Below are 115,343 nucleotides of genomic sequence, written 5' to 3'. Positions count from 1 at the left end.
ATTCGCAATCGGTTCCTCAACGAAAGCGTTTGGTACACTTTCATTAAGCTTGTTAGCACAGCAAAAAAAGTTTAATTGGGATGCTCCTGTCCCGTCTTATATACCTAACTTTACTTTATCTGAACTACTTGCTAGTTCACAAGTTACAGGACGGGATTTAGCTTCTCATCGAACTGGAGTGAGTCGTCATGAGGCTCTTTGGTACAGTTCTTCCTTATCTCGAAAAGATCTCGTTGAAAAAATAAAACATTTACCACTTGATGCACCGTTCCGGACTGCATTTCTATATAACAACTTAATGTATGCAACAATTAGCTACATTGTTGAAAACATTACAAATCAAACGTGGGAGCAATACACTACAGAACATATTTTAGAACCTTTAAATATGAGACATACAAACTTCTCTGTTAACGATTCACAAACTACAGATGATTACGCTTTACCTTACATTGAAAATGACGGTGAAATAAAAGCAGTTCCATTCCGTAACATCGATACAGTTGGCGCTGCTGGGTGTATTAATTCCACAATTGAAGATATGGCAAATTGGGTACTTCTCCACTTAAATGAAGGAAAATTTGGAGATCATGAATTAATCACCTCTGAATTATTACAACAAATGTATACACCACACAATTCAATTCCAGACCAACCGGTTTTATCACTCCCTGAATCTCCATTAAATAGTTACGGTCTTGGTTGGTTTATTAGCGCTTATCGTGGTAAAAAAGTGATTCATCATGGCGGTAATATCGATGGATTTTCAGCGCTTGTTTCATTCATACCAACAGAAAACATAGGCCTTGTTATTTTAACGAATGCTGGAGGAACATTACTTCCTACTTATCTCGCTAATCAAATTTATGACGAACTACTTGAATTAGAATCCATTGATTGGCATAAACGTGCTGTAGAAGATACTAAAAAAATGAAGGAAATGATGAAAGAAGCAACTGAATCCCTCCCTGAACAAATTAAAGGGACTACACCTTCGCACAAGTTAGAGGATTATACTGGTACTTTTGAACATCCTGCATACGGAACATTACAAGTATACAAACGAGATGATTCGTTATATGTACAATTTATGGAAATGGATATTCAATTAGGGCATCATCATTACGACATCTTCTCCACAAAAGTTGACTTATTCCAAATGAAAATGAGCTTATTATTCGCTTATGAAATGAATGTAAGTGGTGAATTCCCATCCCTTCAGTTACATGTACCAGCTACATTAAGTACTCAGCCGCTTACATTTAAGAAAATTAAATAAGTATCTTGATGTTAAAAAATAAAGGTAGGTGCGAATCACACCTACCTTTTCTATTTCATATCAATCTTATCTGGTTGAAACCAAATTGGCTTCGATAACTCGAAGTTATTATGATCCTCTAAAACTATAGTAAGACGCTCCAACATATCATCTAACATATGCGGCGCTGCTCGTAATGTCCAGACAACTGAGGAGAAAACTGTCATGCCAACGTACACCGTGTATAATTTCCAGAACTCCTCTGGTATTTTCCTATTAAAGTATCCTTCTATTTGTCCGATTGAATACGGAATACTAATATCCCTTGCAAACAGTGCAATTTTTACGAAATCATGAATTGGGTCGCCCCAGTCATAGCCATTAAAATCAACAACACCTACATATTTTCCATCCCGTACAATTATATTTTCTAAATGAAAATCATCGTGTTGAAATCGATTCGGGCGGCTCTTTAAATATATTTCATTTTCTTCAATAAACTTTATGATTTTATCATCATTTTTTATTTTTATTCCGCATGTTTTGTATACCTCTACATATTTACTATGTTTTTTCATAGCTCTTTCATACCATGGAAGTATATCCTTAGGAGCTTCAAATGTATGCATTTCTGCTAAATCTTTTCCTGCCTCTATACCAATATCATATTGTTCTTTTGGTGAATACGTAGGCAATAGCTTCTTCGCATCTTCCCCTTCTAAATATGAAAAAATACTATAGCATACACCTTCTTCTTCCAATATACCTATTTCAATTGGCCTTTGTGCCTGTACGTTACGTTTTACCATTTCATTTAAAATTTGAAACTCTATTTTCTTTCTTTCATACTCTTTTATATCGCCTGTCCGAAATAAATATTTTTCATTATTTGCATTCGTAATTATATATTTCTTATCTGGAGAGAAACCTTTAGAAATTTCTTCAATATTCGCTGCATCTTTTACTATTTGTATATTGCTTTGCCGTGCTGTAATTATCTTCATATCTATTCCCCTTACATTTCTGCATTTGGTGTATAGGCAACTTCTACAATAAATCCATTCGGATCGTAAAAATCAATCGTATAGTAACCTTCCGAATAATGATTCATTTCAATTGGACCACGTATTACCTTCACTTTCGTACTAGAAAGAAAATCTGCTACTTCATCAACTACTTCTCTATGAATAGCTTGATAACAAATATGTCTAGGCCCTAACGTCCTTACAATTTCCTCATCTACTTCTTTAAAGTATATTTCACTTTCTCCTGTGCTATATGCTACTTCATTTAACTTTCTCCACCCAATTATGGAAAACAACTTATTATAAAAAGAAATGGACTCCTCTAAATTTGCTACCCAAAATTCAATATGATGAATGCCTGCTCGCAGTGTATTCATATTAAGAATACGCTCCTTGTACTACTTGCACAATTTCCATCGGCTTATGAACCATGTAATCTGGTGCATCTTTTTTCACTGTTTCAATAACATCATATCCCCAAGATACCCAAATTACGTTCACTCCAGCCTTTTTACACGCTGCTACGTCTCGCTGTTCATCACCGACATATAACATATCTTTCTCTGTTATCTTTTTCGATTTTAAAAATCTTTTTATCATCTTGTCTTTACCGAACAAATTTTTAGAACAATACACTTCTTGTATATTTTCTATATCATTCTTTTGTAAAAACGCCCGAATATGCTCTTCTGAGTTCGATGATATGACTGCAATTCCGTAGCCTTTTTTATGTAGTTCATCTAATACTTCCTTCATCCCATGGAACAAAATAAGATCTTTTATAGCAGGTTGATACAATTTATAAAACTCCAGCGCTAATATCGGTAGTTTATACAGTGGTACATCGAGTTGTTTACATCTCTCCGCCATCGTTAACTTGCGTAAATACTCAATTTCTTCTTCTCTTACCGTTTTATATCCGTGCTTTTCAGCAATTTGATTATAAATTGGTACAAATATATTTTGTGAATCTACTAATGTGCCATCAAAGTCAAAAACAATATATTTTTGCATTCCCATACTCCCTTTGCTTCTTTTTTCTAAACCTATGTTATTCAACAACATGGTTGTCTGTCCCTTCTATAAAAATAAAAAAGAACAAGATTTTCTCTTGTTCTTTTTAAGAAAGCCATTTCGGCGGTACATTCGTATTCCAATAAATATTTCCTAACTCATGATGTCCTGAGTATCCATCATCAAAACGATGATAATGGAAATTAAAATAATAACCATCTTGCGGTGGATGATCTCTTCTTACATGGAAACGCAATAAATCATTTCCTGATTTCGTATCGTAGACATGAAAAATCTTTTCATTATTCCCACCAGCTGGTTTTTGAGAAATCGCTAATGATTGTAGTGAATCTTCTGGTACATCACTAGCAAGCTCAGCAATTGCCTCTTCAATCTTTGGTAATATTACATCTTTAAATTCATCTTCAATTACTGGACCAATTTTAGTACCAAACTTTTGCATCGACTGCTTCTCTGCTTCTTGCATCGCATAAGTAATAAAAGTATCGGTGGTTAACCTGTCATTCGTTTCTTCATATGTATAGGACGTACTCTCCAAACTTTGTTGCCCAGCTGTGCTCGTAGGCTTGTCCGCAGCTTTGGCATTATCAAGCAATATGGAAGGAGGCGTCACTAAACCAAATGTAAATACGGTAATTAATGCGACTAAGGTTTTTCTAAACCAATTTGGCATTTATGTTCCCTCCCCTTTCACTCATTATTTTTTATATAACGGTGGTTTCTTCTATTATACAAAATGATTGTAATTTTTGCACTTTACAATTTTGTTAACGTTCACATATTTTTCACTTGAATATGAAATTGTAAGATTTCATACAATATTAATACCACGATATTGAGGAGGCACTTGAATGACTTTAGATGTCATGTATTCCGCCGCAAGCATACTCGTTTTAGTATATTTTATTTATCAATGTGTTACAGACTAGAAAAAGAGCCGTCAATGGCTCTTTTTTAATGGTAGAAATACAATCCATACAATTAATAAAATAAAAACAACGCTGCCTACCACAGCTGGCAATAAATAAAACTGTGAAAGTATAACTATTCCATATAAAAGTATTGCTGGTAGTAGTAAATAACGATCTGCCTTCCATCTTAACAATAGTAATTTCCCTTCATCACAATATAAACGAAGAAACATCTTATTCGTAAATTCATTCCAATAATCACGTGCATAGCGAGAAATTGCAACTACAGCAAATACGAGAACAATAGCTGCAATCCACCTTGGAGTCATAATTATACTTGCAGTACTGATACATACAATTTGAATATAAAATATTCGTGCAGTACTTGTACGGAAAAATTCTTTCAAAAAAGATTCGACAATACGAGAATCAGCTTTTTTCCCTAAAAGTCTTTTAGAGCGCGGAAACATCCACGGTTTTTTATTCGAACTACTCGGTTTAGCCGCATGACCACCAACTTGCATAATTCCGCTCGTCCAGCGCATGCTTTCCTCCTTTTCTTTCTCGATTTCTTTAAAAAAGAACTTTTTATAATTCATTTTCTCTTTTACTAATACACTACTTAAGAAAATTACTAGACCGATAAATAAAATTGAATACAACGGATTTTTATAAATAAAAAATAAACTAATTCCAAAAAAGGACACGCTCATAGAAAATACTACATTTTTTACAATCCATAAAACCCATCGTTTCCCCACATGTACATGAACAAATCTCGTTAACAACGACAACATAAATCGAAATATAGTAAAGAATACCCAAAATAATAGGACTTGTATCTCTGTTACTTCGATACTTTTCATCAACACCGGTAACATAATAACGACTACTATTATATTCGTTATCGCTATTCGAACAAATGTGTACATCATGCCATACTGGACTAATTTTCGCATATGTGTTGCATACGAAATTAAAAATAAACTATCCGCTTGCTCAAAAAATGAACGAACTCCTCTTGGATATGTTACTAGATAAAATGCGAGTAATCCTAATCCGAAATAAATCGTCTCTTCCGTTGATAATTCATTTATCCATAGCGATCGATAATAGATTCCCATAAATATAAGTGCTGGAATAATAATATATAATGCGACTGTCCAATCTGTTACCGAACGTATAGACTTCCATTTCCGCTCAAGTTCATGGCGTAATCTCTTATAAAATTGTTGTTTAATCATGTTGTTCACGCCTTACAATTACATCAAAGCAGTCTAATAATGAACTACCCGGCATTTCCGCTAATATTTGAATAGATTCTAAATGTCCATCTGCGACTAATGTACCTTGTGAAATGAGTAAAAATCTTTCACAAATTTTTTCAGCAGTATCTAATACGTGCGTACAAAGTAAAATTCCTGCCCCGCGCTCTTTTTCTTTATATAAATAATTTAAAAACTCTTTCGTAGCTACCGGATCTAAACCGATAAAAGGTTCGTCAATGATATAAAAATCTGGCTCAGTTAAAAACGCCAATATTAGCATCGATTTTTGTTTCATGCCTTTTGAAAATTTTGATAAATACTCATGTTTATGCTTATTCATTCGAAAAGTATGTAATAATTGTTCCGCTCGTTCTTCCCAACTTCCCATTTCACTTCCACGAGCTGCCATTAATAATTCAATATGTTCCCAGAGCGTCAAGTAATCATAGTATGTTGGATGTTCTGGTACGTATGCATACGGATTTTTCTTTTCACCGAATGATATTTCACCGTCCATATTTACAAGTAATCCGAGTATCGTTTTAATCGTCGTACTCTTCCCAGCACCATTTGCTCCAATAAGAGCAACTAGTTCACCTTTTTCGATAGAAAAAGCTATATCATGAATTATTTTTTCGCCTATTTCATATCCAGCTGAGCGGATATTTACTTTTAACATGCATTCCCCTTCTTTCCATTTCTAATACAATCAAGGAAAAGAATAACATATAACTATCTATATATCATTATAAAATATTTATTTTCATAGCAGGAAAAAACATTTTTTAACAGAATATTAAATGTTTGATTACATTTTATTGGAGTGGATAATATGTCTTTTCAAATTCGTGAAGCAACGATAGATGATATAGACGCACTTTGTTCTTTAACGAAAGAATTAAAAGGTTCCTCTATTTCCTATGAAGATATGAACAACCGATTACAATTCGTACAAATGAGTCCGTTTGATTTTTTATATGTTTACGAGGAAGAAGAAGCTATATTTGGATTACTTGGATTTCGTATACGTGAAAATTTAGAAGATGTAACACGTTATGGAGAGATTTCAATTATTAGCGTTGATTCTAACATACGACGGAAAGGCATTGGACAAGTGTTGATGGATTATGCCGAGCAATTAGCAAAGAAACATAATTGCATTGGCACATGGCTAGTTAGTGGAACAAAAAGAGTAGAAGCTCATCCTTTTTACAAAAAATTAGGATATGAAGTAAATGGCTACAGATTTGTAAAACATTTTTAAACTACTTATAAATTGAAGGGACTATAACTATGACAAACATTAAAGCAATTTTCATTGATCGTGACGGTACAATTGGTGGTGACACTACAATACATTATCCAGGATCTTTTTCATTATTTCCATTCACAAAAACATCCTTGCAAAAACTAAAAGCTAAAAATATAAAAATTTTCTCTTTCACAAATCAACCTGGTATCGCAGATGGAATTGCAACTGTAGCCGATTTTGTACAAGAATTAGAAGGCTTCGGTTTTGATGATATTTATGTATGTCCTCATAAACACGGTGATGGTTGTGAATGCCGTAAACCAAGTACAGGCATGCTGCTTAAAGCAGCAAAAAAACATGGACTTAATTTAACACAATGTGCTGTAGTTGGTGATCGCTGGACTGATATTGTTGCAGGAGCAAAAGTAAATGCGACTACGATTCTAGTCCGAACAGGCGCTGGGTATGATGCTTTGCATACGTACCGAGACAAATGGGCACATATTGAACCAAACTACATTGCAGATAACTTTGAAGATGCAACAAACTGGGTTTTAAATCAACTATAATACAAATGAAAATTTTGATTCACCCGAAATAATTTAAAACATAGTTAAAATAGCCTTTTTGGCAAATAATTGTATTCCACAAAACGGATCACCTCAAAAGGTAGCAAGTTCCCTTTTGATACGCAAACATTGCAATTCAAATTATATTTTTTATTAGTAACAGCAATTAACGTAAAGAAGGAATAGCTTAGTGGCTATCCCTTCTTTATTGACTTCTATTATTTACATTTGTTATCTGTTTTTATTGAGTATTCTCATCGTTTTTATACTCCAAAATATCCCCTGGCTGACACTCCAAAGCTTTACATATCGCTTCTAATGTTGAAAAACGAACCGCTTTTGCTTTCCCATTTTTCAAAATAGAAAGATTCGCCATCGTAATTCCAACCCTCTCCGAAAGCTCCGTTACACTCATTTTTCGTTTTGCTAACATGACGTCAATATTAATAATGATTGTCATATCCGCCACCTCAGACCGTCAAATCATTTTCTGATTTTATGTTAATTGCCTCTTGTAGAAGTCGTTGGAGGATAGCAGCAAAAACGGCGATAACGAGCGAAGCAAAAACGATAATGAGTCCCACTAGCCCAATAGGAGGGTCCATTTTTTTCGCTATAAAATGAAAAAGTGGTAAACTTAATACATACAAACCACTGATTGTAATTGCACAGCGCTTTATATTCTTTAACGCCTTTACTGATAATTCCGAGAACGCTGTGTTCTCATCAATGTACTGTAAAAGATTGAAAGCCTGATAAAGAGCAACGTAAAAAGGCACAGCTGCTCCATACATCACAATGAAAACAAGATATTTCATCGGAGCAATATTAGGATACAAATTTGCTGCGAAATTCGCCATTTCCGGCACTAAAAATATGCATAAAGCAAGTACTGAAATTCCAGCAAGAAAAATAATTACTTTTAAGAACGTTGTTGAACTTCGTTTAAGATTCATTTACAATACCTCACTTATTTAATGGCAACATAATTTTATCACAATATTTATTGTTTAACAATAAATAAATATCGTTTTATTTTCGTCATGTTTTTTAATTTAGGCAAAAATAAAAAAGAATTTCTCATTACAAAGAAATTCTTTTTCTTGAAAATGTCTCTTTCAACTTAATTTTTTAAAACGTTAATTCGTAATGGAAATAACGATTATCTCTCAAATAACCATTTTCAGCGTATAATCGTTGTGCTGATAAATTATCAATCTCCGTTTGCAGCTTTACACCTTTTGCTCCATTTTCTAATGCGTATTCTTTAGCAGCTTCTAATAATTTTTTACCTGTTCCGGCTCCACGCTTCGCCGCTTGTACAAATAAATCATTTAAAATCCATAATTCTTTCATTGAAATAGAAGAAAATGATGGATATAGTTGCGTGAACCCAATATATTCGCCGTCTTCAACTGCTACGAAAATAACAGACTCTTTTTTCTCAATTCTATTTCGTAAAAATACTTTTGCCCCTTCTAAATCAGAATCTTGCCTATAAAACATGCGATAGTTATTAAAAACTGATGCTAGTCCATCTAAATCTGCAATTGTTGCCTCATATATTCTCATTTTACTCCATTCCCCTTCCAATACTGTCTCATTATATCCGTTGCCCATTTAGGCTGGTGTATTTCTTCTGTCGGCATAAACTCTTTCATTATTGGTTTTATATCCAATATAGGAGTGCCATCAATAGCATCTAATCCCTCAACAATAATTGATTTACCTTCTCTTTTGATCACCTTTACAATTGTTACACCTATGCGATTTGGGCGATTTTTCCCGCGCTGTGCAAAAATACCTACTTCAGGATAATCCTTATTATTTCTAGGATGTCTAGCAAAATACTGAATTTGCTCGTCAGTTACTTTATGAAAATAAAAAACAACTTCAATATGAGAAAAATCTTCAACCCCTTGTATACTCTCTTCTGCATACATTTCAGTTAAAGTTATACGAGATCTTACTTCTCCCCACTCATCATCTTTTATTTCCTTTCTTTCATTATGTACAAATGCGATTGGTTGAACTGAAAACATACGCATTCCCCCTTAAATGTAACCACTTACATTATAAAATATTTTCTGAATGTTTTCCAGATATACGAATAAAGTTTACATAATATAATTATACTCTATCTAGAGCTACCTTGACTGCTTCAATTGCATGTATATGAGTTGTATCAAATATCGGGACAGATACGTTTTCTTGCTTTATTAATAACCCTATTTCTGTACAACCTAATATGATTCCCTGTGCTCCTTTTTGCACTAACTCTTCGATGACTCTTTTATAATATTCTCTAGATTGAGATACTATTTTTCCTAAACATAATTCTGTATATATTACTTTATTTATTTCTTTTCTATTTTTTTCTGATGGTACTATTACTTTTATATCATGCTCTTCAATACGTGACTTATAGAAATCTTGCTCCATTGTATATTTAGTTCCAAGCAGACCAACCTTTTGAATGTCTTTTCTTTTAATTTCTTTTGCAGTTGCATCAGCAATATGTAAGACTGGAATATCAATTTTGGCCTTTATTTTTCCAACTACCTTATGCATTGTATTTGTACAAATGATTATAAAGTCTGCTCCTCCCTTTTGTAATGAATATGCCGCATTCCCTAGAATTTCTCCAGCACCATCCCAATCTCCGCTAGACTGACATCGTTCAATCTCTTCAAAATCCACACTATTAATCAAACATTTTGCTGAATGTAGCCCTCCTAATCTCTCTTTTATTTCTTCATTAATAATTCGATAATATTCAGAAGTTGATTCCCAACTCATACCACCTATAAGACCTATCGTTTTCATATAAACACCTACCTAAACTTTTTTTATAAAACTAATAACAACGTTTTATTATGTATATTATACACAATAAAACAAGACTTTAAGTTTGGAATATAAAGTCTTGTTTTAACGTAATAATATAGAATAATTGTACTTTCATTTCCAAGGAAATTTTTATAGAATATTCTGAAATTAATAATCTGATATTTTTATAAATTCTTTATACTTATAATTAAAACACTCTCGATACAACTCTTTGATTTCATCATATGATGGAACACGTGGGTTATTAGCTGGGCTACCACTTTCAATTGCATCTGATGCCATTTTAGAGATAGCATTTTCAAATTCAATTTCATCGATACCGTATTCTTTTAAATTTGGAATACGAAGATCATAGCAAAGCTTTTTTATTTCCCCAATCGTGTAGTCTGCTACTTCCTCATCAGAATTCGAATACAAATCCTTATTTAAGTTACGTCCAATTTTTGCTAACCTTTTCACTGCACTTGTTTTTGTAAACTCTAACACTGTAGGTAATAGTATGGCATTTGATATTCCATGCGGTACATGAAATAATGCTCCCACTGGCCTTGACATTCCATGAACTAATGTAACTGATGCATTCGAAAATGCAATTCCAGCTTGTAAGGAAGCAATCATCATCGCTTCTCTTGCCTCCATATTATGTCCATCTTCATATGCTATACGTAAATATTTCATAATACTTTCAATAGCTGAAAGAGCAAGTACATCTGTAAGTGGTTGTGAAAATTTAGAAATATAAGCTTCAATCGCATGACATAACGCATCTATTCCTGTTGCTGCCGTAATTTGTGGTGGTAACGAACTTGTCAAAACTGGATCTATAATTGCTACTTTCGGTATAAAACTAGGATGCTTCATCATCATTTTTACATCTGTTTTTTTATTCGTAATTACTGCTACACTTGTAACTTCCGAACCAGTACCAGAAGTTGTTGGAATTGCAATAAGTGGTAGTGGATTGTTTTCTATTTCAATATCCTTTTGGACATAATCCTCAACTTCTCCACCATTTTTATATAAAACCGCTACCGCTTTCGCAGCATCAATACAACTTCCACCACCAATACCGATAATAAAATCGCACTTTTCCTCTTTACAAAGAGATAACGCTTCTAATACGTGTATATTTGTAGGCTCAGCATCCACTTTATTATATGTGCTAACAGTAATACCTTTCTTATTTAGTTGTTGCATACACTTTTCAACATATCCTAATTTCTCCATAATTGTATCAGTAACTATAAAAGCTTTTTTCCCTAACTTTTTTGATTGTTCTCCCAGTTTTTCAAGCGAATTCCTTCCATATAATACCGACTTTGGCATACGAAACTCAGAAACCTCCTGCAAGTCCCCCACCCCTTCTTATCCTAATTAATATTTTATAATATAAATTATCGATTTGATGAATCTTTACGATTCAAATTTTTTAATAGAGTCCTGTTAAAGTATAGAATGCGATAACTAAAAATACAGCAACCGTTTTCAAAATTGTAATAGCAAATATATCTTTATATGACTGTTTATGAGTTAATCCTGTTACTGTAAGAATAGTAATAATAGCCCCGTTATGTGGTAGTGTATCCATTCCTCCTGATGCCATTGATACGATACGGTGCATAACTTCTAATGGAATATCAAATTGATTGGCCGCTGCAATAAATTTGTCTCCCATTGCGCTTAATACTATTCCCATTCCTCCTGATGCCGAGCCTGTAATTCCAGCTAAAATATTCGTCGTTACTGCACCATTCACTAACGGATTTGTGAAAGTAGCAGAGATGCCATCTCTCATAATTGCGAAGCCTGGAAGTGCTGCAATGACACCACCGAATCCAAACTCAGCTCCTGTATTCATCGTTGCAAGTAGCGCTCCACCAATACTTGTATTCAATCCAGCTTGGAAACCTGTTACTACTCGCTTCCAATATAATAATAACGTTGTTAAGATTCCTATAATAAGTGCCAATTCTACAGACCAAATTCCTACTACTGCACTTAATTCTACTTTTCCAAATGCTTTCATACCAATTGCAGAAAAATCAAAACCGCTTGGATACCACTTCGGTATCATAATAGTAAACACTTTATTCATTACACCTACTAAAATAAGTGGTATAAATGCAATAAGTTGTTGTGCTCTTGTGATTTCAATGTTATTAATTAATGGCATATTTTTTTGTTCTACTTGCAAAGATGCTGCCATTTCAGTATTTCCATCATTAAAACCAAAATATCCTTCACCTGCTGCTTTTGCCTTCTTACGTCTACTCTCTAAATATAGTAAACCTAATGTAAGAACAAAAATTGCTCCTACAATCCCAAGTATCGGTGCAGCATAAATATCCGTTTTAAAAAATGTTGTAGGTATTACATTTTGAATTTGTGGTGATCCAGGTAGCGCATCCATTGTAAACGTTACTGCTCCAAGAACAATCGTTCCAGGGATTAAACGCTTTGGAATATTAGCTTGTCGAAACAACTTAGCTGCGAACGGATAAACAGCAAACACTACTACATACACACTAACACCACTATACGTTAAAATAGCCCCCATTAATACAATCGCTAATATAGTACGTTTTTCACCAACTAACTCAATAATTGTTTTTGCGATAGAATCTGCAATTCCTGACATTTCCACTACTTTTCCAAATATTGCTCCTAATAAAAACACAGGAAAATATAATTTTATAAATCCAACCATTTTCTCCATAAAGATATTAGAAAAGAAAGGTAATACATAACTAGGTTCTGTCAAAAATACTGCAAATAATGCAAATATCGGCGCGAATAAAATAACAGAAAAACCTCTGTATGCTACGAACATAAGTAAACTTAGTGCTAATAATATAATAACTAACTCCAATTTTACCCCTCCATTAAACAGAATATTCTAAATTTTATTGATAAATTTCTACTAACCTTTCAATTCTGACATCCCTCCTCTTATTCATACAAATTTTTATGCTAAAAATGTCTAATTATAATTATTCGATTACATATGAAAAATCCCTTTAAACAGAAACGAATTCATCGTCATACGTTATAAAGGGATTGCTAGAATCTATATTTACTGCTGTATTAAATTTTTCTCTACACAAAAATGATACAGTTCTTCAACATCTTTCACTATGTAGGTCGCACTAACTTCAGTCAGTTCTTTTTCACAGCCATAGCCATATAAAACACCAATTGAAGCAATTCCATTCTGATTTGCACCTATTATATCGTGCTTTCTATCACCAATCATTATCATTTCTTCTTTATTTAGTTCTTCATGTGTTTGTAAAATATGAGCAATTATTTCTTCTTTTTTTATTCTCGTACCATCTAAATTACTTCCAATGATGTCTTCGAAATAATTCGTTAATTGAAAATGCTCTATAACTTGTTTCGCAAATACAGTGGGCTTTGAAGTTGCTACGAATATGCGATTCCCTGAACTTTTTAATTGTTGCAAGAGCTTCAGAATCCCCTCGTATACATTATTTTCAAACAATCCACGCTGCTTTAAATACTCACGGAAGTAAAAAACAGCACGTTCAACCTCTCCTTCACTCATATTATATCTCTCTATGAATGATTGCTGAATAGGAGGACCTATAAATGAATCTAACTCACTTATATGTACTTCTTCAATTCCTACTTTTTTTAATGCATATAAAACCGAGTTTACAATCCCTTCTTTCGGATCAGTTAAAGTTCCATCTAAATCAAATAGAAATGTTTTATACATGCTTCATTCCTCCACTTAATTTGCTGTATAAATAAGTGCTAACATCTCTTCCACTTCTCCCTATTATACTATTATTATCTATTTTTTCGAAAAATCAATTTCCATATGTCACATACTTTCAGTTACAAAATACGATAGATATGATACAGTAAAAAAGTTACAATTATTTTAATAGAAACTGGTGAAACAAATGTCAATTACGTTAATTTTTATAATGGCTTTCACAATTGTGATCCACGCAGTTGAAACAAGCTCTTATAGTATTCGATTAGCTGGAGTACGTTTAAAGAAGATTGCGGTTGCCTTGTCTGTTGTAGGAATGGTGTTACTTATTTCAAGAACATCAAACTTACTACAAGCCTTTTTAATCGGTGGTATTGTCGATGAAGCAAAACTAGATTCTTCTATTAATTTAGAGCATATTATACGACTCGTACTATTATCGGCTTCTATCGGTACTTTAATCGCGATCATTCTTTATCCAACTTTGACAAAATTATTTGGATATGTCATTCAAAACTTTGAAACAGACGGTTCTTTCATTCGAATGATGAAAACGAATAACATTCAAAAATTAAAGTACACAAAAAAATATGTCCGTTTTCCAAAGTTAGAAATGATTCATAGACTGCGTATCGGTGGTATTCCAAAGCGTATTATGCTTATTAACATGTTTGCTACTGCTATTTATACAGCAGGGGTACTTTCAGCCCTTTACGCTTCTTTTTTAAATCCAGATTATGCAACAAATGCAAGTACAGCTTCTGGCCTTGTAAATGGTTTCGCCACTATTTTATTAACTGTATTACTCGATCCACGCATTGCTCTTTTAACAGAACGTGCTCTACAATCAGAAAGCGGTGCTGAATCTATGAGTAAAATGTATGGTTGGCTAATGATTTCTAGACTTCTCGGCACATTATTAGCACAACTGCTATTTGTACCAGGTGCTTACTGGATTTTATGGATTATTGAACTGATGCATTAATTTACTAGAAAGGTGAATTTATCAATGAAGATCAAAACAGAGAAAGATATAATTCGCTTAATAGAAAACGACGAATGGATGATGAATATATTACAAATGGCAAAATCACTAGAGCTACCTGATTGGTGGATTTGTGCCGGATTTGTTCGTTCTAAAATTTGGGATACTTTACATGACTATGAAGCTAAAACGGCTATGCCTGATGTTGATGTGATTTATTATGATAGTCTACATCAAGATGAGATATACGAACAATCATTAGAAACGAAATTAATGAATATTGATGCTACTATCCCTTGGTCTGTAAAAAATCAAGCTCGTATGCATGTAGTGAATAATATGCCACCATATTCTTCTTCTGTTAATGCTATTTCTAAATTCCCTGAAACAGCAACGGCTTTAGGAGTTACACTTGATGAACTAAACAACGTTATCTTAACAGCCCCATGTGGTATTGAAGATGTCCTTACCTTACAAGTGAAACCAACAGCTCATTTTCTTGAATCGAAAGAACGATTACATATGTACAAAAACAGAGTTATAAAAAAGAATTGGCAAAGTAAGTGGCCTAACATCACAATCACATATCCAGAAATTTAGAAAGGGTGCCTCTCATTTATAGAAGCACCCTTTTCTTCATTTCAAAAAATGTATGACTGTTTCTGCAAATCTATCTGCTTCCTCATAATGAGGTGAATGACCGCTCTCTTCAAATACGATATACTTGCCGTTTCGGGCATCTTTATTAAATGTTTTAATTTGTTCTTCACACGTTACTACATCATGTTTTCCTACTATTAATAACATTAGATTTTGTACATCTTTTATTTTTGATAATAATGATGTATGACATGCTCCCTCTAATTTTAATCTATCAAAGTGAATTTTGGAGCGATTTGAAAATTTTTCCCACTCTTCATCACTGTATAAACTCTCATCTGTCCTATCTTCCTTATTATTGTAAATCTCCATTCTTTTTTCTTCTAATTCAGCGCTTAATCTTATATAAGCTTCTAACAACTCTTCTGAACTAGCATCGCTAGATGAATAAGCAAAGCATTCTTTTGCTATTTCTTCTTTTCCATACTTTTTTAATAAATGCCCTGTCTTTTGTAACAAAGCCCTACTTGTTAATGAAAAATTAAAAGTTGGTCCTTCAAATATTATTTTCTCTATTGAACTTGGATATATCGACGCATAAAGCAATGCTACATATCCACCGAAAGAGTGTCCAATTATAGACCACTTCTCAATTTGTAATACTTTTTTTAATTCCTCACAGTCTTCAATCAAATCATTTAATCCAAAAGCTTCGTCTTCAGTAATTTCTTCTGAGCGACAAACACCTCTTTGATCTATCATAATTACATATAGAGAATCTTTTAAACGTTCCGCTTGATGAAATGAAAAATCATAACAACTTTCTCCTGGTCCACCATGCAAGTATAAGACTGGCTTATTTTTAAGATTTCCATGTGTTTCAACGTATAGCTTTTTCCCTCTAATATTCATATATTTCCCTGCTTCTATCAAATTTTCCTTTATGATCATCACCCCTTTTTTACTGAATATTATAACATTTAGTATTAAATAATCCCTATTACATTTAAAAAGACGATAATTATTGCAAGTGGTGCTACAAATCGAAGTAAAAATGCCCAACAAGTAAATACTTTCTTTCCATAATTTCCACCTACAAAAAACTCTGCTTCTAGTACCTTCTTCTCCATTTTGAATGAAACGAAAATACTAATAAATAGTGCTCCAAGTGGCATTAATATATTACTAGATAAAAAGTCTACTGCATCAAAAATATTCTTTCCAAAAATCGTAATATCACTCCATACTCCAAATGATAACGCAGATGGTATACCTACTAAGAAAATGCCGAAGCCGATCATCCATGATAATTTCGTTCTTCTTTCTTGTTCACCATTTGCTAATGCTGAAACAACAGTTTCTAGTAGAGAAAATGCTGATGTTAATGTCGCAAATGTAAATAGTGCAAGAAATACTGTTAAGAAAAATCCACCAAATGGGATTTGACTAAATACAGATGGTAATACGATAAATAGTAATCCAGGTCCTTCTGTTGGCTCCATTCCTAATGAAAATACGGCTGGAAAAATAGCAAGACCTGCAAATAATGAAACAAATAAATTTAATCCAACAATTGTTATTGCTGATTTTGGTAAACTTTCTTTTTTATTTAAATAGGAACTATACGTAACCATAATTGAAATCCCGATACTAATTGCAAAGAATGATTGCCCCATTGCGAACAAAATACTTTCCGAAGTAATCTTTGAGAAATCTGGTTGTAAGAAAAACTTCACACCTTTCATTGCATCATCAAGTGTTAACGAACGAATAATAAGAGCGACAAATAAAACGAACAATGCTGGCAACATATATTTACTTGCTTTTTCAATTCCGTTTTGTACACCCTTTGATACAACCCATATCGTAATGAACATAAAAGCGAAATGTCCCATAATAGCCCAAGCAGGATTCCCAATTGTTTCAGTAAATAATGTACCGTAATTTTGTCCTGGAGTAATCAGTTGTCCAGTTATTCCTCTGAATAAATAAATTAATACCCATCCACCTACAACACTATAAAACGAAAGTAGTATAAAACAAGTTCCAACACCAAGGCGTCCAATCCAATGCCATCCTGTATTTGGTGCGATGCTTTTAAATGCTCCAACTGCTTGTTTCTGCGTACTGCGTCCAATCATAAATTCAGCTATAAGTAGCGGTAGTCCAATTAAAACAGTAAATAATATAAATATTAAAAAGAACGCTCCTCCCCCACTCTTCCCAGCGATATAAGGGAACTTCCATATCGCACCAAGTCCAATTGCTGATCCGGCTGCCGCCATTATAAAACCTAATTTCGAAGTCCATTGCTCCGTCTGTTTCATCTCATTTTCCTCCTAATTAAATCTTTTTATATAAATAAATAAATTTTATAAACCTATTCAAATAAACCCTCCATTTCTTCTTCCATATAATAAAAAAATGGCCTAGCATCTCTATATAAAGAGACGCTAAGCCATTTACTTAACGCGGTACCACCCTTATTGATTCCATTATGAATCCACCTTAGTAGTAATCGTTTGATTACAAACCTAATATCGAAGGTTAACCGTTAAGATTTACTAAGAATGTAATTCCGTTCCACCTTACTGCTCCTAGGCGAGTTCAGGATGTCATTTGACTATGTCACACCAACCCATAGCTCTCTGTACAAATACATGACCTTACTACTCCTATTCAACACATTTTAATATTTAGAATATATTTTCTTTTGAAATTAATATGAAGTATATCTGTTATATTTGTAACTGTCAAGTGTATATTGATTTTTTTGTCGAAATGGTTCATATTTCAACTGACTTTTACTAAGCTTATTAGAAAAAGAAAGAGTCTATATTTTCACCTTTTTAAACGAACTATAAAAAAAGAATCTTCGCGATAATCGCGAAGATTCTTTTTACGGTATGAGACGAGTACAATCTCTCGGAAAAGCACTCGCCTCTCGTACATTTGTTAATTCTAAAAGTTTATATACAACCCTTTCTAACCCAATTCCGAAACCTCCATGTGGTGGACAACCATATCGAAATGTATTTAAATAAGATTGAAATTTATCTGGGTGTAATCCTTTTTCTTTAAACGAAGCGAGTAACATTTCATAATTATGAATTCGCTGTGCCCCTGACGTTATTTCTAATCCTTTATATAATAAGTCGAATGAATCAGTAATAGCTGGATTCTCTTTATTCGGCATCGTATACATCGGTCTCGCTTTTTTCGGATAATGCGTAATAAAAACAAATTCACTATTATATATTTCCTTCACATATTTCCCTAGTAACTTTTCACCTTCTGTATCTAAATCCCCTACAGGAGATTCTTTACGATACTTACTTTTCAAAATTTCTTGTGCTTCTAACAATGTAATTTTAGGTATTTCAGTAATAACAGGTACTTCTATTTGTAATAGTTGTAGTTCTATTTCACATTTTTTCGCTACTTGTTGAAACATATATCGTAAAACATCCGTTTCTAGTTGCATCACTTCATAAAAATCATGAATAAAACCAAGCTCTACGTCTAACGATATATATTCATTCAAATGACGGGAAGAATTATGATGTTCCGCTCTATATACAGGTGCAATTTCAAAAACTCGTTCTAACCCACCTGCCACCATCATTTGCTTATAGAACTGTGGTGATTGTGCTAAATAAGCTTCTTTTTGGAAGTATGGAAGCTTAAAAACATTTGCTCCTCCTTCTGCCCCTTGCGAAACAATTTTCGGCGTAAAGATCCGTGTGAAATCGTTCTCTATAAGAAATTCACTAAAACTCTGAACGAGTGTAGATTTCACTTTAAAAATCGCTGCGGTTCGCTCATGCCTTAATGATATTACTCGCTCATTAAGTAGTTGATCTAAGCCAACTTGTAACTTCTTTTTATTTATTTCAAATGGAAGTGGCTCTGCACCGTTTATTACTTTCACTTCATGAGCAAGTACTTCAACACCCAATTCTGTTTTCGATGTCTCGACTATTTCACCAATTACGTGGACGACACTTTCTACATCAACTTTATATCCAGCCAATTCATTTTCTAATACACATTGAATTACTCCTGTTCTGTCCCGTAATAATAAAAAACTAACATTTCCAAGATGTCGAATCTTTTTTACCCATCCTTGAAGTAATACAACCTTTCCACTTTGCTTTGTACATTCTTTTGTGAGTGAACGCTTCATTATTGAATCCATTATTTTTCCCTCCAGTAATTTTATATTTATTTACGTTATTGTTGTCATCGTCATCATCCACGGTCACTCACCCCCTTTCAAAGAATACAAAAATCCGCCCCTATAAATAGGGACGGATTTTTTCCGCGGTACCACCCAAATTGTCATACTGACCATCTTAGCCCTGATAACGGTAGGTACCGTTTGCTTTTACTAATAATCACGTTCAAAGCAACACTCACAGGTGTCTTTCCATCATGCGGTATCGCAACCTTCCCAGCAACTGGCTGCTCTCTGTAGACCTTTGCACCATGTACTTTTCCTGATCATCACTTTTTATATTTACAGAGTATTCTAACTCCTCGCCTTATAAAACGCAAGCTTTTTTTGAAACATTCTGGTTTTATAACTCCTAACTTCTTCTAAAGTGTGAAAAGTTAATTTTGTAATACATATTCTTATGTATTACATCCAAAATTACACCTTTAATATTTTCCAATTTTTACATAAAAACTAATTCATTTACGCATATTAATAAAAATTTTAAAGCGAGGTGTGTATATGCAAAAAGCAATTAGTTTCTTTCTCCTTTTGTTTTGCTTAATTGTAGTAAACGAAACGTATGCCTATTCACCAAAATCTTTACCAATCTCTCAAAACTCTGATCAATGGCAAGTGAATATTGATAAACCGAAAAAAACAAACAAGAATATGCTTCAAGCTAAAAAAGATGAATTTCAAACATATCATTTTTCAGTAAAGAATGTCGGGAATAGTGAAGTATATAATGTAAACGTCGAAGTATTCCGCAACGAACCAAATAAGAAAACGAAATATGAACTCTTTTCCCTAAAGGAAAGTTGTTTGGCAAGCGGAAAAACTGGATTTGAACACGCTAATTTACCCGTTGCTACAAAAGCAGATGAAGTTGATGTTATTATTACATGGCAAGAACACCCATTCCGATCGATGCGAAATGGTCAAAAAGTTGAATCTAGAAAATTTAAAGAGCATTTTGTTTTTAAAGAAGCTAAAAAGTAAATGGGATACGGATATATTCACACTATCATTGATATAGCTTTATTTACTAGTACCAGTTCGTAAGCAAATTAAAAAGTCGTGGCTTATAAATGCCACGACTTTTTATATTAATTCGTACTAATGCCTCTCGCTGCCCAAATGCGATCGATATCAGCAGCATGTTGTCCGCCATATAAAAGAGCATCCGCTTGCTTAATCGCTTTCGCTCCATCACTGAATTTAGAGTTTGGTGTTAATGACCAGTGTGATTGTAAAATGATTTTTGTTGCTACATCACGGCCAAAAGCTTGTGCCATTTCGTATTGGCCTTGAGCCCAAATTTCACCATCATCATGCACTTCATTCGTTATATCTTTCGGATATACTTTATTCGTATCTAATCGGCGTAAGCATGTTGGATCTGAACTAGAATAAGCTGTCGCATCCCATTCTCCAACACATGCTTTACCATATCCAGTAGTCGATACTGCATCTTCATATGTAGCACCTAAGAAGTCGCCAAATCCTTCTCCCATCGCTCCACCTTCTGCTGAACTACCAAAGCCAGGAACTTGGTTATCTTGAATCGAATGCCCATACTCATGTGCGATAATACCAGCATCTTCTGCATCATCAACACCGCCAGTACCGAAAGTTAAAGCTTTTGTTGATGGAGAATAGAATGAGTTATCATCAGTTGTACCATTAACATTCACTTTTATCGAACGGTTATTAATATTTTTAAAACCTAGACTTTGAATGTAACGTTGCAATGTGTCGATATGATAGTACGACATAACATCTTCAAAGCTATCATTTGCGCGTGTATAGTTAAATTGTAAATTCGTAGATTTTGTTTTCGCTTTTGAAGAAATCGTTACATATTCTCCAATTAAAAATCCTGTTCCATCTAAACCTTTTAACGTAACAGTTTTCAGTTGGTTCGTTAGAGCTGTTGAATCTGCATCGTTATTATCTTTTAAGCCTACTTTACTACCGCTAGATACGACTGGGTTAGGTAAAAATACTTTTCCTGACCCTTCAGCTTTTCGGTTTATATCAACCTTTTTAATTAACTTTCCATTTTCTGCATCAATAAATGTTTCCCATGCACCAAATGGATTATTAGAATGGACTACAACTTTATATACTGGACGAGCAATTCCTTCTTCAACAATATATCCGAACTCTTTATCTGTAGGAGCCCATAAATTTTGCTCACTTGCTTCTCCAACATACGCCATTGATTTTTGTATTGCATCTTTTTCACTAATTTTTGTCGTTACTTCCTTCACACCTGTAACAGGCTGATAATCAGAAACAGCGAGTACTCCCTTTCCCTCTCCGTTAAGCGTAACTGTTATTTGTTTTGAAAATACAGGTGCACCATTAACAACTTGTTGGAACCTAACATATGAAGCTACTGATGTTTCTGTTGTAGAAATATATTGCAAGTCTGAAAGATCTGTTTTCAATCCATACTGCGCAGCATTTTCTTTTAAATATTCAGTTGCTTTTTTCTGTGGCGAATAAGCTTCTAACTTTACTTGCTGTTGTTTTTCCAATGCCGAAACCGTAGAAATCGTCCCCATTACTAACGGCACGGTCATTGCCATTGCCACCATTTTTTTATTAAACATAGAACCACTCCCCCTAATAAAGTAGCTCAACCTTATCCCATTACCACTAGGCAATCATTCCCCGCAAAACGGATGGATAAAAATTGAATCTACGAGTAATTCTCTATGAACACTTCTATTACCTTTCCATTTAGGGTAAGTGAAATTTTCTCAATATTTATGTGTAAAGTGAACACAATACTTTAGAAAGAAATTTCTAAATCCATTCCTTATCCCTAAAGCTTTTCATATTACTGTTTAAAAAAACAGACTATTTTTTACCTAACGATAGGTTGAAAAAATCACTTGTAAGTGATACGATTTAAATAACCTTTTTTTAGGAGGATCTATATGAGTAAAAGTGAAGAAACACTCTCTTCAATAATGGAAGCAAGTTATCGCCTTTTTGCTACGTACGGTATTGTTAAAACAACTTATACGATGATTGGTGAGGAGGTTGGTATCGCAAAACCATCTATATATTACTACTTTAAGTCTAAAGATGCTTTAATTGAATGTATTTTTACTGAATTATGTAAAGCTATGCAGTTCTCTTCTTATTTCCATACAGAAGAGTTTACAAAATCAAATTTTATTGAAAAATGTATTGCAATTGGCCTTAAAATAATTGATGAACAGCGAAACGACCCTTATTTTAACCGAGTGTTACAAGAATATGTATTACTATCTTCAAGAAACAAGATGTACAAAGATCGATTACTAACTGTGCAAACAGAATACTTACATGGATTTGAAGTACTCCTTATAAAAGCAAATGAACTTCAATTAATTGAAAATAAAAATCTAGTTTCAAAAGCTCATATGTTAGCATTAGTGCTTGATAATATCGGAAATTTTATGATGATTGATGCAAAGATAGATTATAAACAAATTTGGATTGAAGCTGTAAATAACATTTTTGAAAGAAGGGGTTGAAGTGAATACAAAAAAACGCATTATCGGCTTAGATTTTGCTAGAGCTTGGGCGATGTTTGGTATGCTACTTGTTAATTTCATGGTGATAACAGGTGCAGAAGGAAATGGTCCCCCTTTTTTAATAACCTTCATGTCACTATTTGAAGGTAGAGCCTCTGCTTTGTTTGTTATACTTGCTGGCATCGGTATAACTTTAATGACTAGGTCAGCCGTTGCTAGCAATGAACAAATAAAAATTTCTAATAGCCGAAAGACCATATGGAAACGATCACTTTTCTTATTTATTTTAGGATTACTACTATATGTAATGGAGTGGACTGGGGATATATTACACTACTATGGTGCTTACCTTTTCGTTGCTGCATTACTCATGACAGTACGCAAAAAACTATTACTTTTTCTTTCTATCATTATTTTATTGTTCGCACAATCTCTTCAGCTTACTTTCAATACTTTCGAGGGTTGGGTAGGTCCAACTCCATTTATAAATTATGTAGACTTCTGGACAATAAAGGGTTTTCTTCGCAACTTATTCTTTAATGGCTATCACCCTATTTTCCCTTGGTTCTCGTTCTTCTTAATCGGTATGTTAATTGGCAGGTTAGATCTTCATAATAAAAAAATAAAAAAAAGATTACTCTTACTCGGTATTACAATCACAATATTGACAGAACTTTTATCAAAAGGACTTACACACTTTTTTATTCCATACATCGGCAGAGAGACCGCCACATTTTTATTTAATACAGGACCCATCTTACCAAATGTATTATATATTTTATCTGCTACAGGATCCTCTATTGCTATATTAATCATTTGCCTCTATATCGCTGAAAAATATAGAAATAATTGGTTTGTCACTTCCATTGTGCAAACAGGACAATTAACATTAACTCATTATGTCAGTCATGTATTTATCGGTATTGGGACATTAATTCTATTAAATAGAATGGAAAATCAATCACTACTATTCGTTTTATTATTTGCTACTGCATTTTTCATTTTCAGCATTTTAATTAGTGTGTTATGGAGAAAGAAATTTTCTAGAGGTCCTATCGAATGGATTATGAGGAAATTAGCCGGATAAATTTCCATCATACAAAAAGGAAGTTGGAATCATTCCAACTTCCTTTTTTCTTTAATTAGCTGCACTTAATTTAATTCTAAGTTTTGTTTCACCTAAAGAAAGTTCATCGTCTTCGTTCGTTAAGTGACCAAATGTAAATTGTTTAACGAGTAAGTTTTCTTCCAATAAATCTTTATGGTTCGTTAACGTTCGCTGTAGCTCTACTTCTGTATCAAGAATAACATCGACTCGTAAATTAACTGGTAAATTCAACTGTTTACGATATTCTTGAACCGCACGAATGAATTCACGCGCTACTCCTTCTTGCAACAATTCTTCCGTTACATTCGTATCTAACATAACTGTATATTGTCCGTTAGTCGTATTAGAGAATCCTGATTTTGCAACTTTCTCAACTAACACATCTTCAGCAGTTACAACTACTTCTTCTCCTGGTGTTGCTTCGTAAACTGCTCTTCCTGTTGATACAAAGTTTTGCACTTCTTCTTGTGATAATTGTTTTAGCCAACCATTCACTGCATTCACATTTTTACCGAACTTCGGCCCCGCTGTTTTAAAATTAAGCTTCAATTGATATGATGTGTATTTTGTTTCATCGAGTTCAACATGGAACGCTTTTACATTTAACTCATCCATAACGATATCACGATAAGATTCCCAATCCATATCATTCTCGTTATGCTCAAGTAATACAAGTTCTGCTAGCGGCTGTTTTACTTTTAAAGAATGCTGATTACGGTTACTTCTTCCAAGTTCAACAACTTGTAAAACAGCATCCATTTCCGCTTCTAATTTCGGCTGAAGTAGTGATTCATTTACAACTGGATAATCGGCTAAATGAACGCTGCTTCCTTCTAAATTCAGATGAATGTCTTCCGCGACAAATGGTGTAAATGGTGCAATTAATTTACTAATTGTTACAAGTACTTCATGAAGTGTCTCATACGCAGCTGCTTTCTCAGCGTTCATACCAGATTCCCAGAAACGATTACGTGAGCGTCTTACATACCAGTTACTCACTTCATCTACAAGTGCTGCAATTTCACGAGCTGCATTCGTAAATTGATAATCATCAAGTGCCGTTCTCACTTTTTTCGTTGTACTATGCAATCTTGATAATACCCATTCGTCTAATTTCGTAAGCTTTACATCATACGTTTCTTTCGGATTATACTCATCTAAATTTGCATATAAAACGTAGAAGCTATACACATTGACTAATGTATCTACAAATTTAGATTTCGCTTCCAGTACTGTTCTTTCAGAAAAACGCTTCGCATTCCACGGGGCACTATCAACAAGTAAAGCCCATCTTAGCGCATCTGCACCAAATTTATCTACTAAATCAACTGGGTCTAGTGCATTTCCTTTGCTTTTAGACATTTTCTGCCCTTCTTCATCTAAAACATGCCCTAGTGATAACACTCGTTTATACGGTACTTTTCCTGTATATAGTGCTGATACTGCTAATAAACTATAAAACCAGCCGCGTGTTTGATCAATTCCTTCTGCAATAACATCCGCTGGAAACTGCTCTTCAAATAACTCTTTATTTTCAAATGGGTAATGATATTGTGCAAATGGCATAGAACCACTATCAAACCAAACATCAATTACTTCTGGTGTACGATTCATTGTTCCTCCGCATTTCTCGCAGCAGACTTGCACTTCATCTACATACGGCTTATGCAATTCCAAATCTTCCGGTGTTTCTTTCGTACTATGCTTTCTTAATTCGGCAATGCTCTTCGGTGCGAACTGATGATTACAACTTTCACATTCCCACACGTTTAATGGTGTTCCCCAATATCTATTTCGGCTAATATTCCAGTCCACCATATTTTCTAAAAACTTACCAAAACGTCCATGTTTCATATGATCCGGATACCAAGTAACAGAATCATTATTTTGTAAAAATGTATCTTTAATTGCAGTTGTTCGGATTAACCAACTTTCTCCTGCATAATAAAGTAGTGGTGAATCACAACGCCAGCAATGCGGATAGCTATGTTCATATTTTTCTTTATGATACAGTAAACCTTCCTTCGCTAAATAACGAACGATATCCACGTCACAATCTTTTACAAATCTCCCTTTCAAAAATGGTACCGCTTCTGTATACTCACCTTTTTCATCTACAACGTGCAAGAATGACAATCCTTCACTTTGAACGACTCTATAATCGTCCTCTCCATATGCTGGAGCAATATGAACAAGTCCTGTACCACTATCTCCCGTTACAAAATCTGCTGCAATAACGCGGTAACCATTTGTAACTTCTTTCATCGGAAATGGCGCTGTATAAGATGTGTTTAATAATTCTTCGCCTTTATGAACAGATAATACTTCATAGTTCTCTTTTAATACTTCTTGTACACGTTCTTTCGCAACAATGTATACATGACTTTCTTGTTTTGCTTTAACGTATTCCATATTTGGATGGACAGCAAGCGCAACGTTTGCTGGAAGTGTCCAAGGTGTTGTGGTCCAACCTAAGAAATACTCATTTTCACTATCTTTCACTTTAAACTTCACAGTTGCACTTAAATCTTTTACTGTTTTATACCCTTGTGCAACCTCATGTGAGCTCAATGAGGTTTGGCAGCTTGGGCAGTATGGTGAAACTCTATGTCCTTTATATAACAATCCTTTTTCATGGATTGTCCCCAAAATATGCCATACACTTTCGATATATGGATTCTTTAAAGTTACATATGGATCATCCATATCTACCCAATAACCAATACTTTCAGTGAATTCACGCCACTGCTTCTCATATGTGAAAACACTCTCTTTACACTTTTGAATAAATGGTTCAATGCCATATTCTTCGATCTCATGTTTACCAGAAATACCAAGTTGCTTCTCAACGCCTAATTCTACAGGTAAACCATGTGTATCCCATCCCGCTTTTCTTAACACTTTATAACCAGCCATCGTTTTATATCTTGCTACTAAGTCTTTAATTGTTCGTCCAAGTGCATGACCTACATGCGGTAGTCCGTTCGCCGTTGGTGGTCCTTCATAAAATACGAAAGACTGTGCGCCTTCTCGATTCTGAATTGATTGTTCGAAAATATTTTGTTCGTTCCACTGTTTGCGAATTCGCATTTCTCTTCCTACAGCTGATTCTTTTACATCTACTTTTTCCATATACAATCACTCCTTTGAATATTTTAAAGCACACAAAAAACCCGTCCCTATAAAGTAGGGACGGGTTTACCCGCGATACCACCCTAATTCTATTAGCTTTTTCACTAATAGCACTTAGCAACGTACTATCATACGTGTTCTTTGTAACGGTAGACATCCGTCCGGGCTTACTTACTTTCAGCCTCAGCTCCTCGGAGATGATTTTCAAATAACGTCTGCACACCGGCTTTCAGCAATATACCGGCTCTCTGGAGAACAGCTCACTATTTTACTCTTTCTCGTCTTCAGATTTGTATACTTTGTTAAAAGTTATTTTATGCCATTTAGCAACTAATTGTCAACTAATTCAAAATATATCCTTATCTTTTTCCCCTATTCTTATACAATTACTTTTCAAATTCTCGCAATGCTGCTAAATTTTCATCATCCTCAATAAGTTCAACAAAGAATCCCGAGTCATCCTCACGAAGGACAATTTCAAGCTCTTCCTTCGCCTCTTCATTTCTATTTAACTGTGCTAAATAACAAGCACGATCATATCTTGCTAACAAATCACTTGCATCCATTGTTAATACTTCATTTGTTATTTTTTCTGCCTTTAGTGTTTGGCCGACACCATGATATGAAGACGCTAAAGAAAGAAGAATTACTGTTTCATTTGGATGATGTATAGAAGCATTTTCTAATACTTGAATTGCCTCTTCAAACCTTTCTTGACTTTGATATATTTCTCCTAAAGCAAGAAATGCTCTACTTACAAACGGTGTTTGCTCGGTTAATTGTAAGATAATCTTTTCTGCTTTTCTTTCTTCCCCTGCTTTAAAGAATACTTGTGCTTGCAGAAGAAGAGTATCATAATCATCTGGTAGTTCTCGAACCATTTGTTTCGTTAATTCCAAAGCATCTCTTAACATATCTTCTTCCTCGCACTCAACGAAAAGATTTACAAGTTGCTTCGCTACGTCATAATCCCATTTATTTTCTAGTGACGTGTGCAGAATCTCTATTGCTTCTTTATTCATCTCTACATTCTCATAAAATAGCGCAAATCGCTGTGCTGCCATACTATTTTTCGGATTTAACTTTAAAGAGATTTCATATAAATCAATTATCATAGTAACCATTGAAATTTCTTTCGCACGATTTTTCATACGATAAAAAGCTCTCGTAATGATAGATCGTTTCGGCTGTTCATGCAGCTGGCGTTCAATCCATATTTCCGTAACCGCAGCTGCAGCATACATGAATGCTGCACTTCTTTCTGCTTTTTTCACCTTTAATGTATGAAGAAAATCTCGTATGTTAGACAATTTTTTATGTTGCTCTACTGCTTTTACATAAACATCAAATATACGTTCATTATCAAAATCTTTTTGTATTACTTTCATTGCAACTTCAATTGCTTTTACATTTCTTTTTTTCACTAATACTTTTGCATAATGATATAGTACTTCTATATGCTCACCATCTAATTGTAGCGCGTATTCAATCTGTGCTTGTTCTTTATCTGTTTCATTCATCGCTCCGTACACATATGCAATCGCATCTAAACGCCATATTTCAGGTACTTCGTCCGCTAATTGTTCTAGTTCAATCAGCAATTCTTCCTGAAGGTTCATTTCTACTGAAAGCTGTGCCAAATATTCCATATTAATATGCAACGGCTCTTCTTTCATCGCCTGAACCATATGACTTTGTTCTTTAGAACGGTTTTCTTCTTTTTCGTATATTTCCGCAAGCTGTAAATGTACACCTACGAAATTCCCATCAAGCTCTAAACATGTTTCATACGCCTGCTTTGCTTCCGTCAATTGCCCTAATGCCATAAGTGTTTCGCCAATTCGGTAATACGGTAATGCCGTTTCCATTTGTTCTATCGCCTTATTATATCTTTTCATCGCTTGGCCGTACTGTCCAATAGATTCATACAAAATACCTGCATAACAACCGTACTCACTTACTTCATTTCTTTCTTTGTGTAACGTTCTTAAAAATGCTATACCTCGTTGTACAAATTCCGTTCCTTTAATTCGATTCACATATTCATCTAACGCACTTGCTACATTATAATCACTTTTCTTTATACCATTTTCTAACTTAGATAGCGCTACTTTAAATCCTTCTTCATTTCCACCAAGTTCAATTTCAGCATCCCATAAAACCATTCCTGCATTCATGAGGAAATCTTGGCTCTTTTCAATTTGCTTCTCAAGACCAAGAATATATTCTTTTGCTTCCTTATATTGTTCTCTTGCCATATAAACTTGTGTAAGTCCGAAGTGAGAATAAACATCCTCATCATTTTCTTCTAAAGCACGCTTATACAATACTTCTGCTTCTTCCAAGCTATCATTTTGAAAATGATAGTCACCTAATTTTACGTAAAGAGGTGCTTTATCATCACAATTCTCAATACCGTTTAATAAAATTTCTTTCGCACTTTCCTCATCCTTCAAATCAGATTCGTATATTTCCGAAAGTTTCGTATAAATGTAAGGTGCATTACTATCCAAATGAATCGCTACTTTAAGCCCTTTTATTGCTAAATATAATTTCCCTAGTTGATGTGCACATCTCGCTCGTTCATACCATACATGCGCTTCATATTTATACTCTTTTAACAAGTCATTAAAGATTTCATATGCTTCTTCATATCTTTCTAAATCTATTAATATTAAACCGTGATTTGTTAAAGTGAACCTTTCAGGACTACGCTCTAACGCAACTTGAGAGTATTGCAATGCTTTTTCAGATTGATCAATATACATATAGGATAAAGCGAGAAAACTCCAAGCAATAGGCTGATCTGCGTCTAATTGTAACGATGAACGAAAGCTTGAAATCGCTTCTAGATAACTTTCCTGTTCAAACGCATATCTTCCGTTTATTAAATGATATAAAGCACGATTATTTTTCTTCTCAACGCTTGTCAGCATTTGCTCCGCTTTCTCTACTTCCTGAAGACGAATAAAACACTGTGCACCATGCAATTTAACAAAGTCCGAGTTCGGAAACTTTTCCATTAACTTATCGATACAATATAAAATAAATTCTTTATCTACTTCAACATCTAAGTGCTTTATCGTATATAACCACGTATTTGGATTATCACTCGTTTCTTTTAAAAATTGTACTAAGTTACTAATTCCCTCTTTGTCATGTTCATCTAAATGATCCGTAAGAGAAAAAATAGATTTAAAATAACGATCTTCTTCTTCACTTAGAAACGCTAGTTGCTCCTTCTTTTCTTTCGGAACAAACGTGATTGCTAAACAGCCTGTATAACGATATTTTTCTTGTAATTTACTATATTCCACAAGAACTGGTTCTATAAAGTTTGGATCTTGAACATAGAAAGCTTGCAATGTATCATCATATCCAGATAGAACTTGTACGTGTGAAGCATGCTCAATATCTATACTTAATAAAACAGGAATTCCTTCGTCAATCAGTCTCTTATAATTCTCTTCATTCCCTTTAAAATAACGATATTCATAACCTAATTCTTCTAAATAAGAAACAGTATCTGAAAACTTCGAACCTGTCATATCAAAAATAAACTCTGCTATTTCATCTTGTGTACGTTTCTCTCCCCATATACGCAACATCATCTCTAAGCTTGTCGGAACACAATAATTATCCTTTTGTACAATAGGAACTATCGGCAAGTGAACCTTTTTTCCATCCGGATTTTTTTCTAAATTATGATATAAAGATTCTTTTAAACTCTTTTCTTCTTTTAATAGTTTTTGTAAATCTGCAAATTTATTCATTTTGTACAGCGCTTCTGCACGTAAATGTACAAAGTAAGTATTATAGGCATGATATGGCAGCTGAGTATTTATGTTATCTATTACCGCTAACATCTCTTCATATTGCTCTAAATCTAATAAATACTTTATCTTCTCAAAATGAAAATATGGTACTTGTGGGAATTTTACAATCGCATCATCGATTAACTGTATCGCGCGTTTTTGTTCTCCTTTATTCGCATACAATTGTGATAATAAATAGGTAGATAACTCTTCACAATCTTCATGCTGCATGCCAGCAATAAATTGTTCTTCCGCTTTCTCCCATTCACCTGTATGCATATAAACGTAGCCCCATTTATCAAACACTGCGCGTGCACTGTACTCCTCTGCTTTTTGCATATACATTAACGCTTCTTCGTTTCGTTTCATTTCTAAAAGACATCGTACTAACGTAAAATATGTTTTCGCTAAAAAATCTGCATCTATTTCTTCTTTACTTAACTCTTCTAAAGAAGATTTTAACAACTGCTCTGCTTCAAGAATTTTCCGCTCATCAATTAACTCATCACAATATAAAGAGAGCGTTCTCATATTTGGGAATTTTTTATAAGCGTAACGAATGAGGAATGAACTGTATTGGTGCATAAGCCCTTCATCAGTAAGGCGAATTAATATATCGAACTCCTTATGCGAAGGAATATTGGCAAGCCAATTCTTCACATAGGATAAAGTATTCGTTTCTTTTATATATGCAATTTCATTATTTATTTCCTGTAATCCATCTACAAATCTCTTGTCTTTTAAACAAGTTTCTAACTGCTTAAAATCTAGCATGCATTCACCTCGAATTTATATTTAAACTGCTACTTGCTTAGATTTTACACACCATATAGTATGTATTCAACTAAAATCTCTTATAATAGATGTTATTAATTAATATTATTCAAATTTATAACAAAATATAGTAAAAATGATTGTTTTTCTCCGTATTTTGTTTAATTATATGGAATAATGTAACATGCGGTTTTAATCTTGTAGAAGCTGAAATTAGTACATAAAATTATATCGGCGATAATTCAAATATATCAGCGATTCTTTCATTTTATCGGCGATTTTCAAATTATATCGACCGATTCTTAACATATATCAGCGATTATATGTCGAATATCGACTTATCGACATTAAACGACAAGCCTTATACATCATACCTTTTAACAAACTATGTCACCAAATGTAATTTTCATATTGGGAGCGTATACAAAAGAAGAATACACATGAAATATTTTAAAAAATCGTAGTTCAGCTTCATATTGAGCTAGCGCATTATCATATGTTAATCCTCTGGCTATTAAACGTTCTACAAATTGTTGCTTATCACCCGGATCACCTGCAATCCCCTCTTCTTTTAATGATTGATACAAATCGTTTTTATCATTGTGATGCATATTTGAATCTAAAAAGTTCACTTTATCGCTTACTCTACATTCAATATTTTTCACACCTAATTCACTTAAATATATCGGTATTTTCATGCCTATTTTGCCATCTTTACCATTTCTTTGCGTATCACTTTCAAATAATTTCTGCAAAACACCTAGCTGAATAAATTCCGATTGTTTCTCCCCCTCTAGTAAATAAGAAGCCATATTAGAAATCCAATGTGGTTCAAAACAGATTATTTTCCCGCCTCCTTTTATATACAAAACTAAAGTTCTCTATATAATAGCCGTATTCCTACACTTTTCTTAAAATTTCAAAGCAAAAAAGCTAGTGTATTTTTACTAATACACTAGCTTTTTATTTGGAAGAAAAATTTAACAAGTACAATCACAATCAAAACAATCCGTACAGTCTAAATCATCACAATCTGCTTTTCTCTTTCTTTTGTTTCTTTTAAGATAATAATACAGTAGCCCAAACAATAGTATACAAATAACAAAAGCTATTATTGCTTCTGTATACTTATTTTGAATCATAAAACCAATTCCACTTCCGCCTGAAATAAAAATTAGAATTAAATAAATCCAGAACATCTATGTAAATACCTCCATTACTATATATCTTAAGTTAATATCCATATAACACTAGAGGAAATGAATAATCCCATACCATTACCGCTTAATACACCAGTAGTTATTCTTAGCAAATTTGAGCTACTTCTCCATTTCCACTTTTGGGTGAACCCATCGATAAGTAACGGAATTTGAGCGAAAAATGATAGTATGATTGCCAAAAGAAATGAAGGTGTCATATAAAAATAAATTGGAAACATTAAAATACCAATAAGCATGCCTGTACAACGCGCACATAAAGGTATGTACTTTTGTAGTTTAAAAAAACTCCTATCTAATCTTCTATGACAAGGAATTTGTAAAATAAAAGTTCGAATCAATATGAATCACCCTCTCTAAAAAGATTTTAATTGATTTTGCAAAAAAAATATATATCCAATAAAAAAACAAACCAGGTTTATACTAGACCCAGTTTGTCAGTTTACTACTATGTTACATCTCCTCAGGTGCCTCCACCCCAAGTAAACGTAATCCTTCTTTTAATACAACCGTCACAGCATAAACCAATGCGAGTCTGCCGTCTTTTTCTTTGCTCTCTTCTAATATACGAACATTACCGTAATATTTATTGAATGATTGTGCTACATCTAATATATATTTCGAAATAATAGATGGCTCATTTTTATTGAAAGCTGCTTCAATTATTTGCGGGAATTTATTTAGTAATTTTACGACACTCCAGCTATGATCGTCTTTTAAAGCAAATGTACATGTTTCAAATTCTACACTTTCTTTTCTTAAAATAGAACAAGCACGTGCATGTGTGTACTGTACGTAAGGTCCTGTTTCTCCTTCAAATTTCAGCATGTTTTCTAATGAGAATTCGATATTGTGCATACGCTCATTTTTTAAATCGTGGAAGATGACTGCACCAACACCGACTTGCTTTGCTACTTCTTCTTTCTGTTTTAAGTTTGGATTTTTCTCTTCAATATTTTGTTTTGCAAGTTCGATTGCTTCTTCGAGTACTTCTTCAAGTAAAATAACTCTTCCTTTACGTGTCGACATTTTCTTACCATCTTTTAAAATGAAGCCAAACGGTACGTGTTCCATACCATCAACCCAAGTATAGCCAAGTTTTTTTAATACGGTGAAAAATTGATTGAAATGTAAGCTTTGTTCTGGACCAACAACATATAGCGCTTTATCAAACCCATAAGTGTTTTGACGATATAAAGCTGCCGTTAAGTCACGCGTTGCATAAATCGTCGCACCATCTGATTTTCTAATTAAGCAAGGCGGCATTCCTTCTTCTTCTAAATTAACGACTAATGCACCTTCTGATTCTTCAAGCAACTCATGTTCTTCTAAAATCCCAATAAAATCTTCCATTAAATTATTATAAAATGCTTCTCCCTGAAAATTAGTAAATTCTACACCGAGAAGTTCATAAATGCGAGAAAATTCTTTAAGGGACTCATGACGGAACCAATTCCAAAGCTCTACCGCTTCTTCATCACCTTCTTCTAATTTCTTAAACCAAGCACGTCCTTCTTCTTCTAGTTCTTCGTCGTCTTTTACCTCTTCATGGAATTGGACATATAACTTAAATAGCTCACGTATTGGATCTTCTTTAACTACTGCTTCATTTCCCCATTTTTTATAAGCCGTAATTAACTTTCCAAACTGTGTTCCCCAATCTCCTATATAATTAATCCCTACAACTTCATATCCACATTTTTCAGCGATATGTTTCAGCGAATTTCCTATCATTGTAGAACGTAAATGCCCCATCGAAAAAGGTTTCGCGATATTAGGAGAGGAATAATCAATTACTACTGTTTTTTCACAGCCAAAGTGGTTTTGACCGAACTCTTCTTTCTCCGCTAAAACTGTTTTTAATACTGCATCACTTACAGTTTCACGATTGAAAAATACATTTACATAAGGACCAACGGCTTCTACTTTCGTAAAAAACGGATTATTTAATTTCTCAGCAACTTCCTTTGCGATAAGAGCTGGTGCTTTTTTATATTGCTTCGCTAATGAAAAGCATGGGAACGCTGCATCTCCAAATTCATCTTGTTTCGGTGTTTCAATTAAATCTAAAATTTGTTTTTGCGTTAATTCATTCGTGAAAATATTAGATAAACTTTCCGCAAACTGCATTTTATAATCCATGATACAACCTCCTTATTTTTTAAAACACAAAAAACTCGTCTCTAAAAAAGAGACGAGTTTTAACCCGTGGTACCACCCTTGTTGTTCGTTACGAACCACTTTCCCGTTTATAACGAGGACAGGGGGCCTCGGCTTTCTCTACTATTCGTTCAAGAAGCATCTCCGAAGTGCGCTTCATCTTTTTCTTCCGTACTAGGCTCACACCATCCCTAGCTCGCTTTCCTTCTAAAAAAGACTACTCTCTTCATCACAGACAGTATATTTAATTAATTATTGCTTATTATACATCTTTTCAAACAATTAGCAAGGGTCAATTACACCAAAGTGAAACTTAGCACTTTTTCTTTTGTATACATAAAAATTGTGTTTTTCAAATCTAGAACTACGAAAATGATCTTTTAAAACGACACGTTTTCTCGCCACTCGTTTTGCCTCCGCAATTGTTTCGTCAGTAATATCATGATACAAAGCGAAGTGTTTTAATCCTTTAATTCCGTCGGATTCTATGACAGTTTCTTCAAACATCGGATCAAGGTAAACGACATCGTAACTATTGTCTTCACATTGCGCTAAAAATGAAAAATGCTCCGTTTGCTTTACTTGAATTCTTTGCATTGCTTCATCAATTTCAGAAACGGATGAAGACCATGTTTTCAAACCATTTTCCATAATATAAGCCATATACTCATTGCCTTCAAGTCCTGTTACTTTTCCGCTTTCACCAACAACATAACTAGCTACAATACTATCTGATGCCATCCCGAGCGTACAATCTAACACTGTCATTCCTCTCTCTAATTGCGTGGCTTGTACAAACGGATCGTGTTCTCCACGCATTAACCTTTTCACACGAAACATCGCTGAGTTCGGATGAAAGAAAAACGATTCTTCCGTACCTTTTGGATAAATAGCTAATCGGTTCTTCCCTACGACAAGCACATCTTGTTCATACTGCTCATGCAGCTTATGTACTGGTATGTCATTACGTTTAACGAATGAACGATTTAATTCTGCGGCTACCTGCTTTGCATAATCTGTCATTTCTCTATTCGTTCTTCCTGCTGTTGTTACGATCATTGTTTCACCTCTATATAAAGAAAAGAGGGAGATTTACTCTCCCCCTTCTTTAGCAATTCTTTTCGAAAGCTTGTTCTAAGTTCGTAATAATTTCGTCCATAGTTGCACCTTCAATTTCATGACGGTGAATGAAGTGAACAACTTCTTTTCCTTTTAATAATGCCATAGATGGTGAAGATGGAGGAATTTCTCCGAAGTATTCACGCATTTTTGCAGTAGCATCTTTATCTTGACCTGCGAATACAGTTACAAGATGATCAGGTTGTTTTTCAGCACGAACAACCGCTTGACCTGCTGATGGACGTGCTAAACCAGCTGCACAACCACAAACAGAGTTTACAACTACTAAAGTTGTACCTGATGTATTTTCCATAAATTCTGTTACAGCTTCTTCTGTAGTTAACTCTTCAAACCCAGAACGCACTAACTCTTGGCGCATTGGGATTACCATTTGGCGCATGTATTCTTCATAAGCATTTGACATCTTGTAATCTCTCCTTCAACTTTCATTCCAAATTCATCATATCACGCTCTATTAATAGGTGCAAAAGAAAGATAACGATGATTTCATTTTTTTGTAGGGATTTCACAAACCCCACCGCGGCAATGTCCCACTGGAACAAGTTTTCTATTATTAGCGATATAATCGTATACTTTACTTCCAAAACCAAGTACGATAGATAGCTTTATAAAAGGAACTGCAAACCAATAAGATGGAACGGCCTTTGCTAATACATGTATGCTATGAATGCCGTCATACCACTTATTATTTTTAAAAATATACAATCTTTGTTCCATCTTACTTTGTAGTTCTTGAGAAAGCTCATACTTCTCAACTACATCTTCATTTCGAAATGAAACAAATTTCATCTTACCCTTTTTATCTAATTTTTTCGTACGTTCTGCAACGGCCGTACACATCGGACACCAACTATCATAGAAAACAATCATACATTATTCCCCTTTACGTGACTCCGTCATTTGTTTCCATACAGAACCTTTTGCTTCTTCTCCGCCTTCAATACGCTCTAATGCTAGACGTGCTTGCATCGCTACTTCAAACTCTGGATCATCTTGCGCTGCTTTTAATGCTGGAATCGCACTTTCATCTCCAAGTTCAAATAAGAACATCGCTGCACGCCAGCGTACTAATTTACTTGGATCTTTCAGAGATTTAATCATAACGAACATCGCTGCCGGATCACCTACATCTGATAAACAATCTCCTGCAGTACGGCGAACACTTACAGAGCGATCTAACAACGCTTTATATAATAACGGTAATACTTCATCACCTTTTACCATACCTAAATACGCTGTTGCTAAGCGGCGTATTGAAACTTTTTCATCATCTAACGCCATCTTCAACACTGGAATATCTTCTTCAGTAGGATCCATTTGTTCTAATGCTGCAAAACGGTTTTTCCAGTCAGAATCTTTCATCATCTCTTCTGTTACTTTATATGGCTCACGCTTTTGAATCGTTACTTCAACAGCACCTGCTTGATTTAATAATTCTTTAACCGTTTCATTTACACGTTCTTCTGAATAAGCAGCAACAATCTCTTCTACTACTTCTTTCCCGATTTCTTCAAAGTTACCGTAACGTGTACTTTGTTCCACCCATTTACGCTCTTTTACAACATTTGGTGCAGACATTTGCACTTTCATAATTGATTCTTTAAAACGATCAGGTAAACCAACACGTTCTTCCGTCGTTCCATCTGTTAACTTTACTTGCATTGGAATTGTAAAGAACATTTGAACAAACACTTTCACTTCTCCAAAATGAGCAAGTTGTTGTTCTTCACTTTCTTCCACTACTTCTTCGCCGAAAACAGCACGAACTTGTTGTAATAAAACTTTCCAGTCATACTTCGCATTTCGCTCCACTGCTAAAAAGTCGGCTACATGATATACACCTTTAATGCCTTCAATTTTCAAAATTTCTTGCACTTGCATTGGTGCTTGTTCTTTATTTTCATTTGTATAATTATTACGTGCTCCTGATGGTAATACTTCATTCAAAATAACTTTCATTGTGTTTGGACTTGGCGTCGGTTCAATTGCTTTAATCTTCACGTAAAAAACTCTCCTTTATTGCATGTTCTTAGCTGTATTGTAACATGTTATCACTCTATACTCCTACTCGGATGCTTAATTTTACTACTTTCTTCCCGCTACCATACTATTTCATTCTTTTTACATTTTAAATTAGGAACGGGATTTTAAAAGCTTTCGTTTCCGATGATTTTTATTTTTTATCCATTTCTTGAGGCATCGCCATTATTTTTGAAAAAAACACGCTAAACAAAAAAATATAATAAGCTATCCATATGGATAGCTTATTTACATAATTTTCGTTATTGGAAGACAACTATTTTTATAAATACAAAAGGCAGAAAAGTATATAGATTCTACAAAATATTTTGATTGTGATACATTTACAGAATCTCTTATTTTATAATTAATGTCTTATTATTTTTTGGAGGGAATTCGATGAAAAAGTTTGTTTTGATATTTGGGCCACAAGCAGTTGGGAAAATGACAGTTGGACAAGAACTAGCAAAGATGACTGATTTAAAATTATTTCATAACCATATGACAATTGATTTATTGGAGCCATTGTATGGATTCTCTTCGGAAATGTGGCGATTAACCCATCTTTTCCGAAAGGAAATATTTCAATCATTTTCAAAGAGTGAACATTATGGAATGATTTTTACATACGTATGGGCGTTTAATGAAAAGAAAGATTGGGATGATGTTGAAAGTATATGTAATATTTTTCGTTCCCAAGGGGTTGATATTTATTTTGTTGAATTAGAAGCTGATGTAGAAGAAAGACTTCAACGAAATAAAACACCTCATCGACTTGAACATAAGCCAACGAAAAGAAAGATTGAACAATCTGAACAAAATTTATTAAGCACATTTGAAAATTTTAGATTAAATTCAAGAGAAGGAGAAATTACAGAGAAAAATTATATAAGGATCAATAATACGAATTTAAATGCTACAGAAGTAGCTGAAATTATAAAGAAAGAATTTCAACTATAGTTTTTTTTAACAAATTGAACAGTTCGGATTTTATGAATATCGTATACATTTCTAATTAACATAACGTCCTATTATCGGTTGCAACAAAAAGGAGGATTCCTTACTCTCAGAAGGAATCCCTTTTTTTATTTTCTATCACTCGATTCATCTTTTTATACATTCCTATCCTGTGATGGGTTTTATGGTTCTCGTTTGTTACTGGATTAGCCAAAAAACGTTATAAAATTTTGTATACTCTTTACTTGTTTTTTCAAAAAAGCTGGCGGTATCCCCTCTTTAAGTTTATTAAAATACTTTCCACAATTTTTTCCGAAGCTATTACTTAAAATCACCTTTTATTACGATGCCCCCTCCCGCCTTCTCTCCAAAAAGGTAATACTCTCAATCACAACTTCAGTTCTATATATTCTCTTGCCTTGTTCATCATCGTAATTACTAGTCTGAATACGCCCTGTAATCCCAACGAGCGACCCCTTCTTACAATATTCAGCTACATTCTCAGCCGATTTGCGCCAAACGACACAATTAATAAAATCGACTTGTTGTTCACCTAAACTATTTCGAAATCCTCTATTCACCGCAACACATATTCGTGCATAAGCGACACCTTGTTTTGTGTAGTATAATTCTGGCTCCTTTGTCAATCTACCGATTAATACAACTCGATTCATCATAAGTTATACCACCTCACATGTTTTTCTTCATTGTAAGGAGAAATGTTTGAATGGTAAAAAGCACAAAATGATATATCCGTAAGTAGAAAGTATTATTTTGGACCTTACAAAACAAAAAAAGAAACCATACATAGTTCAAACATGTATAGTTTCAAAATTTATTACACTTCAGTACAAGATATGTAATATCCTCCGCGAGCCATCTTTATTTCAGCACGGTACATTACATTTTCTAAGTAGAAAGTAATCGGTTTAACTTTACTCTCAAATTTTAGTCTTTCATTGCATTCAGTTGCATATCCTTCAATCGCTGAAGTAATAACTTTTGATGATGGATACGTTAAAGCATCATCTAGTTCTATGAAAAAACTTTTAGAAAATAGCTTTTTCATAATCCCTTTCTTCTCTTTCATCATATTCCATCTCCTTCACTTCAAGTTGCTATCATCCATATTATACCATACATTCAATATATCTTTGAAAATAAAAAAATCCTGCATTTTTCATGCAGGATTTTTTTATTAGTCATTTTTCGTAAAGTAAGAAACGAAACGAAGAATTTCTAAGTATAACCATACTAATGTAAGCATTAGTCCCATCGCAGTATACCACTCCATATATTTCGGAGCTTGACTACGTACACCATTTTCGATTAAATCGAAATCTAGTAATAAGTTTAATGCAGCAACTACAATAACAACTGCACTAATAATAATACCGATTGTACCACCTTGGTGAATGTATGGAACAGTTACGCCAAACATATTTAGTAGGAATACGACTAAATACATAACCATAATTCCAAGTGTTGCTGCCATCACGCCTGTACGGAATTTATCCGTTACTTTTACTACGCGTGTTGCATATAACACTAACATTGCAAATAGAATTGAGATTGTTAGTAATACAGCATTTAAAACGATAGAATCGCCAAATTTCATTGTATAAACTGCTGAAATACTTCCTAACACAACGCCTTCTACCGCTGCATAGATTGGTGCACCAAAAGGTGAAATGCGCGGGAAGAACATAGACGCAAATGCGATGATTGCCGCAACGATTAAAGCACCAATTAATACTGGCATCTTCATCGTCCCCTGCATCATCTGTATGTATGAATAGACAGACGTTGCAAGTAGCAAGATAAGCATAATGAACGTTTTGCCTACTGTTCCGCCAATCGTCATCGCAGAAGCGCTTGCTCCCTCTTTACGGAATGCCTCTTTTTTCAACATTGGATTAGATGTTCTCATTTTTTCCCTCCTAAAATAGGTTCTACCAATAGTGTAAAGTTTTTCTCTTTACTTTTCAATATATGCAGCTTGTTTTTATTTTAATCCTTCAACGATGTCTGATAGTTCACTCCATCTTTCCATCTGTTTTTCTAGCTCTTCTTCTGTTTTCTGCTGTGCTTCAGATAATTCCTGTGCCTTTGTGAAGTCAGATCCAACTTTCGCAAGTTCTTCTCCAATTGACTCAATTTTCTCTTCAAGTTCGGCAATTGTATCTTCAATCGTTTCCCATTCACGCTGCTCATTATATGAAAGTTTACGTTTACGTTGTTGTTTTGGAGCTTCTTCTACTACTTTTTTCTCTTTTTGAACTTCCGCTTTCTCCATAAGTTCTCTCGTTTTTTCCATTTCTAAATAATCTGTATAACTACCTAGGAATTCACGCACTTCGCCTCCGCCAGTAAAGATGAACAGTTCATCTACTACTTTATCTAAGAAGTAACGGTCATGCGATACAGTTAAAACGACACCTGGGAAATCTTCTAAATAATCTTCTAGTACTGTTAATGTTTGTGTATCTAGATCATTCGTAGGTTCATCAAGTAAAAGTACGTTTGGTTCTCCCATTAAAATACGTAATAAATATAAACGTCTTCTTTCACCACCAGATAGTTTACCAAGTGGTGTACCATGTGAATGCGTCGGGAATAAGAAACGTTCTAACATTTGAGATGCACCAATTACTTTTCCATCTGTCGTATGAATAACTTCTGCAATCTCTTTAATGTATTCAATCATACGCTGATTTAAATTCATCTCTTCATTTTCTTGCGTATAATAAGCAACTTTTACAGTTTGTCCTACTTCCACTTCACCACTATCAGGAGATAACTTACCTGCAAGCATATTTAATAGGGAAGATTTCCCGCTTCCATTCGCCCCAATAATTCCGATACGATCGCCCGGTTTCACAATATGATTAAAATTATGTAATACCGTCTTATCGCCAAATTTTTTCGTTACATCTTTTAACTCAAGTACTTTCTTTCCTAGACGACTTCCGCTTAGTGCAATATCAACTGACTGTTTTGCAGCTGGTCCTTCTTGTGCCTTTAGCTCATCAAAACGCTGAATACGTGCCTTTTGTTTCGTAGAACGGGCTTTTGCACCACGACGAATCCAAGCAAGTTCACGACGATATAAATTTTGGCGTTTCGATTCTTGTGCCAATTCTTGCTCTTCACGAAGTGCTTTCGCTTCTAAAAATGTACTATAGTTTCCTTCGTAGCTATATAGTTTACCATTATCTAATTCAAAAATACGATTCGTCACACGATCTAAGAAATAACGATCATGGGTTACAAGTAATACCGAACCTGTATATCTCGCTAAATATTCTTCTAACCATTCAACTGTCTCATGGTCAAGATGGTTCGTAGGCTCGTCTAAAATTAATAGATCCGGTGTTTCAATAAAACATTGTGCCATTGCGATACGTTTTTTCTGTCCACCAGATAAATTCCCAACAATTGCAGTGAAGTCCGTAATTCCTAATTTCGTTAAAAGAGATTTCGCATTTGCATTTGCTTCCCATGCACTCATTGCATCCATACGTTGCTGCACTGCAAATAATTGTTCCTGTACTTTTTCATTACTTGGATCTTTTTCAATATTTAATAGTGCTTTTTCATAATCACGAAGAAGACGAATTAAAGGTGTATCACCATGGAACACTTGCTCTAATACTGTCAGTTTCTCATCAAACTCTGGTTGCTGTGATAAATAACTAATTGTATACCCACGTGAATGCGTCATATCACCTGTATCAGGAGTTTCTAATCCTGCAATAATTTTTAATAATGTCGATTTACCAGTTCCGTTTACACCAATAATTCCGACACGTTGTCCTTCTGTAATACTACATGATAATCCATCAAATAACGGCTTTTCTCCATATGATTTTGATAAGTTCTCCACAGTTAACATTTTCATATTTGTGCATTCCACTCTTTCATAAATTGTTCAATAAACTGTTCCATATAACGATGACGAATTTCAGCCTCTTGTTTTGCTGCATTCGTATTCATTAAATCTTTTAATTTCAAAAGTTTTTCATAAAAATGATTTAAAGATGGATCATTATTTTTTCTATACTCTTCTTTCGTCATTTCTTCACGCGGCGGAATAGTTGGGTCATACATTAATCTCCCTTTCGCCCCACCATATGCAAATGTACGAGCAATTCCTATTGCACCAAGAGCATCTAAACGATCCGCATCTTGAACAATTTTCCCTTCAAGTGACTCTACTGTGCCGCCATGGCCACCTTTATAAGACATATTGGCGATGATATGAAGAATATGTTTACTTTCCTCTTCTTCAACCCGTAGCTCTTCTAACCAATCAGAAACTTTTTTCATTCCTGCTTCTTCACTTTCATTTAGCTTTTCATCTGCCACATCGTGAAGTAATGCTGCCATTTCAATTATAAAACGATTTCCACCTTCTTGCTCAGATAAAGAAATCGCCATTTTATGTACACGTTCAATATGATACCAATCATGCCCACTCGCATCTTTTTCTAAAATATGTTTTACAAAAGTAATTGTTTTTTGAATTTTTTCTTGTTTTGTCATTTTATCTTCACCCAGTTACTTATTGTAACACGCCCGCATTTTTTCATCACATATTTTCTTGTCCGCCCATACACTAGGTGGTAGGCATCATCATGAAGGAGGAATAAACATGTTCTATAATAATCAACCGCCTTATCCAAGGCAACCATTGTATCCTCAACAACAAGAACAGAGATACACAGAACAATACGAAGAACAAGAGTTACAACAGCAAGAACCACAATATGACGAAAACCCATATGCAACAACGCAAAACCAAGAAACTGAATTTCAACAAAATCCATATGACACACGTCCAAATTATGAATATCCTCAAAATCCATATGCAGCACCACAAAATCAAGAACAGCGATATCCTCAAAATCCATATGTAATACCACAAAACCAAGAACAACAATATCAACAAAATCCATATGCAGCACCACAAAACCAAGAACAACAATATCAACAAAATCCATATGCAGCACCACAAAACCCATACACAACTCAACCACAACAACCGCAATACCAACAACAAATGTATCAACCAAACTACGACGCACGTGTCTCACCACCTAAACCACCAACAATAGATCCAACTCAACCACAAATCTTACCACCTGGACCAACACTAGACATTACACAACCACAAATCTTACCACCTGGACCAATTACTGAACCAACACAACAACAAATTCAACAAGTTGTCGGTACACAGTTTTTACCTTTCAAGAAACCCGTACTAGATTTCGTAAAACCATGGGTAGATTACGGTTTAAATGAAGCAAAACATACATCACATGAACACGCATTAACAGAAGTTGCTGCGATTATGTTTTTAGTTGGTAAAGGCTTCAATCCGACGATCGCACATTATATCGTTGAATCTTGGGAGAAGAATGAACAGTTTTAGAATTGTTTATTTGATAAAATATAAAAAACACAAAAGTGCCAAACCCCTTATACCACAAGGGTTTTGGCACTTTTTAATATCTAAAACAAATTTTATTGAAATAATTATTTTTATAGATTTTCATACTTTTTTATATAGTACGTGAACATATACAGTACAAAATTACACCTTTGTATACACATTTTTAGAAACATCTTACGTTTATCAAACAATAACCAAAAGACGTACCTGCAACCTCATCATATAAATAATAGATATTAAAAAGAGGACACTATAAGCGCCCTCTTCCTTAGGTTTTAAATATGTTCTCCATGATCCATAAACACTTCAATTGCTTCGTTTTGTGGTATGTCTTTTACATTAGTAAGACCAAAAGTAAAAACAGCGGATAACATCATCATTAATAAGATTGCTTTTTTCATTTTAGCGCCCTTCTTTCTATGCTCTTTTTGTCTGCATCTAAAGCGATGTGCAAATACTTGCTTGCTTTTCTGTGATTTTCTGAACCATAGAATCTTTCACCTAAAAGAGAAGCATATTCTTTTACCCAATCATATAATTCTTCTTTTTCAAAATACGAAATACCTTCTATAACCACATTTTCTAATTCTTCTTGCGGTACATAGTTATGTACTGCTTTTAAAATTCGGAAATGATGACGATAACATAAGTCGCTAATCTTATAGCCATTCTCAATATATTCATTAGCGATATGACTATAACCTAACTTAAAATGTTCTCTTGCTAAAAGAAACATAGTTTTAGCGTTATTTTCTAATGAATCCTCTAAGTGTTTAATTGCTAACTCTGGCATGTTTTGACTTGCGTATAAAAGTCCTAAATTATGCTTAACTCGTTTAATAAGAAGTTCATCATTAGATTTTTGGAAGGTACCTAGTGCTGAAAGTAAATATTCCTCTGCACTTTCGAATTCATTTAGTCGAATGTGTGCCATTCCTAAAGTATTTAAGCATGCTGCAGTTTTTAATTCATACCCTGGACTAATTGAAAATACTTCATTCGCCTTTGTAGCAAATTGAACTGCTAGGATCGGTTTTAATACGTGATAGTAATGGACTGCAAGCCAATAATTAAATTCTGCTTTTTCAATTTCATCATGCATGTATTCTAAAAACGTTTCAGCTTTTTCAAATTGCATTCTTGCTTCACTATGGTTTGCTTTATTAATAGCGTAAATTGCTTTAAATAAATGATGATAGTACTCTAAAAATGTTTCTGTAGACTCTGGTAAAGGCTCGATTTTGTCCAGAATATCTTTTGTACTATCCATATCCCGAATTAGCAGTTTATACCGTGCATTCAATAAAGCGTAGTAGACTAATATTGTTTGATCTTCCTTAATATTATTGATTTTATTTGCAATATCTTCTTTTATTTTCTGAGACTGTAATACACGTTGTGAAATCATAGCTTGATACCATTCGTTTAATAATTTTGTGATTTCTTCTTTAGAAATAATGTCAACACTCATCTACTTCTACCCCCTTTTGTTAAATGTTATCATGACATGCTTGTTTGCATAAATAAGTTTTTGAATATTCTAACTTAAAAAATTATTTTTGAATATTCATGTTAACAAAATGGTCCCTTTTCAAACCTTAAAAAAGAACACATGTTTGTTTGTAGTGGAGTTAAAAAAACAAAAGTGAGGTATTACATCATGGGATATAACAGCTTTCCTGTAGTACGTGGAAGAGGTATGGTGAAATGGAATCCGTTTGCTTCAATACCGGAGCAATACGAGGAAATACATAGAATGTTTGAGGAACAATATAAAGTACCTAAACCTTTTTTAACACAAGATACTATGGAACGAATAGAAAGAGCGTTAATGCAATCTTTTCACGAGGAAGAAGAAATACATATCTCATACTATCGTGATGGAATGGTGCAAGACATGTACATAAATGTATTACATATTGAACCGATGACGAAAACTATATATTGTACAGATGCCTTTGGTTTGAATACTAAGTTTAAGTTTGATGAATTGGTGAATATAAATTAAAAGAAGCCGCCCGACAGGACTGAAGTGCACCCCAATTGTTAGACATAGCCTAACAATTGGGGTGCACTTCACATATATAGGTGGCTTTTGTACGACAAAAAAAAGAGCTCTGCTATACAGCAGAACAAAAGAAAAATATATAACCCTATAAAAATAATACAAATTATTGATACTTTCAAAAGACGAAATTTAAATTTCCATCACAATAATAGCTATGTTTAAGTATGAAACATTCTACCTTCACTATAGCTATGAATATTCTTATTTTAGAATTCCATAGTATCCAAATAGCTCTTTGAGAGATACCTCAATACCGAACTTCTTCAAAGAATCTTTTCTTTGTTCAAAGAGAAGTTCTAAAACTTTTTTCTTATCTTTGTCTCTTCCATAATGAATCAACCTATGACAGTTCGGACATATACTAACTATATTTCCAACAACATCTAAACTATTTTCAAAATCATGTTGCATTCTTAACGGTATTAGATGATGGGCCTCCATATAATTTTTTCGGCTGGCTTCCGATACAAATGTTTCATGTGTGTCATCTATTTCACATTTAAATTCTGCCTGTTTAATAGCTTGTTTAGCTTTTTTCGGATCACGAGGCCATACTTCCCTACCAGATTCCATTTTAGTTTTTTTTCGATTTTCCGGTTTCTCTTCTTCTGCAATCTTTACTTTACTAAAATCCGAATCAATATTAGCCTGATACATATCTTCCTCTTGCTCATCCTCAGAAAGAATAAAGCTCTCATTCAACGCTTTAATAATATTATCAATAGATTTATATTTTGCTAATTTTGTCGAATCAATATATGAATATATAAATTTAAAAGATTAAAATAAAAATAAGTACACATGTTTTATTAGGAGGTATATGTATGTCCAACAGCACTTCATGGCTAGATGAAATTATAGCAATATTAACCGAACTAGATGGAGCAGGAACACTGAATCAAATTAAAACAAAGGTTATGGAGCGTAATAAAATTGACTTGAATAGATACCAACACGAACAGTCTATAGCTGCAAGAATTAGAAAGACCATTTATCAGGTAAACTGTCATAAAAACGTTCAATGGCCGCTACTAAAACTAAATCTTCTAAATGAGCAGTTTTAAGGTTGTTTATTTTTAAAAACATCAAAAATGCCAAATCCCTTATATCACAAAGGATTTGGCATTTTTAAGTATCTAGAACACGCGCTAAATTTAAGGAGAAATTAACAGACATGAGTCCGGTATAATGCCGTGTCCACACCCAAGGATCGGTTACATAAAATAGCGTATCTAACCTGGGAAGTCTATTGGCCTTTTTCCCTTATAGTAACGCTCTCTTCTACTAAGACCTTTTCTTTCTAGGGCCTACAATTAATTTAATCGCTGTTCTTTCTTCATTATTGATAGAAATCTCTTGAAACGCTGGAACAAAAGCTAAGTCAATACCACTTGGAGCGACGAACCCTCTTGCAATCGCAATTGCTTTAATCGCTTGATTTATAGCTCCAGCCCCAATCGCTTGAATTTCCACATTACCACTTGTTCTTAGTACTCCTGCTATTGCACCTGCGACTGAATTTGGGCTTGATTTTGAAGATACCTTTAATATATTTTCCATGTAAGTTGCTCCCTCTATTATTTAATCTCTCTTTCGTTACAATTTTAAATATTTTAGCGTATCTTTAATTACTATTCACACCAAAAACAAACGATGCTTCATATGTATATTATTCTATATTTTCTGACTTTTTCCTGCTCAGCTACGCAAATAAAAAATAAACTGAATAACCTAATATAAATATAGCTAAATATTATAACTTCACCAAATGATAACATCCATACAGCTAAAGGTAATATTTCTGTTTTGTCAGACTAAATAAATATAGTAAAGTGAAATTTTAATGAGTGGGGGTTTAATTCATCCCCCACCTAACTTCTTTGCTTTCGCTGAATTTTGAGATGGGAGTCTTACTGCTCGGAAAATAGCGGGATAAACGTTTCCTCGTTACTTCAATCTATTTAGAAATTCCATTTATTTTTCTATCAAATTATAAACCTTATCATCTTCAAAAGGTGTTACAGGTAATACCCAAATACTACGCTTCATCATTTGACCACTTTATATTCCAAATCTATTTCCTTTTATAGTACAAGCATACACGCCAATTGTGATTCATCTTCATAAACTACTATGTGGTTTAAATTTATTAAGAATAGGAGGTAATATTTTGGGTTCATACTATCATTCTTCAAACTCGTATAAAAAATGCTCATGCAAATCTTCTTCCAGTTCAAATAAAAAATGTTCATGTGACCATTCACATAAACGAAGCTGTCCTGCATACGGAACTTTTTGGCAAACTGAATTTATAACTGTTCCTTTTGGAGATCCTTTTCCATTTAATCACGTTGGACCTTTAGCAGGAGGTGTTTCCTTACTAAATCCTACTACTATACACTTTAGACAAGCTGGTGATTATAGAGTTTCGTTCATTTCCAGTATTAATACTACTTTAAATCCTGTATTTCCACATATCCCAGTCATAACTATATTTTTAAATAACAATCCACTTGCTAATAGTCAAGGTGACTTCGCTATTCAAATGAATACTTCATCAAATAACGAATGTCTTCAACTCGTTGGCGAAACGATTGTTACAGTGCCTGCTAATTCAACTCTTCAACTTAGAAATAATAGTGGTTTTAATCGTCAAAGTATTGTAACTTGTGACAATGGTATAAATTCAATTGAATTAACAGTTACAAAACTAAGTTAAAATTATTTCTTCACATTCAGATGCTATTTCAGCATCTTTTTTTATTGAATAACAGTTTTTTCAACTTTTATTATCTCTCCCCACATAAACAAGTGCAGAATTCTTTCTAACACAAGATTTCTGCACTTGTTTATTATACTTATTTATTCTTCCTTATTTCTCTACATAAACCGACTTAACAATCGTACGATTATATGGTTTTCCTTCTTTATTCATCCCTTTTATATCCATCGTAACGTTATATACTCCCGGTTGTTTTATATCTTTCAAAGCACCTGTAAATGTATTCGTATTAACATTTTGTAATTCATTAAATTCAGAGACTAACTTACCTTCTTTATTAACGACTCTTACTGTTATGGAAAGATCCCCTTTCATTTCAGGTGCCACAGGTGATTTTTTCAGTTTATACTCAGGTTTATTTACTTTAACTTTTGTAGGCATTCGAAGAACAAATGGTGCGTCATCCTTGTAATCGCTTACAACTAAATATGCATCTTTCGACTGCTTCGCCATCATTTTGATTTTCCATTCGCCTACTTCCAATTTATCAAACTTAAATGTTCTAATTGTCGCCCCATTAAAGAAAGATTCGCCTTCACCAGTAGTTATAGCGCTATCTTTATTTGCATAGATTTTTCCTTTTGGAGATACCATTTGTACTTCTACATCAGAAGAAGCAGTTAGTACAGAAACTATTCCTTCAGCCTTTTTATCAACAGAAATACTTTGCTCTATCCACTGATTTTGTGGTAATTCGCCTCCTAAAATATTTTGATTTGAAGTTGTATTTAATTGTTCTAGATCTTCATTTGAACTAGTGCTGGATGCTACTAAAGCTGGTAATCCCACATTTGTCGTACGTAAATATGGTTCAATTCGTGCAAAAACAGCTGATCCTTTTCTTATATTGTCATGATCAAATCTGGAATCTGTAAATAAATGTGTACCGTACGATAGCTTCGCACTCCATTCATTTACTAGTCCATCATTTGAACCGTACGATGATAAATATAACCCGCCCATAGATAATGCAGAAAATGTTGGCCCCCAGCTAGTTCCAGTAGCCGTATAGTAACGGTTTAATTTAGCTGCTGGGTTGTTATCTATTATTGAACGAAACTTTGCCATTTCACCTATTTGTAACGAATACGTACCATCATCTTTTTGACCTAATATAGAAGCAAGCCAACCTGCCCACCAACTATATGACAAATCTGCTAAATTTGAGCCGTGATGCGGTGTAGCAAGTGTAATAACATTTCCAACAAATCGATTCGCACCATATTCAACTAATGCGGCTTGTGTATCAATACCACCTTTACTATGCGCTACAATATTAACTTTTTTACCGAAATAATTATATATTTCTTCAAGTTTTTGTGCTAACAATTTTCCGTTATCCCACTGACTAGCCGAACCTTTCCCTGCAGCATCATACAATTGTATAAACACTGTTTGATAGCCTGCTTTTAAAGCATAATCATACATATCATTTATATCATGATATACTGTCTTTCCATACCAACTATCAGCATTACCATTTCTTCCTTGTACAAAGAGAATTGGCGGTTTATTCTCATCATAATTAGCAGGTTTTTGGCCTAAAAACCATTCTCCAGGTGTGAATACTTCTGTATCAGGAAACCCCTTTCCAAGCTCTTTTACAACTTCTGCCTGTACATTTGTGCTAATCGTTGGAGCCATGATAAAAAATACAATTAGTAAGGCCACACATCTTCTCATCAGTCGCATATTACTCCCCCTATTTTTTTGAAAGAAGGTGTTCTTTATAATATTTTATATTTTCCCTTCCTTAATAATAGCTAATCTTTTATTTTTAAAAGATGTTAGCCCTATTTTTAGAAGGTTACTAGTTGTATACCCTCTTCCTTAACTCTCGTTATTCTCTTTGTTTCTACCTCTTCCTTTTGATAGAATACGACAAAAAAGTTTCTCAATAATTGTTAACTTCGCTACACCCAGATATTTTTTAAATCATTATTGTTTATATAAAGCATACAAATCTTGAAAAAATTTTAGTAAAAAAACATTTTATTACTAGTTAGTTATTTAAAAATATAATAAAGATATGTACTTTCTTTTCATTAAATACAAACTAATTTTAAAGGAGCTTGTATTATAAGACTTTCCTACGATTAAAAATTAAACTGAAATTTCCGAATAGAAAATCATATTTCCAGAAACATATATTATGATAATTTCCGCACACTTGAATTAACTTTTTAGAAGTACTAACCTATCGGTGAGCAGAAGAAAATTCTGTAAAAAGAAAGGAGAATACTTTATGATGACCAAATTACAAAAGGAGTTTTTTAAACGCTTAGAAATTCCTGCAAAAGAAATAACACTTGATGATTTAGATGAAATTCTCTTAAAAATGGGAATGATCCTCCCCTATGAAAATCTTGATATTATGGCTGGTACTATTAAAAATATCTCAAAAGATAACTTAATAGAAAAGTTACTTATTCAAAAACGAGGTGGACTTTGTTATGAATTAAACTCCCTATTGTATTATTTTTTAATTGATTGTGGGTTTCAAGTATACAAAGTAGCCGGTACTGTTTATGACCTTTACGATAATAAATGGAAACCCGATGATGGTCATGTCATTATCATATTAAGTCATGAGGATAAAGATTATGTTGTGGATGCAGGTTTTGCATCTCATCTCCCTTTACATCCAGTCCCTTTTAACGGAGAAGTCATCTCCTCTCAAACAGGAGAATATCGAATTCGTAAGCGAAATACTCGAAAAGGTACGCATATTTTAGAAATGAGAAAAGGAGCTAACGGGGAATCTACAAGTTTCTTACAATCTGAACCTTCAAACGAATGGAAAATAGGCTATGCTTTCACTGTAGATCCAATAGATGAGAAAAAAGTGAATAAGATTCAAAAAGTGATTGTAGAGCATAAAGAATCTCCTTTTAATAAAGGAGCTATCACTTGTAAATTAACTACTTATGGTCACATATCATTAACAAATAAAAATTATACAGAAACCTTTAAAGGCACCAAAAATAAACGACCAATAGAATCTAAAGATTATGCTCGCATTCTTCGTGACTCTTTTGGAATAACGCAAGAGAAATATGTAGGAAAAACACTAGAAAGAGGCTAGTTGACTACAAGTATTTCATAATAAAGCAGATTCTATATTTAGAATCTGCTTTATTTTATATTTTGTTATAAATTAATTTAATTTTGTTGTTACCCTTTAATTTTCAATTATATACTCATCATCATATTTATCGTATTGTAGCCCTTTCCCTATCTTTGACTCCGTAACTTGATCTCTTAAAAACGGTGCAGCATCCATTTTACTAGTTGCAATTTCAATTCCATATTTTTTCGTTAAATGAGCTAACTCTATTAAAAACCACTCTCTTCGCAATGTAACTGGAATATCCAATGTTTTTCTTTTCATATATAATAGCACCTCTTTTATTTTCATAGCTTAAAAATATCACTGGATGCACTTATTAAAACTACCTTTCACCGCTAACATCCAATGAAACATTATAGTATATGCATGTCCATTTCAAACGTGCTATCACAAATATGATATTTAAGTTTACATAATTATATTATGTAATAGTAGGAAAGGAAGGCATGTCCCTTCCTCTTCTACTATAGATTTAAATTAAGAACATCTTGGTACACCTAAAGCTAAAAATAAACCTGCTACTCCCGCAGTAATCGGTACTTTTAACGTAATAACATCATCTACCTTCGTTACTAAAAAGTAAGCATTACCTTCTTGTAATATACAAGTTACCAACAATTGAAATTCCATTCAAATCTCCTCCTTTCAATCGATATACTATAATTTATGAAATCTCTTTCAAAAAGTAATAGGAAATATATCCATTTTTCCTTATATATAAAATAAATGTTTATGAATCTATTAAAAATATTAATTTTCTAAATTTATACAAAACGTGTAATATCCAATAAATTCCTATATAATCAATAAGAAGAATCTTACAAATGGAGGTATGAAAATGTCGATTTTAAGTAATATCGGTGCAGCTTTATTTTTTATTGCTTTTATTCTTTTAATCTTATGTATCATTTCATTCTTTAAGAAAAATGGAAAAGCAAAACAATATGGACGTCCTACCGTTATTCTTTTTATGATTTCTATTATATTAATAACGGCCGGTACAACAAAATCGGAACACCCCGTCGTCGAGTTTTTTTCTACTTTAAGTTTCATTCTATTTATATTCTTCCTTGTTCTAGCAATCTTATCTGTTATTAAGAAAACAGGTGTAGCGAAAAAACAATTTATTATTACAGCTGTATTATTTGTCATTTTTGTTGCGTTATTAGGTATTTCAGCTCCTTCTTCTGAAAAAACGACAGCAACTAGTACAAAAGTTGCCTCTAATAATGAAGAGCCAAAAGATAGCGAACAGAAAAAAGAGCTAGAAAAGAAAGAGGCGGACGAAAAAACTCAAAAGCAAGAAGATGAGAAGCGTCTAGCCGAAGAACAAGCTCGTAAGCAAGAGGATGAAAAACGTCAGGCTGATGAACAAGCTCGTAAGCAAGAGGATGAAAAACGTCAGGCTGATGAACAAGCTCGCAAACAACAAGAAGAACAAAAACGTCAGGCTGATGAACAAGCTCGTAAACAACAAGAAGAACAAAAACGTCAGGCTGATGAACAAGCTCGTAAACAACAAGAAGAACAAAAAGCACAGCAAGCTCAAACACAACCAGCTAATGGTAATACTGATAGTGCATACTACAAAAATTGTGCTGCAGTTAGAGCAGCTGGGAAAGCTCCTTTACATAAAGGGCAACCAGGTTATAGCTCTCATCTTGATCGTGATGGCGATGGAATTGCATGTGAAAAATAGTAATAAAAAAGAAGCTTTTACTAAGCTTCTTTTTTATTAACGTAAAATATTACCACTTATTACTTTCCCCCTTATTTTAATAACATTCTTCTTATTATTCTCAAAAACGACACAGAATAAGTGATTTCAATCACTACATAGATTTTAATTTATCGCTATTCTTAATTCAGATATTACATTAAAATTTTATGGAGGCATTCATATGGAACATACATTTACTGAAACTTCAATTGTTGGTGAGATTGTTACACAATTTCCGAAAGCTAGTGATCTTTTTAAATCATATAGAATAGATTTTTGTTGTGGCGGTAATAAGCCACTTATTGATGCAATTCATGAAAGAAATTTATCAGCTACTGAAGTGCTTACAGAGTTAAATACGCTTTATCATAATACGAAACGATTAAATGAATCGGAAATTGATTGGAAAAATGCTTCTTATCGTGAATTGATTGATTATGTCATAAATAAGCATCACCGCTATTTAAATGAAGAATTACCACAGTTAAGTCCATATGTGACAAAAGTATTACGTGTTCATGGGGCAAGTCAGCCTCATTTTGCTCAAATTCATAAGCTATTTCATGAACTTAGAATGGAATTAGAACAGCATTTAATTAAAGAAGAAATGGAAGATTTTCCATTAATTTTAGAATTTGAACAAAATCCAACTAATGAAAACTATGCTAAGTTACGTAAAGTAGTAAATGAACTAAAAAATGAGCACAATCATGCTGGAAATATTATAAAAGAACTTCGTAAAGTGACAAATGACTTTACTCCTCCAGAAGGTGCTTGCGGTACTTATCGACTTGTTTACCAACGCCTCGAAGCGCTAGAGTCTGATTTATTTGAGCATATTCATTTAGAAAATAATATTTTATTTCCGCGTGCCATTACGAAAGCATAAATCAAGTGCAGGACATGAGTGTAAATACTTATGGCCTGCTTTTTCGTTTCGCGAAAAATATTCACATCCCCTTCACATAAAACCGAATTTTAACAATTTGTGAATCATTATAAAGATGTGATAAATATCACATCTCCCCCTTATTTGATTTTCTATAATAAAAATATAATCCTTTGTTCAATATTTCACATAAAAAGGGGAAACGAAAATGAAAAAACGTTTAGTTATGATCGGAAATGGTATGGCTGGCATTCGCTGTATGGAAGAAATCTTAAAACATGATAGTGATTCATATGAGATTACTATTTTTGGAGATGAACCGCATCCAAACTACAACCGCATTATGCTCTCTCATGTTTTACAAGGCAAAACAAATATACAAGATATCATTATGAATGAATACAGTTGGTATGAAGAAAACGAAATAACTTTGTATACGAATGAAAGAGTTCAAAGTATTAACCGAGAAGAAAAAATTATTATTACAGAAAAGAAGCGTACTCTTACATACGACAAGCTCATTATCGCAACAGGTTCTAGTGCTTTTATTTTACCTGTTGAAGGTTCCGCACTTTCTGGTGTAACAGGATTTCGAACTATTGAAGATACACAATTTATGATAGATACCGCTAAAGAAAAGAAAAAGGCCGTTGTCATTGGTGGCGGGTTACTCGGTTTAGAAGCCGCAAGAGGTCTAATTGATTTAGGAATGGACGTACATGTTGTTCATTTAATGCCTAGCTTAATGGAGCAACAACTAGATACGAAAGCAGCTGCTCTTCTGCGTGAAGATTTAGAAGCACAAGGCATGAAGTTTTTAATGGAAAAGAAAACTGTAAAAATTCTTGGTACAGACCATGTTGAGGGCATTCAATTTGAAGACGGTGAAGTTGTAGATTGTGATTTAATCGTAATGGCTGTCGGAATACGGCCAAATACGCAAATAGCAAAAGATGCTGGTCTAATTGTAAATCGCGGTATTGTAGTCAATGACTATATGCTAACAAATGATGAGTCCATTTATGCAGTTGGAGAATGTGCAGAGCATGACGGTATCGCATATGGACTTGTTGCTCCTCTTTATGAACAAGGTGCGATATTAGCAAAACATATAACAAATTTACAAACTGATGGATATTCGGGCAGTATCGTCGGTACACAATTAAAAGTTGCAGGTTGTGATTTATTCTCTGCTGGCCAAATTTATGAAGATGATCAAACGAAAGCAATATCCATCTTTAATGAATGTAAACGTTCCTATAAAAAAATATTAATTCGTGATAATAAAGTCGTCGGTATCGTTTTATACGGTGATACAGCTGACGGTACCCGCCTCTTTAGCATATTAAAGAAAGAAGAAGATATACAAGAATATACACCAGCTTCCATTCTTCACAAAGCTGGTGAAGAATGTGAACTTGACGTTGCTACTATGAGTGCGGATGACACAATTTGCGGATGTAATGGTGTTACGAAAGGCACAATCGTTCACGCCATTTTAGAACAGGAGTTAAAGACTTTTGAAGAAGTTAAAGCCTGTACGAAAGCCGCAGGGTCTTGTGGTAAATGTCGTCCGCTTGTAGAACAAGTTTTATCTCATACACTTGGAGATGCTTTTGATGCTTCTGCACAGTCTACCGGTATGTGCGGATGTACACCTTTATCACGTGATGAAGTCGTAGCGGCCATTCATGAGAAAGGTTTAAAATCTCCAAAAGAAGTACGAAACGTTCTTGGTTTTGTACATGAAGATGGATGTTCGAAATGTCGTCCTGCTTTAAACTACTATTTACGTATGGCGATTCCAGAAGAATATGAAGATGATAAATCATCCCGTTTCGTGAATGAAAGAATGAATGGTAACATCCAGCACGATGGTACCTTCTCTGTTATTCCACGTATGTACGGAGGCGTTACAACAGCAGATGATTTAATGAAAATTGCTGAAGTTGCGAAAAAGTACGATGTTCCACTTGTGAAAATTACAGGTGCGAGCCGAATTGGCTTATACGGTGTTAAGAAACAAGATTTACCTAACGTATGGGCTGAATTAAATATGGCTTCTGGATATGCGTATTCAAAATCTCTTCGTAATGTAAAATCATGTGTTGGCTCTCGTTTCTGCCGTTTCGGTACGAAAGATTCATTAGGACTTGGTATGTTGCTTGAACAATCATTAGAAATGGTAGATACACCTCATAAAATGAAGATGGGTGTAACGGGCTGTCCACGTAACTGTGCGGAAGTACTGACGAAAGATTTTGGCGTTGTTTGTGTCGAAAATGGATACCAACTTTATATTGGCGGAAATGGTGGTACGGAAGTACGCGAAGCTGATTTTGTAATGATTGTCCCTACTGAAGATGATGTCCTTCGCATCGCTACAGCTTACATGCAATATTATCGTGAAACTGGTATTTATGGAGAGCGTACTGCCTACTGGACAGAACGATTAGGCTTCGATCACATAAAGGAAATACTGCAAGATGCAAATATGGTCACTAAGTTAAATGAACGTTTCCAAAAAGCTCGTGGCACATATAAAGAAGCATGGGGACAAGCACTAGAAACGAAATCATTAAAAGCGATGTATGAAGTAGAAACTGTGAAATAAGGAGCTGTGATCTATATGATACAAACGAAAGAAAAAATAAAAGTTATGCGTGCAGAAGACCTTCCTATTCAAATCGGTAAAGAGGTGCAAATGAAAGGTATGTCTTTCGCCCTATTCCGCCTTTCAAATGGCGATATTCGAGCTGTAGAAAATCGTTGTCCTCATAAAAAAGGGCCATTAGCGGAAGGTATTGTATCTGGAGAATTCGTCTTTTGTCCCCTACATGATTGGAAAATTTCACTACTAACAGGTGAAGTTCAAAAACCTGATGACGGTTGTATTCAAACGTATGAAGTAGAAGTTATTGACGGGGATATTTATATATACATGTAATTTAAAAAAGGAAGCCTCCCCTGGCTTCCTTTTAAATAAAAATAGACGAGGTGCGAATATGAACGGATATGTATATTTAGTTGGTGCAGGACCAGGTGATGAAGGGCTTATTACAAAAAAAGCGATAGAGTGCTTAAATCGTGCAGATATCGTCTTATATGACCGCTTATTAAACCCTTCCTTTCTTAATTATACAAAAGAAACATGTGAACTTATTTATTGCGGAAAAATGCCAAAGAATCATACTATGCGTCAAGAAATGATTAACGCACACCTCCTTCAATTTGCGAAAGAAGGAAAAATCATAGTCCGCTTAAAAGGCGGAGATCCATCTATTTTTGGCCGTGTTGGTGAAGAAGCAGAAACTTTAGCATCAGCAAATATTCCATATGAAATTGTACCAGGTATTACATCTAGCATCGCCGCTAGTATCTATGCAGGTATTCCTCTCACCCACCGTGACTACAGTAATAGTGTCACTTTATTAACCGGACATGCAAAAGGTCCTTTAACCGATCATGGAAAATATAATTCATCTTACAATAGCGACACGATTGCCTACTACATGGGTATAAAAAACTTACCTACAATTTGTGAAAACTTACTACAAGCAGGAAAAAAAGAAGATACGCCAGTAGCAGTCATTGAATGGGGTACAACTGGTAAACAGCGCGTTGTCACAGGGACACTGTCTACCATTGTTTCTATTGTCAAAAACGAAAATATTTCTAATCCTTCTATGACAATTGTTGGTGATGTCGTTTCCTTACGGGATCAAATCTCTTGGAAAGAACGCAAGCCATTGCACGGCAAGAAAGTTTTATTTGCATCTGCAACAAATAAAAAAAGCGCAATAAAGCAAATGTTACAAGAGTCCGGTGCAGAAATATATCAAATTCCAACTTTCAAAAAGAAAGAATACACATTAACCTCTGAACAAATCAATATGATTTTTACCGTTGATCGTCTTGTATTTTGTTCCGCTGACAGTGTAGACATCTTAATGCAATCATGCAGTAAATATCATAAAGATATTCGTTCCTTACAGGCAGAACTTCAGTATATGAATCTTTCTATTCAAGAAAAGCTCATGCAATATGGATTGTTAAGTAAACCTGCGCAATTTTCTTCGAATTCAACGATTTATTTAGGACGAAACATTAACCGAATTGCTGTTATTCAAGAAAAAATTGGTGCCGGTTCTTATATGATGACTCATGCGTATACTATTGACGATCGCTTCGATGAAGTTCATTCTCGTATGCTTTCTGAATTCTCATGGGGAAGCATTGTGTTTGAAGGGCGTGCCTCAATTGATACATTTTTATCAGAAATAAAACGACTTGGCTTTATCGATATCCTTACTCTCCCTTTCTCGTATACCGACGTTCCAACTTTACACTATGCGAATAAAGTTGGATTTCATCATGTAGATGAGCAATTACAAAACATGATTATGAAGAAAGATTTGGTGCTGCGATGAAAGGAATTATATATGTTGGGCATGGGAGCCGGCTACAAGAAGGTAATGAACAATTCATTCATTTTGTTCAATCTGTTATAAAAGAACGTAACGAAAGAATTCAAAAAATTGCTTTCCTAGAACTAACGACACCTACCATTTCGGATGCAGTTACAGAAACATTACTAGAGGGCGCAACTGAAATAATGATTGTACCTGTTTTATTATTTGCAGCAGCTCACTATAAACGTGATATTCCTTTTGAAATAGAACAACTACAAAAGAAATATCCACAAATAACATTTTCAGTTGTACCTCCTTTTAGTACACATCCACATATGGTGGAACTTGTAGTGAAAAGAATACGTGAAGCTATGCCAATGCAAAATAGTAGTATTTTACTCGTAGGACGAGGCAGTAGTGATACACAACCGATACATGAGTTACAACAAATCGGAGCAGCCATCGAACGAAAACTTGGTATGCCAGTATCCTGTTCCTTTTTAACGAAAGGAACTCCCTCTTTTGCTGTTGAGCTCAAGGATATAACATCGACTGCGTCCCATGTATATGTCATGCCATACCTTCTCTTTACCGGATTATTACTTCAAAAAATTGAATTGCATACAAAAAAATACAATCATGTTACGACTTGTAACTGTCTTCAGTTTGATACATATATGAAACTAACATTGTTAGAACGAATGGAGGAATGCATATATGTATAACATGTACCCTCTTATGTTTAATCTACAAAATAAAGTGGTTGTTATCATTGGTGGAGGTAAAATTGCATATCGAAAAGCGTCTGGATTAAAAGATACAGGCGCTTTCGTCACTGTTGTCAGTCCAGAAATTTGCGAGGAAATGAAGGAACTTTCTTATATTACTTGGAAGCAAAAAGCTTTTAGTAATGATGATATTAAAGATGCTCACCTTATTTATGCAGCTACAAATCAACACGCTGTAAATATGATGGTCAAACAGGCCGCTCATGATTTCCAGTGGGTTAACGTTGTAAGTGATGGTACAGAATCATCTTTTCACACACCTGGCGTTATAAGAAATAATGAATATGTTGTCACTATTTCAACTTCTGGTAAAGATCCATCATTTACGAAGCGTTTGAAGCAAGAACTAACATCTATATTGCCTAAACTTATAAAAAAGATTTCTCGTACACATAAATTGTAATCTATTTCTTAGTTAAAATAGTAATTACCTTTGGACAAACGTTTTTTAGGGGACGTTTGTTCTTTTTGTTGTAGTTCCGTTCTTTTATTTCACAAGCAATCTATGAAGAAAATAAATGGTGTTTGCAACTTGTAAACAAATAAATTTCATGACAAGTGTAACATTACGAGCAACTCTTTCTATTCAGTTTTTATATTGGATATTCATTCAACCAAATTAGCGCTTGTTCATAATCATCAAAAAACTCCACGGATTCTTTTGTATTGGATTGTTGCAAATACTTCAGTATCTCTCCTTCTTCAAGAAGAAATGCAATTGCCTTACTATGATTCAAAATGGTTTCATTGAAGAACTTATCTTTCCATACTTTTTGAACAGAAAAATGATTTGGGGTATACCCTTTTCTATCCACCAACAATTTGTATTTCCGACCCTCAGAAATAAATTGCTGACAAACCTGCTCAAAATCATTAAACCATTCATACACATCCTCTGTATTAATCTGGCCAATTAGATGGGTAACAATCAAATCTCCTGAAACTATTGTGCTGATATTCTGTTTACTCAACTTTTAATCATCTCCCTTAGTGGCAATTATGCATAAAATTCTTACTTGACACTCCCACCCCATCGCTATCACCCTAAGCTCATATAACTTTAATTATAAGCGAGATTGTGTCTTTTTTTCGCAAGTCTATATGTAAATACTTTAAAGATTTCCATACGAAATAAACCCTAATAAGTTTCTTTTTTTGAATTAAGTGACTAGATTTTGAAACATGGTACAATTGTAAACGACACCCAATATATGAAAGACTGCTTTCTTCTCATATCTTTAGGACTTCTGTCCATCATTTACCGCCTCAAATCTTTTCGTTTTTGCACGTATATTCAAAACAAAATATATGATAAATAAATAACGACAGTTACTGTAATAATGCTGAAAATTGTTGAAAATAAAACGATTTGTGCATGTAATTCAGGCTCTATTTGATATTCCATAGCAATGGTTGATGTATTTCTTGAAGTAGGAAAAGAACTTGCAATAAATAACGATTGTGCAACAATACCATCGATGTTTAGTATGTATATTACAGCAAGTGCTAATAATGGTCCCATCAGTAACCTTCCAATTAAAGCCCATGTTATGACTCGATGGAAAAAATTAAGTTTAATGTTGGATAATTGCGCCCCTAGCAATATGAGTGCTATTGCAACAAAACCATTCGCAAGCTGATTAAGAGGTAGCAAGATAGAATTAGGTATTTGAATTTTAAAAGATTGAAAGAGAACCCCTAATACGAGCGCATGAAATACAGGCAGTCTTAGAAATGATTGAATAATACCTCCGATTGTTTTTGTTGCTGATAGTAAGTTATATATCCCATATGAATAAGTTAAAAGATTCTGGAAAATCACAATAAAAATCTGAATGGAAACCCCCACTGGATTGTGACTGAAAATCAATTGACTTACTGGTAACCCATAATTACCGGAATTCATTAACGAAATGCTATTTTTTAGAGCTGCACTTTCTCCTTTTTCTAACTTTAATGTTTTTGAAATGAAATGACTTACTATGATCAGACTCAGACTATAAAGCATTAAATAGTATATTATTTGGAGCAACAAACCTGTCTCTATACGAATATCATATATATTCACAAATACAGCCGCTGGCATTAAGCAATAAGTAATAAGTGTAGAAAGCTGCTTTAAGTTAAATTGGAACTTTCTTTGTAAGATTGCACCAATCAGCATTAATATTAATATTGGTAATATTACGTCTAGTATAATAAAAACAAACATTTAAAACCTCATTCTAAATATATTTTAGTTGGATTAAACACTTTACTAAATATGAATCACATTTAATTAGTCGGAAACCCCTTCAATTCTCAATAATCAGAAAACTTAAACCAATAATATGAAAATGTGCATCAAAAATTCTTATTTCATTTCCCCTCTCCTCTCTTTTCTTTAACATACCAAATATAACTCATAAAGAAAATTATGGATTATTTATACAAATTCATAATTTTATCTTATTGACCTAAACTATCTTCTTTATTTTAAGTATACTTTTTCACAATATCCATTAACCTTACCAAAAAATTTGGCCCTAAAAAAATCTGATAATGCAGTTACTATGCGAAGGATACTTGCATCAATCCTATACTTGTCGCTTAAACTACCTAACACACCTGATACTTGTTTATCTTGAGTGGACTTATATTTTTTTCATCTAAACATCCCGATTCAATTAAATATTTGCATTCTAAAAATGAGTTCGATCTTTAGAATAGATTTAAGATTTCCTTAACTAATCTGCCCTTTAATTGAATAACTTTTGACATCTTCATTTTAAAAGCACATTCTTATAGAAAATAAGCGTTTATTGAGAGATCAATAAAAACATGTTGAAGCCTATTACTAAAAGAACCATCCCAAAATACTTTGGGATGGTTCTTTTTCCTTATTAATGATTCTTTAACATCACTAACAGCTTTTCTTGACTATACATCCACACTGTAATGATTAAACAAGCAAGTGCGACTTCTGATAATGCCATAAATCCAATTGCATAATGGCCTGTTAGTTGGAATAGTAATGTTAAAATTAGGGGCGGGAAGAACCCTCCTAGTCCACCTAAAGCTGAAACGAGTCCATTTACAATACCTGCTTGTTCTGAGAAGTACATTGGAACGAGTTTAAAGATTGTACCATTACCAATGCCTGCACAAAATGCGACTAGTAAGCAACCAAATGTATACACGTTCATACTAGGCATGAATGATAAAATAATACCTGAAAGTGTTAAACCGATAAATACGAAGATTAATATTTTAAATGGATTAAACTTATCGCCGAGCCAACCACCAATCGGACGCATAATTGTTGCGAGTACGATGAATCCTGCAGTTCGCATACCAGCATCTACTTTCTCTAATCCGAAGTGAGATACTAAAAAGTTTGGTAAGTATACTGTAAATGCGACAAATGATCCGAATGTTAAAAAGTAAAAGATACATAAAAACCAAAGTTTCTCATTTTTATATACACCTTTTATTTGTTCCATTAATGGTGTATTCACCTTTTTCTCCCTACGATCACCTAATAAAAAGTTCATAAGTGCAAATGCTGCAAGTAAAACTAAATAACATTGTACTGTCGTTCTCCAGCCAACTGAAGTTGCGATAACAGGCGCTAAAAATGAAGTAATTGCTGTTCCGGCGTTACCGACACCGTAAATACCATTTACAAAACCATGACTCTCTTTCGGAAAGTATTTTGGTAAAGAAGTTACTCCTACAGAGAATACAGCACCACCGATTCCTACAAATAATCCACCAATAATTAAATCCATCATAGAATTGGCAACACTAATATAAAAGACAGGAAGTAATAATAGAATAAAACTAATAAAGAATAATTTTCTTGCTCCGAAACGATTTGTCCAATAACCAATTGGAATGCGAAGAACAGAACCTAAAATAACGGGTACTGCTGTGACCATAGAAATTTGCCCCGCAGTTAATGGGATATCCACTTTAATATAAGGCATTAATGATGATAAAATGACCCATACCATAAAACCTATAATTAGATTAGAAGTTTGTAAACTTAATTGAAAATTAGGACTTTTCATCCTGTTCCCTCCTATGTATGCATAGTTATATTCATTCTCTCCAGCCTAATCACGTCGTAACATGATTAGGTCGAAAAGAATCAACCACCACTTACTGGCGGAATCATCGCCACAGTATCACCAGTTTGAATGATGTCATTCTCATTTGCATACTCTTCATTTATAGCCACCATGATTTCATTTGAAATCGCTACGTTGTATTTCTTAATGAGTACCTTCTTTAGTTCAGCAACTGTAATATTTTCACAATCGATTTGTAATGCTGGCTTACTTACTTCTTCTTGTAAATGTGCAAATAATAGTACTTCAATCATATTCTCATCTCCTCTTCAGGCTCACCATTCTCATATGCTACATTCTCTAACTGATCACCAACCCATGATTCACCATCTTCCCAAAATTCTTTCTTCCAAATTGGAACGATTTGTTTTATACGCTCCATAATATATTCGTTCGCCTCATAGGCTGCTTTCCGATGTGGTGTAGAAACAGCGACGACAACAGCAAGATCAGAAATTTGTAATGTACCAATGCGATGTGTAATGGCGACAAATGTCCCAGGCCACCTCTCTCCTACTTCAGTACCAATTCTCTCAAGTTGTTTTTCTGCCATTGTTTTATATGCTACATACTCTAAATGTAGCGTACGACGCCCTTTCGTAAATTCTCTAACAGTACCAACGAAAGTAGTAACTGCGCCACACTCACGACGAATTACTTTGTTTGTAACTTCCTCAATTGAAATAGGTGTATCAATTACTTCATAATACGTATGTGTCATTTTGCACCTCTTATCTTTGTATAAGTTAGCAATCTATTTTCTATTATTTATATGATCGAAGCGGTTCATCCCACGGCCACTCACTTCCGACGTTTGATTCTAATAACAGTACCGAAACGATTATTCCGGCTTCAAATCCTCTCGTTCCCCCCGGCAAAACGATAAATGCATTCGCTTCTGCAAGTGAAGAAATTGCGCTAGATTTATCTAAACCAACTGGTGTAACTTGTAATTGACCATCTACAAATTCCACTCTCCCTCTTACAAAACGAGTAAACGGATTTGCTTTCGAAAAGTCTTTTTGTAAAATTGCTTCTGCACGATAAATGTGTGGATCTTTCCTATGCAAATATGTTCCAATGACTGGTCGAACATATAACTCACATCCGACATAACAAGCAGAAGGATTACCAGATAAACCAAATAGTAGTTTTCCTTCTACCTCAGCTACAGTTGTCACACTTCCTGGTCGCATCGCTATTTTGTTAAAAAGTATATTAGCTTGTAACCTCTTATGAATAGCAGGTAAATAGTCATAATCTCCTACCGAAACGCCACCAGTTGTAATTAAAATATCGACTTCTTTCATCGCTTTTTTTACAGTGTTATAACACGTCTCTAAATCATCAGCGAATTGCCCATAATACTGTACAACTCCGCCGGCTCGTTCAATTTGAGCAGCAATCATATAAGAGTTACTATTTCGAATCTTCCCTAGCTTTAATTGTTCATGTACTTCAAGCAGTTCGCTTCCTGTTGTTACAATTCCAATAACCGGCTGTTTTATAACATGTACGGAACTATAACCAAACGTAGCAAGAAGCGCTGCTACTCCAGGATTAATAACAGTCCCTTTTTTCACAAGGATGCTATTTTGGTTTACATCTTCTCCTTTAAAAGAAATGTTATCGCCAGAAGAGAAAGAGCGTTTTAATACCATATAAATCTTTTCGTTTTCTTCAAATCCTTCCGTTAGCTCTAACATAACAACCGCATTACACCCTTCCGGAATTGCGGCACCTGTCATAATACGGACAGCTTGAAATTCTTTCACTTCTTCTGTAAAAACAAAGCCTGCTCCAATTTCGCCAATTACTTCAAATTGAATGGGGTTACTACTACTCGCTTCTTTTGTATCTTCCGCTCGAATCGCAAACCCGTCGTATGGAGAGCGATCAAAATGCGGAACATCATGATCTGCAATAACATCTTCTCCAAGTGTTCTACCGTAGCTTTCTATAAGAGAAACCTTTTCCATTTCACCTTGGTAGGCATATTTCATTACACGAGCAACTGCTTCTGCTACTGGAATTGGTATACGTTTATCTAACATTCTTTTTCACCTCGTTTTAATAAGGAAAAAACGATTTTTCTGTTCATCCTATATATTTGGCGTATAATCGTTTTGCTATTTTCACATCATTTGTCCCATGAATAAATGCCCTACCGTCTATAAATAAAACAAAACGATATTCATCAACTAGAAATGATAGTAAGTAAGGCGTTTTTTTGACATGTACACTTTTTTGTAATCGTTTTTGAATTTCGGTTAAATTAAGATTTCTCTTTATTCCTGAACGGATTTGAACTGTATTCCGTCCGCATAACACTTCCGTTTTCATTTGCGCTTCAAATATTAAGCTTGGATACGTTCGTGATTTCCCACAAGAAGGACATGTACTTTTCTTCTGTCTATTTACTTTTAATGAGAGATATTGATTGTTCCAAATATCAAATGACAACATCGTCCCTCTTAATGATTCATAATCACCCACCAATATTTTCATCGCCTCTGTAACTTGGTGAGCAACGACCATTTGTACAGCTGGCTGAATGATTCCGGCTGTATCGCATGTTGCACCGCCCATAGGATGATCCATTAGACAGCGAAAACATGGTGTTTTCCCAGGAAGAATTGTATACGTTACACCGTAACTCCCAATACATCCGCCATATATCCAAGGTATATTTTCTTTTTGTGAAATGTCATTTATAAGTAGACGCGTATCGAAATTGTCAGTCGCATCTAATATGAGATCCACATCTTTTGTTAACTCTTCTATTTCTCGCATTGTGACATCTGTTACAACTGGTACAATTTCCACTTCAGAATTAATCTTTCTTACATGTTCTGCTGCTGCAATTGCTTTTAGTTTACACTGCTGCGCATCTTCTTCTGTATATAACTGCTGCCGCTGTAAATTACTCCATTCGACGTAGTCACGATCAGCAATTGTCAATTTCCCAATTCCCATCCTAGCAAGTGCTTCTGCATTCGCAGCTCCTAGCGCACCCGCACCGATTAGGAGCACATGCTTTTCTCTTATTTTTCTTTGTCCCATTTCACCAATTCCAGAAAAAAACACTTGTCTTGAATAACGCTCTTGCATAAGAAATCCTCCTTTCACTATCCACCAATGTAAGACATTTCAACTTTTGGACGTTTACTTGTATTCTCAACCGTTCTTTCATCTGAATATCGATCTGTTCTATATCGCCATGTATCATTTAAAATTTTTAATAGTGATGCATCAGAAATATTTTCTCGAAGAAGCGTTCGCAAATCCGTTCCTTTCGCTCCAAATAGGCATGTGAAAAACTTGCCGTCTGCCGAAATACGAGCTCTCGTACAAGAAGAACAAAATGACTCAGAAACAGAAGTAATAAATCCAACTTCTGCATTACTCCCTACATATCGATACAATTTCGCAACCTCTCCAAAATAACGAGGCTGAGCGGGCTCAATTGGATATACACGATTAATTTTCTCTATTAATTGTTCCTTCGTAATGACTTCTTCAAAATTCCATCCGTTTGTACTGCCTACATCCATAAACTCAATGAAACGGAGCTGAATTTCTTTTTCTTTAAAATAACGCGCCATATGAAGAATTTGACTATCATTCATCCCTTTTTTTACGACCATATTTACCTTTACTTCTAATCCAGCAGCATTTGCTGCTTCTATTCCTTTCAGTACAGGTTTTGTACTTACATTTCTTCCGTTAATTTTTTTGAAGACATGGTCCTCTATCGCATCTAAACTAATATTTACACGTTTTAATCCCGCGTCTTTTAGCGCCTTAGCTTGTTTTGCTAAATGAATTCCGTTTGTTGTGAGTCCAATGTCTTTTAAGCCTTCTAGATTTGTAAGTCTTGCAATTAATTTCGGTAAGTCTTTACGCAATAAAGGTTCACCGCCAGTAAGCCTAATTTTATTAACTCCCATACTTATAAATAATCTAGCTAACCTTTCTATTTCATTAAATGTTAATAAACACTCTTCCTGTAAAAAAGCATAATCAGGTCCGAACACTTCAGCAGGCATACAATATGTGCACCTAAAATTACAACGATCAATAACTGAAATGCGTAAATCTTGAAGTGGCCGCTTTAAAGAATCTTTCATGTTCTCGTGCATCTATATCCCTTCTTTTCTGCTGCAATCCTTAGTAAGTTTTCATTTTTTTATTTGCCTTCATTATAAAAAAGAAGCTACATATTCAATGTGACTTTTCTCACATCACTTTCCCCATTCAAAAAATTTTCACAAATCTGTTCGCATTTTGTTCACATCTTTAGCTACTCCTCCTTACGGTCATTGAAATTTCAATTTATTTTTAAATAGCTCTTGCATTTTCATCATACTTACACTCAAAATAGGAAATGTATTGCTTATAAGAAGAAAGGTGATCACTGTGGCAAACAGTATGACATTATCTCAAGATTTAAAAGAATTACTTGCATCTGTTGAATATAAAATGCAGATAAAAAAAGGTAGTTTTATTTTTCAAGAAGGTATGGAGGCAACAGAACTCTATATCATTCACTCAGGGAAAGTACAAATTAGTAAACTTAGTGCTGACGGACAAGAATTAACACTTCGAATTTGTTCGGAATATGACATTATTGGAGAATTAACATTGTTCACGGATAATGCAAAATATTTATTAAACTCAAAATGTCTTGAAGATGTTGAAGTAGGTGTAATAAAACGTGAAGCGTTAGAAAAAGCATTACTCCAAAAACCCGCTCTTGTATTTGAATTTATGAAATGGATTAGTGAACATTTAAGAAGAATGCAAACGAAGTTCCGAGATTTAGTATTACACGGCAAAAAAGGTGCCCTGTACTCTACTCTTATACGAATGACAAATAGTTACGGTGTATTAAAAGAAAATGGTATTCTCATCGATTTACCATTAACGAATCAAGAACTCGCTAATTTCTGTGCAACTTCACGTGAAAGTGTAAATCGAATGTTAAATGAATTAAAAAAGCAAGGTACAATTTCAATTCATAAAGGAAAGATTACAATCCACGATTTACAATTTTTAAAATGTGAAATTGCTTGTGAAGATTGCTCTGCTTCTGTTTGTAGCATTGATTAGCATCTTATTTAGATGCTAATCTTTTTTCAATTTAAACTACTTATTAACGTTTATTCCCTATGTAAACAAAAACGAGGCCTTCCATATTAGACCTCGTTTCGTTTTAACCATTAGCTCCTATCCGTTTACAGCAGTATTATTTTTTCAACTCATTAGGAATACGTCTTCTGTAAATCACATAACTACGGCTTACATATTTAATTGGGGCACTAAATACATGTACAAGTCTTGTAAATGGCCACACTGCGAAAAGCCCCATCCCTGCGAGAATGTGAATTTTAAACCATATTGGTACTTCCATCATATATTCAACTTTCGGTTGGAAAATAAAGAGACTTCGGAACCAAGGGCCAATCGTTGTACGATAATCAAATCCTTTTGAATCGATATTTAAAAATGTTGAAGAAAGCCCTGCTAGCATTACGATAAGTAATAAAATAAGCGCAATATAATCTCCCTTTGTACTCGTTGCAATGATACGTTTTACAGTTACGCGGCGGTACGTTAATATAATTAAACCGATAATAGAAGCAACACCTGCCGGAAGTCCGAAACTAATTGCTACTACATGATACATATGCTCAGAGATACCTATTGAACGGTATACAGCTTCTGGAATTAAAATTCCCATAACATGACCGCCAATTACGAACATGATCCCAAAGTGGAATAATAGACTCCCGACCCGGAGCATCTTCTTTTCTAATAGTTCACTAGATTTTGATGTCCATCCAAATTGATCATAGTTGTATCTAAAAATATGTCCACCGATAAAGATTGCAAAAATGATATAGGGAAACAATACCCATAGAAATTGATCCATCATTTTAACAACTCTCCTTTCTAATTTGTCTGTACACCCCATGTTTCGATAGCGAGTAGAACAGCCGCAAGAATTGGTTCATACATACTGTCTGCTTCTTTTAATTGAACGTGTAACGCTTGTATATTCTCCGTGTATTTACTCATAATTGGTTCACTGTCTATCTCATTTGCATTTGCAAAGAACTCAAGCAATAGCGGTAAATAATCAGGTAATTCTTTATCTGTTACTTCAAAACCAGATTTTTTATAATGCTGTTTTAACTCCAGTAATTCAATACCTCTTTCTCTTTGTTCACCAGTGTTCATATAAGTAAGATACATATTTGTTTTCTTACCAAAATCGAATGTATATACGTAACTATCAATGAGTTGATCATTCGTTTTATCTAGCGCTTGCTTTATAAAGGCTGTAAGTGACGCTTTAACGTCTTCCTGTTCTATTGTTTCAACCTCTTCTTGCAATTCAGTTACAGCTTCTCTCCACCCTAGTTCAGGATAGGAGAGAAGAAAAGAAGAACAAGAAAAAGCTGTTTGTAAACTTTGTCTCATAATTTTCTGCCCCCTTTATTTAAGAAATTGTCATACAAGAGCCTGGACCACCTGTGAATGATAAACCACAGCTTCCTTGTTCGCTATATAAATCTGCCACTTGTTCACGGTGAGATGTCGGGATAACGAAGCGATCTTTATATTTCGCAATGGCAAGAAGACGATACATATCTTCTACATCCTGTTTCGTTAAACCAAGTTCTTTTAATACAGCTTCATTTGGCTCTTTATTAATTTGCAGTGCTCTCATATATGTTCGCATAACAGCCATTTTTTTCAATGTAAGACGAATGTGTGATTCATCCCCTGTAGTGAGTAAATTCGCTAAATATTGAATTGGAATACGCATATTATCAATTGCAGGGAAAACCTCTTCTGCTTGCCAGTTACTACCTTTCCCTTCCACCATGTTCATAATTGGGCTAAGCGGAGGGATATACCAAACCATCGGCATTGTACGATACTCCGGGTGAAGAGGCAGAGCAATTTTCCAATCGATAATCATTTTATAGATAGGTGACTGTTGTGCTGCTTTAATCCATTCTTCAGGAATGCCTTGTTTTTTCGCTTCAGCTGCTATTTCTGGATCATTTGGATCTAGGAAAACAGTAAGCTGCGATTCATATAAATCTTTTTCGTCTTCAACAGAAGCTGCTTCTTTTACTTTATCAGCGTCATATAGCATTACTCCAATATACCTGATACGTCCTACACATGTTTCTGAACAAATTGTTGGCATACCAGCTTCAATACGTGGGAAGCACATTGTACATTTTTCAGCTTTATTCGTTTGCCAGTTAAAATACACTTTTTTATATGGACAAGATGATACGCAGAATCTCCATGCGCGACATGCATTTTGATCTACAAGAACAATTCCATCTTCTTCACGCTTATACATCGCACCAGATGGACAAGATGATACGCAAGATGGATTCATACAATGTTCACATATGCGTGGTAAATACATCATAAAGACGTTTTCAAAATCTGTTTTAATTTCTTCTTCCATTTTCTTTACGTTTGGATCTTGCAATCCAGTTATATGTCCGCCTGCTAAGTCATCTTCCCAGTTTGGACCCCATTCAATTTTGTCGATAAATTCGCCTGTAATTGCTGATTTCGGACGAGCAACTGGCTGATGCTTACGCTGCGGACTATTTGTTAACGTTTCATAATCATAGTTCCAAGGTTCAAAGTAATCATCAATCGTTGGTTGATCTGGATTGTGGAAAATATTCATAAGACGTTTCATTTTCGAACCGGATTTTAGCTGAATTTCACCATTTTTCAATTCCCAGCCGCCTTTATATTTCTCCTGATCTTCCCATTGTTTCGGATAACCAATACCTGGTTTCGTTTCTACGTTATTGAAATACATATATTCAGCACCTGGACGATTTGTCCAGGTGTTTTTGCATGTTACGCTACAAGTATGACAGCCGATGCATTTATCTAGGTTCATTACCATTCCGACTTGTGCTTTAATCTTCAAGCCAATCTACCTCCTTCAGTTTACGGATTACAACATTTAAATCACGCTGGTTCCCAGTTGGACCATAATAGTTAAATCCATAACTTAATTGACCATATCCACCAATCATATGTGTCGGTTTTACGTGAATTCGAGTTGGACTATTATGCGTTCCCCCGCGATTACTTGTTAATTTCGTACCAGGTACGTTAATGTGACGATCTTGCGCATGATGCATAAATGCCATTCCTCTCGGTATACGGTGCGTTACAACAGCACGCGCTACAACAACACCGTTACGATTAAAGCACTCAATCCAATCATTATCTGCAACACCCGCTTCAGCAGCGTCCTCTTTATTCATCCAAACAGTTGGACCACCTCTAAATAGCGTTAACATCGGTAATGAATCGAAGTACATACTATGAATCGACCACTTATTATGCGGTGTTAAATAGTTTAATGTAATTTCTTTCCCTTCTACTTCAGGTCGTGATTTACGGAACGGTTTATGTTGCAGAATTGGTTTAAATGTTGCCATCGTTTCACCAAATTCTTTCATCATGTCATGGTCTAAGTAGAAAGATTGTCGACCAGTTATCGTTCTCCAAGGGATGAGACGTTCCACATTTGTTGTAAACGGTGAGTAACGTCGTCCACCTTTTTCTGAACCTGTAAAGGCCGGAGAAGTAATTACTGTTTTCGGTTGTGCTGTAATTTGTTCGAATGTAAAGCATTCTTCTTCACGTTCTTCTGCTAAATCACGTAGTTTTAAATCTGTTTGTTTTTCAAGTGCTTCCCATGCTTTTACTGCCATATGACCGTTTGTTGTAGAAGATAGTGTTAATACCGCTTCAGCAGCATTGATTGCTTCTTTGATGTCTGGACAACCTTTCGCGATAGAATCCGTTCGAACGACTCCTAATTTGCTCTTTAATTGCTCATACTCTTTTTCTGCTGACCAAGAGATCCCTTTCGTACCAATCGGTTGTTTTCCGGCATTTGGTCCAAGCGCAGTCATTTTGTCATAAATCGTTTTATAATCCCTTTCAACAACGTGAATTTGTGGCATCGTTTTACCCGGGATTGGTTCACATTCACCTTTACTCCAATCTTTAATCTTGCCAAGTGGTTGCGCTAATTCTTGCGGTGTATCATGAAGAAGTGGTGTTGCAACAACTTCTTTCATTGGTTCAAGATCAATTTTCTTCGCTAAATCTGACACAGCTTTAGAAAGTGAAGTGAAAATATCCCAGTCAGAGCGCGCTTCCCACGGTGAACCGATTGCCGGATTAAATGGATGTACAAATGGATGCATATCTGTACTGCTTAAATCGTGTTTTTCGTACCAAGTTGAAGCAGGTAAGACGATATCAGAATACAGTGCTGTTCCAGCCATACGGAAATCTAAATTAATGAGTAAATCAAGCTTCCCTTCTGGCGCTTCTTCATGCCACTTTATTTCTTCTGGTCGTAATGAATCACTGTCGTCATTCATTAACCCGTTTGTTGTACCTAATAAATGTTTTAAGAAATATTCATGTCCTTTACCAGAACTCGAAATTAAATTCGCACGCCATACGAATAAATTGCGCGGGAAGTTGTTATTGTTATCTGGATCTTCAATCGCAAATTTCAGTTCTTTTTCTTTTAATTTTTGTGCAACATATTTTCCGATTTCTTCTTGCGTTGTTGCACCAGCAGCAACAGCCTCTTTATATAATTCAATTCCATTTTTCTCGAATGTTGGATAAGAAGGTAACCAGCCAAGTCGTGCAGCTAATACGTTGTAATCACCGTGATGTTGATAACGAGAGTTACCTTCAACTGGTGATGCTAAATGTCCAACAGGTGTATCTTCATAACGCCATTGATCTGTTACGAAATAGAAGAAGGATGTACCGTTTTGTAATTTCGGTGGACCTTGCCAATCTTTTGCCATCGCGATTGTTTGCCATCCTTCTGCTGGTCTTAATTTTTCTTGACCAACATAATGAGCCCAACCACCGCCGTTTACACCTTGTGCTCCAACGAGAAGAACAAGATTTAAAACGGCGCGATAAATCGTATCAGAGTTAAACCAATGGTTAATACCCGCTCCGACAATTATCATTGAGCGACCATTCGTATCAACAGCATTTTGTGCGAACTCACGAGCGATTTGAATAATAAGCTCACGTTTTACTCCTGTCATTTTCTCTTGCCATGCAGGTGTAAACGGTATGTCATCATTGAAGTCTTTCGGTTCTTGTCCGCCAAGCCCGCGGTTCACACCGTAATTTGCTAACGTTAAGTCGTATACAGTTGTAACGAACAATTCGCCCTCTTCTGTCATAACCTTTTTCACTGGAATCGTACGTTCTAATATTTTGTTTCCATCATCAGAGAAGTACGGAATTTGTACAGTTTGAACACTATCCTCCATTCCAAGTAAAGAAAGACGTGGATCAATCTTTTCACCTGTTTCTTCATCTTCTAAACGCAAGTTCCATTTCTTTTCATTATCCCAACGTGACCCCATTGTGCCGTGAGGTGTTGCAAAATCATTCGTATTCTCGTTCCAAAGAACAGGTTTCCATTCCCCTAACTTCGTTTCTCGTCCAATATCAGAAGCATTTAAGAACCGATCAGCAACGAATTGATCTCCTTTTTGTTTCAATGTGACAAAGAAAGGAAAATCAGTATATTGCTTCGCATACTTTGTGAAATATTCCACTTGATTATCTACGTAAAATTCTTGTAAGATTACATGCCCCATTGCCATCGCAAGTGCACCGTCTGTACCTTGTTTCACACTAATCCAATCATCCGCAAACTTTGTTGATTCAGCGAAATCAGGACTGACAGAAACGACTTTCGTTCCTTTATATCGAACCTCTGCTAAAAAGTGTGCATCTGGTGTTCTCGTCATTGGTACATTTGAACCCCATGTCATAATGTACCCAGAGTTATACCAGTCACTACTTTCCGGTACATCTGTTTGATCGCCCCAAATTTGAGGAGAAGCTGGTGGTAAATCCGCATACCAATCATAGAAGCTAAGCATCGGTCCACCCATAAGTTGCATAAAGCGACTACCAGCAGCATGACTTAACATCGACATAGCTGGAATTGGTGAAAAGCCAACATTTCGATCTGGCCCGTATTTAATTACTGTATAAAGTAGAGAGGCTGAAACGAGTTGTAATACTTCATCCCAATTCGCACGAATGAATCCCCCTTTACCACGCGCCTGCTTATACGTACGTGCCTTTTCACGGTTTTCCACAATGCTTTTCCAAGCCTCTAATGGTGACTCGTTATTTTGCAATTCTTCTTGCCACATATTCCAAAGAACACCACGTACATACGGGTATTTCACACGAAGTGGACTATAAATGTACCAAGAAAAACTTGCTCCACGTGGGCATCCTCGCGGTTCAAAATCTGGCATATCAGGACCTGTAGTCGGATAGTTAAGCTCCTGCCCTTCCCAAGTTACAATTCCATCTTTCACATATATATTCCAGCTACATGAACCAGTACAGTTCACGCCGTGTGTAGAACGAATTACTTTATCATGCTGCCAACGCTTTCTGTACACATTTTCCCATTCGCGATCTTCATATGTTTCTTGTGTATGATTATCGTTATAACGATCTATTGGTGAAAAATATTTTAAACGTCTCATTAGTGCTGAAGTTTTTTTCTTCATACTGTTCACTCCTTTAATACGTCTCTCTTACATACCCTTACTATAAGAGAGGTTGTAAAATACAGATGTGACATTTCGCACAGTTCAAGAGATTGTCAAAAATTTATTAGAGAATAAGTTTGTGAGAAAACCTTTTGTTCCGTTGTGAAGGTTATGGTTAATCGTGATTATTAGGAGAATGGTATTTTGAGGTATCGACTATTTTGCAAAAGAAAAAGAGTTTTGATATTATTTCAAAACTGCTATAAGGAAAAGAGTATAAATTGTATGTAAAAAAATTTTTCCCAATGTTATTATTTTATATCGAGTCTGATTTTACATAAAACTACAAATCATTATTTACTGTATTGCCCTTAGTTACGGAAACAATTATACTAGATGTAATCGAAATAAATAATCTGAATATTCTCAGAATTTAAGGTAGACCTTTACTGTCTACATATAGAATTAGAAATATGTCCACTAAATTGATTAGAAAACGATAATAACATTAGGAGGATTACGATGCCCCAGCTTGATTCATTACATCCCACTGTAGAAAAAATAATCAATAATATTGAAAAAATAATGGTCGGAAAACGAAAAGAAACCATCTTAGTTTTGACAGCTCTCTTAGCTGAAGGTCATGTGCTATTAGAAGATGTTCCTGGTGTCGGAAAAACAATGCTAGTACGTGCTCTTTCTAAATCCATTGATGCTGATTATAAGCGAATTCAATTTACACCTGATTTATTGCCGTCAGATGTAACAGGAGTTTCTATTTATAATCCGAAAGAGCTCCAATTTGAGTTCAAGCCTGGACCAATTATGGGGAATTTTGTACTTGCTGATGAAATTAATCGTACATCTCCAAAGACACAATCTGCTTTACTTGAATGTATGGAAGAAGGCAATATTACAATAGATGGTATTACAAGACCTTTACCAAAGCCGTTCTTTGTCATGGCTACACAAAATCCGGTCGAATATGAAGGAACATATTCTCTACCAGAAGCTCAACTCGATCGTTTCTTATTGAAACTAAAAATGGGATATCCTACACCAGAGGAAGAATTTGAAATTTTAAACCGGATGGAAAAAACGAATCCACTCTCTCAATTACAGACCATTACTACAATAGAAGAATTACTTTATTTACAACAAAGCGTACGGGTAGTAAGTATGGACAAAGCAATTAAGCATTACATTGTAAAGCTTGTTAATCAGACTCGTACGTACAGTTCTATACAGCTAGGTGCAAGTCCACGTGGCTCAATTGCTTTAATGAAAGCTTCACAAGCTTATGCATTTATCCATAGCAGAAATTATGTTATTCCAGACGATGTTAAACTTTTAGCTCCTTACGTTTTAGCGCATAGGCTCATTCTAAAAATGGAAGCAAAATTTGAAGGAATAACTGGCGAACAAGTTATCGCAAAAATCGTTGCACGAACTACCGTGCCTACTCAAAGGGCGATGAACCCTTGATGAAACGAATGCTGCGAGCGCTATATCACGTTATGAAGTTATCGCTACTCCCTTTATGCCTAGTCTTAACATTTATGTACGCTATGTTTCAAGGCGGGTTTGTCAGTTGGTTTTTGTTTTACAGCATAATTCCCATTGCTCTTTATTCGCTACTACTCCCCTTCTACGCTTTACGGGACGCTGAAGTAAAGCGAATAACAAACCAGAATGGATATGTAGTAGGAGAACAATTTGTAAGCACGATTACAATAAAAAGAAAATTTCCTTTTCCCTTACTTTATTTAGTTATAGAAGATGAACTGCCACCACAATTTATAAGTTGTAAACAAATAAAGATGAATAAGGTAGTACTCTTCCCAGGATTGGAACGAAATATTTCGTTTCAATATGTTATTGACACAATCCCTAGAGGCGAGCACACTTTTTCAAGCGTACGTGTCAAAACCGGCGATTTATTCGGCATGATAGAGAAAGAAGCAACTTTTTCAGTTCCAAATACATTTTTAGTCTATCCCCAGTATGTAGATATAGCGTATCGACAATTGGAAAATCATTTCGAACAAGGAGCGCTTTCAGCAAATATAAATTCAGCAAAAGACTCTACAATCTCTGTCGGTGTCAGAGACTATAAACCTGGTGATCGCTTTTCATGGATTGATTGGAAAGCAACTGCACGAACAAACAATATTATGACAAAAGAGTTTGAACAACAGCGCAGCCATAATATCATGATATTCATAGACAGAACCGAGTCTCCTCTATTCGAATCAGTCGTCACATTTACTGCCTCTATCGTAAGGGCTGTCTTGAAACAAAATTCACCAGCATCATTCGTTTCTATCGGAAAAGAACAAACTATTTTCCCTTTAGACAATGGAGATACGCAGTTACAACAAATCCTTTGTCATTTAGCAAAAGTACAAGCAGACAGTGTATTTCCGCTCTCCCAGAGTGTAGACATGGAACTAAGAAAAATTTATGAGCCCGTCACGGTTATACTCGTGACCAGTAATCTTTCTCCCGATATTCAAAAGGCGGCTGATTGTGCTGCTATAAGAAATAGAAAATGTATGGTTTTTGTCGTGAAAGAAAAAGCGAATCAACTTTCACACCGAGAACTCAGTATACTAGAAACTCTAAAAAAACGACAAATATTTGTAAACACGGTTTATGAAAACCGGTATACAAACGTGTTTTTTGAGGTGAGCAAATGATGCTATTACAAGCAAAATACAAGTGGGATACGAACAGATTCTTCATGCATGCATGTGTATTTCTTCTTTTACTAGAATGGCTAAGACCTCTTATAGGTATTACAAATGTAGGTAGATTAGATATTTTCGTAACATTTATAGGAATTTGCTTCGCTCTCTCTTTTTTTCAAACGAGGTGGCAGATTCCTATAAAAATTGTCACAGTCTTATTTATCATTCATTCCCTATATTATAAAAATGCTTTTATAAATCCATCTTGGCTAACAACATTCTTTTCTGATATGTTTCGAAATTCCTCCCTGTTTTTCCAAGGGAATTTACTAGATATTTCTCCAGTTTTTCCGACGGTTTTATTTTTTCTCTCATTTTGGTTTTTGAGTTCTTTCACTTCATTTTGGATTATTCATAAAAAACGTGGGTTTCTATTCCTTGTATTGACTATTATTTATATCGCAACTTTTCATAACTTACATTTATACAATGCAAACTACGCTATTATTCGTACTGTTGTCATCGGCTTTTTTATGCTTAGTCTTCTTCAAGTAGAACGAATAAAAGAACGTGAACACTTACAAAATTATGCTAGAGAAATCTCAAAATTACTTAGACCACTTACAATATTTATCGTATTATTAGCAACCATTGCATACTTTGCTCCAAAATTTGGCCCTCAATGGCCAAACCCAATGGATTTTTTAAAATTCAACACATCTGAAGCAAGTAAAGAGCAAAAAGTTTCTACAATTGGGTATGGTTTAGATGACTCGCGATTAGGCGGTCCTTTTAAGGCGGATCCTACAATTGTTTTCACAGCACGAACGCAAAACAAACAATATTGGAGAGTAGAAACAAAAGATTTTTATACAGGAAAAGGCTGGGAAATTTCTGAAAATCCGAAAAAGATTTCTTTTAAAAATAAAAACGACGTCGTAAGCTGGTACGAACAAAATACAAAAATGAAAACGACTGAGGCAACAATTACCATGCAAAAAAGTTACCCTCACCTTACCTATCCAGCAGGATTAGTATCAGTTGAGGCTGCTTCTGATGTATCATACAGTGTTGACCCGTTTTCAGAAAAAATTTATACAATGAATGGAGACTCTTCTACTACTTTACATTCGTATAAAGTAACATATGAGATCCCTGAGTTTTCCATAGAAAACTTGAAAGCTGTAAAAACAAATGAAGGTCAAGAAACAAATCCTTATTTTATGACAAAGTACACACAACTTCCCAAGTCATTACCACAGCGCATAAAAGACTTGGCTGTCAATCTTACAAATGATAAAGACAACCGATATGATAAAGTATTAGCTATTGAAAATTACTTTACAGACAACTCTTTTACATACGAATCAACGAATGTCTTATTCCCTGCCAAAAGCCAAGATTATGTAGATCAATTCCTTTTCGATACAAAAAGCGGCTACTGTAATAATTTTTCGACGTCTATGATTGTACTACTTCGTTCTGCCGGGATTCCTGCTCGCTGGGTAAAAGGCTATACAGAAGGAACTCTTGACAATACACTTGCCTCTGCAGAAGGTGAGGATGTTTATACAATCACGAACGATAACGCACACTCTTGGGTCGAAGTATATTTCCCAGGATACGGATGGATTCCATTCGAACCAACAAAAGGATTTACTAATCCCTATAATTTTATAAATAATACGCCTGCTCCTATTTCACAAAATAGCGAAGCAAATAATTCTAATAACACGCAAATACAACAACGAAATAATGAAGCAAAACTTAAAAGTTTAATAGAAAATACAGAAGAAGCTTCTACTAAAAAGGTCACAAATTCTCAAACTAGTTTTTCTTGGTGGTACGTATTCCTCTCTACGATACTAATTAGTATTATGGGATACATTCTCTTCACCACTAGAATGATATGGAGGACATTTCTTATTATTCATTTCTATAAATACCGAAAAGATGATGCTGTTTATCAAAAAGCTTACGGTGCACTTTTAAAACAATTTGCGAGAATTGGCATGCCACGGGGTGAAAGTCAAACATTCCGAGAATACGCTCTCCATATCGATACACTTTACAACTCGGCCGATATGCAACAACTTACTGCCAGTTATGAGAATGCTATGTATAAACAGGGGCAGGTTGCAGCAGAATGGAAGAAATCCGTACACTTATGGGAAGTGCTTATGAAAAAAGCAGCTTCTCTACCTAAATCAGATGGCTTTGATACAGTAATTTAATCTTGAAAATGTGAGTTTAAAGAAAACGTCTCAAAGAACTACATTGTTCTTTGAGACGTTTTTTAATAAAGTGAAACTCCTAATTATTCTCCAAGTACCTTCTCAATCTCAACCTCTAAATCTACCGGCTTCGTCTGCGGCGCAAAACGCCCTACTACTTTCCCGTCTTTTCCGATTAAAAACTTCGTAAAATTCCATTTCACTGCTTTCATACCGAGTAAACCTGGTGCTTGTTCTGTCATGTATGTATATAAAGGATGAGCCTTATCACCTTTCACATCAACCTTTGCAAACATTGGAAAGTTTACACCGTAGTTTAATTCACAAAAACTAGTAATGTCCGCTTCTGTACCTGGTTCTTGTCCGCCGAATTGGTTACAAGGGAATCCGAGTATTTCAAGTCCTTGGTCTTTATATTTATCATACACCTCTTGTAATCCTTTATATTGCGGTGTGAAACCACATTTACTAGCTACATTTACAATAAGAAGTGCTTTTCCTTCGTAATCTTTTAACGATTTTTCTTCACCGGTAATTGTTTTAGCTGAAAAATCATAAACTGTCATTGTCTTTGCCCCTCTCTTCACTATCATTCTATGTTTATACTATACTACATTCGTGAATATACATCTCTTATTACGTACTTATAAGATATAATGATAGCGCTTTATTTTCGTTCAAAATTCGACACATACTACTAGACTTTTATGATGGAAAGTTTTACAATTGAAATGTGAACAAAATGTGACAGTTTATATTCCATTATAAAAGAAAAGGATGGTGTCCATTATGAAAACTGCACAACATGAAACGATTTCAAATCGCGAGTTTTATTTCGTACTATATATGATGTTATTGTATGTTACTGGCTGGGTAATCGATGTAAATGGTTTATTCTTAAGCTCCTACTTTAATTTAGCAGGAGAAATTATGCTTCCATTAGTAGGCGGGATTGTTGGACTGTTCATTATGTCTATTAATAAACAACAAACGAAATAATAATATTACAAAAAGGCAGAAGACGAGCTTCGTTTTCTGCCTTTTTTCTATTTTATCGTATAATAGAAACATGCAGTATATAAGGAGTGGTAAATATGAAAAAAGTAGAGCAATTATCTTCTCACCTATATCTTATTGATGATTTCGATTTACAGCATAATGAACGAACAGGTACGTACGTTTTATTAGGTGACGATATTACTTTAATTGAAACTTGTGCAGCCCCTTCTCTTCCGTATATTTTAGACGGCTTACAACAATTACATATTGATTTAAACGATGTTAAAAACATTATCGTTACACATGTGCATTTAGATCACGCTGGCGCAGCTGGTTTAATGATGGAGAAGTGCCCAAATGCTACGTTATATGTGCATTCTCGTGGTGCTCGTCATATGATTGATCCAACAAAACTCATTTTAGGTGCAAAAGCTGTCTACAAAGAAGATTTCGATAAACTCTTTGATCCAATTCTTCCTATAGAAGAAGAACGTGTTCGTATTGTACAACATGGTGATACGTTAAAAATTGCCGAAGAACGTATCCTTACATTTTACGATACACCGGGGCATGCTAAGCACCATATTAGCATTCACGATTCATTAACAAACGGGATTTTCACTGGTGATACAATTGGAATTTATTATAGAGAACTCGCAAACGTTGGTGTAGAACTGTATCTACCATCAACGTCCCCTTCACAATTTCAACCAGATGCGATGATTGCTTCTAAAAATCATATTCAAAGTATGGATGTAGATACTATTTATTTCGGTCATTACGGCGCATCCTCTCATGTTACAGAAGTATACAATCAACTGGAACATTGGCTACCTATTTTCGTTCAGACTGGTAAGGAAGTCTTTGAAAAGTATAATGATTTCGATGAAGCGACTAAAGCTTTACAAACTTTGTTAATGGATAAAATCTCTTCTCATCTTACAAAGTTAAACGTTCCATCAGATCATTCCGTTTATAATATTTTACATCTAGATATAGAAATTAGTGCAATGGGCATTATTGATTATTTCACGAAGCAAGAAAAAGCAAACTCCACTATTAACTAACAGTAAAAGAAGAGATATACAACAGTAGTTATTGTATATCTCTTCTTTTTTTGAATATATTTTGAGTAAAGGATGGTGGAATATAATGCAAAAAGTGATGCTATACCTCTGCTTTACATTATTTATCGTCTTATTATTATTTGTAGGAGTAAAAATTCAATTTTATTTAGATACAGACACGCAAGTGAACTTTAACGTTTATCCAAGATTATTCTACTTTACACTCTTCCCTCTTATAGTTGGCATTTTATTACGATTCCTTCAATCTATTAATCGCGAAACAAGTAAACAAAACTGGAGCTTTCAACCGGATAAATTTATTGCTATTACAGTGCCTACACTATTCATTTCCTTTTCCCCAGCACTACTCTTTTCACCACTTGCAGAATACCTACCTTATTTAGTTAATATTATTCTAATAAATACAACTTTTGTTACGATAATTAGTTTAATAGCTGGTTATTCACTTTTAGATTGTTTTATACAAAAAGATACTGCAAATATGAAAAAATATAATTGAACACTCTTTTTTTGTTTTAATAAAAAAGCTCAAAGCTAAAGCATTGAGCTTTTTACTTATCTCACCTTTTCATCTACATACTCCATAAACTGCTCCGCTTGAATAAATCTTTCTTTGTACGCCTCAGGTACTTCTTCTACTTTCATCCCACCAGTTGATTTTGTCTTCACTTGTACGATTTCATATGTCATTAAAGCTTCCACATAACGGTCAAACTCTTTTTGTGTTAATACTTCTTTACTAGACTTATGACCATTTAATTTATCAAAGTATGGCTGAAGACCCATACTTACCTTTTTCATTTCTTCTCTTTTTGCTGGTGATAATTGATCATAATCAATATTACCGTTCGAATCTCCGTACGTAAGTTTTGCATTTGTTAATTTTTTTAGTTCTTTTGTAAACTCTTCATATTCCTTCGTACCCATTTCATCTTTCGCCTCTGATAATTTTGCACTAAAACGCATATACGCCTCTAATGTCATCGTTCCGGCATGTTTTTTTAAATTCTCGAAAGATCCGTATATACCATCCGCCATAATAGATTGATACGCAAAACCAGTCGTCGGGATTAAAAATGCTGCCGCAAGCACTCCTGCAATAAGACGCTTCTTCCTTTTGTTCCCTCCGCGATTCATTTTAATCTGAACAATTACTTTTTCTTTTAACTCCGGCGGGGCAACAATTCCCTTCGATTCTTCTTGTATAGATTCTCTAACTCTACAATCTAAACTCATTTCACATTCCCTACCTCTCCTAAAAAGATTTCTTCTACTTGCTCTTTTTGACGTAGTTTCTTTAATGCTGCGTGAATTCTAGATTTCACAGTACCAATTGGAATATGTAATATTTGTGCTACTTCTTCTTGTGAATAATCGTGTAAGTATCTTAAGATAATAACTTGTTTCAATTTATACGGTAATTTATGAATGAGTTCAATTAGTTTTTGGTTTGATATTTTACTTACAACATCGTTAGAAAAATCAATTTGCACTGACTTTCTTTGCTCTTCTGCTTTTTTTATAATTCGTAGTCGCATCCACCTCTTTCTTCTATAAGAGTGAATTTGTTTAATCGCAAGTCCAATTAGCCAAGGACGAAATGGCTTCTCGCTATCATACTTACGAAGCGATTCATATAGTTGTATGTATATTTCTTGAACGACATCATCTACATCCGTTTTATCCTCTATTAAAAAATGTGCTGTTTTATATACTTCTTGAATCGTTTTATCATACAACTTGCTATATGCTTCTTTATTTCCTGATAAAGTTAATTGGATTAAATGTGCGTAATCTATTTCACCCTTCATATTCCAGCCCTCCTTTGTCTTACACTATATATTGGCAGGTAATTCATATTTCGTTCGATTTTTTTAAAGTTTTTTTATATAAATTAATATTATGATTCATTGAGTTCATAAGCTTCACTTATAACCACACATAACTATTATATAATTTTCCAATTTCTGATAAAGATTTAAAATAATTTATATAGTCAAATTTAGGAGGATATATGATGAAAGCTATCGTTGTAACGTCGTTCGGTGGTCCTGAAGTGATGAAATATACAGATTTGGATATACCGGCTATTTCAGAAGATCAAGTTTTAATTCGCGTTGTTGCTACTAGTGTAAATTTCGCTGATATTAAATTACGTTATGGTAAAAAAGGAAATAAAGCACTACCTTTTATTCCAGGTATAGATGCCACTGGTATTGTAGAACGTGTCGGTTCTCATGTGAAAAATATTCACCCTGGACAACGTGTCATTGCTTTTCCTCAAAATGGATCTTACGCAGAATACGTTGTTGCAAATGAAAATCTTACTTTCGTATTACCCCATGAAGTTGACTTTCAAACTGCAGCCGCTTGTCCAATCGTATCTTTTACAAGCTATAATTTACTCGCAAATGTTGCAAGGCTTCAACAAGGTGAATCTGTACTCATTCATGCGGCTGCTGGCGGAATTGGCACTACTGCTATTCAACTTGCTAAACTATTAGAGGCTGGAACAGTTATAGGCACTGTCGGAAGTGAAGCAAAAAAAGAAATTGCTTTAGATGCTGGAGCTGATTATGTTATTTGTCATCAAGATGAAGATTTTGTAGAGAAAGTCAATGAACTGACAAATGGTGAAGGGGTTGATGTAATTTTAGACTCTATTTCTGGAACGGTTTCTGAAAGAAGTTTAAACTGCCTTGCTTATTACGGTCGCCTCGTTCATTTCGGTAATGCTAGCGGTGAAATTGGTAACTTTCAAACGAAAGATTTACATGCAAGTTGCCGCTCTATACTCGGTTTTAGCTTTGGAAACACACGAAAAAAGCGTCCTGAACTGCTCCAAGAAACTGCAAATGAAGTTTTCCGTTATTTGCGTGACGGACGTTTACAAATTAAGGCTACGAAATCTTTTCCACTTCAAAATGCAGGGAAAGCACATGAATGGGTCGAAAGTAGAAAAAGTACAGGGAAAGTAATACTAACCGTTTAGTCCTCTTCCTGAAATGAATACTGGAAACAGAGGTGGCATTCATGGGATCACGAATTATGCATGTTATTATCGCTAGTGGTATTGCTGAGAAACTATCAATTCACGATAAGACTTCTTTCTTACTTGGAGCTGTAGCCCCTGATGCTGTTCATTCAAAAAAAGAAAAAGGAACCTCACATTTTTATGCCGGTACAACGAAGAACTATACGAGAAGAATAGATTATGATTCATTTTTTCATAAATATGAATCACATATAGATTCCCCATTTATTTTAGGCTATTATACCCACCTCATTGCCGATGATAATTGGCTAAGTGGATTTTTTCTACCTTGGCTAAAAAATAGAATAGAGAATGACGAAACTATCGCACCCCTGTACTATAACGATTTTAAATTGTTAAATGCAAAGTTGCTTCATCATTACGATCAAGAACAACAGCTTTTCTCTCTTCTCAATCAAGAGGCTCACATTGTGGATATTGAAGAGGTTTCTAAAGAAAACGTTTTAGCTTTTCGAAAGTATCTTTTTGAAGATATGTTGTATCCAAAGCAACATTTGCATGAAGACTTACAAGTATTTACGTTTGACCAAATCGTTGGCTATATTGAGACAGCTATTGAAAAAGGAGTATTTTTTATTAAACAACTCTCTAATGAAAAATCCACTTCAAAAATTTAATCCCCTTCAAATATATTTGAGGGGGATTTTCACATAGCAATATTATTATTGGTTCTTCTCCATAACCGCAAAATAATTCCCTTCGCTATCAGCAAAGTTAAACACTTTACCAGAAGGCATGGTTACCATTTCTCCAACAGTAACATTTTTATTTGTTAAATCTGTATATAGTTGATCAAGATTTTCTGAGAAGAACATTAAAGACGGTGTACCAAGATTCAATTCTGGGCTCATTTTCGAAATAACTTCTTTATTATGTAATATAATGCTCGTTTCCGCACCGCTTTTCGGAGCGATTTCAATCCATCTCATTCCTTGCTTATTATCTTCCTCTGCAACTACATGAAACCCTACCTTCTCCGTCCAAAAATTTACTGCCTCATCTTGATTATTTACATATAACATAATTTGTCCTACTTTATGGATCATTACATTTCCCCCTAATGGTTTTTATATTCTATGTAGCTTTCTACAAATACTATCGTTATTCCTTTTGAGTTGGTATGTACTTCTTTGCAAAATTTATCGACTGACTCATCCCATCCAGTTCATCAAAATAATCATTTCTTTCAATCATGTTATATCCGTCGAATCCAATTTTATCTAATACTTTGAAGAATATATCGAAATCTACTTCACCATTCCCTGCTGCGACTTCTATATACTTAGTTGAACGATCACTTTTCACTTCTTTACAATCTTTAATATGAGTTTGTACTATATAATCTTTTAATAGTAATAAACCTTCTCCCGGATTTTCATTTACATCACTTATTAAATTTGCTGGGTCAAAGTTAACAGCTAGTCCTTTCGAGTTTGCAGTTTCTAAAAATCGTTTTAATACTATTGCTTTTTCAGATCCCGTCTCAATGGCGAAGAATCCTCCAAATCTGAACGCTAAGTCCCCTATTTCATTACAAACACGTAGCATTTTATCATAGTACTCACTATTTTCATCATCAGGGATTTTCCCAATATGGGCTGTTACTATGTTAGCTCCTAACCTTAACCCTTTATCAGTAATATATTTAAAACTCTCTATTACACATTCAGCTTCAGTTCCTATTATTCCATTTTCTCCGAAGCTAATTGCTAATGACGGGACTTGAATCTCATTAAAAGATAAGTTTTCTTTTAATGTATTCCATTGTTTCTTTGAGATGTTAGCTAAGTTGAAAGTCGGATTCATAGCATATAATTGAATATATTCTAAATCCCATTCCCTTGCTTTTTGTATTCCTTCGTTTACTTCAATATATTTTGTATTCAAAAACATTCCTAATTTCCTATCCATATGTGTACCTTCTTTTTATTATTTCGCATCATTTTAATATTCGACTTTTTTATATTATTTCCTCGTATAAACCAAATAAATAAACTACCCTTTTTTCGATACTCCCAGTAGAAGCATATATATGATAGGCACATTAAAAACACTAATACAATTCCCATTATCACTTGTTTACAAACAAAAAAGACGTAACTACAAATAGTTACGCCTTCTCCATCATTTATCTAGGCTTTTTCTTCCCAGTAAATGCTGGTTTCTTTTTCTTTGGTGCTTTCGGTTTCGTTTCTACGAATGATCCTTTGAACATTTCTTGCTTCGTAAATACGATGCCTAGTTTTTTCGCAAATTGCAGTAATTTGCGCTCTTCTTGTGGAGTTACAAGAGATACGACAGTTCCTTCTTTACCCATACGTCCAGTACGTCCTGAGCGGTGAATGTATTGGTCTACTGTGTCTGGTAATTCTAAGTGAATTACATGTGTTAAATCGTCAATGTCGATACCGCGCGCTGCAATATCAGTAGCAAGTAGAATTTCTAATTTCCCTCCGCGGAAAGCACGCATTGTCGCTTCACGCTCTTGTTTACTTGCTTCTGCATGAAGAGCCGCCGCTTTCATTTTACGGAATTTCAATTTCTCAGTAATTTCATCTAAACGGAATGGGTCGTTTAAGAAAGCAACTGCTTTTACATCGCCCATATGCATAATTCTTCTTACGTAATCATTTTTTTCGCGTCGCTCACAAATGATATACGTATGCTCAACTAAGCTTTTTGATTCTGCACGTGTTACACGTACTAATTGTGGTTCAACTGCTAAATCACGTGCCGCATCTTCTGCCGCTTTTGTCATTGTCGCCGAGAAGAATACTAATTGACGATCGCGCATCGTTGATTTAATTACATCTTGCACTGCGCCCATCATTTTTTGCTTTACAATTTGATCAAACTCATCAAATACAATTGTTTTTACTTCATGCATTTTTAGCTTTTTCATACGAATTAATTCTAAAATACGGCCTGGTGAACCGACAATTACTCTTGGGTGTTTCTTTAATTTTTCAACTTGGCGCTTAATATCTGCACCACCAATTAAAGATGCACCTGAAATTTCAGTTCCTGCTGTAAACTTTTGAACCTCTTCATGAATTTGCATTACAAGTTCACGTGTTGGCGCTAAAACAACAACTTGTGGCTGTTTTACTTCAGGATTAATTTTATGTAAAAGTGGTAATAAGTACGCTAATGTTTTTCCTGTTCCAGTTGGAGATTCAGCTATAACGTCTTGTCCTTCTAAAATAGTTGGAATCGCTTGTTTTTGAATTTCAGTTAACTCTTTAAAACCAGCCTTCTCCCAAGCTTGTTGTAAAAATGGTTGCATATCTTTTATCATTTGTTTTTCTCCTTTATCTCTATTTTTGAAGAAAATGCTGTATTGTTCGCACCGTTTCTATCATGTGTGAAATAACAGCTATTAAATCATCAACATGGTCTTCTGTAATCGCTTTTTGAAATAGAACCTCTACCTTATTATGATATGAAATCGCTTGCTTATTATATTCGTATGAAACTTTCTGCATAATCATTCTTTCTTTTCCCCATATAGAACGCATTAATGTTTCAATTTCTTCGCATTTTACTTCTGGTTGTTCTAACGGGAATGAAAATGCTAGCTTCATTTCACAACCTGGTGTAAACTGAGGCACTTCTAGTATTTCACCAGACAAGTTCTTTGCATCCACAGATAATGAAAATGTTGCTTCTACTAATGGTTCAAACGGTTCTGTTAATTGAAATGAGATATGATATATACGACTTAATGAAGCAAGATCCATCATATCTTTTCGATCTGTTACAAGAATATCTCCATGTAGATCAAAATCATACACAGCACCTTCTACGATTACTTTTAAATTGTCAAAAGCAGTTGGATCAAACATAATTTCCTCCAAAAAACAGGCGCCTTTCGATGGAAAGGCGCCACTTGATGTATATATAGTTTACAGATAAACGAGATGAATTACAACCTTTTAGAATAAACCTACTGCTTTTCCATCTTCATTTACATCCATTTGAAGTGCTGCTGGCTGTTTTGGAAGGCCTGGCATTGTTAACATTGTTCCTGTTAACGCAACGATAAACCCTGCACCGATAGATGGTTTTAGCTCACGAATTGTAACGATAAAGTCAGATGGACGACCTAATTTCGTTGCATCGTCAGAAAGAGAATATTGTGTTTTCGCCATACAAATTGGTAGGTTACTCCATCCTTCTCCTTCATATTGAGCTAATTGCTTACGTGCTTTCGGAGCAAACTCAATATCTTTTGCACCGTACACTTTTTGAGCAATTGTACGGATTTTTTCTTCTAATGGTAATTCTAATTCATAAAGTGGTGCGTAGTTGTTCTCACCTTTTTCGATTTCTTTTAACACTTTTTCAGCAAGGTCAACTCCGCCTTGGCCACCCTTCTCCCAAACTTCCGTTAAGGATACTGCATAGCCACGCTCATTGCACCACTCTTGTAAGTATGCAACTTCTGCATCTGTATCTGTAATAAATTTATTAATTGCAATTACGAAAGGTACACCGAAGCTTTGAATTGTTTCAACATGCTTCTGTAAGTTTTCCATACCTTTTGCTAATGCGTCTACATTTTCTTCTTTTAATTGATCTTTTGCAACGCCACCATGCATTTTAAGCGCACGAATCGTCGCAACAATAACAACTGCTTCTGGTTTAATGCCAGCTGCACGAGCTTTAATATCTAAAAACTTCTCAGCGCCTAAATCAGCACCGAATCCAGCTTCTGTAATAACATAATCACCTAATTTTGCTGCCATTGTTGTAGCGATAACACTGTTACAACCGTGAGCGATATTCGCAAATGGTCCGCCATGAATGATAGCTGGTGTATTTTCTAACGTTTGTACTAAGTTCGGCTTTAATGCGTCTTTTAATAATAGTGTTAACGCACCTTCTACACCTAAATCTTTAACCGTTACAGGTTGATTTGCAAAGTTATAGGCAACTACGATGCGAGATAAACGTGCTTTTAAGTCTTGAATATCTGTTGCAAGGCAGAACACGGCCATAATTTCAGATGCTACTGTAATGTCAAAACCGTCTTCACGTGGTACACCTTGTACAGGTCCACCAAGACCAATTACTACGTTACGAAGGGCACGATCATTTAAGTCAACGCAGCGTTTCCAAACGATTTTACGCGTATCAATTCCAAGTGTGTTTCCTTGTTGGATATGATTATCAATAAACGCTGCTAATGCGTTATTGGCAGTTGTGATCGCATGGATATCTCCAGTAAAGTGAAGGTTAATGTCTTCCATTGGTACGACTTGTGAAAAACCGCCACCCGCTGCTCCACCTTTTAATCCCATCGTCGGTCCAAGAGATGGTTCACGAAGTGCAATTACTGTTTTCTTACCAATTTTGTTAAAAGCTTGACCTAAACCAACTGTTACTGTTGATTTACCTTCTCCAGCTGGAGTTGGGTTAATTGCTGTTACTAAAACAACTTTACCGTCTTTCTCATCTTGTAAGCGCTTAAAAATATCAAGAGATAACTTACCTTTATAATGCCCGTATGGCTCTAATTCATCTTCTAAAATATTTAAATCAGCTGCAATTTCTTGAATCTTCTTCATACTCGCTTCTTGTGCGATTTCAATATCGGATTTCACTGTTGTAGTAGTTGTCATATACCCTAGTCCCCCTTTAATTGGTTCTGATGATATTGTATCAGTTTTTTGTATTTTCTGCACTTATTTACCTCCTAAAAATTCTTTCATTTCTTTATACGTTTTTTAACATAAATACCCATAAGAATGTTAACGATTGTTGTAACTCTGTAGGTAGTTGACCTAACATCTTCTCATTTACTCCGCGCTTATATACGCCGATGCCATCTACAACTTTAAAACCTTGTTCTTTCGCTAACTGTTCAAATTCCCAAGGCATCATCGTATTACAAACAACGTCTTTTCCGTACAAGCGAGGATAACTGTTCTCTCGTGGCTTTGCTGTCGGTCCTAAAATTGCAATACATGCATATCCATCTTTCTTTAACACACGCTTTATTTCATTTAACGCTCGTAATGGCTCTTCCGTCCATTCTAAAGAATTAATTGCCATAATTGATTCAAATTGCTCATTTTCAAATGGTAATGCAGAAAGATCTCCTTTTATAAAAGATAAATTCGGTCCTTCTCCGCGTTCCTTACCTTTTTGAATCATCACTTCCGATAAATCTACTCCCACTGCTTTATAGCCTGCGCGACTTAATTTATATGTACCGTAGCCATCACCACAACCAACATCGAGCACTTGTGCTTCTTTCTTCACGTATTGTTCAAAAAACGGAATAATTGTACTTCTGCTACCACTGTCCCACATCTCTTGACTATTTTGATTCCAAAACTCTGCGCTACTATCCCATTTCTTCTCCGCTGACTCGTGCCAATTAAATTTCGTCATACATTCCCCTACCTTCACGTATTATCATTCATTTCATTCTACATCATTTTCCAAAATTCCTGTTTTATCCCGCTTGCAGTAAGACACCTACCTCAAAATTCAATGGATGCGGATCAGTTAATGGGAGAGAACTGCTCATAAAAATCCAATTGTTGCTGGCTGATAATCAGTCCTAGTGGAAAAAATCCCACACTTTATCTTCAATAGGAGATGGATATGTTAACGATGGAATGCGTATTCTCCAATTTTTGCTTTACTTGGGTTTAACTCATACTCATGCTCTTCTCATTTTGAAAGATACTATAGATACACCCAATTGAAAGAGAGGGATGTACATGCGAAGAAAGAGAAATCATCATTTTAAAAGTGGTGAAAAAAACGAAGAGTATGCTGCTGAAATATCACCAGCTGGCATTCCAATTAGACATAAGCGTAAAGAAATTGCAAATGAGATAGAAGGTACAAATACCGGCACAATGGTAGGCTATGTCGCTTTATTTCTTTCGTTATTCTCCATTGCTTTTTATCCAGTTACGCTCGGCTCCCTAGCAATTTTAGTTGGCCTATTAGCTGTCAATTTCGGAGCAAGAACACTTGGATATACAGCAATTGGTTTTGGTAGTTTTTCTGTTTTATTTACTTTACTTTATCCGCTTGCTTTGTCAGCGTTTTAAAAAAACACACCAAGTTATACTTGGTGTGTTCATTCATGATACAACATAATATGACCGCATCCACAACAATGTTTCGCTGTAATTTCTTGAAACACTGGATAATTTTCTTCATCTCGATGCTCAATAAATACTTTTTCAAATCGATACATGTTTGGTGCATATGCCCAATCTTGTTTCGTACGTGCATATAACGTTGAGGAAAAAAACTCCTCACCACCGCAAACGATACATGTGTTCTTCATCGCTACCCCTCCTATGCTTGTCTTACTTCATCTATATGAACATAAGCATAAAAAAAAGACCTTCTATTACTAGAAAGTCTTCTCTGAAACAAAAAGAAATGTACCAAACATTCCTACTCCGCTATATTCTTTTGAAACACCAGCTTCTGTTTTAAATGTTTGCTTTACAGTCATAAAGAATACACCATTTCGTGCATCTGTACTTTCAAATTGTAGTTTTTCTTTTTTACCATCTACATTTTGCGTGCATTCAAAACTACTCTCATTACAATTCAACGCATACTTATCCTCTACATACACTTTAAAATCTGATTCTTTCGGACAAGTTATAAGTAATATTGCCACGAGAATAATACTTATAATACCCACAATTGTATAATATTTCTTCATTTGTACTCCTTTCAAATGACAAGAAAACTTGACTTCATACGCCAAGTTTTCTTAGTCAACAACCCATTGCCACTCCTGTTCTTTCTTATCAAAAATGAGCCAACCTGTTTCTGTTGCTTCCTCTTTCAATTCATCGATATTATCTAACACCTCATCCGTACTTTCATACGAACCAACTACATATACCGGAATTTCAAGACCTCTTCTTGACTCAATCTTCCCTGCTAGATCTATGTAAAGACCATCTTCCATTAGTGGAATCAGTCCCATGATCAATTCTTTTGAAATTGCTGGGAAAATTTTTGATTTTTGGAAGAAAGAAAAACGTTTCTTACCGAAAGCACCGAGTTTATACGGAATGACTTTACTTAACATTCCTACAAAATCAGCAATTCTACGATAATACACTTTGTTGTACCATCCGTCATCATGTGAAAAATAAACAAATCGATTTTTCAACAGCGGAAAGAATGTTCTTGCAAGTGGTTCTTTTTTGTGAGCCAAATATAATAATTCTGCAATTTCTTTCGGCTCTAATTCATCTAAATCGCTTGCATCATCAAAATCTACCCAACAAAATTCATCAAATTCATCAATCTCTGCTTGAATTAACTTATGTATATTTTCTTCCTCAACATATTCAAATAAAGTATGATAATGAAAATCCGTCCATTCAAAGTTGTGCTTCAAAAGCAACACTTGATGAAGCGGTGAAGGGATGTTACTCGCAAACTCTTTAAACGTAATTCCTGATGTAATAAAACAATGACCTCGACGATTACCATTAATATATATCATATTCTTTACTTGGTCAGATCCTCCAGACAAAGCACCTAGCCACCTTCGTTTTATATGTTTCAATTCTATAGCATATTTTAACATGAAAAATTTTAGAAACATAGAAAAAACTTCAAAAACTATTTACAATTTCATGTGTTTTATTACATAGTGATTACAAGAAAAAACGCCTGCTCATAAGCAGGCGTTTTTAAAGGATTTCATCAGGGTTTTGAGGATGATGATTTCCCTCTTTCTTTTCTTCTTTTTGGAACATCGATTGAATTTTATCAATTGTTTGTGGAGCTAATTCAATCATTTTTTCTGCTAAATGTGTCGCATTTTGTAAATGAAGAATATTTACTCCATCTTTATTCACCACAAGAAATGCTACTGGTGTAATAGAAACACCACCCGCGCTACCGCCACCAAATGCAGCGTTACCGTTTGCTCTTTGTCCATCATTCGTTTGGAAATCAGAACCTCCTGCTCCAAAACCGAACGCTACTTTAGAAACCGTTAACACCACACCACCGTCAGCCGTTTGAACAGGCTCTCCAACAATCGTATTTACATCAACCATTTCTTTTAAATTTTCCATTGCTGCTTTCATTAACCCTTGAATTGGATGATCCACCGTTCATAACCTCCTTTGTCATATCTTTCCTAGTTTTTCCGAAAGTTTGTGAACTAAACATAAAATTTTATATTGATTTCAAAAAACTTAAGTTGTAATATTTAGAAAAATAAAAAAGAGGTCGATTCGTTATGATGCGAAAATTAACAAAGAAAGATCATGAACAAGTATTCGCTTATCTAAAAGAAGAAGCAGCCCTTAACTTGTTTATTATTGGAGATATTGAAGCTTTCGGTTATGACACAGATTTTCAAGAACTATGGGGAGTATTTAAAGAGAATGGAACATTAAAATCAATTTTACTCCGATTCCACGATTCATTTATACCATATAGTAAAGAAGACTTTGTTACCACTGATTATGAGGCACTTCTTTCCGCATATAAGCCACTTAAACTCTCTGGTAAGTCAACCATTGTAGAAAAGTTTGAAACTGCTCCAAGTCTACAATTAGGCGTCAAAAATGAAATGTATTTTTGTGAATGTCTAAATGACAACAACTTACCTGACACGCCTATTCATGAAACGATTAAACTTGCGTCACTCGATGATATAGAACGAATTATGAAATTACGAAGTGACATTGCTGAATTTCCGACTACCAATGAATCAGAGAAAATATTAAGGCAGGCTATCGAAACGAATACAGGACGCACATACTATATTGAAAAAGACGGCGTGATCATCGCATCCACCTCTACTTCCGCTGAAAATTCATTATCCGCTATGGTAGTTGGTGTATGTACACACCCGAATTATCGTGGAAATGGCTACGCTTCACTCATATTACAAAAAATGATTCAAGACTTTACGAAAGAAGGCCGAACACTTTGTTTATTTTATAACAATCCAGCTGCTGGACGAATTTATAAACGACTAGGATTTAAAGACATTGGAATGTGGACGATGTATCGATAATAAGAAGTAACTCTATAAGAGGAAATAGTCGTAACTTAGTAATACAAGCAAATTACAAAATAACTCACACCGTTATTATGAAGATGGAGAAACTACTTGTAAAGCCGTGCCCCTAACTAAAACATGTCATGTATTCAAGCTAAATTTAGACAGATAAACGCCCCAGTTGCATCTACTCTAGCAACTGGGGCTACATATTTATACTCAATTTCTTTCCACTACAAATAGAAATATTTATGAAACATTTATCACACTTATGTCGCTATTATCTTTCCGTACAAATGCCCTTCTAAATATTACTGCGTCTCATTATACTTTGCTTTAAAATCAATATATTCCTGTTTCGCATCTTTGTTATTATCCTGTTTCCTATTAAAATAAGTTATAATTTGGAACATATTTTCTACTAATTTTCCATCCCCATTCTTTTTCTTATAATCTATATCAATACTTAATTGTAATATCTGTTTTGGATTTTTTGCAGAGTCAAAACTAAGTGAAATTGTTGATCCATCATATTCATCATAGTTAATTTTTAACTTATCATTAATAATACTTTGGAATTCGGATTCAGTTAGTCGATATCCTACTGAATTAGGCTGATCAAACTTTTTTATATCATCCCCGGGCTTCATCTTTAGTTTCCCTATCCCTTTTAAACGATCTACAATTAAGTTTACGTATGAAACATCTAGATTTGAATCCGAACTTTTCACCTGTCCATTTTCATACTTAACATGAGTACTATAAATAGTTTCTTTTTTATAATTCTCATTTGTCCTTTTTCCCTTGTCTTTTTCTATATCAGTCGCAACTGTTTGTATCGCCTCTCCATATAAACTTTTATCTTTTGTATTATATACACCTTCCGTAGTTTGACGAATTGTCTTACTGTGCTCTCCATCTTCTTTTTGCTCAAACGTACTATAAATACCTCTTTGTTCCACAAAAGCATACCCATCATCACTCGCAGACATAACCGTCTTCATATCACCTTCATCCAATGCCTTTACTAATCTCTCATACTCTATTTTTGTTTCCCCGAAACTGCACGCGCTTAGTAAAAACGTTACAGTCATTACAATAACTATTTTTTCAACTAACCTTTTACTCATACCATAACTACACCTTTCCCCTTATTTTATACATTACTTGCTATTCGAATATTGTTTTTCATACTTCTCATATCGGGTTTTAGAAGCTTTATCGTTATCTTCTTTACTATTTAAATAGATTGCTATTTTTTGATCATGCCTTATTAATCGGCCTTCTTTATTCTTTTTTTCATACCCCATTGTGATGCTTATTGTAGTGAATTCCAGTGGATTTTCTTTTGAATCTTTCGCCGAACTAAACTCCATTAATAATATTGCTTCATTAAATTTATCGTAGTCCACCTTTAACTTATTATTAATTATTTCTTGAAATTCCGATTCAGTTAAGTAATATGTTACCTTGGATGACTCACTAAATCTTTTTTTATCTTTTTTGGGTCTTAAACTATCTATTCCCTTTAATCTATTAAATATAAATTGGACATTTGAAACATCCAAATTTTGATCTGGACTTTTTGATTGATTATCTTCATATTTAATATTAGTTCTATATACAATCTCTTCTTTTTTTTGCTCACTATTTAATGAACTAGCAATTTCTTGCAAAGTTGTTCCATAGAACTTTTTTTCTTTAATATTGTATACTCCTCCTGTTGTTTGATATACAACGCTAATGCGATTATCATTTTCCGCCCCAAACGTGCTATCCCTAACCTCTTCTTTCACATAAGCATACCCATCATCACTCGCAGACATAGCCGTCTTCATATCACCTTCATCCAATGCCTTTACTAATCTCTCATACTCTATCTTCGTCTCCCCAAAACCACATCCACTTAATAAATTTGCTATTATTGACAGAACTATCATCATCTTGGCTTTCTTCTTTAACTTCATACTGACACCCCGTTGATTTCTCTAGGCATTTTTAAGTTCATTATGTTCCTTTTTGGAAAGTAATACATCTCACCTTTACTTACTGATATTTACTTACTCGTACAGATTATATTGAAGATACTTTAATTTTTAATAGCATTGATTTATATACAATCCTTAATTGCTTATATATTCTATTCGAATTTTCAGAAACCAAAACTTATTTTATTTCTTTCACTTTCTTTTCCTCCCTCTCTTTATAACGTTTTAAGAATTCCTGACGTTCCCTTTCATGCTCCTCCCACGAAATATAAAATGATGGAAATTTAAATCTACAATAGGCTAATAATTGGAACTCTGCTGCACCTATGGCTACTGTGTACATTACAAGGGTTCCTGCCATATACCCCACTAAAACCCCTGTTTCATAATTATTATGAAAATAAATTAAAATAAGAAGGGTTAGTACATATATCGTAATACCAATCATTGTATTGTTTTTTATTTTACTAAAAAATGAAGTTGCTCTTTCATCCATACTAAATGCTCCACTCTCTGCTTGTTTAAAGGTATCAATCGTTGTCACCAGATGAACAAAAACTGCTCCTAGGAATAATAAACCCACATACAATAATGTAATTTGATCAATTGAATAATTTGAAATTGCTGGAAGTATAAATAATGTGAATCCTATAGTTCCTAGCTGAAATGCAAATAATAATATCACAAATGCTTGCAACTTTTGATATTTGAAACGAGCTTTTGGAATTAGATATAGAATGAAAAAGATTACTTGCAAACCATATAACACTAATTCAATACTAACAATTATTTTGTCAAAGAGAGTTGGATAGTAACCCCAGCCAATCTTAATTAATGCTACCAAAATAAAAAGCATGAATAATGAACTATAAACTATTCCTCCAAACATAAACACCCTAGAATCTTCTGGGCTTAAGCGATTTCTACATGTTATTTTAAATTCATCTAAATCTTTTTCTTTTATATTCCACATATAATTACACCATCTTTTCTAAAATCATGTAATAACTCTATTTTTGTAGACAAACTGAGAGTAAATAAATGTTTTTGGTATTTCATATTAAACTAACCTTTTTTACTTTTTTTAACAAACACAAAATACAGCGATAGCATTAGTATTAAGCCTATTCCACAAACCAATACACCTCCATATTCTTTCTGGTATAAAAAAATAAACATAATCCGACAATAATAGGTGCTATTACACTTTCAAATAAACCTTTTTCTTTTTTTACAGCTTTAGAATCTTTATTCAAGATATTACATTCCTCCCTTTACTAGTTAATTTATGAATAATGTATTCATTCTATCTTCAATATAAGTTTACGAGTATCATTTATAACTTTCTTTTCAGTTTTTGTTTCGCTTTTGTTCTTTCTCTCTTATTCTTTTTCTATTTGCTATAAATTCTTGGCGTTCCTTTTCATGTTGTTCCCACGTAATATTAAATGATGGAAATTTAAAGCGACAATACACCAATAGGACGAATTCTGCTGATACTACAGCGAATATATATAATATTATTGTTTGTGTCACATAAATTGCCATTTCATCAAATGTATAATTAAGGTTTAAAAAAATTAATACAAGTAGAACTATTACACCGATCGTTATTCCAATCAATAAATATAATTTCGTGTTAGTAAAAAATGAGACAGCCGGTCCTTCTAATTTATATCCTCCATGCTTTGCTTTTCTAAAAACATCGATCGTTGCTACAATGTGGGTACAGATTGCTCCTAATAGTATTAAACCGATATAAACCAATGTTTTATTGTCACATGGAAAATCATATATTCCTTCAACAACCATAACTATGAAAGGTAATGTCGCTAACTGAAAAGCATAAAATACAGTTACGATTGTTTGTAGTTTCTGTAATTTAAAAGCAATCTTTTTAGACATGAATAATATTAAAAAAACGAACTCCAAAACATACAACTTAACCTCAGTTTGTACAACTATCTTTTCAAAAGGAGTTAGAGAAATCTTATCACCGTTCAGCAAAACACCTAAAAACATGATGAGCATTGGTATAGAAGTATATGCAAAAACTCCCCCATAAAAGATTCTTATATAATCCGGACTTAATCGGTTTTTATTTGTAATTTGAAAAAAACCTAAATCTTCTTCCTTTATTTTAAGCATTCATCTTTCCCCATTTCGACGCAAAACTTATTTTATTTCTTTAGTTTTCTTTTTTTCCTTCTCTTCATAAAGCTTTAGTCTTTTCTGACGCTCTCTTTCATGTTCCTCCCACGAAATATAAAATGATGGAAATTTAAATCTGCAATAGGCTAATAATTGGAACTCTGCTGCACCTATGGCTACCGCGTACATTACAAGAGTTCCTGCTATATACCCTACTAATATCTCTGTTTCATAATCATTATGAAAATAAATTAAAATAAGAAGGATTAGTGCATATACCGTAACACCAATCATTACGTTGTTTTTTGTTTTACTAAAAAATGAAGCTGCTCTTTCATCCATACTAAATACTCCACTCTCTGCTTGTTTAAAGGTATCAATTGTGGTCACCAGATGAACAAAAACTGCTCCTAGAAACAATAAACCCACATACAATAATGTAATTTGATCAATCGAATAATTTGAAATTGCTGGAAGTATAAACAATGTGAATCCTATAGTTCCCAGCTGAAATGTACATAATAATATCACAAGCGCTTGCAACTTTTGACATTTAAAACGAACTTTTGGAAATAGATATAGAATTAAAAAGATTACTTGCAAGGTATATAAAACTAATTCAATACAAACAATTATTTTGTCAAAGAGATTTGGATAATAACCCCAGCCAAATTTAACTAATGCTCCAAAAATAAAAAGCATGAATAATGAACTATAAACAGTTGCGCCAAGTATAAACACCATGGAGCGTTCTGGACTTAAACGATTTCTACATGTTATTTTAAATTCATCTAAATCTTCTTCTTTTATGTTCCACATTCAGTTTTTCACCTTCTATACAGTTTAAATAATTTCCAGGCACTAAAATCCCATTACATTCCTAATTTTTTAAGTACATTCATCTTTGTGTAACTAAATTTAGATAATCTTTTATGTATATCATCACTACATTAATTACCGTACATAATCCAAATGCTTTTGATAGTACAAATAGCCTTCTTTCTCCTCAAAAGCTCTAAATATTCTTCTCTCTTTCACTTAACCATATCCCTCATACTCTATTTTTGTTTCTCTGAAATTGCACTCACTTAGTAAAAACGTTACTGTTATCACAATTGTATCTTCAGAAAGTTGATCACCTCCCATCGACAATATGCTAGGAGGTTATTACAGTTATTTAAAATTTGATTTTTATTTTAATGGATTCGATTTTTGCAAATAATAATGTTATTTAATTTGAGAGAAGCGAATACTAAAAACATACTGCTTAATAACTCGTAATTAAGTCTTTCCCCTCATATCTAGGGTCTTTCTCAACTTTACCATCTTTTGTTTTGATGACTTTTAGTCTACCTAACCACTCTGCTCCGTTATATGTCTCTTCACTTACCCATACATTATGCTTTTTACCATCTACCTCAACTACTAATGTGGGGTGTGTAAACATGAATTCCTTCTCTACATGCCTACCTACAATTTCTGCATTTAATGATGTACCTTCTTCAACTAATTTACTATTTTGATACCCTTCGATAATAGGTAATCCAATAAATACAAAAAATATCAGTCCAAATACGATTACTTTCTTCTTTGTACTCCATTTATTCTTTTCTTTCAATTCTTTCTGTCTCGCTTCTCTTTCTTCGCGTTCATCCAAACTCTCATTTAAAGCATCTTCCCATGCCTTAATTTCCGCTTCGATTTCTGCTTCAGCTCTTGCTAGTTTTTTTAATTGTTCATCGGTTGCTACCATCTCATATGAGTTATCTCCAACCAAACGAATTTCAGTACCATTTTCTTTTACTTTTCGCAAGTCTTTTTCTGTACAATTAAACTCTCGAATGATTTCCCCTTGTGTGTTTACCAATCTAACGTAAATGTTTTTTTTCTCCTTCTTCTTAAACATCTGCACTCCCCCTTATTTGTTTCCTATCATAGATAACCCTATTGCAATTAAGAGAAAGAAAACGATAATAAGGAAAGTCTTCCCTTTGCTTACTTGTGTTGTACAACCTTCCAAGACAGCCCATATAAGAATTGGAAAAAGAAGAATACCTAGGAGAATATCAACTAACTTGTTGCTACTCTTCTTTAGTGGTTTTTCTTCTACTATCGGTTTTATCTGAACAGCTTCTTTTCTTATTTGTTTCGGTTTCTTTTTCTTGCGTCTATGATTCACCCAACTTACTCCTTTTAGAATAACTTTTTCCTAACTATAAAAATACCGAAATATCCCCATTTTCATCGTACAGGATAAAAGGTATAAATTCTCATTAATACCATTTTTCAAAACATCTATTTTATTTTTTAACAAACTCATTCCGCCACATTTTAAACTTAGCTGCAAATTGACCTTCAATTCTTCAAAACAAATCAGATCCCTTAGAATGATTTATTATTTTGAAAAGACTTTTCATAATTCATATAATCTTGCTTAGCTTCCTGATCATTATCCTTTTTACTACTAAAATTCACAGATATTTGCTGAGTATGTGTGAATAATTTCCCCTCACTATTTTTCTTTTCATATACAATTGAAATTATTAATTGTATTATTTGCATTGGATGCTGTTTCGTATCTTTAAAATCGTTAAAATTAAATACAATTGATGCTGTTTCAAAACTATCATATTGCAAATTCAATTTATCGTTAATTATTTCTTGAAATTGTGATTCCGTTAACGTAAAACCAACTGTATTTGGTTCATTAAATTTCTTTTTATTTCCATCTACTTTCAGTTGTAAACTCCCAACACCTTGCAATCTATTAAAAATTAGTTTTACATGTGAAACATCCAAGCTCGAATCAGTACTGTAACCCTTTCTATCTTTATACATGAACCTAGTGCTATATTTTTCTTCTTCTTTATATTTATTATCCTTATGTCTATCTTTTATGTTCTTAATATCACTTGTTATTTTTTGAGTGGTCTCTCCATACAATAAATTTTCTTTCAAATTATATATACCTTCAGTAGTTTGATATAGTGTATTATGAATTCTGTCATCACCATTTTTTTCTGTCGTAAAATCAATAACCCGTTCCTTCACATACGCATACCCATCATCACTCGCAGACATAACCTTTCTCATGTCACCTTCATCCAAAGCTTTGACAAATGACTTATAATCTATTTGATTTCCCCAAAAATCACATCCACTTAATAAACTTGCTACTATTGACAGTACTATCATCATCTTAGCTTTCTTCTTGAACTTCATACTGACACCCTTATTCAATCAAAATAAGCTTTCCTCTTTCCATTTTGGAAGAGGAAAGCTTATTTCCTTTTAAATTTATTTTTTTCCCTTTATTTCTAACTCTTGTGCTTGTTGTTGCTTTTTATTTTTTTCAATTACTTTTTCAACAAACTCATTCCGCCACATTTTAAACTTAGCTGCGAATTGACCTTCAATTTTATTTCGATACCCTTCAAATTTAACCTCTGCAATATCCGTGTGGTTAAATAATTTATACGTTTCTTCGGTTAAACCCACTGGATGCAACACTCCACCATAATCATAGAATGTGTTTTCATCAAGTAATAAACCTCTCGTAGTGATTACATACTCCGCATCTTCCTCTTCTTTAAGACCCAATCTTACAACACTGCCTAAAGGTAATACTTTATCCATATAGTCTTTCATATTAATTCACTGTCCCTTTTAGTACGCTAATTTTCTCTTCTATTTTTTGTCTTTTTTTCTCTAATTGACGGATACGATCAATAAATGCCTCACGTGTTTTTCCTTGTAATGTGCTATCAATACTACTCTCTAACCTTCTAATATCCCCCGTTAAAGATGCAGCTGCTTTTTCCAATTGCACTACAACGTTTATAATTTGTTCTCGTCCACCACTAGCTGGAAATGTACTATGAACTCTTGACATTATTGTATGTAAATCCACCTTCATTCCCCTCTCTTTTAAATTTATAAACTTGGAGTTTTAATAATATGAAACTGCTCCTAATTCTTCGTCTTTTGCAAACATAGAAAATACCGCTTCTGAAACATCGTCGTTTAATTGCTTTAAATCTTTTGATAACTCCTTTACATCTTTAGCAATTTCACCTAATAAAGAACGGTTTATCCCCCTGCTGTTGTCATTCATAAAGAGATTTAACAATGAGTGACGATGACTTAATATATGTTCAGATACAATTGCAGCTACATTTGTATCAACTACAAAATCTCCTTTAAACAAATCTAGTAAATCTTGCACGTAAGAAGCTGCAACTTCTTTTGCAATTTCTAAAATTTCACTTGTAGCTAAATATACTACAACACTTCCAGCTAAAAAATTTATAGCAGTATTAAATACAGACTCTAATACTTCTAAAACTTTTTCCTTACATTTCGCTAAAGTTGTTTCAATCCATTCTACAGCGATATCTACCGCTCCTTTTATTTCAATTGTAGCCATTATACTAAATTGGATTGCTTCTCCTGTAATTTGAGATTTTAGTCCTTCATACTTTTTATTGAGGTTATAAATACTTTCTGTCACTTGATCCTTTATTTTTCTATACTCTCTCTCAGCTTGTACAGCATCTGAATAAGTAAGTACCGCCCATAAAATCGGTGAAATCGGTGTTCCTTGTATGATAAAGTTTATTCCTATACCTGCGACTTGTTCTTCCGCTAAAGAAACTTTTCTTCCAAACTTTTTATTTATAAGTCCTGTATAAAAAGCACCTGCCGATTGGGTAAACTCTACAAAACCTGGAATTATATCCCCTCCAGTATCATTAGTACTGGTTAATTTATCAAACCATATTAACTTGCCATTATTATCATAATCTTTCTCAGAAAAAACGTAAGAATGCCATGCTTGGTTTGGAATTATATACATTCTCCCAGGGATTGTAAAGTCTGCCACTTTTATTCCGAGATGTAATGGATCCTTTTCGTTAATAACATTCCTAATATTATTCATATCAAATCCATTACCAAATTTATCAATATCTCGGTTTAATACAGGTGCTGGATTTAATGTTAATGATTCAATATTATCTTCTTGGTGCCTTAACGATACCGTATTAGCCAAACCACCACCTAATGAATGCCCTGTTACACTAATTTTGGCAGAAGGGTTATCATGTTTAACCTTCAAATAAAATTCTTCTCCTTGATCATACTGTCTAACTGTAAAATCGTGTTCCCAATTACCTAACACCATTTTATTTGCACCCGTTATATTATGTCCCCCAATTTCACCATCTGTTATTGCATCCGTTGCATCTTCCGTTCCTACATATGTTATTATAATTTCTCCTGTAGACCTATCTTTAAAAGCATATGCAGCAAATCCTGTATTTTCATCAACTTTATCATCTATAAGTTCTGCGTTAAAGTTCTTTTTTAATGTTTCTTTATTTGTTTCACTTGATTGGTCATAAGGATATTCCCCAGCTTTAAATAGATAAATATCCTTTCCAGCTAGCTCCAATTTTCCCCAATCAGAACTTATCTTTAGTTTTTTATCTAGCTCCACATCCTTACTCATATTCTTCCCTCCTAATCACTTATAGTTTTTATACTGTTCTTTGTAATTTATATACTCTTTTTTTGCATCTTGATTATTACCTTGCTGACTATCAAAATATGTGTGTATCTGTGATATATATTTTACTAACTTGCCTTCATCATTTCTCTTCTTATAATTCATTACGATACTTACTTGTAATATCTGCTCTAAGCCATTTTTAGAATCAATATGCAGTACAATTGATCCACCACCATATTCATCATATTGTATTTTCAAGTTATCATTAATAATGCTCTGAAAATCTGATTCAGTTAATTTGTATCCAACAGTACTAGGTTGATCAAACTTTTTTATATCACCTTTGGGCTTCATCTTTAGTTTCCCTATTCCTTTTAAACGATCTACAATTAAGTTCACATATGAAACGTCCAGATTCGATTCCGGACTTTGTACCCGTCCATTTTTATAACTAATATTTGTACTATAATTAACTTCTTCTTTATAATTTTTATTGTCTACTTCTGAGGTAATTTCTTGTGTTGTATTTCCATATAAACTTTTATCTTTCGTATTATATATACCTTTCGAAGTCTGATAGATTGTTTTACTGTGCTCTCCATCTTCCTTTTGTTCATATGTACTATATATACCTCTCTGTTTCACATACGCGTATCCATCATCACTAGCAGACATTACCTTCCCCATATCCCCTTCATCCAAAGCTTTGACAAATGGCTTATAATCTATTTGCTTTTCTCCAAAACCACATCCACTTAATAAACTTGCCACTATTGACACGACTATCATCACCTTAGCTTTCTTTTTTAATTTCATACTGTCACCTCGTTAGTTACTCTAGGCATTTTTAGTTTCATTATGTTCCCTTTTTGATAGTAATACACTTCATCTTTACCTAATGGTGCTTCGTTGCTTATATATTTTATATTGAAGATACTTTGATCATTTAATGGCATTGCGATAATTGCTGCTGTTAGTTTACTTCTCATTTTCATAGGTAGAGCTTCACGATTTCGGTCCATGTAGTCGTGGTGACCTGCTAATACAAAGTAAATACCTACTGTACGAGATAAATCAATTAAAGTCGCTGCATCCTCCATTTCTAAATAAACAAATTTACTAAACTCTTCAACATTTGTCATGATAATGAGTTGTTTTGTGAATGCAGGAATTTCTCTACCTTCTTGTCTTGCTTGTGCTAATTCAAAAGCTCGTTCACGAATTACTTCCATCCAATACTTCGCATGCATATTGATTTCATTTTCGTCTACAATGTAGTGCGTCACATCGTCTTTATATTGAACGAAACTATACTCTGCTGTATCCACCAACGTCACACTTTCAAAATAATCTTTATTCAATTGAGATAGGATGCTAGATACAATTTGCTTTCTCATACTATCATCTACACTATAAATCATTAAATGATCATTCACTGCAATATCATGAGCTACAACTTCTACGTTTGCAAAATCAAGCCCCATTGGAATTCTTGCTGCTTGTAGAGCTTTTGTAACGTCTTTATTTTTACGATAAGTAGCAATATCAATCACTTCTGGCATCATTGGAATTGCCTTCGGACGTTCTCCATCCCATTCTCGATCCATATCATTTGCTTCTTGTTGTAATAATTGAATTTGCTGTAATTCATCTTCTGCTTTCGTAGGTAGTGCAACCTGGAATAATGTAGGAGATTCTAGTTTTATTAACGCTCTTCCTGCTGTTTCTTCCACTTTTATATCAGATCTCCCTACAATACTAGCTACTTCACTTTGATCAATCATATATAGGCAAGTTTGGATTTTAATATTATTGTACAATTGAATTCTAAGTGCATTTTGTCGCCCTGCACTAATTAAGGTATGAATTCCTAAACTTGCACCATCTCGGACAATTTGCATAATTAGCATTTCAAAGCTTTCATAGAACTTCGCTTCTTTTACTGCATCATAATTGTCGATTGCAATAATAATATGTGGTATTTCTTTCCCGCTTGCCTTTTCATACATTTCAATATTTGCAACGTCATATTCACTTAATAATCGTTTACGATTTTTCATTTCTTGAGTTAATCTTTCAACAAACTTTAAACATTTTTCAGATTCATCAATCGTAATCGTATCCGCTACATGAGGTAATCCTTTCAAAGGTAGAAGACCATTTGTTCCAAGGTCCACTAAATACACATGCAAATGCTCCGGACTATGCTGACGAGCTACATCCATAATGACTGATTGTAAGAATGTGGATTTTCCGTAGCCTGGACTTGAGAAGACCGCTACGTGTCCGTCTTTACTAATATCTAGTGTTAATGGTGTTTGTGATTGTAATTCTGGCTGATCTAGTAGACCAACTGTTGCTTGTAATGGTTTCTTTTCTTTCGTCCATGCTTCTGTGAACTGAATAGCATGTAAGTCTTGTAAATATACGCTTTCTGGAAGTGGTGGTAACCACGGTCTTGCTAACGCTTCAATTTCATTTATTTCTGCGTAATCGTGAATGTAGTCAATAACAGCATCCAGTTCAGATGGTACGCTTATTACTTCTTTACTGCTACCAAGGCCACTTAAATCTTCACTTAATATTTCATATTGTCCTAGATCATTTATTGCATAGATTGTTGCGTCTAAATGTTCTTTATCCTCTTTGTTTTCTACATAGTCTGCTCCGCTCCAAGCTGATTGGAATAGTTCATAAATTTCATTATTCCCAACTTGTAAGTAAGCACGTCCTGGTAATGTAATTTCAGCGGCATCTGGCGTTTTTAAGATTTCATTACTATCTGACGTATTTTGAACTTTTAGTGCTAGTTTGAATTTCGAGTTACTCCAAATTTGATCATCTACAACACCACTCGGTTTTTGCGTAGCTAATATTAAATGGATCCCGAGTGAACGACCGATACGCGCTGTTGAAACTAACTCTTTCATAAATTCTGGTTGTTCTGACTTCAGTTCCGCGAATTCATCACTAATTAAAAATAGATGTGGCATCGGTTCACTTACTAAGCCTTCTTTATACAGTTTTTGATACTGATTAATATGGTTTACATCATTTTCCCCAAATAATCGTTGTCTTTTTTGTAATTCAGCTTTAATTGATGCGAGCGCTCTCATACTTTGTGCTCCATCTAAGTTCGTAATTGTTCCTAATAAATGCGGTAAGTTTTTGAATAAATTCGCCATACCGCCGCCTTTATAGTCAATTAGTAAAAAGGCTACTTCGTACGGATGGAAATTAACTGCTAGAGATAAAATGTACGATTGTATAATTTCTGATTTACCTGAACCGGTTGTACCTGCTATTAATCCGTGTGGTCCGTGTGCTTTTTCGTGTAAGTTTAAGTTTACGATATCTTCTTTACCACGTAATCCAAGTGGTACAGCTAAAGATTTATGCGCTGCATTTTTCTCCCAACGACTTGTGATATTCAGTTCTTTTACTTTTTCAACGCCGTACATTTCTAAAAATGTTACGCTTTCTGGAATACTATTTTTTAAGTTTTGCAAATGATTTAATGGTGCTAATGCCCGTGAAATATCTTCTAAATTAAACCCTTTCGGTACGTGATTTAGTTTAAATTGACGGTTAACAAGCTCTCCTTGCTCTAAGATGATGTTCCCTTGTTTTGCATCTCTTATATCTATTACCGTTTTCACATGCTCCGGTAAACTTTGCATAACATCTTGTACAAATACAAGTGATACACCTAATTGACTCGGATCATCATTAAAGAATTCCATAACAACATGGTCTAATATTAGTTTTTCATCTGTAATGAGAACGACATAGTGCGGTGCAAAGTACATTTTTTCATTAGTAGAACTTTTTTCATCTAGTTTTAATTTTCGTTCTTTCAATATTTGATACAAACTATTTAACACTTGATCACGGCTACGATCATGGTATACAAATCCACGTACATTTATATCGCGAACACTTCCATGAGGTAACCAGCGCATCCAATCCCATTTTTCTTTTTCTTCTTCCGGAAAAATAGTAATAAACTGCAAGTCATAATAACTATGGAATAAAGCCGTTTGTGCAACTAATAATTGTAATTGCTCTAACACTAAAGAGCGTTGGCCAATATAACCGACTGGTCCATTCATTAAATCTGTTACAACTGGTACATCTTCTAATGATAGATAACGCTGTCTTAGTTCACGCGCTATATCAATTAACTCATCTTTCGTTTGACTAAATTCTTCTTCATTAAATTGAATTTCAAAACTCGTATTAGCTTGTCCTGTTCCAACGCTAAATGTTAAGAAATCATGATGTAACATTGTTTTTTCATAAATTCTAGGATTTACTTGAACTGCCATATTACGTATTACTTCTACATTTGGATTGTGATAATGTAATGCGTGACGCTGTTTTTCACTTTCTGCATGTAAATCTTTCGTTTTTTGTTTTATATACTCTCTATAGCTTTTATCTCGTTCAACAATGTCGACTTTATATTGCTTTAAATTTTTTATATACGATGTGACAGAAACAATGATTGTTACTAAGGTCATCGCAATCGATGCGATAATAAACATTCCATATTTCATGAAAATTGCAAGTAATACGGTTACGACAATCATGACAAGTGAAGGTGCAATGATTCTTGCTAAATGCTCCGTTGGTTTTGATGGCATACTTGAAGGCTTTGCAATTGTCATTTTCTCTTCTGGTTCACGGTAAATAATACGTGGTGAACGATGATAGTCTGGATAACCACTTTGATAATTCGTTTCTGATTCTACTAAAATAGGTAACGCAGATTTCACTTTATCTTCTGAAGAAAGTACTTGAATGTCTTCACTACCAATCTCCAATAAAATACCATCAAAATATAATACGTCTCCTGATTCCAACATAACGCTATCTTTTAACTTCGTATAATTATGAAATACATCCCCGCCATACACGTTCACTTTAAAAGAATCGTACAACGTTTCGCGAGATAGCATTAAATCTACACTAGTCCCGGTAATAGAAATATCATCGTAATCGTTTTGACTCACTGTAAGAGAATGTTTCGTTCCAATATCAAACACTTTAGTTGTGCCAACAATAGATATAAAGATTTTCAAGCTCATATCTCTTGTTTTCCCAATCTCAATTTCCTTATTGAATTCTATTAATTGATCCTGTACCATCCAAGCATTTACTTCATTATTCCACTTTAACTCTACTTCTTGTTCTAAACTTGGATTCGTAATATCATTTGTCCACTCTTTTCCAATCGACACTATTGATTGCTCATTTGGATGTAATGTGCACTTATATATTTTGTCTCCATAAGTCAATACTAATAGTTGCTCCATCCGTGTTCACTGCTCCTTTTCAACTGTCTCATCAAGTGCTTACTCTTTTTTCTCTGTGTCCGACAAATTTTTATCGTTTGATGAATTGCCATATTTCTTTTTATATTCATCTAATTGTTGCTCATATGTTTTTAACTTTTGATCACGTTCTTCCCCTGATAAATCTGGATTATTTTTCAGTGATTCAATTTGTTTAACAAGGCCGTACATAATAAGCTGAGGATCATCAAGTGTCTTAGCTAAATCTAATGATTTATCAAAATTACCTTTTCCGTTATACATCCAATACAGCAAATACTTTTCATCACTTTTCAAACTAATATTTTTCATAATCGATTTTTTTTGAGCTTCACCTAGTTTTTCAGCTGTAATGTATGCAAATGCTAACTCATATTTAGATGCAATCGGTAATGATTCAAACTCCTCTTCATTCAATTGCGTAATGACTTTGTCATAATCAGTTGCTATGAAACTTGCATTTGCTTCTAACAATTTATTTTGATAAGGAAATTTTATAAAAGTGAAATATATTAAAGGAGCAGCTAAAATAACTGTCGCCGCTATGAAGGAAAAAGCTAAGTATTTAAATGATTTGTAGCTTTTTTTAGGTACTAACTGCATATTTTTTTCTGTTTTTGTTTGTTCCTTCTCAAAGCTGTCATCAAGAAACTGCAGTAATGCATCTAAGCTTTCCATTTGAGCAACGGTCTGTTCAAATGTTGTTTCTTTTGCATCTTTTAGTAACCCAGCATACAAATCATCAAAGTTATGTTTTTGGGAGAATAAAGCAATAATTAGACACTTATATTGTGTTAAAAATTGCTCTTCTAATAACGGGGTTGGCGGAACAATATCTCGAATTCCTCTATGTATAATACTTGGTATTAAATTAGCATTAAAAACTATATTGTCTGGATGTAAAAAGAACGTGATTCGTTTATTTAAATATTTACGAAACTGCGCAACATTCCGAAGTAGTCTTAATTTCTCATTTCTTCCAAAACGGCTAAGATCGTCCCACTTATATAATTTTTTATCTACTTGATATAGAAACGTAAACATATCATCCGTTTCTTCTATTGTTAATGGTACAAATTCAGATGATTCGCCCGTAATTATATCGAATTGACGGAAGTCTTTTATACGTGTTTGAGATTTGGTCATCTCCAATTTCCAATTTTCTTTTTCTATTTGAAATTGATAGTTCATTGCATCAATTTGAATTATTTTTTCCGTCATGTTTATCCTCTTCTCCTTTTCTTTATAACCCGTAATAACTTATTTTCAAATAACTAAAAGTAAAAAATATTCTTTATAAAACTTGCAAAATATCTCCATCTGTTATTTGGTGATCAATTAAACGATCATTATCTGTTAAAACAATTGACTTATTTTTCACTTTAATTACAAAATGTGAACCTTCATGATTATCAATCTTTAGCGTATCTAATAAGTTTTTTAATAAATATTTAATAGATTGATGATTCGGAATACGCAAATCATATGTATTTCCATTCCATTTACTAAAATCTACTGTCACATTGATATGTGTTTGTATTGCCATCGCTTTACCTCCAACTTTTACGAAGAACCGTATAAATACCGATGCAAATAAGTAGAATGCCGCCGCCAAATAATAATATTATTGTTATACTAATTGGCTCTTCATTCATTGTTTCATTACTCGCTACTTCATCTGCACTTTTTCTGACAATGTATTCACTGCTAAACAAACTATTTTTCGTATCTTTAACACTATTATTCTCTTTTGTTTTTGTAAAAAGAGAATCTCGCAAAGCTTCCATATCTTTTTGTTCTTTCTTTTTCTTTTTCTCAATTTCTTCTTCTATATCTTTGTTAAATAACTCAATCGATGCTTTATCTAATTCTGTTTCCTTATGTTCCTTTTTATTTTTTTCTTGGTCGCTTTCTTCAAGTCGATCCACTTTAAACTTAATCTTCCCATCATCACCAAGATAACTGTCAGCCGCGCTCCTTATCGGTAGCGCGACAAACAGTAAAAGGATAGAGAGAAATGATAACTTAGCCACTATGCTCCATTGTTTGATCATTTACTTCTTTTTCCTCCCATTTCTTATGCCATACAAATAGATTACTAACCAATCCAATAATGGCAATTACAAACAATACGACAAAAATAACTTTCCCAGTATCTTTACCACTAATAAAATCATTTAGAAAACTTTCTATATACTGAAGCGGTGAGAATTGACGTATCTTTCCGACAGACGACATTTGATCTACTTTACTTCCAACTGCCTCAGTTAAAAATAGGTACATGCTTAAAAATACTAATAGTATAAACATTCCTACCATTTTTATTTGTCGTAATAAGTAGGTTGAGACCAATACAAACGCCATCATAATAAATGTAATGAACGCAATCCATAGTAAACTTTGATCCTGACCAAACTTTAAAAGACGCCCAGAAATGATACCTATACTAATCCCTTCCACAATTGATATACCGAAAGCTACTACTGTAGTTGGTACATTCATATCAATTAATGAGAATTTCTCTTCAAAATGATCTGATTGCATTCGTTTCTTTTCTTGATTCGCAATTGCGTATGCTGTAAATAATGCAACAATGAAACAAGTTAATACAATTAAGTACGGTGTAAAAGCATTACCTGCTGCAATTACTCCATCATTTTGCTTTTGAACTGGACTAGCTAAAAAGTCATATAGCATCTCATTTTGACGATCTCCAATACGGCTATTCGCTAAAATTTTCGTAAAGTTTTTGGAGAATGATTTATCATCTTCCATTTTCTTCGTAAAGTCATTTAATAATAGATCAGCTTTTGAAACAATTGTCGTTCCGCTGTCTTGAATTTCTTTTGCTTGTCCATTAATTTGATCAAATGTTTTATATACATCGTCTGAAGTTGCTAAACTATGCTTCGAACTTTCGACCAATGACTGACTTTGCATCATTAATGATTTAATACCAGAATCTAACGATAAAATAGCTGTTTGCTCACCAGCATGATTTGTTGTTAATACTTGCTGCTCTTCAACTAGCTTTAAGCTATTCTCACGCCATTTCGCTAAACCTTTTAAATACTCTCCTAAATTTTCATTCATACTAGTTGCTTGTTGCGTCGTTCCATTTAATTTCTCCGCTAGTAGCATAGAATTTTGATCCGCACTAGTAATAGATTGTTGATAAGAGTTTATTTTTTGTTTTAAACCTGACATATCTTGCTTTATTTCTGTAGTAATACTTGATGAAACAAGATTTGAAATTAAATCAATTAAACTTTGTTTATTTAATACGTAGTACAAAGATTGATCCGTCGCAATTGCATCTAAACTTCCCTCTTCTAACTTAGGACCTACATCTTTCGTTCTTAAATCAATCCCATAATACATTTCGTAAAGGCTCATTAAACCTTGATAACTTTCGACTGTATCTACTGCTTCTTTTATTAATACACTAGATATATTTTTTGTTAATACTTCTGCTTTTTGATGTACTACTTGATTCGTTGTACTTTCAGTAACTTTACCGTTATCTGTTCCCGTTTCGCCTCCTGGATTTCCTCCGGTCCCGTTGTCTGTTCCCGTTCCGCCTCCTGGGTTTCCTCCGGTTCCGTTGTCTGTTCCCGTTCCGCCTCCTGGATTTCCTCCGGTTCCGTTGTCTGTTCCCGTTCCGCCTCCTGGGTTTCCTCCGGTTCCGTTGTCTGTTCCCGTTCCGCC

At 34.2% G+C, this 115,343-nt stretch carries 111 protein-coding genes, 6 pseudogenes and 4 other annotated features (1 of these 121 running past the window's edge); of the genes and pseudogenes, 32 read left to right on the top strand and 85 right to left on the bottom strand.

Translation table 11 applies throughout. The annotated features are described in order from the left end of the window. Positions 1-1,279, top strand: partial view of a serine hydrolase gene (locus HFD78_RS14510; RefSeq protein WP_000034350.1) — the 3' portion only. It extends 179 nt beyond the left edge of the window; the window shows 1,279 of its 1,458 coding nt (coding positions 180-1,458); the start codon falls outside the window, past its left edge; the stop codon is at positions 1,277-1,279. Between the two features lie 50 nt (positions 1,280-1,329). Here HFD78_RS14510 and HFD78_RS14505 read toward each other — a convergent pair whose 3' ends face one another. The 6 genes from HFD78_RS14505 to HFD78_RS14480 all read right to left on the bottom strand — a co-directional run bounded on the left by HFD78_RS14505 (position 1,330) and on the right by HFD78_RS14480 (position 6,176). Continuing rightward, complete coding sequence (locus HFD78_RS14505) at positions 1,330-2,262, bottom strand: aminoglycoside phosphotransferase family protein (protein WP_000692077.1); 933 nt, start codon at positions 2,260-2,262, stop codon at positions 1,330-1,332. Between the two features lie 11 nt (positions 2,263-2,273). Further along, positions 2,274-2,660 carry a VOC family protein gene (locus tag HFD78_RS14500; RefSeq protein WP_001094668.1) on the bottom strand — a complete coding sequence of 129 codons (387 nt, stop codon included), beginning with the start codon at positions 2,658-2,660 and terminating at the stop codon, positions 2,274-2,276. Between the two features lies 1 nt (position 2,661). Beyond that, positions 2,662-3,297: an HAD family hydrolase gene (locus tag HFD78_RS14495; protein WP_001987851.1), complete on the bottom strand. Its 636-nt coding sequence runs from the start codon at positions 3,295-3,297 to the stop codon at positions 2,662-2,664. A gap of 106 nt (positions 3,298-3,403) precedes the next feature. Further along, positions 3,404-3,991 carry a YpjP family protein gene (locus HFD78_RS14490; RefSeq protein ID WP_001134421.1) on the bottom strand — a complete coding sequence of 196 codons (588 nt, stop codon included), beginning with the start codon at positions 3,989-3,991 and terminating at the stop codon, positions 3,404-3,406. 267 nt (positions 3,992-4,258) lie between these two features. After that, positions 4,259-5,473, bottom strand: a complete 1,215-nt coding sequence (locus HFD78_RS14485) for an ABC transporter permease (RefSeq protein WP_000595442.1) — start codon at positions 5,471-5,473, stop codon at positions 4,259-4,261. Then, the gene (locus HFD78_RS14480; protein ID WP_000921904.1) at positions 5,466-6,176 is read right to left on the bottom strand and encodes an ABC transporter ATP-binding protein; all 711 of its coding nucleotides are present in this window, start codon (positions 6,174-6,176) and stop codon (positions 5,466-5,468) included. Before HFD78_RS14480 ends, HFD78_RS14485 begins: the two co-directional genes overlap by 8 nt. A 153-nt stretch (positions 6,177-6,329) precedes the next feature. On the opposite strand from HFD78_RS14480, the gene HFD78_RS14475 reads away from it, so the two are divergent. Together HFD78_RS14475 and HFD78_RS14470 are read left to right on the top strand one after the other, a co-directional pair. Then, complete coding sequence (locus tag HFD78_RS14475) at positions 6,330-6,761, top strand: GNAT family N-acetyltransferase (protein WP_000009776.1); 432 nt, start codon at positions 6,330-6,332, stop codon at positions 6,759-6,761. Positions 6,762-6,790: 29 nt separating this feature from the next. After that, positions 6,791-7,318, top strand: coding sequence for an HAD-IIIA family hydrolase (locus HFD78_RS14470; RefSeq protein WP_000181772.1), 528 nt, complete (start codon positions 6,791-6,793; stop codon positions 7,316-7,318). 241 nt (positions 7,319-7,559) lie between these two features. On the opposite strand, the gene HFD78_RS14465 is transcribed toward HFD78_RS14470, so the two are convergent. The 8 genes from HFD78_RS14465 to HFD78_RS14430 form a co-directional block, all read right to left on the bottom strand. After that, the gene (locus HFD78_RS14465; protein WP_000152538.1) at positions 7,560-7,778 is read right to left on the bottom strand and encodes a helix-turn-helix domain-containing protein; all 219 of its coding nucleotides are present in this window, start codon (positions 7,776-7,778) and stop codon (positions 7,560-7,562) included. Positions 7,779-7,788: 10 nt separating this feature from the next. Further along, on the bottom strand, positions 7,789-8,274 hold the full coding sequence (locus HFD78_RS14460) for a DUF2975 domain-containing protein (protein ID WP_001050149.1): 486 nt from the start codon (positions 8,272-8,274) through the stop codon (positions 7,789-7,791). A gap of 175 nt (positions 8,275-8,449) precedes the next feature. Further along, the gene (locus HFD78_RS14455) at positions 8,450-8,890 is read right to left on the bottom strand and encodes a GNAT family N-acetyltransferase (protein ID WP_001223866.1); all 441 of its coding nucleotides are present in this window, start codon (positions 8,888-8,890) and stop codon (positions 8,450-8,452) included. Next, positions 8,887-9,360, bottom strand: coding sequence for an SAM-dependent methyltransferase (locus tag HFD78_RS14450; protein ID WP_000493255.1), 474 nt, complete (start codon positions 9,358-9,360; stop codon positions 8,887-8,889). The genes HFD78_RS14455 and HFD78_RS14450 overlap by 4 nt, the downstream gene beginning before the upstream one ends. 88 nt (positions 9,361-9,448) lie before the next feature. Then, positions 9,449-10,144: an aspartate/glutamate racemase family protein gene (locus HFD78_RS14445; protein ID WP_000848569.1), complete on the bottom strand. Its 696-nt coding sequence runs from the start codon at positions 10,142-10,144 to the stop codon at positions 9,449-9,451. Between the two features lie 171 nt (positions 10,145-10,315). Continuing rightward, a complete protein-coding gene (locus HFD78_RS14440; protein WP_033667951.1) occupies positions 10,316-11,518 on the bottom strand; it encodes an iron-containing alcohol dehydrogenase in 1,203 nt (400 codons plus the stop codon). 79 nt (positions 11,519-11,597) lie between these two features. Further along, positions 11,598-13,037, bottom strand: coding sequence for a GntP family permease (locus tag HFD78_RS14435; RefSeq protein ID WP_000424327.1), 1,440 nt, complete (start codon positions 13,035-13,037; stop codon positions 11,598-11,600). A 204-nt stretch (positions 13,038-13,241) separates the two neighbouring features. Then, a complete protein-coding gene (locus tag HFD78_RS14430) occupies positions 13,242-13,907 on the bottom strand; it encodes an HAD family hydrolase (protein ID WP_000278478.1) in 666 nt (221 codons plus the stop codon). 190 nt (positions 13,908-14,097) lie between these two features. On the opposite strand from HFD78_RS14430, the gene HFD78_RS14425 reads away from it, so the two are divergent. Both HFD78_RS14425 and HFD78_RS14420 read left to right on the top strand, forming a co-directional pair. Beyond that, positions 14,098-14,895, top strand: coding sequence for a lipid II flippase Amj family protein (locus HFD78_RS14425; RefSeq protein WP_000028915.1), 798 nt, complete (start codon positions 14,098-14,100; stop codon positions 14,893-14,895). Between the two features lie 24 nt (positions 14,896-14,919). Then, the gene (locus HFD78_RS14420) at positions 14,920-15,495 is read left to right on the top strand and encodes a nucleotidyltransferase family protein (protein WP_000695353.1); all 576 of its coding nucleotides are present in this window, start codon (positions 14,920-14,922) and stop codon (positions 15,493-15,495) included. A gap of 36 nt (positions 15,496-15,531) precedes the next feature. Here HFD78_RS14420 and HFD78_RS14415 read toward each other — a convergent pair whose 3' ends face one another. From HFD78_RS14415 to aspS, 3 genes are all read right to left on the bottom strand, one after another. Continuing rightward, entirely contained in the window at positions 15,532-16,407 is an 876-nt protein-coding gene (locus tag HFD78_RS14415) for an alpha/beta fold hydrolase (RefSeq protein ID WP_191968082.1), read from the bottom strand. Positions 16,408-16,481: 74 nt separating this feature from the next. Then, on the bottom strand, positions 16,482-17,822 hold the full coding sequence (locus HFD78_RS14410) for a sodium-dependent transporter (RefSeq protein WP_000814542.1): 1,341 nt from the start codon (positions 17,820-17,822) through the stop codon (positions 16,482-16,484). 116 nt (positions 17,823-17,938) lie between these two features. Beyond that, positions 17,939-18,187, bottom strand: a binding site (T-box leader). 207 nt (positions 18,188-18,394) lie between these two features. Further along, the gene (aspS, locus tag HFD78_RS14405; RefSeq protein ID WP_000377345.1) at positions 18,395-19,693 is read right to left on the bottom strand and encodes an aspartate--tRNA(Asn) ligase; all 1,299 of its coding nucleotides are present in this window, start codon (positions 19,691-19,693) and stop codon (positions 18,395-18,397) included. Positions 19,694-19,798: 105 nt separating this feature from the next. Further along, positions 19,799-20,011 (bottom strand) — a binding site (T-box leader). A gap of 222 nt (positions 20,012-20,233) precedes the next feature. On the opposite strand from aspS, the gene HFD78_RS14400 reads away from it, so the two are divergent. Next, entirely contained in the window at positions 20,234-20,713 is a 480-nt protein-coding gene (locus HFD78_RS14400; protein WP_001167907.1) for a hypothetical protein, read from the top strand. Positions 20,714-20,820: 107 nt separating this feature from the next. Here HFD78_RS14400 and HFD78_RS14395 read toward each other — a convergent pair whose 3' ends face one another. Beyond that, positions 20,821-22,332: a M36 family metallopeptidase gene (locus HFD78_RS14395; protein WP_000482274.1), complete on the bottom strand. Its 1,512-nt coding sequence runs from the start codon at positions 22,330-22,332 to the stop codon at positions 20,821-20,823. A gap of 330 nt (positions 22,333-22,662) precedes the next feature. On the opposite strand from HFD78_RS14395, the gene HFD78_RS14390 reads away from it, so the two are divergent. Continuing rightward, positions 22,663-23,247, top strand: coding sequence for a TetR/AcrR family transcriptional regulator (locus HFD78_RS14390; protein WP_000045222.1), 585 nt, complete (start codon positions 22,663-22,665; stop codon positions 23,245-23,247). A 1-nt stretch (position 23,248) separates the two neighbouring features. Continuing rightward, positions 23,249-24,334: a DUF418 domain-containing protein gene (locus tag HFD78_RS14385; protein WP_001093121.1), complete on the top strand. Its 1,086-nt coding sequence runs from the start codon at positions 23,249-23,251 to the stop codon at positions 24,332-24,334. Positions 24,335-24,385: 51 nt separating this feature from the next. Here the strand turns inward: HFD78_RS14385 and ileS are convergent, their stop codons facing one another. The 10 genes and pseudogenes from ileS to HFD78_RS14335 all read right to left on the bottom strand — a co-directional run bounded on the left by ileS (position 24,386) and on the right by HFD78_RS14335 (position 38,594). Continuing rightward, positions 24,386-27,487, bottom strand: coding sequence for an isoleucine--tRNA ligase (gene ileS, locus HFD78_RS14380; protein WP_000416540.1), 3,102 nt, complete (start codon positions 27,485-27,487; stop codon positions 24,386-24,388). Positions 27,488-27,540: 53 nt separating this feature from the next. Next, positions 27,541-27,781: a binding site (T-box leader), on the bottom strand. A gap of 92 nt (positions 27,782-27,873) precedes the next feature. Beyond that, on the bottom strand, positions 27,874-32,076 hold the full coding sequence (locus HFD78_RS14375) for a bacteriocin-processing peptidase family protein (RefSeq protein WP_000883843.1): 4,203 nt from the start codon (positions 32,074-32,076) through the stop codon (positions 27,874-27,876). Positions 32,077-32,453: 377 nt separating this feature from the next. Next, a pseudogene (locus tag HFD78_RS14370) lies at positions 32,454-32,939 on the bottom strand (class I SAM-dependent methyltransferase); the annotation flags it as partial. A 117-nt stretch (positions 32,940-33,056) separates the two neighbouring features. Then, positions 33,057-33,275: a hypothetical protein gene (locus HFD78_RS14365; protein ID WP_000498601.1), complete on the bottom strand. Its 219-nt coding sequence runs from the start codon at positions 33,273-33,275 to the stop codon at positions 33,057-33,059. A gap of 29 nt (positions 33,276-33,304) precedes the next feature. After that, positions 33,305-33,634, bottom strand: a complete 330-nt coding sequence (locus HFD78_RS14360) for a DUF2085 domain-containing protein (RefSeq protein WP_000621476.1) — start codon at positions 33,632-33,634, stop codon at positions 33,305-33,307. 112 nt (positions 33,635-33,746) lie between these two features. After that, entirely contained in the window at positions 33,747-35,435 is a 1,689-nt protein-coding gene (gene argS, locus HFD78_RS14355) for an arginine--tRNA ligase (protein WP_000384922.1), read from the bottom strand. Positions 35,436-35,480: 45 nt separating this feature from the next. Further along, positions 35,481-35,695: a binding site (T-box leader), on the bottom strand. 40 nt (positions 35,696-35,735) lie between these two features. Next, positions 35,736-36,512 (bottom strand): class I SAM-dependent methyltransferase, encoded by a 777-nt coding sequence (locus tag HFD78_RS14350; protein WP_000637476.1) that lies wholly within the window; start codon positions 36,510-36,512, stop codon positions 35,736-35,738. 49 nt (positions 36,513-36,561) lie between these two features. After that, the gene (locus HFD78_RS14345; RefSeq protein ID WP_000063706.1) at positions 36,562-36,996 is read right to left on the bottom strand and encodes a BrxA/BrxB family bacilliredoxin; all 435 of its coding nucleotides are present in this window, start codon (positions 36,994-36,996) and stop codon (positions 36,562-36,564) included. Positions 36,997-37,079: 83 nt separating this feature from the next. Next, entirely contained in the window at positions 37,080-37,463 is a 384-nt protein-coding gene (locus HFD78_RS14340; RefSeq protein WP_000634882.1) for a thiol-disulfide oxidoreductase DCC family protein, read from the bottom strand. Positions 37,464-37,466: 3 nt separating this feature from the next. Continuing rightward, the gene (locus HFD78_RS14335) at positions 37,467-38,594 is read right to left on the bottom strand and encodes a conserved virulence factor C family protein (RefSeq protein ID WP_000692580.1); all 1,128 of its coding nucleotides are present in this window, start codon (positions 38,592-38,594) and stop codon (positions 37,467-37,469) included. 417 nt (positions 38,595-39,011) lie between these two features. Between HFD78_RS14335 and HFD78_RS14330 the strand changes: the two genes are divergently transcribed. Further along, a complete protein-coding gene (locus HFD78_RS14330) occupies positions 39,012-39,572 on the top strand; it encodes an AAA family ATPase (RefSeq protein WP_000714950.1) in 561 nt (186 codons plus the stop codon). Positions 39,573-39,910: 338 nt separating this feature from the next. Here the strand turns inward: HFD78_RS14330 and HFD78_RS14325 are convergent, their stop codons facing one another. From HFD78_RS14325 to HFD78_RS14305, 5 genes are all read right to left on the bottom strand, one after another. Continuing rightward, the gene (locus HFD78_RS14325) at positions 39,911-40,246 is read right to left on the bottom strand and encodes a single-stranded DNA-binding protein (protein ID WP_000982014.1); all 336 of its coding nucleotides are present in this window, start codon (positions 40,244-40,246) and stop codon (positions 39,911-39,913) included. Positions 40,247-40,407: 161 nt separating this feature from the next. Continuing rightward, positions 40,408-40,662, bottom strand: a complete 255-nt coding sequence (locus HFD78_RS14320; protein ID WP_000975128.1) for a DUF4318 domain-containing protein — start codon at positions 40,660-40,662, stop codon at positions 40,408-40,410. 105 nt (positions 40,663-40,767) lie between these two features. Next, positions 40,768-41,499: a Bax inhibitor-1/YccA family protein gene (locus HFD78_RS14315; protein ID WP_001260655.1), complete on the bottom strand. Its 732-nt coding sequence runs from the start codon at positions 41,497-41,499 to the stop codon at positions 40,768-40,770. 75 nt (positions 41,500-41,574) lie between these two features. After that, positions 41,575-43,470, bottom strand: coding sequence for an ABC-F family ATP-binding cassette domain-containing protein (locus tag HFD78_RS14310; RefSeq protein WP_000783170.1), 1,896 nt, complete (start codon positions 43,468-43,470; stop codon positions 41,575-41,577). Beyond that, positions 43,467-44,114 carry an HD domain-containing protein gene (locus tag HFD78_RS14305; RefSeq protein WP_000165966.1) on the bottom strand — a complete coding sequence of 216 codons (648 nt, stop codon included), beginning with the start codon at positions 44,112-44,114 and terminating at the stop codon, positions 43,467-43,469. Before HFD78_RS14305 ends, HFD78_RS14310 begins: the two co-directional genes overlap by 4 nt. Positions 44,115-44,223: 109 nt before the next feature. On the opposite strand from HFD78_RS14305, the gene HFD78_RS14300 reads away from it, so the two are divergent. Next, complete coding sequence (locus tag HFD78_RS14300; protein WP_000499720.1) at positions 44,224-45,006, top strand: hypothetical protein; 783 nt, start codon at positions 44,224-44,226, stop codon at positions 45,004-45,006. A 296-nt stretch (positions 45,007-45,302) separates the two neighbouring features. Here the strand turns inward: HFD78_RS14300 and HFD78_RS14295 are convergent, their stop codons facing one another. Continuing rightward, the gene (locus HFD78_RS14295) at positions 45,303-45,428 is read right to left on the bottom strand and encodes a hypothetical protein (protein ID WP_000709202.1); all 126 of its coding nucleotides are present in this window, start codon (positions 45,426-45,428) and stop codon (positions 45,303-45,305) included. Then, positions 45,425-46,498: a response regulator aspartate phosphatase gene (locus HFD78_RS14290; RefSeq protein ID WP_000109862.1), complete on the bottom strand. Its 1,074-nt coding sequence runs from the start codon at positions 46,496-46,498 to the stop codon at positions 45,425-45,427. Before HFD78_RS14290 ends, HFD78_RS14295 begins: the two co-directional genes overlap by 4 nt. A 189-nt stretch (positions 46,499-46,687) precedes the next feature. On the opposite strand from HFD78_RS14290, the gene HFD78_RS14285 reads away from it, so the two are divergent. Then, on the top strand, positions 46,688-47,035 hold the full coding sequence (locus HFD78_RS14285) for a YolD-like family protein (RefSeq protein WP_000541073.1): 348 nt from the start codon (positions 46,688-46,690) through the stop codon (positions 47,033-47,035). Between the two features lie 261 nt (positions 47,036-47,296). Here HFD78_RS14285 and HFD78_RS14280 read toward each other — a convergent pair whose 3' ends face one another. Continuing rightward, on the bottom strand, positions 47,297-47,752 hold the full coding sequence (locus HFD78_RS14280; RefSeq protein ID WP_000283853.1) for an HNH endonuclease: 456 nt from the start codon (positions 47,750-47,752) through the stop codon (positions 47,297-47,299). A gap of 167 nt (positions 47,753-47,919) precedes the next feature. Here HFD78_RS14280 and HFD78_RS14275 point away from each other — a divergent pair, with 167 nt between their 5' ends. Beyond that, positions 47,920-48,159, top strand: coding sequence for a hypothetical protein (locus tag HFD78_RS14275; protein WP_000071987.1), 240 nt, complete (start codon positions 47,920-47,922; stop codon positions 48,157-48,159). A 220-nt stretch (positions 48,160-48,379) separates the two neighbouring features. Here HFD78_RS14275 and HFD78_RS14270 read toward each other — a convergent pair whose 3' ends face one another. After that, entirely contained in the window at positions 48,380-48,655 is a 276-nt protein-coding gene (locus HFD78_RS14270; protein ID WP_000427801.1) for a stage V sporulation protein S, read from the bottom strand. A 610-nt stretch (positions 48,656-49,265) separates the two neighbouring features. Between HFD78_RS14270 and HFD78_RS14265 the strand changes: the two genes are divergently transcribed. Continuing rightward, on the top strand, positions 49,266-49,814 hold the full coding sequence (locus HFD78_RS14265; protein ID WP_000536152.1) for a hypothetical protein: 549 nt from the start codon (positions 49,266-49,268) through the stop codon (positions 49,812-49,814). A 153-nt stretch (positions 49,815-49,967) separates the two neighbouring features. On the opposite strand, the gene HFD78_RS14260 is transcribed toward HFD78_RS14265, so the two are convergent. Then, positions 49,968-51,569: a lipase family alpha/beta hydrolase gene (locus HFD78_RS14260; protein WP_001238709.1), complete on the bottom strand. Its 1,602-nt coding sequence runs from the start codon at positions 51,567-51,569 to the stop codon at positions 49,968-49,970. A 553-nt stretch (positions 51,570-52,122) separates the two neighbouring features. On the opposite strand from HFD78_RS14260, the gene HFD78_RS14255 reads away from it, so the two are divergent. Continuing rightward, positions 52,123-52,962, top strand: coding sequence for an arylamine N-acetyltransferase family protein (locus tag HFD78_RS14255; RefSeq protein WP_000988429.1), 840 nt, complete (start codon positions 52,123-52,125; stop codon positions 52,960-52,962). A gap of 96 nt (positions 52,963-53,058) precedes the next feature. On the opposite strand, the gene HFD78_RS14250 is transcribed toward HFD78_RS14255, so the two are convergent. Continuing rightward, positions 53,059-53,268 (bottom strand): hypothetical protein, encoded by a 210-nt coding sequence (locus HFD78_RS14250; RefSeq protein ID WP_000824207.1) that lies wholly within the window; start codon positions 53,266-53,268, stop codon positions 53,059-53,061. A 216-nt stretch (positions 53,269-53,484) separates the two neighbouring features. Beyond that, a complete protein-coding gene (gene exsG, locus HFD78_RS14245; RefSeq protein WP_000395679.1) occupies positions 53,485-53,637 on the bottom strand; it encodes an exosporium protein ExsG in 153 nt (50 codons plus the stop codon). Between the two features lie 208 nt (positions 53,638-53,845). Between exsG and HFD78_RS14240 the strand changes: the two genes are divergently transcribed. From HFD78_RS14240 to HFD78_RS14210, 7 genes are all read left to right on the top strand, one after another. Then, entirely contained in the window at positions 53,846-54,706 is an 861-nt protein-coding gene (locus HFD78_RS14240) for an excalibur calcium-binding domain-containing protein (RefSeq protein ID WP_000025808.1), read from the top strand. 202 nt (positions 54,707-54,908) lie between these two features. After that, a complete protein-coding gene (gene ric / locus HFD78_RS14235; RefSeq protein WP_000401359.1) occupies positions 54,909-55,616 on the top strand; it encodes an iron-sulfur cluster repair di-iron protein in 708 nt (235 codons plus the stop codon). Positions 55,617-55,824: 208 nt separating this feature from the next. Further along, positions 55,825-58,230 carry an NADPH-nitrite reductase large subunit gene (nirB, locus tag HFD78_RS14230; RefSeq protein WP_000746918.1) on the top strand — a complete coding sequence of 802 codons (2,406 nt, stop codon included), beginning with the start codon at positions 55,825-55,827 and terminating at the stop codon, positions 58,228-58,230. A gap of 15 nt (positions 58,231-58,245) precedes the next feature. After that, the gene (gene nirD / locus HFD78_RS14225; protein WP_000616682.1) at positions 58,246-58,563 is read left to right on the top strand and encodes a nitrite reductase small subunit NirD; all 318 of its coding nucleotides are present in this window, start codon (positions 58,246-58,248) and stop codon (positions 58,561-58,563) included. Between the two features lie 58 nt (positions 58,564-58,621). Further along, positions 58,622-60,046, top strand: a complete 1,425-nt coding sequence (locus tag HFD78_RS14220; protein ID WP_001014970.1) for a uroporphyrin-III C-methyltransferase — start codon at positions 58,622-58,624, stop codon at positions 60,044-60,046. Further along, on the top strand, positions 60,043-60,753 hold the full coding sequence (locus HFD78_RS14215; protein ID WP_000676191.1) for a sirohydrochlorin chelatase: 711 nt from the start codon (positions 60,043-60,045) through the stop codon (positions 60,751-60,753). Before HFD78_RS14220 ends, HFD78_RS14215 begins: the two co-directional genes overlap by 4 nt. Then, positions 60,746-61,219, top strand: coding sequence for a precorrin-2 dehydrogenase (locus HFD78_RS14210; RefSeq protein WP_000282595.1), 474 nt, complete (start codon positions 60,746-60,748; stop codon positions 61,217-61,219). Before HFD78_RS14215 ends, HFD78_RS14210 begins: the two co-directional genes overlap by 8 nt. A 190-nt stretch (positions 61,220-61,409) precedes the next feature. Here HFD78_RS14210 and HFD78_RS14205 read toward each other — a convergent pair whose 3' ends face one another. The 9 genes and pseudogenes from HFD78_RS14205 to moaA all read right to left on the bottom strand — a co-directional run bounded on the left by HFD78_RS14205 (position 61,410) and on the right by moaA (position 69,070). Continuing rightward, on the bottom strand, positions 61,410-61,787 hold the full coding sequence (locus HFD78_RS14205; RefSeq protein WP_000043362.1) for an STAS/SEC14 domain-containing protein: 378 nt from the start codon (positions 61,785-61,787) through the stop codon (positions 61,410-61,412). A 323-nt stretch (positions 61,788-62,110) separates the two neighbouring features. Continuing rightward, positions 62,111-63,028 (bottom strand): AEC family transporter, encoded by a 918-nt coding sequence (locus HFD78_RS14200; protein ID WP_000497500.1) that lies wholly within the window; start codon positions 63,026-63,028, stop codon positions 62,111-62,113. Between the two features lie 303 nt (positions 63,029-63,331). Beyond that, a pseudogene (locus HFD78_RS14195) lies at positions 63,332-63,460 on the bottom strand (PspC domain-containing protein); the annotation flags it as partial. A gap of 238 nt (positions 63,461-63,698) precedes the next feature. Continuing rightward, positions 63,699-64,868, bottom strand: coding sequence for a nitrate transporter NarK (narK, locus tag HFD78_RS14190; protein WP_000841858.1), 1,170 nt, complete (start codon positions 64,866-64,868; stop codon positions 63,699-63,701). An 80-nt stretch (positions 64,869-64,948) separates the two neighbouring features. Next, the gene (moaD, locus tag HFD78_RS14185; protein ID WP_000573682.1) at positions 64,949-65,182 is read right to left on the bottom strand and encodes a molybdopterin converting factor subunit 1; all 234 of its coding nucleotides are present in this window, start codon (positions 65,180-65,182) and stop codon (positions 64,949-64,951) included. Then, positions 65,179-65,649, bottom strand: a complete 471-nt coding sequence (locus HFD78_RS14180; RefSeq protein ID WP_000149980.1) for a molybdenum cofactor biosynthesis protein MoaE — start codon at positions 65,647-65,649, stop codon at positions 65,179-65,181. Before HFD78_RS14180 ends, moaD begins: the two co-directional genes overlap by 4 nt. Positions 65,650-65,692: 43 nt before the next feature. After that, a complete protein-coding gene (locus tag HFD78_RS14175) occupies positions 65,693-66,982 on the bottom strand; it encodes a molybdopterin molybdotransferase MoeA (protein WP_000884819.1) in 1,290 nt (429 codons plus the stop codon). 43 nt (positions 66,983-67,025) lie between these two features. Beyond that, positions 67,026-68,039, bottom strand: a complete 1,014-nt coding sequence (locus tag HFD78_RS14170; RefSeq protein WP_001158116.1) for a molybdopterin-synthase adenylyltransferase MoeB — start codon at positions 68,037-68,039, stop codon at positions 67,026-67,028. Between the two features lie 17 nt (positions 68,040-68,056). Next, positions 68,057-69,070 (bottom strand): GTP 3',8-cyclase MoaA, encoded by a 1,014-nt coding sequence (gene moaA / locus HFD78_RS14165; protein WP_000545029.1) that lies wholly within the window; start codon positions 69,068-69,070, stop codon positions 68,057-68,059. Positions 69,071-69,347: 277 nt separating this feature from the next. On the opposite strand from moaA, the gene HFD78_RS14160 reads away from it, so the two are divergent. Next, on the top strand, positions 69,348-70,040 hold the full coding sequence (locus tag HFD78_RS14160; protein ID WP_000013866.1) for a Crp/Fnr family transcriptional regulator: 693 nt from the start codon (positions 69,348-69,350) through the stop codon (positions 70,038-70,040). Positions 70,041-70,176: 136 nt separating this feature from the next. Here HFD78_RS14160 and narI read toward each other — a convergent pair whose 3' ends face one another. From narI to HFD78_RS14140, 4 genes are read right to left on the bottom strand one after another with little or no spacing between them, the layout of a single operon-like run. Continuing rightward, a complete protein-coding gene (narI, locus tag HFD78_RS14155) occupies positions 70,177-70,866 on the bottom strand; it encodes a respiratory nitrate reductase subunit gamma (RefSeq protein ID WP_000969225.1) in 690 nt (229 codons plus the stop codon). 17 nt (positions 70,867-70,883) lie between these two features. Beyond that, complete coding sequence (gene narJ / locus HFD78_RS14150) at positions 70,884-71,414, bottom strand: nitrate reductase molybdenum cofactor assembly chaperone (protein ID WP_001249923.1); 531 nt, start codon at positions 71,412-71,414, stop codon at positions 70,884-70,886. Between the two features lie 19 nt (positions 71,415-71,433). Beyond that, positions 71,434-72,909 carry a nitrate reductase subunit beta gene (narH, locus tag HFD78_RS14145; RefSeq protein ID WP_000692665.1) on the bottom strand — a complete coding sequence of 492 codons (1,476 nt, stop codon included), beginning with the start codon at positions 72,907-72,909 and terminating at the stop codon, positions 71,434-71,436. Then, a complete protein-coding gene (locus HFD78_RS14140; RefSeq protein WP_000730780.1) occupies positions 72,899-76,582 on the bottom strand; it encodes a nitrate reductase subunit alpha in 3,684 nt (1,227 codons plus the stop codon). The genes narH and HFD78_RS14140 overlap by 11 nt, the downstream gene beginning before the upstream one ends. Before the next feature lie 504 nt (positions 76,583-77,086). Between HFD78_RS14140 and HFD78_RS14135 the strand changes: the two genes are divergently transcribed. Genes HFD78_RS14135 through HFD78_RS14125 form a run of 3 tightly spaced genes read left to right on the top strand, consistent with a single transcriptional unit; the run spans position 77,087 to position 81,488 of the window. Next, positions 77,087-78,049: an AAA family ATPase gene (locus tag HFD78_RS14135; protein WP_001135817.1), complete on the top strand. Its 963-nt coding sequence runs from the start codon at positions 77,087-77,089 to the stop codon at positions 78,047-78,049. Beyond that, the gene (locus HFD78_RS14130; RefSeq protein ID WP_000827545.1) at positions 78,049-79,263 is read left to right on the top strand and encodes a DUF58 domain-containing protein; all 1,215 of its coding nucleotides are present in this window, start codon (positions 78,049-78,051) and stop codon (positions 79,261-79,263) included. Before HFD78_RS14135 ends, HFD78_RS14130 begins: the two co-directional genes overlap by 1 nt. Beyond that, positions 79,260-81,488 (top strand): transglutaminase TgpA family protein, encoded by a 2,229-nt coding sequence (locus HFD78_RS14125; RefSeq protein ID WP_002103009.1) that lies wholly within the window; start codon positions 79,260-79,262, stop codon positions 81,486-81,488. Before HFD78_RS14130 ends, HFD78_RS14125 begins: the two co-directional genes overlap by 4 nt. Before the next feature lie 83 nt (positions 81,489-81,571). On the opposite strand, the gene bsaA is transcribed toward HFD78_RS14125, so the two are convergent. After that, entirely contained in the window at positions 81,572-82,054 is a 483-nt protein-coding gene (bsaA, locus tag HFD78_RS14120; RefSeq protein ID WP_000219434.1) for a glutathione peroxidase, read from the bottom strand. A gap of 223 nt (positions 82,055-82,277) precedes the next feature. Here bsaA and HFD78_RS14115 point away from each other — a divergent pair, with 223 nt between their 5' ends. The 3 genes from HFD78_RS14115 to HFD78_RS14105 all read left to right on the top strand — a co-directional run bounded on the left by HFD78_RS14115 (position 82,278) and on the right by HFD78_RS14105 (position 84,074). Then, the gene (locus HFD78_RS14115) at positions 82,278-82,487 is read left to right on the top strand and encodes a DUF3925 domain-containing protein (protein ID WP_000844984.1); all 210 of its coding nucleotides are present in this window, start codon (positions 82,278-82,280) and stop codon (positions 82,485-82,487) included. 95 nt (positions 82,488-82,582) lie between these two features. Beyond that, a complete protein-coding gene (locus HFD78_RS14110; RefSeq protein WP_000754970.1) occupies positions 82,583-83,554 on the top strand; it encodes an MBL fold metallo-hydrolase in 972 nt (323 codons plus the stop codon). 85 nt (positions 83,555-83,639) lie between these two features. After that, the gene (locus HFD78_RS14105) at positions 83,640-84,074 is read left to right on the top strand and encodes a hypothetical protein (protein ID WP_001174544.1); all 435 of its coding nucleotides are present in this window, start codon (positions 83,640-83,642) and stop codon (positions 84,072-84,074) included. A gap of 56 nt (positions 84,075-84,130) precedes the next feature. On the opposite strand, the gene HFD78_RS14100 is transcribed toward HFD78_RS14105, so the two are convergent. Together HFD78_RS14100 and HFD78_RS14095 are read right to left on the bottom strand one after the other, a co-directional pair. Next, the gene (locus HFD78_RS14100; protein WP_000050697.1) at positions 84,131-84,811 is read right to left on the bottom strand and encodes a DUF3600 domain-containing protein; all 681 of its coding nucleotides are present in this window, start codon (positions 84,809-84,811) and stop codon (positions 84,131-84,133) included. Beyond that, positions 84,808-85,386 carry a sigma-70 family RNA polymerase sigma factor gene (locus HFD78_RS14095; protein ID WP_000675563.1) on the bottom strand — a complete coding sequence of 193 codons (579 nt, stop codon included), beginning with the start codon at positions 85,384-85,386 and terminating at the stop codon, positions 84,808-84,810. Before HFD78_RS14095 ends, HFD78_RS14100 begins: the two co-directional genes overlap by 4 nt. Before the next feature lie 206 nt (positions 85,387-85,592). Here HFD78_RS14095 and HFD78_RS14090 point away from each other — a divergent pair, with 206 nt between their 5' ends. Together HFD78_RS14090 and HFD78_RS14085 are read left to right on the top strand one after the other, a co-directional pair. Further along, positions 85,593-86,567, top strand: coding sequence for a quinone oxidoreductase family protein (locus HFD78_RS14090; RefSeq protein WP_000644627.1), 975 nt, complete (start codon positions 85,593-85,595; stop codon positions 86,565-86,567). Positions 86,568-86,608: 41 nt separating this feature from the next. Then, positions 86,609-87,247, top strand: a complete 639-nt coding sequence (locus HFD78_RS14085) for a zinc dependent phospholipase C family protein (RefSeq protein ID WP_000535630.1) — start codon at positions 86,609-86,611, stop codon at positions 87,245-87,247. Between the two features lie 45 nt (positions 87,248-87,292). Here the strand turns inward: HFD78_RS14085 and HFD78_RS14080 are convergent, their stop codons facing one another. The 6 genes from HFD78_RS14080 to HFD78_RS14055 all read right to left on the bottom strand — a co-directional run bounded on the left by HFD78_RS14080 (position 87,293) and on the right by HFD78_RS14055 (position 93,029). Then, positions 87,293-87,676, bottom strand: a complete 384-nt coding sequence (locus tag HFD78_RS14080) for a VOC family protein (protein WP_000581467.1) — start codon at positions 87,674-87,676, stop codon at positions 87,293-87,295. A 55-nt stretch (positions 87,677-87,731) separates the two neighbouring features. After that, positions 87,732-88,541 (bottom strand): sugar phosphate isomerase/epimerase family protein, encoded by an 810-nt coding sequence (locus HFD78_RS14075; RefSeq protein ID WP_000375224.1) that lies wholly within the window; start codon positions 88,539-88,541, stop codon positions 87,732-87,734. A gap of 217 nt (positions 88,542-88,758) precedes the next feature. Then, complete coding sequence (locus HFD78_RS14070) at positions 88,759-89,928, bottom strand: DEAD/DEAH box helicase (protein ID WP_000588613.1); 1,170 nt, start codon at positions 89,926-89,928, stop codon at positions 88,759-88,761. Positions 89,929-89,947: 19 nt separating this feature from the next. Beyond that, positions 89,948-90,475, bottom strand: coding sequence for a hypothetical protein (locus HFD78_RS14065; RefSeq protein WP_000460219.1), 528 nt, complete (start codon positions 90,473-90,475; stop codon positions 89,948-89,950). 90 nt (positions 90,476-90,565) lie between these two features. After that, positions 90,566-92,254 (bottom strand): formate--tetrahydrofolate ligase, encoded by a 1,689-nt coding sequence (locus HFD78_RS14060; protein ID WP_033667355.1) that lies wholly within the window; start codon positions 92,252-92,254, stop codon positions 90,566-90,568. A 94-nt stretch (positions 92,255-92,348) separates the two neighbouring features. Continuing rightward, positions 92,349-93,029, bottom strand: coding sequence for a class I SAM-dependent methyltransferase (locus HFD78_RS14055; RefSeq protein ID WP_000160044.1), 681 nt, complete (start codon positions 93,027-93,029; stop codon positions 92,349-92,351). Between the two features lie 335 nt (positions 93,030-93,364). Here HFD78_RS14055 and HFD78_RS14050 point away from each other — a divergent pair, with 335 nt between their 5' ends. Then, entirely contained in the window at positions 93,365-93,703 is a 339-nt protein-coding gene (locus HFD78_RS14050) for a hypothetical protein (RefSeq protein ID WP_001253202.1), read from the top strand. 29 nt (positions 93,704-93,732) lie between these two features. Here HFD78_RS14050 and HFD78_RS14045 read toward each other — a convergent pair whose 3' ends face one another. From HFD78_RS14045 to ytfJ, 4 genes are all read right to left on the bottom strand, one after another. Then, complete coding sequence (locus tag HFD78_RS14045; RefSeq protein WP_000798747.1) at positions 93,733-93,945, bottom strand: hypothetical protein; 213 nt, start codon at positions 93,943-93,945, stop codon at positions 93,733-93,735. Between the two features lie 69 nt (positions 93,946-94,014). Continuing rightward, on the bottom strand, positions 94,015-94,335 hold the full coding sequence (locus HFD78_RS14040; protein ID WP_000761171.1) for a hypothetical protein: 321 nt from the start codon (positions 94,333-94,335) through the stop codon (positions 94,015-94,017). 51 nt (positions 94,336-94,386) lie between these two features. Continuing rightward, positions 94,387-95,163 carry an oxalate:formate antiporter gene (locus HFD78_RS14035; RefSeq protein WP_000014087.1) on the bottom strand — a complete coding sequence of 259 codons (777 nt, stop codon included), beginning with the start codon at positions 95,161-95,163 and terminating at the stop codon, positions 94,387-94,389. 160 nt (positions 95,164-95,323) lie between these two features. Then, a complete protein-coding gene (gene ytfJ, locus HFD78_RS14030) occupies positions 95,324-95,749 on the bottom strand; it encodes a GerW family sporulation protein (protein ID WP_000349986.1) in 426 nt (141 codons plus the stop codon). A gap of 131 nt (positions 95,750-95,880) precedes the next feature. Between ytfJ and HFD78_RS14025 the strand changes: the two genes are divergently transcribed. After that, positions 95,881-96,666 carry a GNAT family N-acetyltransferase gene (locus HFD78_RS14025; protein WP_000984750.1) on the top strand — a complete coding sequence of 262 codons (786 nt, stop codon included), beginning with the start codon at positions 95,881-95,883 and terminating at the stop codon, positions 96,664-96,666. Between the two features lie 296 nt (positions 96,667-96,962). On the opposite strand, the gene HFD78_RS14020 is transcribed toward HFD78_RS14025, so the two are convergent. The 19 genes and pseudogenes from HFD78_RS14020 to HFD78_RS13935 all read right to left on the bottom strand — a co-directional run. Beyond that, the gene (locus HFD78_RS14020) at positions 96,963-97,781 is read right to left on the bottom strand and encodes a DUF3952 domain-containing protein (RefSeq protein ID WP_000044420.1); all 819 of its coding nucleotides are present in this window, start codon (positions 97,779-97,781) and stop codon (positions 96,963-96,965) included. Between the two features lie 33 nt (positions 97,782-97,814). Next, entirely contained in the window at positions 97,815-98,618 is an 804-nt protein-coding gene (locus tag HFD78_RS14015; RefSeq protein WP_000768456.1) for a DUF3952 domain-containing protein, read from the bottom strand. A gap of 199 nt (positions 98,619-98,817) precedes the next feature. Further along, entirely contained in the window at positions 98,818-99,612 is a 795-nt protein-coding gene (locus HFD78_RS14010; RefSeq protein ID WP_000267176.1) for a hypothetical protein, read from the bottom strand. A 92-nt stretch (positions 99,613-99,704) separates the two neighbouring features. After that, a pseudogene (locus HFD78_RS14005) lies at positions 99,705-99,895 on the bottom strand (hypothetical protein). Positions 99,896-99,989: 94 nt separating this feature from the next. After that, positions 99,990-100,787, bottom strand: coding sequence for a hypothetical protein (locus tag HFD78_RS14000; RefSeq protein ID WP_000912760.1), 798 nt, complete (start codon positions 100,785-100,787; stop codon positions 99,990-99,992). Positions 100,788-100,814: 27 nt separating this feature from the next. Then, on the bottom strand, positions 100,815-101,609 hold the full coding sequence (locus HFD78_RS13995) for a hypothetical protein (RefSeq protein ID WP_000267095.1): 795 nt from the start codon (positions 101,607-101,609) through the stop codon (positions 100,815-100,817). 448 nt (positions 101,610-102,057) lie between these two features. After that, a complete protein-coding gene (locus HFD78_RS13990; protein WP_139016318.1) occupies positions 102,058-102,696 on the bottom strand; it encodes a hypothetical protein in 639 nt (212 codons plus the stop codon). A gap of 12 nt (positions 102,697-102,708) precedes the next feature. Then, the gene (locus HFD78_RS13985; RefSeq protein ID WP_001016548.1) at positions 102,709-102,969 is read right to left on the bottom strand and encodes a hypothetical protein; all 261 of its coding nucleotides are present in this window, start codon (positions 102,967-102,969) and stop codon (positions 102,709-102,711) included. Positions 102,970-103,172: 203 nt separating this feature from the next. After that, on the bottom strand, positions 103,173-104,012 hold the full coding sequence (locus HFD78_RS13980; protein ID WP_000669439.1) for a DUF3952 domain-containing protein: 840 nt from the start codon (positions 104,010-104,012) through the stop codon (positions 103,173-103,175). Positions 104,013-104,087: 75 nt separating this feature from the next. Further along, positions 104,088-104,438 (bottom strand): DUF4176 domain-containing protein, encoded by a 351-nt coding sequence (locus HFD78_RS13975; RefSeq protein WP_000656382.1) that lies wholly within the window; start codon positions 104,436-104,438, stop codon positions 104,088-104,090. Between the two features lies 1 nt (position 104,439). Next, positions 104,440-104,700 carry a hypothetical protein gene (locus tag HFD78_RS13970; RefSeq protein WP_000363098.1) on the bottom strand — a complete coding sequence of 87 codons (261 nt, stop codon included), beginning with the start codon at positions 104,698-104,700 and terminating at the stop codon, positions 104,440-104,442. 39 nt (positions 104,701-104,739) lie between these two features. Beyond that, positions 104,740-106,299 (bottom strand): lipase family protein, encoded by a 1,560-nt coding sequence (locus HFD78_RS13965; RefSeq protein WP_000031234.1) that lies wholly within the window; start codon positions 106,297-106,299, stop codon positions 104,740-104,742. A gap of 15 nt (positions 106,300-106,314) precedes the next feature. Continuing rightward, positions 106,315-107,115: a DUF3952 domain-containing protein gene (locus HFD78_RS13960; protein WP_000768470.1), complete on the bottom strand. Its 801-nt coding sequence runs from the start codon at positions 107,113-107,115 to the stop codon at positions 106,315-106,317. Then, positions 107,112-111,341 (bottom strand): annotated as a pseudogene (gene essC / locus HFD78_RS13955) (type VII secretion protein EssC); the annotation flags it as partial. The gene HFD78_RS13960 and the pseudogene essC, both read right to left, overlap by 4 nt. Next, positions 111,336-111,617, bottom strand: a pseudogene (locus tag HFD78_RS30090) (FtsK/SpoIIIE N-terminal domain-containing protein); the annotation flags it as partial. The pseudogenes essC and HFD78_RS30090, both read right to left, overlap by 6 nt. 39 nt (positions 111,618-111,656) lie before the next feature. Next, a complete protein-coding gene (essB, locus tag HFD78_RS13950; RefSeq protein WP_000136611.1) occupies positions 111,657-112,856 on the bottom strand; it encodes a type VII secretion protein EssB in 1,200 nt (399 codons plus the stop codon). Between the two features lie 73 nt (positions 112,857-112,929). Beyond that, entirely contained in the window at positions 112,930-113,181 is a 252-nt protein-coding gene (locus HFD78_RS13945; RefSeq protein WP_001007571.1) for an EsaB/YukD family protein, read from the bottom strand. 4 nt (positions 113,182-113,185) lie between these two features. Continuing rightward, the gene (gene essA / locus HFD78_RS13940; RefSeq protein ID WP_000595658.1) at positions 113,186-113,689 is read right to left on the bottom strand and encodes a type VII secretion protein EssA; all 504 of its coding nucleotides are present in this window, start codon (positions 113,687-113,689) and stop codon (positions 113,186-113,188) included. Then, positions 113,661-115,343 (bottom strand): annotated as a pseudogene (locus tag HFD78_RS13935) (type VII secretion protein EsaA); the annotation flags it as partial. The gene essA and the pseudogene HFD78_RS13935, both read right to left, overlap by 29 nt.

Source organism: Bacillus sp. EKM501B (assembly GCF_011800505.1).
Classification (GTDB): Bacteria; Bacillota; Bacilli; order Bacillales; family Bacillaceae_G; genus Bacillus_A; species Bacillus_A cereus.
The sequence above is the reverse complement of the archived record's forward strand: the minus strand, read 5'-3'. Positions and strand labels throughout refer to the sequence as shown.

What these genes read in the sequence shown, in the direction of transcription:
- HFD78_RS14505 (WP_000692077.1), bottom strand. Translation starts at nt 2,262, where the DNA reads ATGAAGATAATTACAGCACGGCAAAGCAATATACAAATAGTAAAAGAT.
- HFD78_RS14500 (WP_001094668.1), bottom strand. Translation starts at nt 2,660, where the DNA reads ATGAATACACTGCGAGCAGGCATTCATCATATTGAATTTTGGGTAGCA.
- HFD78_RS14495 (WP_001987851.1), bottom strand. Translation starts at nt 3,297, where the DNA reads ATGCAAAAATATATTGTTTTTGACTTTGATGGCACATTAGTAGATTCA.
- HFD78_RS14490 (WP_001134421.1), bottom strand. Translation starts at nt 3,991, where the DNA reads ATGCCAAATTGGTTTAGAAAAACCTTAGTCGCATTAATTACCGTATTT.
- HFD78_RS14485 (WP_000595442.1), bottom strand. Translation starts at nt 5,473, where the DNA reads ATGATTAAACAACAATTTTATAAGAGATTACGCCATGAACTTGAGCGG.
- HFD78_RS14480 (WP_000921904.1), bottom strand. Translation starts at nt 6,176, where the DNA reads ATGTTAAAAGTAAATATCCGCTCAGCTGGATATGAAATAGGCGAAAAA.
- HFD78_RS14475 (WP_000009776.1), top strand. Translation starts at nt 6,330, where the DNA reads ATGTCTTTTCAAATTCGTGAAGCAACGATAGATGATATAGACGCACTT.
- HFD78_RS14470 (WP_000181772.1), top strand. Translation starts at nt 6,791, where the DNA reads ATGACAAACATTAAAGCAATTTTCATTGATCGTGACGGTACAATTGGT.
- HFD78_RS14465 (WP_000152538.1), bottom strand. Translation starts at nt 7,778, where the DNA reads ATGACAATCATTATTAATATTGACGTCATGTTAGCAAAACGAAAAATG.
- HFD78_RS14460 (WP_001050149.1), bottom strand. Translation starts at nt 8,274, where the DNA reads ATGAATCTTAAACGAAGTTCAACAACGTTCTTAAAAGTAATTATTTTT.
- HFD78_RS14455 (WP_001223866.1), bottom strand. Translation starts at nt 8,890, where the DNA reads ATGAGAATATATGAGGCAACAATTGCAGATTTAGATGGACTAGCATCA.
- HFD78_RS14450 (WP_000493255.1), bottom strand. Translation starts at nt 9,360, where the DNA reads ATGTTTTCAGTTCAACCAATCGCATTTGTACATAATGAAAGAAAGGAA.
- HFD78_RS14445 (WP_000848569.1), bottom strand. Translation starts at nt 10,144, where the DNA reads ATGAAAACGATAGGTCTTATAGGTGGTATGAGTTGGGAATCAACTTCT.
- HFD78_RS14430 (WP_000278478.1), bottom strand. Translation starts at nt 13,907, where the DNA reads ATGTATAAAACATTTCTATTTGATTTAGATGGAACTTTAACTGATCCG.
- HFD78_RS14425 (WP_000028915.1), top strand. Translation starts at nt 14,098, where the DNA reads ATGTCAATTACGTTAATTTTTATAATGGCTTTCACAATTGTGATCCAC.
- HFD78_RS14420 (WP_000695353.1), top strand. Translation starts at nt 14,920, where the DNA reads ATGAAGATCAAAACAGAGAAAGATATAATTCGCTTAATAGAAAACGAC.
- HFD78_RS14415 (WP_191968082.1), bottom strand. Translation starts at nt 16,407, where the DNA reads ATGAATATTAGAGGGAAAAAGCTATACGTTGAAACACATGGAAATCTT.
- HFD78_RS14410 (WP_000814542.1), bottom strand. Translation starts at nt 17,822, where the DNA reads ATGAAACAGACGGAGCAATGGACTTCGAAATTAGGTTTTATAATGGCG.
- aspS (WP_000377345.1), bottom strand. Translation starts at nt 19,693, where the DNA reads ATGGATTCAATAATGAAGCGTTCACTCACAAAAGAATGTACAAAGCAA.
- HFD78_RS14400 (WP_001167907.1), top strand. Translation starts at nt 20,234, where the DNA reads ATGCAAAAAGCAATTAGTTTCTTTCTCCTTTTGTTTTGCTTAATTGTA.
- HFD78_RS14395 (WP_000482274.1), bottom strand. Translation starts at nt 22,332, where the DNA reads ATGTTTAATAAAAAAATGGTGGCAATGGCAATGACCGTGCCGTTAGTA.
- HFD78_RS14390 (WP_000045222.1), top strand. Translation starts at nt 22,663, where the DNA reads ATGAGTAAAAGTGAAGAAACACTCTCTTCAATAATGGAAGCAAGTTAT.
- ileS (WP_000416540.1), bottom strand. Translation starts at nt 27,487, where the DNA reads ATGGAAAAAGTAGATGTAAAAGAATCAGCTGTAGGAAGAGAAATGCGA.
- HFD78_RS14375 (WP_000883843.1), bottom strand. Translation starts at nt 32,076, where the DNA reads ATGCTAGATTTTAAGCAGTTAGAAACTTGTTTAAAAGACAAGAGATTT.
- HFD78_RS14365 (WP_000498601.1), bottom strand. Translation starts at nt 33,275, where the DNA reads ATGTTCTGGATTTATTTAATTCTAATTTTTATTTCAGGCGGAAGTGGA.
- argS (WP_000384922.1), bottom strand. Translation starts at nt 35,435, where the DNA reads ATGGATTATAAAATGCAGTTTGCGGAAAGTTTATCTAATATTTTCACG.
- HFD78_RS14350 (WP_000637476.1), bottom strand. Translation starts at nt 36,512, where the DNA reads ATGATCGTAACAACAGCAGGAAGAACGAATAGAGAAATGACAGATTAT.
- HFD78_RS14345 (WP_000063706.1), bottom strand. Translation starts at nt 36,996, where the DNA reads ATGTCAAATGCTTATGAAGAATACATGCGCCAAATGGTAATCCCAATG.
- HFD78_RS14340 (WP_000634882.1), bottom strand. Translation starts at nt 37,463, where the DNA reads ATGATTGTTTTCTATGATAGTTGGTGTCCGATGTGTACGGCCGTTGCA.
- HFD78_RS14330 (WP_000714950.1), top strand. Translation starts at nt 39,012, where the DNA reads ATGAAAAAGTTTGTTTTGATATTTGGGCCACAAGCAGTTGGGAAAATG.
- HFD78_RS14325 (WP_000982014.1), bottom strand. Translation starts at nt 40,246, where the DNA reads ATGATGAATCGAGTTGTATTAATCGGTAGATTGACAAAGGAGCCAGAA.
- HFD78_RS14320 (WP_000975128.1), bottom strand. Translation starts at nt 40,662, where the DNA reads ATGATGAAAGAGAAGAAAGGGATTATGAAAAAGCTATTTTCTAAAAGT.
- HFD78_RS14315 (WP_001260655.1), bottom strand. Translation starts at nt 41,499, where the DNA reads ATGAGAACATCTAATCCAATGTTGAAAAAAGAGGCATTCCGTAAAGAG.
- HFD78_RS14310 (WP_000783170.1), bottom strand. Translation starts at nt 43,470, where the DNA reads ATGAAAATGTTAACTGTGGAGAACTTATCAAAATCATATGGAGAAAAG.
- HFD78_RS14305 (WP_000165966.1), bottom strand. Translation starts at nt 44,114, where the DNA reads ATGACAAAACAAGAAAAAATTCAAAAAACAATTACTTTTGTAAAACAT.
- HFD78_RS14300 (WP_000499720.1), top strand. Translation starts at nt 44,224, where the DNA reads ATGTTCTATAATAATCAACCGCCTTATCCAAGGCAACCATTGTATCCT.
- HFD78_RS14295 (WP_000709202.1), bottom strand. Translation starts at nt 45,428, where the DNA reads ATGAAAAAAGCAATCTTATTAATGATGATGTTATCCGCTGTTTTTACT.
- HFD78_RS14290 (WP_000109862.1), bottom strand. Translation starts at nt 46,498, where the DNA reads ATGAGTGTTGACATTATTTCTAAAGAAGAAATCACAAAATTATTAAAC.
- HFD78_RS14285 (WP_000541073.1), top strand. Translation starts at nt 46,688, where the DNA reads ATGGGATATAACAGCTTTCCTGTAGTACGTGGAAGAGGTATGGTGAAA.
- HFD78_RS14280 (WP_000283853.1), bottom strand. Translation starts at nt 47,752, where the DNA reads ATGTATCAGGCTAATATTGATTCGGATTTTAGTAAAGTAAAGATTGCA.
- HFD78_RS14275 (WP_000071987.1), top strand. Translation starts at nt 47,920, where the DNA reads ATGTCCAACAGCACTTCATGGCTAGATGAAATTATAGCAATATTAACC.
- HFD78_RS14270 (WP_000427801.1), bottom strand. Translation starts at nt 48,655, where the DNA reads ATGGAAAATATATTAAAGGTATCTTCAAAATCAAGCCCAAATTCAGTC.
- HFD78_RS14260 (WP_001238709.1), bottom strand. Translation starts at nt 51,569, where the DNA reads ATGCGACTGATGAGAAGATGTGTGGCCTTACTAATTGTATTTTTTATC.
- HFD78_RS14255 (WP_000988429.1), top strand. Translation starts at nt 52,123, where the DNA reads ATGATGACCAAATTACAAAAGGAGTTTTTTAAACGCTTAGAAATTCCT.
- HFD78_RS14250 (WP_000824207.1), bottom strand. Translation starts at nt 53,268, where the DNA reads ATGAAAAGAAAAACATTGGATATTCCAGTTACATTGCGAAGAGAGTGG.
- exsG (WP_000395679.1), bottom strand. Translation starts at nt 53,637, where the DNA reads ATGGAATTTCAATTGTTGGTAACTTGTATATTACAAGAAGGTAATGCT.
- HFD78_RS14240 (WP_000025808.1), top strand. Translation starts at nt 53,846, where the DNA reads ATGTCGATTTTAAGTAATATCGGTGCAGCTTTATTTTTTATTGCTTTT.
- ric (WP_000401359.1), top strand. Translation starts at nt 54,909, where the DNA reads ATGGAACATACATTTACTGAAACTTCAATTGTTGGTGAGATTGTTACA.
- nirB (WP_000746918.1), top strand. Translation starts at nt 55,825, where the DNA reads ATGAAAAAACGTTTAGTTATGATCGGAAATGGTATGGCTGGCATTCGC.
- nirD (WP_000616682.1), top strand. Translation starts at nt 58,246, where the DNA reads ATGATACAAACGAAAGAAAAAATAAAAGTTATGCGTGCAGAAGACCTT.
- HFD78_RS14220 (WP_001014970.1), top strand. Translation starts at nt 58,622, where the DNA reads ATGAACGGATATGTATATTTAGTTGGTGCAGGACCAGGTGATGAAGGG.
- HFD78_RS14215 (WP_000676191.1), top strand. Translation starts at nt 60,043, where the DNA reads ATGAAAGGAATTATATATGTTGGGCATGGGAGCCGGCTACAAGAAGGT.
- HFD78_RS14210 (WP_000282595.1), top strand. Translation starts at nt 60,746, where the DNA reads ATGTATAACATGTACCCTCTTATGTTTAATCTACAAAATAAAGTGGTT.
- HFD78_RS14200 (WP_000497500.1), bottom strand. Translation starts at nt 63,028, where the DNA reads ATGTTTGTTTTTATTATACTAGACGTAATATTACCAATATTAATATTA.
- narK (WP_000841858.1), bottom strand. Translation starts at nt 64,868, where the DNA reads ATGAAAAGTCCTAATTTTCAATTAAGTTTACAAACTTCTAATCTAATT.
- moaD (WP_000573682.1), bottom strand. Translation starts at nt 65,182, where the DNA reads ATGATTGAAGTACTATTATTTGCACATTTACAAGAAGAAGTAAGTAAG.
- HFD78_RS14180 (WP_000149980.1), bottom strand. Translation starts at nt 65,649, where the DNA reads ATGACACATACGTATTATGAAGTAATTGATACACCTATTTCAATTGAG.
- HFD78_RS14175 (WP_000884819.1), bottom strand. Translation starts at nt 66,982, where the DNA reads ATGTTAGATAAACGTATACCAATTCCAGTAGCAGAAGCAGTTGCTCGT.
- HFD78_RS14170 (WP_001158116.1), bottom strand. Translation starts at nt 68,039, where the DNA reads ATGCAAGAGCGTTATTCAAGACAAGTGTTTTTTTCTGGAATTGGTGAA.
- moaA (WP_000545029.1), bottom strand. Translation starts at nt 69,070, where the DNA reads ATGCACGAGAACATGAAAGATTCTTTAAAGCGGCCACTTCAAGATTTA.
- narI (WP_000969225.1), bottom strand. Translation starts at nt 70,866, where the DNA reads ATGATGGATCAATTTCTATGGGTATTGTTTCCCTATATCATTTTTGCA.
- narJ (WP_001249923.1), bottom strand. Translation starts at nt 71,414, where the DNA reads ATGAGACAAAGTTTACAAACAGCTTTTTCTTGTTCTTCTTTTCTTCTC.
- HFD78_RS14140 (WP_000730780.1), bottom strand. Translation starts at nt 76,582, where the DNA reads ATGAAGAAAAAAACTTCAGCACTAATGAGACGTTTAAAATATTTTTCA.
- HFD78_RS14135 (WP_001135817.1), top strand. Translation starts at nt 77,087, where the DNA reads ATGCCCCAGCTTGATTCATTACATCCCACTGTAGAAAAAATAATCAAT.
- HFD78_RS14130 (WP_000827545.1), top strand. Translation starts at nt 78,049, where the DNA reads ATGAAACGAATGCTGCGAGCGCTATATCACGTTATGAAGTTATCGCTA.
- HFD78_RS14125 (WP_002103009.1), top strand. Translation starts at nt 79,260, where the DNA reads ATGATGCTATTACAAGCAAAATACAAGTGGGATACGAACAGATTCTTC.
- bsaA (WP_000219434.1), bottom strand. Translation starts at nt 82,054, where the DNA reads ATGACAGTTTATGATTTTTCAGCTAAAACAATTACCGGTGAAGAAAAA.
- HFD78_RS14115 (WP_000844984.1), top strand. Translation starts at nt 82,278, where the DNA reads ATGAAAACTGCACAACATGAAACGATTTCAAATCGCGAGTTTTATTTC.
- HFD78_RS14110 (WP_000754970.1), top strand. Translation starts at nt 82,583, where the DNA reads ATGAAAAAAGTAGAGCAATTATCTTCTCACCTATATCTTATTGATGAT.
- HFD78_RS14105 (WP_001174544.1), top strand. Translation starts at nt 83,640, where the DNA reads ATGCAAAAAGTGATGCTATACCTCTGCTTTACATTATTTATCGTCTTA.
- HFD78_RS14100 (WP_000050697.1), bottom strand. Translation starts at nt 84,811, where the DNA reads ATGAGTTTAGATTGTAGAGTTAGAGAATCTATACAAGAAGAATCGAAG.
- HFD78_RS14095 (WP_000675563.1), bottom strand. Translation starts at nt 85,386, where the DNA reads ATGAAGGGTGAAATAGATTACGCACATTTAATCCAATTAACTTTATCA.
- HFD78_RS14090 (WP_000644627.1), top strand. Translation starts at nt 85,593, where the DNA reads ATGAAAGCTATCGTTGTAACGTCGTTCGGTGGTCCTGAAGTGATGAAA.
- HFD78_RS14085 (WP_000535630.1), top strand. Translation starts at nt 86,609, where the DNA reads ATGGGATCACGAATTATGCATGTTATTATCGCTAGTGGTATTGCTGAG.
- HFD78_RS14080 (WP_000581467.1), bottom strand. Translation starts at nt 87,676, where the DNA reads ATGATCCATAAAGTAGGACAAATTATGTTATATGTAAATAATCAAGAT.
- HFD78_RS14075 (WP_000375224.1), bottom strand. Translation starts at nt 88,541, where the DNA reads ATGGATAGGAAATTAGGAATGTTTTTGAATACAAAATATATTGAAGTA.
- HFD78_RS14070 (WP_000588613.1), bottom strand. Translation starts at nt 89,928, where the DNA reads ATGATAAAAGATATGCAACCATTTTTACAACAAGCTTGGGAGAAGGCT.
- HFD78_RS14065 (WP_000460219.1), bottom strand. Translation starts at nt 90,475, where the DNA reads ATGTTTGATCCAACTGCTTTTGACAATTTAAAAGTAATCGTAGAAGGT.
- HFD78_RS14060 (WP_033667355.1), bottom strand. Translation starts at nt 92,254, where the DNA reads ATGACAACTACTACAACAGTGAAATCCGATATTGAAATCGCACAAGAA.
- HFD78_RS14055 (WP_000160044.1), bottom strand. Translation starts at nt 93,029, where the DNA reads ATGACGAAATTTAATTGGCACGAGTCAGCGGAGAAGAAATGGGATAGT.
- HFD78_RS14050 (WP_001253202.1), top strand. Translation starts at nt 93,365, where the DNA reads ATGCGAAGAAAGAGAAATCATCATTTTAAAAGTGGTGAAAAAAACGAA.
- HFD78_RS14045 (WP_000798747.1), bottom strand. Translation starts at nt 93,945, where the DNA reads ATGAAGAACACATGTATCGTTTGCGGTGGTGAGGAGTTTTTTTCCTCA.
- HFD78_RS14040 (WP_000761171.1), bottom strand. Translation starts at nt 94,335, where the DNA reads ATGAAGAAATATTATACAATTGTGGGTATTATAAGTATTATTCTCGTG.
- HFD78_RS14025 (WP_000984750.1), top strand. Translation starts at nt 95,881, where the DNA reads ATGATGCGAAAATTAACAAAGAAAGATCATGAACAAGTATTCGCTTAT.
- HFD78_RS14020 (WP_000044420.1), bottom strand. Translation starts at nt 97,781, where the DNA reads ATGAGTAAAAGGTTAGTTGAAAAAATAGTTATTGTAATGACTGTAACG.
- HFD78_RS14015 (WP_000768456.1), bottom strand. Translation starts at nt 98,618, where the DNA reads ATGAAGTTAAAGAAGAAAGCCAAGATGATGATAGTTCTGTCAATAATA.
- HFD78_RS14010 (WP_000267176.1), bottom strand. Translation starts at nt 99,612, where the DNA reads ATGTGGAATATAAAAGAAAAAGATTTAGATGAATTTAAAATAACATGT.
- HFD78_RS14000 (WP_000912760.1), bottom strand. Translation starts at nt 100,787, where the DNA reads ATGCTTAAAATAAAGGAAGAAGATTTAGGTTTTTTTCAAATTACAAAT.
- HFD78_RS13995 (WP_000267095.1), bottom strand. Translation starts at nt 101,609, where the DNA reads ATGTGGAACATAAAAGAAGAAGATTTAGATGAATTTAAAATAACATGT.
- HFD78_RS13990 (WP_139016318.1), bottom strand. Translation starts at nt 102,696, where the DNA reads ATGTTTAAGAAGAAGGAGAAAAAAAACATTTACGTTAGATTGGTAAAC.
- HFD78_RS13980 (WP_000669439.1), bottom strand. Translation starts at nt 104,012, where the DNA reads ATGAAGTTCAAGAAGAAAGCTAAGATGATGATAGTACTGTCAATAGTA.
- HFD78_RS13975 (WP_000656382.1), bottom strand. Translation starts at nt 104,438, where the DNA reads ATGAAAGACTATATGGATAAAGTATTACCTTTAGGCAGTGTTGTAAGA.
- HFD78_RS13965 (WP_000031234.1), bottom strand. Translation starts at nt 106,299, where the DNA reads ATGAGTAAGGATGTGGAGCTAGATAAAAAACTAAAGATAAGTTCTGAT.
- HFD78_RS13960 (WP_000768470.1), bottom strand. Translation starts at nt 107,115, where the DNA reads ATGAAATTAAAAAAGAAAGCTAAGGTGATGATAGTCGTGTCAATAGTG.
- essB (WP_000136611.1), bottom strand. Translation starts at nt 112,856, where the DNA reads ATGACGGAAAAAATAATTCAAATTGATGCAATGAACTATCAATTTCAA.
- HFD78_RS13945 (WP_001007571.1), bottom strand. Translation starts at nt 113,181, where the DNA reads ATGGCAATACAAACACATATCAATGTGACAGTAGATTTTAGTAAATGG.
- essA (WP_000595658.1), bottom strand. Translation starts at nt 113,689, where the DNA reads ATGATCAAACAATGGAGCATAGTGGCTAAGTTATCATTTCTCTCTATC.